The following is a 110,205-nucleotide window of genomic DNA, read 5'->3' as shown; positions in this document are numbered from 1 at the left end:
GTGATGGGAGCGACGGTCGACTATCGGGCGGCATTCGAGGCACTGCCGTGTCCCTGCATGGTGCTCACGCGCGGCCAGGTCGTGCTCGCCGTCAACGACGCCTACCTGCGGATGACCGGCCAGGACCGGGCGGAGGTCGTCGGCCGCGCCCTGCTGGACGGGGCCCCGGTCCTCGCCGACCTGAGCGCGTCCGGGGCGGCGAAGGTGCGCGCGTCGCTGGAGCGGGTGGCCGGCACCGGCGTCGGCGACGTCGTGCCGCTGCTGCGGGACGACTGGGACCCGCACGACGAGCGCCACTGGCGCCTGACGAACGCCCCGGTGCTCGACCCGTCGGGGGAGGCGAAGGAGATCGTCGTCGTGTTCGGGGACGTCACCGGCTCGCTCGAAGCCCGGCGCGCCGCCCCGGCCCGCACCGACGGCCGGGTCTCCGGCCCGCTGAAGCCGAACGCGCTGCTCCACCAGGCCTACCGCCAGGAGCAGCAGAAGGTCTCGATGCTGCACGAGACGATCGAGCACCAGCAGCGGTTCGTCTTCGACGCCGCCCACGACCTGCGCAACCCGATCACGGGCCTGCTGACCGAGCTGGAGGAGGCGCTGTCCGACCCCGGCGCCGACCTCCGCCGGACCCTGCACAGCCTGCACCGGGACGCCGAGCGGCTCAACGACATCGTCGGCGACCTGCTCGCCCTGGCCCGCCTCTACACGGCCCCGCCGCCCGGCGCCGACCTCGTCGACCTCGGCCGCCTGGTCGTGGAGGAACTGGACGCCCATCCGCCGAGCGCGTCCGTCATCACCCGGCTGGAGGAGAACGTGGTGGTCCGCGCCTCGCGGGTGCGGCTGGCCCGGCTGCTGTCCAACCTGGTGGCCAACGCCGAGCGCCACACCACCAGCAGGATCGAGTTCGTGGTCGCCGCCGCGCCGCCGTACGCCGTCCTGGAGGTCATCGACGACGGGCCCGGCATCCCGCCCGAGGAGCGGGAGCGGATCTTCCACCGGCTGTACCGCCAGGACCAGGCGCGCTCGCTGGACGCCGGCGGCTCCGGCTTCGGCCTGCCCATCGCCCGCGAGATCGCCCACGCCTACGGGGGCGACCTCTTCGTGGCCGACCATCCGGGCGGTGCCCGCTTCGTCCTGAGGCTCCCGCTGGCGACGTGACCGCCCGAGTCTGAGGGCTTATGCCGACGCTCAGTCGTAAGTCGTGCTCCGGTCGTCGAAGATAGACTTGGGGTCCTCTGAAGTGGCTGCCGTCATCGGCGGAGAGGCTGGTGTTGACTCTGGACACGCTCAACGGCGCGACGGCGGGGGCCGGCGCGCTGCTCTCCCTGCTGCGGGAAGGGCCGCCGCGCACCCGGACCGAGCTGGTCCAGCTCACCGGCCTGGCCCGGTCCACCGTGTCCCTGCGCCTCGACGCGCTGCTCCGGCACCGCTGGGTGCTGCCCGCCGACGACGCCGTCTCCTCGGGCGGGCGGCCCGCGGCCATGTTCGCCTTCAACCGCACCGCGCGGCTCGTGCTCGCCGCCGACCTGGGCGTCATGCACGAGCGGGTCGCGATCACCGATCTCGGCGGCACGGTGCTGGCCGAGCGGACCGCCGACGCGCCGATCGACCGGGGCCCGGAGGCGACGCTCGGGCGGCTCGCGCGGACGTTCACCGACCTGCTCGACGAGAGCGGGCGCGACCTGGCCGACGTGTGCGGCGCGGGCATCGGCCTGCCGGGCCCGGTCGAGTACTCGACGGGACGCCCGGTCAACCCGCCGCTCATGCCCGGATGGGACCGCTTCCCGGTGCCGGAGTGGCTGGGGGAGCGGCTGGGCGTGCCGGTCCTCGTGGACAACGACGTCAACATCATGGCGCTCGGCGAGCACCGCGCCGGGCGGCAGGAGACCGGCCAGCTCGTCTTCGTCAAGATCGGCACGGGCATCGGCTGCGGTGTGATCTCCGACGGCCGCCTCCACCGGGGCGCCCAGGGCGCGGCCGGCGACATCGGGCACATCCGCGTGGCCACCGCCGACGACGACGTGCTGTGCCACTGCGGCAACGTGGGCTGCCTGGAGGCCCTGGCGGGCGGGGCCGCGCTGGCCGCCCGGATCTCGGCGACGGGCGTGCCCGCCGCCGGCGGCCGGGACGTCGTCACGCTGCTGCGTGCCGGCAACCGCGACGCCGCCCAGCTCGTCCGCCAGGCCGGGCGCGAGATCGGCGACGTGCTGGCCACGATCGTGAACTTCTTCAACCCGGCCGCGATCGTGATCGGCGGCGACCTGGCCGACGCCGGTGAGCACCTGCTCGCGGGCGTCCGCGAGGCCATCTACAAGCGCTCGCTCCCGCTGGCCACGCAGCACCTGCGCATCCAGGTCAGCGAGCTGGGCGACCGGGCGGGCGTCATCGGGGCGGCCGTCATGGTGCTGGAGCATGTCCTGGCCCCGGAGGCGGTGGACAGCGCCCTCGCCGGCTGACGTCCGCCGCGAAAGCCCGCCCTGCCGCGCAGGGCGGGCTTTCGTCGTTCCGGGCCAGGGCGTTCACCAGTTACGTCTAGGACTTAACGGACTTTCGTTGACAATCATCAAAAGCCAGATCTAATGTCCCGATCTACGAAGGTTCTTCGATCGTCCGCCAATGGAACCCTCCTTCCCGGTCCACCCCCACGGAAAGGGAACCTCCGCGATGCCCCCCAGCAGATCCACCCGTGCCTCCCGATGGACGGCGCGGGCCGGCGCCCTGCTCCTGGCCATGTCGGGCACCGTCGTGCTCACCGTGGCCGCCCCGCCCGCCCGGGCCCACGCCGCCATCGACCCCGCCGACTACCAGCGTGTCGAGCTGGCCAAGGGCGTCGCCGAGATGGGCGAGCCGATGACCATGGCGGTGCTGCCCGACCTGTCGGTGCTGCACACCGCCCGCGACGGGACGCTGCGCCGTACCGACGCGCGGGGACAGACCGCCGTGGTCGGCGCGCTGCCCGTCTACACCCACGACGAGGAGGGCCTGCAGGGCGTCGCCGTGGACCCCGGCTTCGCCACCAACCGGACCATCTACCTCTACTACGCCCCCCGCCTGAGCACGCCGTCGGGTGACGCGCCCGCGACCGGTACGGACTGGTCGGCCTGGCAGGGCGTCAACCGCCTGGCCAGGTTCACCGTCAAGCCCGACTGGACGCTCGACATGGCCTCGCAGCGGACCGTGCTCGACGTGGCCGCCGACCGCGGCATGTGCTGCCACGTCGGCGGCGACATGGACTTCGACGCCCAGGGCAACCTCTACCTGTCCACCGGCGACGACTCCAACCCCTTCGACTCGGCCGGGTACGCCCCCATCGACGAGCGGCCCGACCGCAACCCCGTCTACGACGCCCAGCGCAGCGCCGGCAACACCAACGACCTGCGCGGCAAGATCCTGCGCATCAAGGTCGACCCGGCGGACGGCACGTACACGATCCCCGCGGGCAACCTCTTCCCGCCGGGCACCGCGAAGACCAGGCCCGAGATCTACGCCATGGGCTTCCGCAACCCGTTCAGGATGACCGTGGACAAGGCCACCGGCGTCGTCCACGTCGGCGACTACGGCCCCGACGCCGGCAGCACCGACCCCGGCCGAGGGCCCGGCGGCCAGGTCGAGTTCGACCGCGTCACCGGCCCCGGCAACTACGGCTGGCCGTACTGCACCGGGACCAACACCCTGGCCGAGACCTACAACGAGTACACCTTCCCCTCGGGGCCCGCCGGCCAGAAGTACGACTGCGCCGCGGGCGGCCCGGCCAACAATTCGCCGCGCAACACCGGCCTGGCCGAACTCCCGCCCGCCAAGCCCGCCTGGATCAGGTACGGCGGCGACGCCGGCTCGCCGCCCGAGTTCGGCAGCGGCTCGGAGTCGCCGATGGGCGGCCCCGTCTACCGCTACGACGCCGCCCTGAACTCCGCCGTCAAGTTCCCCCAGGACCTCGACGGGCACTTCTTCGCCGGCGAGTTCGGCCGCAAGTGGATCAAGGCGATCGACGTGGCCGCCGACGGCGCCCGCGGCGAGATCGCCGCCTTCCCCTGGACCGGCACGCAGGTGATGGACCTGGCGTTCGGGCCCGACGGCGCGCTCTACGTCCTCGACTACGGCTCCGGCTACTTCGGCGGCGACGCCAACTCCGCCCTCTACCGCGTCGAGTACATCAAGGACAGGAACCGCTCTCCGGTCGCGGTCGCCAAGGCCGACAGGACGTCCGGGAAACTCCCGCTCACCGTGGCCTTCTCCAGCGCCGGCTCCGCCGACCCCGAGGGCGGCGCGCTCACCTACGCCTGGGACTTCGGCGACGGCACCACCTCCACCGCCCCGAACCCCACCAAGACCTACACCGCCGAGGGACAGTTCTCCGCCACGCTCACCGTGCGCGACCCCCAGGGCAACTCCGGCACGGCCGGCGTGGTCATCACCGCCGGCAACACCGCCCCCACCGTGACCATCGGCACGCCCGCCCCCGGGACGCCGTTCACCTGGGGCGACACCGTGCCCTTCACGATCGGGGTGACCGACCCCGAGGACACCGCGGTCGACTGCGCCAAGGTCAGGATGACGTACGTGCTCGGCCACGACAGCCACGGCCACCAGATCACCTCCAAGAACGGCTGCGCGGGCGAGCTGACGATCCCGGTCGACGGCGAGCACGACGACGCGGCCAACATCTTCGCCGTCTTCGACGCCGAGTACACCGACCAGGGCGGCCTGACCACCCATACCCAGCACGTCCTGCAGCCGCGCCACCGCCAGGCCGAGCACTACACGACGATGTCCGGCGTCTCGCAGATCTCCAAGGCGGCCGCGCACGGCGGCAGGACGGTCGGCGACGTGCACAACGGCGACTGGATCGCCTTCAAGCCCTACCGGCTCGACGACGCCAGGACGTTCCGGGCGCGGGTCTCCTCGGGCGGCGTCGGCGGTTCCGTCGAGGTGCGCGCCGGCTCGCCGACCGGGCCCCTGCTCGGCAAGGCGGCCGTCCCGGTGACGGGCGGCTGGGAGACCTTCACCGACGTGCAGGCCCCGCTGGCCGGCGCGACGGCCGAGAGCACCACGCTCTACCTGGTCTTCACCGGGGGCGCCGGGGCGCTGTTCGACCTCGACGACTTCACCCTGGCCAAGGAGGCGATGGCCACCGGCCCGATCCGCGCCGCCGACGGCAGATGCGTGGACGTCGCCGGCGCCGCCACCGCCGACGGCACCAAGGTCCAGCTCTACTCCTGCAACGGTACGAACGCCCAGAACTGGATCATCGACGGCCAGACCGTCAAGGCGCTCGGCAAGTGCCTGGACGTGGCCGGCGCCAACAGCGCCGACGGCACAAAGGTGCAGATCTGGACCTGCAACGACACCGGCGCGCAGAAGTGGACCGCCGAGGGCGGCGCGCTGAAGGCGCTCGGCAAGTGCCTCGACGCCACCGACCCGGCCCAGCTCGTCATCCGGACGTGCAACGGCGGTACCGCGCAGAAGTTCACCACCGCCACCCCCTCCGCCGGCGGCCCCGCCGTCCTGGTCTTCTCCCGTACGGCGGGGTTCCGGCACGACTCGATCGCGGCGGGCGTCCAGGCGATCAGGGACCTCGGGTTCGGCGTGACCGCGACCGAGGACCCGGCCGCGTTCACCGCGGCGAACCTGGCCGCGTACAAGGCGGTCGTCTTCCTCAACACCACCGGCGACGTGCTCGACGCCACGCAGCAGGCCGCGTTCGAGGCGTACGTCAAGGCGGGCGGCGGCTACGCCGGCATCCACGCGGCGGCCGACACCGAGTACGACTGGCCCTGGTACGGCGGCCTCGTCGGCGCCTGGTTCGCCGCCCACCCGGCGGTGCAGAAGGCGACGGTCAAGGTCGAGGACCGGGCGCACCCGGCGACCGCCCACCTGGACGCCTCCTGGCCGCGGACCGACGAGTGGTACGACTACCGGACCAACGCCAGGACCGGCGCCCACGTGCTGGCGACCCTGGACGAGTCGACGTACTCGGGCGGCACGATGGGCGCCGACCATCCGATCGCCTGGTGCAAGCCGTACGACGGGGGACGGTCCTTCTACACCGGCGGCGGGCACACCGCGGAGTCCTTCGCCGAGCCCGCCTTCCGGCAGCACCTGCGCGGCGGCCTCGCCTACGCCACGGGCCAGGCCAAGGCCGACTGCCGCCCCGAGACCGGCTACACCACCCTCTACAACGGCTCGACCACGGGCTGGGAACAGGCCGGGCCGGGCGGGTTCGCCAACGCCGGCGGCACGCTGACCTCGCAGGGCGGCATGGGCCTGTTCTGGTACAAGGCGAAGGAGTACACCACCTCCTACTCGCTCAAGCTCGACTGGAGGCCGGCCGGCGACGACAACTCCGGCGTCTTCGTCGGCTTCCCGCCCTCGACCGACCCGTCCTCGGCGGTGAACAACGGCTACGAGATCCAGATCGACGCCACCGACACCCCGGACAGGACCACCGGCTCGGTCTACGGCTTCAAGGCCGCCGACACCGCCGCCCGCGACGCCGCGCTGAACCCGCCGGGACAGTGGAACACCTACGAGATCCGGGTCGAGGGCGAACGCCTCCAGGTCTTCCTCAACGGCGTGAAGATCAACGACTTCACCAACACCGACCCGGCCCGCTCGCTGAAGAACGGGCACATCGGCCTCCAGAACCACGGCGACGGCGACGAGGTGTCCTTCCGCAACGTCCGGATCAAGGAGCTCGGCCCGCCCACCGGGGACTCCGTCGTCCAGGCGGAGACCTGGACGCAGGCGTCCGGCGTGGCCACCTACCCGCACACCCCCGCGCACGGCGGCACCGTGCTCGGCTACGTCGACCCGGGCGACTGGGCGGCCTACGACGTGGACCTCACCGGGGTCACCGCGCTCAGGGCCCGGGTCGCCTCGCCGGGGCCGTCGGGCGGCTTCGAGGTCCGTACCGGCTCGCCGACCGGGCCGGTGCTCGGCGCCGTCACCGTGCCGAACACCGGGGGCTGGGAGTCCTACGCCGACGTCTCCACGGAGCTGACGGGCGTCCCGTCCGGCGCGGCCCGGCTGTACCTGGTGTTCACCGGCGCGAACTTCGACGTCGACGACGTCACCCTGGTCCGCGGCTCGGGCCGGACGGCGGCCAGGCGGGCCGCCGGGTAGCCGCCGGGCCGGTGGCCGCCACGCGGACGGCCACCGGCCCGGCGGCCGTGGGAGGGCGGGTCAGGTCAACGCGTAGCCGAGGACCTGCTCGTGGATCAGGCCCTCGCAGCCCGCCTGGTCCGTGACGAGGTGGTCGCCGCTCGCGGCGCGGCACCGGTGCAGCGCGACCGACCCGGGCACCTGGCTGGTGTAGACGTGACCGACCGGGCCCATCGGGAACTGCCCCTCGCAGCCCGGGTCGCGGGTGAGCATGGTGTGCGCGCCTACCTTGCACTCGTACAGGGGCACGGTGCCGGCCGCCTGGTTGCGCAGCAGCTTCCAGACGCGTTCCTGGGTGAAGCCGGGCGGCAGCAGCCGGGAGCTGGCCACGTGCCCCTTGCTCGCCTGGTAGCCGCGCCGGAGCTGGGTGTGGGGAAGCAGTTCGAAGCCGCACGACAACTGCGGGGGCGACAGGTCGTTCCGGTTGGCCAGCGCCCACGTCGCCCACGCCGGTTTGGCCGAGCCGTCGGTACGGCGCAGTCCCACGCCGAGGCCGGCAGCCGTCTCGTCCGGGTGGTCGCTCATGCGGTGCCAGACGTAGCTCTCGATGCCCGGGGTGCCCAGGACGTTGCGGAAGGAGTTGCACAACTGCGACGCCTGCGCGGCCTCCGACGAGGGCGACAGCGAGTTCACGCCGCTCTCGGTGAGCTGCACCTGCCAGGCCGACGGCGTGTTCGGGAACTGCTGGCGCAGCCAGCCGACCAGCACGCCGATGTTGCCGTAGGTGACCCGGGGGAAGTCGTCGGCGGAGAACTGGGGCGCCAGCAGGTTCGGCGGGTAGGGGTGGTAGGCGACCCGCCAGGCCCGGCTGCCGGCCCGCGCGGCCAGGCCCTTGAGCACGGTCATGCCCGACAACATCGCGTCGGAGGCGGCCGGCTGGTCGTACGCGGTGCCGAAGTGGTGGTCGAGCGAGGTGAGCACCTTCGCGGTGGGCTGCTGGGCCATGACCGCGTCGTAGGCGGCGTTGTAGTTCGCGGCGATCGCGTCCAGCCAGGCGGTCGTGCCGCACGCCGTGCCCTGGCCGCAGCCGATGTCGAACCAGGTGTTGCTGTTGACCTCGTTCATGACGACGAAGTCGGCGATGCGGCCGTTGCCGTGCTGCCCGTCGTAGCGCTGGGCCAGCATGCCGGCGAAGCGGCCGTAGTCGGCGGGGTCGTCGGGGACGCAGAACTTCTCGAACCCCGGGGCGGCGGGCGTGCAGGGACGGGCGCCCCGGGCCCAGGCCGGGGTGCCGTAGACGACGGCGGTGACGACCAGACCGCGGGCGGTCCAGTCCTTGATGGCGGCGTCGACGGCGGAGTTCACGGTGAAGCAGTGGCCGCCGAACTCCTGCGCGCCCGCCGCGCACGGCGGCGCCTTCACGCCGGGCTCCCACTCGGCCCAGATGAGGTTCATGGCGACGCCGCCGGCGTTGTTGCCGGCGATCTCGTTCTTGTCGGGCCAGAAGTCCGGTTGCAGGCCCTTGATGCGGTAGTCGGACCTGACCGGGTACGGCAGAGCGGCGGCGGCGGCGACGGCCGGCGCCGCGGGGAGGAGAAGGAACAGGACGGCGGCGAGACGGGCAACCCAACGCATGGAACCTCCTGAATTTAAACGTCTCAACAATGAGGCTCAGAAGGCGGTCAGGCAAGACCCGATTTCCTGCGGTGGGCCGACTTGAAACGTCACTGAGGAAGTGTCGACGCCCTGACCATGAGCTCCGGCTGGAAGACGATCTCCTGGTGCCAGTGGTTGGCGTCGCCCCGGGCGTCGGTGAGCAGCAGCTCCGCGGCGGCCTGGCCGAGCTGGTGCTTGGGCTGGCGGACCGAGGTCAGGGACGGCGACAGCAGCTCGGCGAACTCGACGTCGTCGTAGCCCATGACCGCCATGTCGTGCGGGACGCGCGCGCCGCGCCGCTCCAGCCCGCGCAGCGCGCCCAGCGCCACCGTGTCGTTGACGCAGAACAGCGCCGTCGGCCCCTTGCGCGCGGGCAGCCGCTCCAGCGCCGCCTCGCCCTCGCGCGGGGTCAGCGCGGGCAGCGTGACCTCGGTGATCACCTCGTCGGGGTCGAGCCCGGCGGCCCGCACCGCCCTGGCCAGCCCCTCCCGCCGGTCGGCGCACTGGCGCACGATGGGCGGCCCGTTGAGGAAGGCGATGCGCCGGTGGCCGAGCGACAGCAGGTGGGCGCCGGCCAGCTCGCCGCCCCTGACGTTGTCGACCGCCACCGCGCAGAGCTGGGAGTCGACGCCCGGCCGGTCGAGCAGCACCATCCCGACGCCGCGCCTGCGCAGCTCCACCAGATGGGAGATGTCGGGCCCGGCGGGCGTGATGAGGATGCCGGGCACCCGGTGCTGCTCCAGGATCTGCAGGTAGTGGGCCTCCTTCTCGGCCGAGTCGCCGGAGCTGCACAACACCAGGAGCAGCTGCTCCTGCGACAGCCGGGTCTCGATGCCCGGCAGCACCTCGCTGAAGAACGGGTTGCCGATGTCGCGCACCATGACGCCCACCGAGCGGCTGGAGCCGCCGCGAAGCTGCCGGGCGGGCGCGCTGGGCACGAAGCCGAGCACCTTGATGGAGGCGCGCACCCGGCGCAACGTGCGCTCGGCCACCAGTTCGGGCCGGTTGAGCACGTTGGAGACCGTTCCCACGGACACACCGGCATGAGCCGCGACGTCGACCATGCTGAGCCGGCGGCGCTCGGCCGGCTTGTGGATGTCGGTCACCGGTGGGCAGCCCTTCTGGTCACCTGGCAGAGATGGCCAGTCTACTGGTTGAAATGTTTCAGCCAAACGATCCCCGCCTGCACATCTGGATCCAGGGCATTGACGGAAGTACCTCGGGGTGCCTACGGTGCGCATTGCTTGAAATGTTTCAACTAGTCGGGAGCCCCCTTGAACCATCTCGCCGTGACCGACCTGCGGGTCGAAGGACTGGCCGAACCGCTGGGCCTCGACGTGAGCGCGCCGGAGTTCTCCTGGCGGATCACCGGGGCCGGGCGGGGACGGGCGCAGAGCGCGTACCGGCTGGTCGTGGCGCGGGAGTGCGATCCGGCGGAGGAGGGGGCCGAGCCGGTCTGGGACAGCGGCGTCGTGGCCTCCGCGGCGACCTTCGACGTCCCCTACGGCGGCGCCGGGTTGCGGCCGAGGACGCGCTACCAGTGGCGGGTCAAGGTGGCCGACGAGAGCGGTGAGTGGTCCGGCTGGAGCCCCGCGCACTGGTTCGAGACCGGGCTCGGCGAGGCCGGCGGCTGGATGGCGGGCTGGATCGGCACCCCCGTGGTGCCCGGCTCCGAGCGGTTGCCGTCCCTGGAGAACGTGCCGCGCATCTGGGTGGCCGGCCCGCTCGGCCCGTCCGCGTCGCCGGCGGGGGCGTTCAGGACGCGGTTCTCGGTGCCGGGCGGGGCCAGGCCGCTGTCGGCGTGGCTGGTGATCGGCGGCGGCGGCGACGAGGTCGAGGCGTACGTCAACGGGGTGCGGGTCGTGGGGGAGCGGCGGGAGGGGGCGTTCGTGGCCGACGCGGGCGACCTGGTCGCCTCGGGCGAGAACGTGCTCGCGATCAGGGCCGCCGGGTCGGGGCTGTGCGTGCGGCTGGAGGTCGTGGTCGAGGGACGGCCCGCGCTGCCGCAACTCGTCCCCGTGGCGGGGGAGGGCACGGTGACCGTCACCTCCGGCGGCCGGTGGCGGGCCGACGACCGGCCGGGCGAGGGCTTCGAGCAGCCCGGCTTCGACGACGCGGACTGGCGGCTGGCCGAGGAGGTCGGGCTGCAGGGCGACCCGCCGCTGGGCCGCGAGCCGATCGGCGACCGGCCGAGCCCGTACCTGCGGCGCGAGTTCGGAGTGCCGGCGCCGGTGCGCCGGGCCAGGCTGTACGCCACCGCGCTCGGCGTCTACGAGATCCACCTCAACGGCGCCCGGGTGGGCGCCGACCACCTGGCGCCCGGCTGGACCGACTACCGTCAACGGGTCACGTACCAGACCTATGACGTGACGGCGCTGGTGTCGGAGGGGCGCAACACGATCGGCGCGGTCCTCGCCGACGGCTGGTACGCCGGCAACATCAGCTGGTTCGGCTCCTTCCAGTACGGCCGCCGCCTGGCCTTCCGCGCCGAGCTGGAGATCCTGCACGAGGACGGCTCCCGCACCCACCTGCGCACCGACGCCGACTGGCGCGCGGGCTCCGGCGCCATCCGCTACGCCGACCTGCAGAACGGCGAGCGTCAGGACCTGGCGGCCGAGCCGCTCGGCTGGACGGCCGCCGGGTTCGACGACTCGGCATGGGCGCCCGCGGTGCCGGTGAGCCCGCCGGCGGGCCGGGTGGCCGCCTCCGTCGCGCCGCCGATCCGGGTGCACGAGGAGGTGGAGCCGGTGGCGGTGTGGGAGCACCGGCCCGGCGTGTGGATCGCCGACTTCGGCCAGAACCTGGTCGGCTGGGTCCGGCTCACCGGCCGCGCCGGCCGCGACCGTCCGGTGGTGCTGCGGCACGCCGAGGTCCTCGACCACGAGGGCGGGCTGCACCTGGCCAACCTGCGCTCGGCCCGCGCCACGGACGAGTTCCTGCCGCGCGGCGAGCAGGCCGAGACGTTCGAGCCGAGGTTCACCTTCCACGGCTTCCGGTACGCCGAGGTGTCGGGCCTGCGCGCGGCCCCGGAGTCGATCACCGCCAGGGTGGCCCACGCCGCGATGGAGCCGGCCGGCGAGTTCACCTGCTCCGACGAGCGGCTCGACCGGTTGCAGCGCAACATCGTGTGGGGGCAGCGCGGCAACTTCCTGGCCGTACCCACCGACTGCCCGCAGCGGGACGAGCGGCTCGGCTGGACCGGCGACATCTGGGCCTTCGCCCCGACCGCGCTGTTCAACTACGACGCCGCCGCGTTCCTGCGGAGCTGGCTGACCGACGTGGTCGACGCCCAGGGCGACGACGGCGCGGTCACGCACGTGGTGCCCGACGTGCTGTCGGGCCGCGGCCTGTCGCCCAACCCCAAGGAGGCCGGCTCGCCCGGCTGGGGCGACGCGCTGGTCATGCTGCCGTGGGCGCTGCACCGGCTGCGCGGCGACGCCGGCGTGGTCACGGCCTGCTTCGAGCCGATGCTGCGCTGGCTGGCCTACCTGGACCAGCACTCCGACGGCGGGATCTTCCCCGAGGAGGGGTTCGGCGACTGGTTGTCGATCGGCGCCGAGACCCCCAAACGGCTCGTCGGCACGGCGATCTTCGCGCTGTCGGCCCGGCAGCTCGCCGGGCTCGCCGCCGCCCTCGGCCGGGACGCCGACGAACGCACCTGCCTGGAGCTGTACGAACGCGTGCGCCGGGCCTTCCGCGCGGCCTTCGTCGAGGGCCCCGGCGTGGTGGCGAGCGGCACGCAGACCGCGTACGTGCTGGCCGTCACGGCCGGGCTGCTGGAGGAGCACGAGCTGCCCAGGGCCGCGGCGCGGCTGGCCGGGGACGTCGAGGCGCGCGGCGGCCACCTGTCGACCGGGTTCCTCGGCACGCCGTACCTGCTGGACGCGCTCACCTCGACCGGGCGGCTGGACGTGGCCTACCGGCTGCTGACGCAGGACACCTTCCCGTCCTGGCTCTACCCGGTCGTGCACGGCGACGCGACCACCATGTGGGAGCGCTGGGACTCCTGGAGCCACCACCGCGGGCTCCAGGACCCCGGCATGAACTCCTTCAACCACTACGCCTACGGCGCCGTCGGCGACTGGATGTACCGGACGGTCGGCGGGCTGGCCCCCGGCTCGCCCGGCTACGCCGACATCGTCGTGCGCCCCCGCCCCGGCGGCGGGATCGGCTGGGCGCGGACCGCCCACCGCACCCGGCACGGCCAGGTGGAGATCTCCTGGCGGCTCGCGGACGGCGGCCTCGCCCTGGACGTCGTCGTGCCGCCCAACACCCGCGCCGAGGTGCACGTGCCCGCGCCGCCGGAGCGGGTGACCGAAGGCGGCCTGCCGGCGGGCGAGGCGGAGGGCGTGACCTTCGACCGCCTCGACGACGGGGCCGCGGTCTACCGGGTCGGCTCGGGCTCGTACGCGTTCCGCACCCTGTGACGGCTGAGAGGCATTGACGATCGTGACCAGCACAAGAGCGCGCCGCCGGATCCCGTGGGGCGTCTACCTCGTCCTCCTTCCCACCTTCGCCCTGCTCGCGGCGTTCGCCTACTACCCGGCCCTCAACGGCATGCTGCACTCGCTCTACGAGTGGCGGCCGGGCTTCGAGTCGCCGTTCGTCGGCCTGGAGAACTACCTCACGATGCTCGGCGACGACCTGTGGTGGGCCTCCTTCCGCAACGCCGGGATCATCTTCGTCTGGGCCGTCACGCTCATGTGGGTGTTCCCGCTGCTGGCCGCCGAACTGGTGATGTCGCTGTCCAGCGAGCGGCTGCGCTTCGTGTTCCGCACCCTGCTCATCCTGCCGCTGGCCTTCCCGGCCGTGGTCAACGTGCTGCTGTGGCAGTTCATGTACGACCCGCGCGACGGCGTCGTCAACAGCCTGCTGCGCGCGCTCGGCCTGGACGGGCTGGCGGGCAACTGGATCGGCGACCCGGCCACGGCGCTCGCCGCGCTGATGACGATCGGCTTCCCGTGGGTGGCGAGCCTGCCGTTCCTGGTCTTCCTCTCGGCGCTGCAGAACGTGCCGGCCGAGATCTACCAGGCCGCCGAGGTGGACGGCGCCGGCCGGCTGCGCCGCTTCTGGAGCATCGACCTGCCGATGTTGTTCCGCGACGTCAAGCTGCTGTTCGTGCTGGCGGTGATCTCGGTGCTCCAGTACGGCATGCAGGCCCACATCATGACCAAGGGCGGCCCCGACAACGCCACGCAGGTGCCGGTGCTGCGCATGCTCGACGCCGCCTTCGTGGACACGAGCTGGGGGTACGCGGCCGCGCTCGGCACCGTGCTGTTCGCGCTGACCCTCGGGGTGAGCCTGGTCGCGCTGGTGCTCGGCAGGAGGTCGGGATCGTGAGCCGGACCCGCAGGACCGACCTGGTGGCCGGCGGCGTGCTGGCGGTGCTGGCCTTCGCCGGGCTGTTCCCTTACCTGTTCATGCTCGCCGCGTCGGTCAAGGACAACGAGCAGTTCTTCGCCAGCTACTGGTCCCCGGCCTGGCCGGTCCACCTGGACAACTACGCGGCGGCCTGGGAGCAGGTCAGCCCGTACCTGTTCACCTCGTTCGTGGTGGCGGCGCTGGCCATCGGCGGCACGATGCTGCTGGCCCCGGCGGCGGCGTTCGTGTTCGCCCGCTACCGCTTCCCCGGGCGCAACGCGCTGTTCGGGCTGGTCGCGGCGCTGCTCATGGTGCCCTCGATCACCAGCCTGATCCCGCTGTTCGTGCTGATGCGCGACCTCGGCATCCTGGACAGCCGGCTGGTGCTGATCGTCCCGCACATCACCGCGAACACGGTCTTCGGGATCGTCGTCATGCGCACGTACATGGCGCAGATCCCCGAGGAGATCTTCGAGGCGGCGCGGGTGGACGGGGCGGGCGGGGTCCGGCTGTTCCTGGCCTTCATGCTGCCGCTGGCCCGGCCGGTGATCGGCACGGTGGCGCTGATGACGGTGCTGGGCGTGTGGAACGACTACTTCTGGCCGCTGCTCACCGTGCAGACCGACGCCTACCGGACGATCCCCGCGGGGCTGGCCTTCTTCGCCAACCAGAACGCGCAGCAGTGGGGCCCGCTGTTCGCCGGCTACGTCCTGGCCAGCCTCCCGCTGGTGGTGCTGTTCACGTTCCTGTCCAAGTGGTTCCTGGCCGGCATCCAGGGCGGCATCGTGTCCGGCAAGTGAGCCGCCCCGCGATTGAAACGTATCAATAAGGAAAGGACCCGTACCCCGATGAGAACACCCCCCATGAGCGGGCTCGCGGCCTCGGCCATGCTGCTCGCGCTGACAGGCTGCGGCCTGCTCGGCACCGGCGGCACGTCCGCCCAGGACAGCGGCGGCAAGGTGACGATCACCCTGGCCGGCCCCAACCAGTGGAACGCCAGCGGCAGCAGCTTCGGACCGGCCTGGGAGGCGCTGGTCGACGGCTTCGAGAAGCGCGAGCCCGGCATCGAGGTCAGGACGCAGGTGCTGCCCCTCGACGGCTTCATGCAGACGATCACCACCCAGCTCGCCGCCGGCACCGCGCCCGAACTGGTCTTCAACCAGCCGCCGCACAAGGCGCACGAGGTGCACGCGCTCGACGCCGAGCTGCAGAAGCCCAACCCGTACGTGCCGGGCAACCAGCACTGGATCGACGTGTTCAGGAAGGACTACTACGGCCCCGCCGTCTCCAAGGCGCTGAGCAAGGAGAGCGGCAAGCTGGAGTACATCCCCTTCAACCTGGTCGCCATCGGCCTGTTCTACAACAAGGACGCCTTCGCCAAGGCGGGCCTCGACGGACCCCCGGCCACCTGGGCGGACTTCAAGGGCGCCTGCGTCAAGCTCAAGGCGGCCGGCTTCGACCCCGTCGCCCTCGACAAGGGCGGCCTGGCCGCCGGCTGGACGTGGGAGGCGGTCAGCACCCAGCTCATCGACAAGTACCACGACGACTGGAACTTCTTCGACGCCACCGGCAAGCCGGGCAAGGCGCCGACCGTGACCGAGAAGTCGATGAGCAAGGCCATCAAGGAAGGCACGCTCACCACCGGGACGCCGGAGGTGGCCGAGTCCCTGAAGATCTACAAGGAGTTCTTCGACTGCGGCACCCCCAACTGGACGGGTGTGGCCGACGGCGGCGCGACCGTGGGCTACCGCGACTTCGTCTCGGGCAAGGCCGCCATGTCGTGGGGCACCGACTTCGCCGTCGAGGCGCTGAAGGCGGACGCCAAGTTCGCGCTCGGCACGATGCCGTTCCCGACGATCACCAAGGCGAGCACGCCGTTGTCGTCGGAGGCCCCGGCCCGCTACGGCGCCTCGATCGGCGGCACCAGCTACATGATCCCCTCCACCGTCAAGGGCGAGAAGTACGCGGCGGCGGTCAAGTTCCTCCAGTACATGAGCTCGCCGGCGATCAAGCCCTGGCTGGACGCGACCGGCGGCCTGCCCGCCATCGAGGGCGTCGAGCCGTCGGCCGAGACGGCCGGGCTGCTGGAAGGCGAGTGGGGCAAGCCGTTCCGGGTGGTGGCCCTGCCGGGCGGCCCGGAGGGGACCTCCTTCCGCGACGTCTTCGACGGCTACCTGCTCGGCCGCCGCTCCCTGGAGGACGAGCTGGCCGACCTGGACAAGTGGTGGAAGCGCGGCATCGAGGCCGGGATCAAGAAGAACGCCTGGGGCGACGAGGACTGGGCCAAGTAGGAGGAGATGACATGCGGTTGTTGATCGCTCTGGCGCTGGCCGTCCCGATGCTGGCCGTCCCGGCGCAGGCGCTGCCCGCGCGCGCGGCGGCGGCCGGCGGGGTGAGCGGCGTCGAGGTCGGCGGGGACACGATCACCGTCACCGGCGTCGCCCCGGGCCGGGCCGAGCTGTACGCGCTGGACACCTGGCGGGACTCGCCCGCGGGGGAGCAGCCGGTCGCGAGCGTCGAGGCGGGCCCGTTTCGCGTCGAGCTGCCCCGGATGGACGGGAACCAGGACCGGCTCTACGACAAGTTCCTCGCGGTGGGCGCGGACGGCCCGCTGGGAGAGGTGCACTACGCCGACAAACTGAGCTTCGCGTCGGCCAACCAATCCCCTTATCCCGACATGTCGGGCAAAAAGGGGTTGCAAGTTCAGATGACCGACGACGCCGAAGAGATCGGCGTCCAGCACGCCGGCATCAACCTGGCCCTCGACTCGGTCATGACGGCCGGGCCGGGCGCCCCGGGCAACACCATCGAGTTCGTCTCGCAGGGCAAGACGTACTACTTCGACCGGGGCGCCGTCGCCGGGCTCGACGCCCAGGTCAAGCCGCTGTCGGACAACGGCGTCCTGGTCAACATGATCGTGCTGGTCTACAACAGCGGCGCACCCAACTCCGCCGCCCGCACGCTCATCCACCCCGACGCCGAGCTGGGCAAGGGCACGGTGTACGCGTTCAACACCAAGACCGCCGAGGGCGAGGCGCACTTCACCGCCGCGATGGAGTTCTTCGCCCAGCGCTACAGCCAGGCCGACGGCCGCTACGGCCGGGCGTGGGGCTGGATCGTCGGCAACGAGATCGACGCCCAGCAGTTCTGGTACAACATGGGCCGCCAGGACCGCGACGTGTTCCTCGACCAGTACGCCCGCGCCATGCGGCTGACCTGGCAGGCCGTGCGCAAGGCCGACGCCGCCGCCCGCGTCTACACCTCGCTGACGCACTTCTGGACGGGCGCCGCCAACGACGACCCGAAGTACACCTACAAGGGCCGCGACGTGGTGGACGGCCTCAACGCCCTCACCAAGCGCCAGGGCGACTTCGACTGGAACATCGCCTACCACCCCTACCCGGAGAACCTGTTCAACCCGGCGTTCTGGAACGACAAGACCGCCACGGACGGCTTCGACACCATGCGGATCACGTTCAAGAACATCGAGCTGCTGCCGCGCTACCTCGCCCAGGACAACCTGACCTACAACGGCCGACGACGGCGGGTGATCCTCTCCGAACAGGGCCTGAACTCCCAGGACTACTCCGCCAAGGAGCTGGAGCTGCAGGCCGCCGCCTACGCCTACGCCTACTACAAGATCGCCTTCGCCGACGGCATCGACTCCTTCATCCTGCACCGGCACGTCGACCACAAGCAGGAGGGCGGCCTGCGCCTCGGCCTGTGGACGTGGGACGAGGAGCACAGCGCGCCCTCCAACGCCGGGGAGCGCAAGCCCCTGCACGAGGTGTTCGCCGCCATCGACACCGACCGGTCGCTGGAGGTGGCCGAGTTCGCCAAGAAGATCATCGGCATCTCCGACTGGAAGGACGTCATCCCCGGCTTCGACCCGGGCAAGCTGGCCGTCAGGAAGCCGCCCACCGTGGCGGGCACGCAGCTCGACGCCAGGCCGGTGGCCGAGCGGGTGATCTCCGGCTTCGAGACCGGCGCCGACGGCTGGCGGCCCTCGGACAACGCCGCCGCAGTCGAGCGGGTGGCCGTGGACGGCGGGCACGCGCTGCGCGTGCGCTTCGACCGCGACCTGCCCGGCTGGTCGCGGTACGCCAAGTCGTACAAGGGCGCCGACGTGCTGTTCGACAAGCCGCTCGACGCCTCGCGCACGCCGTCGCTGTCGCTGTCGATCCGGGTGCCGGCCGAGGCCGACGACCGCTTCAAGCCGGGCAACGTCTTCACCGCCAAGGTCCGCGCGTACGGGCGCGACGGCGCGGTCGCGGAGGGCGTCGGCACGATCGACCCCGCCCTCGGCTGGAACCGGCTCACGCTGGACCTGTCCCGCTGGGCCCCGCGCGCCGCGATCTCCCGGGTCAAGGTGTGGGTACGCGGCTCGGTCGGCTCCGACTGGGCGGGCTCGTACGACATCGACCGGCTGAGCCTGGCCGCGGCGGCGCTGCCCGGCCTCGCCCGGCGCAACGTCGAGGTGAGCGCGTCCACCGCCGAGCGCGGCAGGCTCGGCTCCAAGGTCACCTTCACCGTCACCAACCGGGACGTGCTGCCGATGGCCGGGCGGGTCACGCTGTCCGCCTGCGACGGCGTGGGCGTCGATCCGTCCGCGCTGCGGGTGACCGGCCTGGGCACGGGCGCGAGCCGCACGTTCGAGACCGCGCTGACGGCGTACGCGCCCGCGAACCAGGAGTATCCGGTCGTGTGCGCGTCCTACCTGGGGCACACGGACCGGGTGACGTTCCGGCTGCCGCCGCAGGCCGCGTACGTGCCGCCCGCCCCCGACGCCTTCGCCAACCAGGAGCTGGCCGACGGCTTCGACCGGGCCGGCGACTACCAGGCGCACCGGGTCCTGCCGGAGGACAAGGAGCTGCCGCAGGTGACGTACGCGGGCGGCGCGCTGTCGGCCGGGCACCCGTCGGCGTCCTGGTTCGGGCTGATGTCGTCGGGCGTCTCGCCGCGCAACCCGGCGTTCGCCACGGCGATCACGATCAGGAGGTTCCAGGGCGACTCCACCGACATGGACACCGTCTACACGGGCCTGGTCAAGGACGGCAGGACGGACGTGGCCGCGTTCTACGTCAACAGCCACAAGTTCGCCGGCTTCGAGGTACGCGGCCCGCAGGTGCCGGGCGGACTGGCGGTCTTCGGCGTCAAGCAGGGCGTCACCGTCCCCGACGGCGGCCGGTTCGCGCTGTCGCTGGTGGGCGAGCGGGCCGCCATGTACGCCGACACCGGGTCCGGATGGGAGCTGGTGACCGTGGCCACCCTGGAACACCTGCCGGCGCTGTCGGACCCCGAGGTCAGGGCCGGATACCGCTACGGCTTCGGCGTACGCGGCGACCCCGGCCCCAACCCGCTGGTGCTCGACGCCGTGGAAGGCCGCAGCATCTCCTGACGCACCCCTGGCACACCGGCCCGCCGCGCACCACCGCGGCGGGCCGGTGCGCGTCCGGGGGCACGCGCGGGTTCACGGCCACATGCCCTGGGGGAAGCCGGTCCAGCGGAGGTCGGGCGGGAGGTGGCCCAGGTCGTTGAACATCACCATCGTGGGGGGCAGCCCGGTGCGGTACTCGATGATCGTCAGTCCGGTGTTGGCGCTGTTCAGGCCGAGCCAGCGGGGCAGCGGCGCGTCCAGCGCGTGCCGTACCAGCCAGGCGATCTGTCCGGCGTGCGTCACCAGCACCTCGTGCACGTCGGACGCGGGCCCGTCGGGGACCTTCGCGAACCGGGCGACCAGGGCGTCGGCGAGCGCGCGTCCCGAGGCGGCCTCCGCCCGGTCGAAGCCGTCGAAGTACCCGGCCCAGGAAGAGGGCGTCTCGTCGGGGGCGGGGACGTACGGCACGTGGTCGACGAGCTCGGCGGCCTCGGCCACGGGGACGTCCGGCAGGCGCCGGGCGAGTTCGCGCGTGCTCTCGGCGGCGCGCTGCAGCGGGGAGTGCCACACGGCGTCGATCGGCATGCCGGCCAGCCGTTCTCCCAACAGGGCCGACTGCCGTCGTCCCGCGTCGGTGAGCTGCCCGAACGCGTCTGCCGCGCCATGGCGGGCCAGGTAGAGGTGTCGCGTCGTCATCGGTGGCCGGGGAAGCGTCCCGCGGGGCCGCTTCCCCTCCCCTCTCAGGTGCTCGGTCAGGCGGTGGTGACGGTGCCGGCGGTGCCGTCGACGGTGATGAGCGTGCCGTCCCGGAGCCTGCCGGTCACGTCCGGGACGCCCAGGACGGCGGGGATGGCGTGCTCCCGGGCCACGATGGCGGCGTGGGAGAGCACGCCGCCGGTCTCGGTGACGACGCCGGCGGCCATGCGCAGCAGCGGCGTCCAGGCGGGGTCGGTGAAGGGGCAGACGAGCACGTCGCCGGGGAGCACGCGGGCGAAGTCGCCCGGCCCGCGCACGATCCGCGCGGTGCCGGTCACGGCCCCACGGCTGCCCGGCGTCCCGATGAGCGCCCCGGCCGGCCGGTCCGTGGCGCGGGTGAACGCGTCCGGGAGCGGGGGAGCGGCGGTGATCGGGCGCGCCTGGAGGATCCACACGCGGCCGTCGGCGACGGCCCACTCGACGTCCTGCGGCCCGCCGCGCAGGGCGGCGATCTCCGCGCCCAGCCCGGCGAGCAGCGCGGCGGTCGCGTCGTCGATCGCCGCCCGCCCCCGGACGCCGTCCGGCACGTCGCGCAGGACGAGCCGCGCGCCCTCCCGGTCGAGCCGGGTGCGTTTGTCGGCGACGGTGCGTTCGACCGACCCGTCCCCGGCGACGCGGTAGGAGTCGGGGGTGACCGTGCCGCCCACGACGCTGGGCCCGAGCCCCCAGGACGCCTCGATCCCGGTGGGCTCGCCCGGCCCGCCGGGGGTGAACATCACCCCGGACACCTCCGCGTCCAGATGGCGCTGGACGACGACGGCCATCATCGGGTCGACGGCCGTCACCGGGCCGTCGCCGGACCGGCGGCCGACGGCGGCGCGTGGCGAGAACAGCGAGGCCCAGCAGGCGCGCACGGCCTCGGTGACCCCGCCGATTCCCCGTACGGCGAGGAAGCTCTCGTACCGGCCGGCCGCCGAGGTCAGGCCGGTGTCCTCGTCGGCGGCCGACGACCGCACGGCCACGGGCGGGTCGCCGAGCTCGGCGAGCGCCCGCGCCAGCGCCTCCACCACCCCGGCGTGGACCGGGCGGCCCTCGATCGCCCGCCGCGCCGCGGCGAGACCGTCCGGTTCCGCGGTGTGCCGCCCGAGGTCCAGGTCGCGGACCGCGGCGAGGTAGGCGGCGAACGGGAGCACGAAACCGTCGGGAACCGGCAGCCCCGCCCGGATCAGCGCGCCGAGCGCCCCGCCCTTGCCCCCGCAGGTGTCGGCCGCGGCCTCCTTGAGGGGTACGATCATCCGCCCGCCCTTCAACAAAATGTTGACGATGTCCCGCTGATTGTGAATCATGTCCCGCATGGAACGCAACCACGACCAGGCTCACGTCACGCGGGCCGACCATCTCCAGGCCCAGCGTGAGAAGGAGGCGCGTCGGCGGCTCCTGGCCCTGGGCGCCGACCGGCTCGACCCCCGTCCCTGGCAACCCCCGCCCGTCCCGCCGTCGGCGGTCGACCTGGTGCGGTTCGCCGTCTGGCGCAACGCCGACCTGGGGCAGGAGGACGCCCTGAGCGCGCTCGCCCTGCTGCCGGCCGCGCGCGCCGAGGTCGAGGCGATCGAGTCCGCCCTGCTGTTCACGGCCCGCAGCGCCGGGCTGACCTGGGCGCAGATGGCCGAGGCGATGGGGTTCAACTCGCCGCAGGCCTGCCAGCAGCACTACACCCGGCTGACCGCCCGTCAGGAGGCCGGCGCATGACCCGGACCTCCGCGCCCGACCTGCTGGTGCTGCACGCCGTACGCGTCACCGGCTTCGCCGACACCCCCGTGATCGCCCGGCGGTACGCGCTCGGCGTGGCCCAGACGGAGGAGGAGCTGCGCGACGCCGAGGCACGCGGCTGGGTGAGCCACACCTCGTTCGCCGGCACCGGCGGCTGGTCGCTGACCGAGGCGGGCCGGGCCGAGGACGAACGGCGGCTCGCCGCCGAGCTCGACCTCGCCGGCGGCGCCGAGGAGGTCCACGGCGTCTACCGCGAGTTCCTCCCGCTGAACGCCCTCCTGCTGAAGGCGTGCACCGACTGGCAACTCCGCCCGGACGGCCGCGACCGGCTCGCCGTCAACGACCACTCCGACCCCGCCTGGGACGCCCGAATCCTGCACGAGCTCACCGTCGTCGGCCGCGCCCTCCAGCCGCTCGCCGAACGGCTGACCGGCGTCCTGGCCCGGTTCGGCGGGTACGACACCCGTTTCGCCGCGGCCCTGGCCCGCGCCCGCAACGGGGAGGGCGCCTGGGTGGACCGCACCGACGTCGACTCCTGCCACCGCGTCTGGTTCGAGCTGCACGAGGACCTGATCGCCACCCTCGGCCTCGACCGCCACGCCCATCCCTGACCGCCCGCGCGCGTCCCGGGCCCCGGCCGCTGATCAGTCGTCGGCGTCGGTGATGGTCAGGCCGGCTTCGGCGGCGGCCGCGTAGGCGTCGTCGATGTGCACGACGCGGCGTCCGGCGCGGGCCAGCAGGCTGGTCGCGGCGGCGGCCCGGTAGCCGGAGCCGCAGTGCGTCCACACCGTGCCGGCGGGCACGTCGGCGAGGCGGTGCGGCAGGTCGGGCAGCGGGATGTGGGTGGCGCCCCCGACGTGGCCGGCCCGCCATTCGTTGGTCATGCGGACGTCCAGCACGACGTCCGGGGCGGGCAGGTGCGCGGGGGCGCGCCCGGCCCGGACGGCGGCCAGGTCGGCGAACGTGGCCACCGCCAGCTCGTCCAGCCGGTCGTCTTGGCGGCCGGCCCACTGGTCCGGGTCGCCGGTCGCGGCGGCGGCCGGGCGGTCGACGCCGATGCGGGCCAGCTCGCGCTGGGCGGCGGCGACCTGCCCGGCGTCCTCGCCCAGGAGGGTGATCGGCGCGCCCCAGGGGGCCATCCAGGCGAGCCAGGTGGACATGGGGCCGTCCAGGCCGAAGCTGAGGGTGCCGGTCAGGTGGCGGCTGGCGAACGCCTTGCGGGAGCGCAGGTCCACCACCCATTCGCCGGCCGCGATCCGCTTCCTGAGCTCCTCGGGGTCGGCGGTCCGGACGGGGGTGAGGTCGATCGGGCCGCCGCCTTCGGCGTTGCGCGGGCCCATGTGGGCGTAGTAGGCGGGGTAGGCGTCGAGTCCGGCGAGGGTCTGGGCGACGAAGTCGTCGGCCTCCAGGCGCAGCGCCGGGTTGGCCTGCTTCTCGCGGCCGATGGTGGAGGCCGGGGCGTCGGCCTGCGTCGCCGAGCAGAAGCTGCCGAAGCCGTGCGTGGGCCAGACCTGGGCGCCGTCGGGCAGCAGGTCGGCCAGGCGGTGCGCCGAGGTGTGCTGGCGGTGGGCCAGGTCGTGGGCATGCTCGGCGCCGAGCAGGTCGGTGCGGCCGGTGGTGCCGAAGAGCAGGGAGCCGCCGGTGAAGACGCCTTCGGGGCCGTCCGGGCCGGTCAGGACGTACGACAGGTGGTGGAAGGTGTGGCCGGGGGTGGCCACCGCCCGGACGGTCATGGCGCCGGACAGCGTGATCTCCTCTCCGTCGGAGACCGGCCGGCGGTCGAACCGCACGGTCTCGTCGGAGGCGACCAGGTAGGCGGCGCCGGTCACCCTGGCCAGGGCCAGGCCGCCCGAGACGTAGTCGTTGTGCAGGTGGGTCTCGGCCACGTGGGTGATGCGCACGCCGAGGCGTCCGGCCAGGGCGAGGATCCGGTCGAAGTCGCGCTGCGGGTCCACGACCAGGGCGACCTGCCCGTCGTGGGCCAGGTAGCTACGGTCGCCCAGGGACGAGGTCGCCACCACCTCGATGTGGATCGTGCTCATCGTCTTCGCCGCCTTCGTGTCGTCGCGGTCGGATTCCGGTCGGGGACGTTCCTACCCAGCGATACCCTATGGGGTATGCGCCGGGCAAAAATAAGGGCATACTCCGGCGTACGGCTCTCGCCGTCGCCTTCGGATGCCCTTGGGTGGGGTCAGGACAGGGCCAGGAACAGCTTCTCCAGCCGCTCCGGCGTGATCGACGGCTTCTCGCCGCGCTCGCGGGCCATCTGGCACTGTTGCAGGCCGGTCGAGATGATCTTGAATCCCGCCCTGTCCAGGGCCTTGGAGACCGCCGCGAGCTGGGTCAGCACCCGCTCGCAGTCGTCGCCGTTCTCGATCATGGCGATCACCCCGCCGAGCTGGCCGTGGGCCCGCTTGAGCCGGGTGAGCGCGTCGGCCAGGACGGCCGCGTTCATGTCCACTCGCTCCACCTCCACTGCCAATATACCCCCCGAGGTATTGTGCCGCGCACGCCCGGCCGCCGGCCCCGCGGAGGCGGTCACAGGGTGGAGGTGAGCCCTTCGGCCATCCTCCTCAGCTCGGCGGTGACGGTCTCGGCGTCGCGCAACTCCGCGGCGTACACCGGGCTGAACATGATCTCGGCCCACTGCCGGTCGCCCATCCTGAGGAAGAGGGTGGGGGTGCCCTTCATGCCGTCCTCGCCGACGTCCTGCACGACCAGGTAGCCGGTGCGGTCGCCGATGGTCACCTCCTCGCCGTCCCCCTCGTCGCGGTAGGTCGCGATGCGGTCGGCGACCTCCTCGACGGTCGCCTGCTCGTACATGTAGATCTGCACGCGGTAGGAGCCCGGGTCGTCGCCCTTGTGGATGTAGGCCGTCGTGTACTTGTCGCCGAAGTTCACCGACCAGCGGGACCACCGCAGCCGCTCGGGCAGGTAGCCCACCTTGACGTGCCCGAACGCCTTCCCGTCGCCCAGGTCGCCGAGGCTCGGCGGTTCGGACGGCTGGGGCGGGGTGTCGTCGATGGCGGGCGGCTCCGGCGTCACGGAGACCGTGACCTGGCCGCCCGTCGTCGACACCGTGCCCATCCCCAGGTACGCGACGGGCGCCGCCACGACGGCCACGGACGCCGACACCGCCGCGATCCGGCTCCTCGTCCTTCTCCGCCGGGACCCGCGCACCACCCGCTCCACCAGGTCGGGCGCGGCGTGCAGGCGCGCGGTCTCCTCCGTCATGAGCCGGAGGAGCTCCTCCTCAAGCGTGGGCATTCCTGATCACTCCTTCCACTGTCTCGCGTCCGATGGACGAACGAAGTTTGGCCATCGCCTTCGACGCCTGGCTCTTGACCGTGCCGACCGAGCAGCCGAGGACCTCGGCGGTCTGCGCCTCGCTGAGGTCCTCCCAGTACCGCAGGACGATCACCGCCCGCTGCCGTGGCGGCAGGGCGCGCAGCGCGTCCATGAGCACCTGGCGCAGGTCGGTGTCCGTCGCGCGGTCCGGCGTGTCCGGCGGGCTGTGCATCGGGATGATCCTCAGGATCGCCCGGCGGCGGGCCCGGCTGATGGCGGCGTTGACGATGACACGGCGTACGTACGGTTCGGGGCTGTCGTGGCGGACCCGGTCCCAGTTCCTGTAGGTGCGCTCCAGCGCGGTCTGCAGCAGGTCCTCGGCCTCCGCCTCGTCGCCGCAGGCGAGGTAGGCGACCCGCAGCAGGCTCGTGGCACGTGCGGCCACGAACGCGCCGAAGTCGTGTTCCGTGGCGCTCAAGGCTGTCTGTCCGATTTCACGCTTCCTTATACGCCTGGGCCCTCGCGGCGGTTGCCCCCGAGGGCAGGACGAGACGGCGGGCAACCGTTCGGGGGGCTCAGGCGTATGGAGGGTCATGACTTCGCATTCATGGACAGGGGCGGCGACGTTCCGCCGGTTGGTCGTCACGGGCCTGGGGCTGGCCGTGGGCGCGGCCCTGGGCACATCGGCGCCCGTCGCTGCGGCCCCGCCGGAGGGCGCCTACTGGCACGTCAAGGAACTGCTCACCATGCCGCAGCCCGGCCGGTTCGGTACCGGCTCGAACCCGTACTCGCTGGTCAAGCGACAGATCACCGAACGGTGGAGCACCCCCGACGGCAGGGCCTGGTACGCCTACCGCGACCTGGGGACGACCCCGCGCACCGCGGCCGACAAGAAGGCGTGGCAACGTGACGGCTCGCCCCGCAAGTGGAGCGAGTCGATCGACGGGCAGACCGTGCGGTTGTCCACCGAGCCGACCAAGGGCCACGTGGGGAGCGTGCGCGAGCGCAACCAGTTCGAGCTGGCCGGGCAGTGGCTGACCTACGACGAGGTCCAGCGCCTGCCCGCCGACCCAGCCCGGCTGAAGGACTGGCTGACCAGGGCGGGCCGGGTCAGCCGGATCCCCGAAAGCGCCCTGCCCGGCTGGGTCGCCTCGACGCTGCCCCAGCTCCTGCACGTCCTGCCCGCGCCGAAGGAGGTCCGCGACGCCGCCTACCAGGGGATGCTCACCATGCCGGGCGTGCGCGCCGACGGCAACGCCAAGGACGAGCTCGGCCGGTCCGGCGCCGTCGTCGTGATCGACACGCTGAACGGGACGGGCAAGGCGGCGGTGCGGGAGACCACCCGGCTGATCGTCGACACCGGCAGGACGGCGCTGCTGTCGGAGGAGCACCTGTCCGGGCCCGGCGGAAAGGGGAAGTCCTCCGTCACGACCCTGGCCGAGGTCGGCTGGACCGACGCCCAGCCCGCCGTGCCGGCCCTGCCCTGACCGGCTCCGAGCCCGGCGGGGGGCGTCAGTCGCGGACGACCTCCACCCAGTAGCGGCCCTCGCCGTCGCGGTGGGCGCCGTGGATGTCGGTGGCCAGGTCGGGGAAGGCCCGGTCGAAGTCCTCCAGGGCCCGCAGGTAGCTCATCAGCGGCCCGTCGGCCGCGCCGGTCGCCTCGCCGGGCATCAGCATGGGGATCCCGGGCGGGGTGACCACCACGGTCGCGGCCACGACCCGCCCGGCGAGCCGGGCCAGCGGGACCCGCTCGGTACGGGAGCGGATCATGGCCTGGTAGACGTCGGCGGGCGTCGAGACCGGCTCGGGCAGCGCGGTGAAGACCCGGTCGAGCAGCGCGCCCACCCCCGAGTCGCGCAGCTTGGCGTGGACCTCGGCGCAGAACGTCCGCAACGACACCCCGGACGGCCCGAACCCGGGCAGCAGGTCGGCCAGGGCCTTGTCGTCGTCGTAGGCGTTCTTGAAGTCGGTGAGCGCGTCGATCAGCGTGCCCCACTTGCCCTTGGTGATCCCCATGGAGAACAGCACCAGCAGCGTGTGGTCGCCGGTCTTCTCCACCACGATGCCGCGCCGCTGGAGGTAGGCGGCCACGACCTTGGCCGGGATGCCCCACTCCAGCGTGCCCCTGGCCGCGTCCGCGCCGGGGCAGGTGATCGTCACCTTGACGGGGTCGAGCATGGCGTAGCCGTCGCTCATCCCGTCGAACCCGTGCCAGGCGGCCCCGGGCTCCAGCACCCAGCAGCGCGGCTCGGCGCACAGCAGCGCCGGGTCGGCGTCGGCGAACGGCACGGCGCGGCCGGTGTGCGGGTCGATCACCGACGGCGGCTGCCAGAGGCCGAAGAACCACTCGGGCCGGCGGCGGTCCTCGCGGATGCGGGCGGCCAGCCGGGTCATCGCCTGCCGGAACCGGACCGCCTCGACGATCGCCTCCCCGGTCAGGAAGGACCCCGACGGGCCGTCCATCATCGCCGCGGCCACGTCGAGCGAGGCGATCATCGGGTACAGCGGGGAGGTCGAGGCGTGCATGAGGTACGTCTCGTTCAACGCGTCGTAGTCGACCGGCGCCCGCGGCGAGGGCCGGACGTGCAACATGGCGGCCTGGGAAAGCGCCGCCAGAAGCTTGTGCGTGGACTGCGTGGCGAACACGGTGGGACGCTCCGGGCCGGGCAGCGTGTGCTCGTCGACCGACATGGCGTACCGGCGGGCGTAGAGCGGGTTGAACCGGCCGTAGGCGAACCACGCCTCGTCGAAGTGCAGCCGCGGCACGCCGGCCCCCAGCAGCTCGGCCACCCGGACCGCGTCGTAGCAGACGCCGTCGTAGGTGGAGTTCGTGACGACCGCGTACGCCGGGTCGCCCGCCGCGAGCGGATGGGCGGCCACCCGCGCCCGGACGGCGGACGCCTCCAGCGCGGCGGCCGGGATCGGCCCGGCCAGCCCCAGCCCGTTGCGCTCGGGAACCATGTAGACCGGCCGCGCGCCGCTGATCGCCAGCGCGTGCTGGATCGACTTGTGGCAGTTGCGGTCGACCAGGACGGTGTCGTCGCGGGCGATCGCGTGGTGCCCGACGATGCGGTTGGCGGTGGAGTTGCCGTTGACCACGAAGAACGTGCGCTCGGCGCCGAAGACGCGGGCGGCGTTCTGCTCGGCCGCGCCGATCGGCCCGGTGTGGTCGAGCGGTGAGCCCAGCTCGGCGACGGAGATCGACAGGTCGGTGCGCAGCAGCCGCTCGCCGTAGAAGTCGAAGAACGCCCGGCCCACGGGCGACTTCAGGAACGCCACGCCCCCCGCGTGCGCCGGGGTGTGCCAGGAGTAGGGGTGATGGTCCTCCAGGTGCAGCAGCGCGCGGAAGAACGGCGGCAGGATCTCGTCGGCGTACTGGTCGGCGGCGTGCGCGATGCGCCCGGCGATGAACTGCGGGGTGTCCTCCAGCGGGAAGACGTAGCCCTGGATGACCTCGTACACCCACAGCGGGAGCTCCTGGTCCTGGGTGATCAGGAAGACCGGCAGGCCGCGGAAACGCCTGGCCACCGCGGTCAGCAGGTCGTCGGCGCCGGGTGCGTCCCAGGCCGCCAGGATCGCCGTGAGCGAGGCGTCGGACCCGACCACCGCCAGGGCGTCGGCCGTGCGGTGGGTCCAGCGCACCTGCAGCCCGAGCTCGCCCATCTCGGCGCACACCCGGCGGAGCTGCTCGGCGAGCGCCGAGTCGGCGTCGGGGTGTTCGGTGACGGCGGCCAGAACCGTTCGCTCCATGCGGCACTCCATGATCGATCAGGGGAAGACGACCTTCCAGATCGTAACTCCAAGGAATGGCAAAGACACCGTAAGTGACGAACCTCGGGCGGTCAGGCGCGCCCGAGCGCGAAGGCCCGGTCCTCGCGCCAGCGGCGGCCGTCGCTGACCAGCAGGCGGACCTCCCGGACCCGGGCCGTCAGGGGCAGCCCCGCGATCAGCTCGGCCTCCACGCGGTCGAGCAGCTCCGGCTCCTGCTGGTCGGCGACCGTGAGGTGAGGGACGATCGAGGCGAACCTGCCCCCATAAGGCGGCGCCTCGGGCCACCGCCCCGCGACCGCCTCCGTCAGCTCCCGGAACGGGCGCTCGGGGTCCGGCGCGAGGTAGAGCACGCCGGGAAACCTGCCGCACCCGGTGAACCGCACGTCGAACGCCGGATGGGCGGCGATCAGCCGGCCGAGCGCCACCTCCTCCAGCCGGTCGCGATCGAGGAACGGGTAGAGGATCGTCACGTGCGCGGGGACGCCGTCGGCCGCGGCGGCGTCCAGCCGGGAGCGCCAGTGGCCGACCAGCGGTTCGGCCTCGGGGATCGTGACCACCAGCGCCGTTCCGCCGGGTCGGTACGTGCTCGGTTCCGTGGGGGGCATGGCTCAGGTTCCCAGGCCGTCCGTGGCCCGGGCCACCGGTTTACCGTCCGTCAGAGCAGGCGGCGCAGGTCGAGGGCGGCGGCGATGGCGTGGGCGCCCGCGTCGTCCGGGTGCAGGCCGTCCATGAAGACGTAGCCGGGCCTGGGCCGGTCCGGCGCGGCCGGGTCGGACATCGCGCGGTCGGCGTCCAGGACGACGTCGTAGGCGCCGCTCGTCCGGATCCACCGGTTGAGCGCCACCCGGGCCGCCTCGATCTCCTTCGTCCAGAACGGGAACAGCGCCCCCCGCAGCGGGATGACCGTGACGCCGACCGTCCTGATCCCGCGGGCGCGGGCGGCGGCGATCAGCCGCTGGTGACCCGCGATGAGCCGCTCCACGCCCACCTTCGGATTGGGCCTGGCGCACGCGTCGTCGAGCCGCGGATAGGCCAGGTCGTTCGCACCCAGGTGGACGACGACGGCCTTGACGCCCGGCCGGTCCAGCACGTCACGGCCCAGACGGGCCAGGGCGTTGTCGCCGAAGCAGGAGGAGTCGTTCAGCAGCCTGCCGCCGGCGATCCCGGCGTTGACGACCGAGGCCGGGCTGCCCGCGGCGACGAGACGTTCGGCGAGCTGGTCGGTGAACCTGGTCTCGGCGCCCTGGCCGGAACCGACGCCGTCGATGAGGGAGTCGCCGAAGGCCACCACGGCGGGCGCGGCGGCGGCGACCTCCACCCCGGTCAGGTAGTACCAGGCGGCGGTGGACTCGGTGAACGTCGCGCCGCCCAGGTCCGACAGCCGGTCGCCGGAGGCCCGGTAGGAGGTCGCGGTGGTGAACCGGTGGAAGGTGGCCGGGCCGGTCGCTCCGGGCAGGCGCAGCGTCACGGCCAGCCGTTCCAGCGGCGAGGTGGGCAGCGCGACCGGGTCGCTGACGGCCTGGCCGCCGGGCGGGATCTCGGTCCGCGTCCGGCCGCCGAAGCGCAGCGGGCGGGAACTGCCCGGCCACACCGCCGCGCCGCCGGCCGACCTGCCGACCGTGGCGCCGGAGAGCCTGAGCGGCTTGGTGCCGTACCGGTTGGACAGGCGTACCCGCAGCTCGGGGGCCGCCGCCGTCACCCTGATCACCTGCCGGACCGTGTGGTCGTCGAACCCGGACAGCGACCAGTTCGGGCCGGTGTCGGCGGTGCCCTTGGTGGGGCGCTGCATCGCGCTGCCCCAGGTCGCCGTCCAGCTTCCGGCGTCCGCGAGGGCCGGCGCCGCCGTCGCGGGCTGGGCCGTGGTGGTCAGGATCAGGCACAAACCGGCGGCGGGCGCCAGTGCCCGCCGCCATCCGGTCGATCTCATGTCGGACTCCCTGTGTGACGTCGATGGTCACGGGAGATCATCTTGATCGGCGTCCGGGGCCGGGATCAGCCGAAAGTGCGATCCTCCTCGCCGTTCGGCCGATCCGCCGCGCCGGGGCCGGGCAGCAGGTCGACGTCGCCGGCGTGCATCGGCGCGCCGCAGTGGGCGCAGCGCAGGTCCACGGCGCTGATCTCGCCGCAGCCGTGATGGCGGTAGAGCACGGGCGGCCCGGCCTCCCCGGCGAGCCACTTGTCCCCCCAGCCGGCCATGACCATGAGCAGGTCGACCAGCTCGGCGCCCTTGGCCGTCAGGTGGTATTCGTGACGCGGACGCCGGTCGTAGGGGCGGCGTTCGAGGACGCCGTGGTCGATGAGGTGGTTGAGCCGCTCGGTCAGCACCTTGCGGGAGATGCCGAGGTCGGCCTGGAGCTGGTCGAACCGTCGCACCCCGGCCCATACGTCCCGCAGGATCAGCGGCGACCACGGCTCCCCGATCACGTCGAGGGTACGTGCGATGGAGCAGGCCATCTCCGCGAAATTCGTGCGCTGCATGGCGGCAGTCTACCTCTGTGGGGTTCCCTGAAGGAACTCGGGGTGCTACGGTTACGGAGTCTCCTCAAGGAACTTCGCCAGATACCGGAGAGAACCATGAAGCTCGACCCCGACGTGCGCGGCGTGCTCGACGGCACCCCCATCGCCCACCTCGCCACCGTCCTGCCCGACGGCGCTCCCCATTCCGTCCCGGTCTGGATCGGCACGCACGGCGACCGTGTCGCGATCCTTACCGGCCCGCGCTCCCGCAAGGCGCTCAACCTGCGGCGCGACCCCCGGCTCGCGCTCTCCCTGACCCCGCCCGGCAACCCGTTCCAGCCGGTGCTCATCAGGGGCAGGGTCGTGGAGTGGATCGAGGGCGAGCCGGGCTGGGAGATCGTCGACCGGATCGCGGAGAAGTACATCGGCGGTCCCTACTCGCGCGAGGAGGAGCGGGTCGTCGTGCTCATCGAGCCCGAGCGGCAGAGCGCGGGCTGACCGCCGTCCGGGGCGAGGTCTCCCGGCGGCGCCGGTGGTAGCAGACGGCGATCGAGACGAACCCGGCCGGGCGTCTTCACGCCGGCCTCGCCGCTGGAGGCGCTGGGGGCGTGCGCGTTCTGGGGGACGGGCGTGCTGGCCGCCGCCGCCGTGGGCGGCTACCTGCGCCTGCTCGACGTACGGCAGGACCGGGCGGTGGCCGACACCCGGACCCTCCTGCGGCTGCGGCTGGCCGGCGACCTGCACGACTTCCCCGCCCACGACATCAGCGAGATGGTCGCGCACGCCCAGGCGGGCACCGTCGCGGGAGATCCGCTGCGGGCGCTGGAGCGCGTCGAGGAGGCCGGTCAGCGGGCCCTGTCCACGCTCGACCGCACGCTCGACATGCTCCACCACGACCGTCCCCTCGGCCCCGTCGGCGACCTGGGCGGCATCGCCGAGGCCGGCGCCCGCTTCGCCGCCGCCGGACCGGCGCGGATCGGCGTGCGGATCGACCCGGTCGCGGCCGTTCCGGCGGAGACGGCGGCGCTGGCCTACCGGATCGTCATCGAGGGGCTGACCAACATCCGGCGGCACGCGCCGCGCGCCGGCGCATCGACCTGTCCGTCACCACGCAGGGCGACGTCCTGGAGATCACGCTGACCAACGACGGGGCGGCCGGCGCGGCACGCCGCCCCCGTGGCGGCTCGGGGCTGCCCGGCCTGGCCGCGCTCGTGGCGGAGCAGGGGGGCGAGCTGGTCGCACGGGCCGTACCGGACGGGTGGTCGCTGGCGGCGCGGCTGCCGCTGCGACAATCTCCCGGGTGAGCACCCGCATCCTCGTCGCCGACGACCAGGAGGGCATCCGCGGCGCCTTCCGCCTGATCCTCGACGCCCAGCCCGACATGACCGTGGTGGCCGAGGCGGCCGACGGGCGCACCGCGATCGACACCGCCCTCGCCGTCCGGCCGGACGTCGTGCTCGCCGACATCCGCATGCCCGGCGCCGACGGCATCGAGGTGACCCGCGCCCTGTCCGGCACCGGCATCCACGTCGTGGTCGTCACCACGTTCGGGCTGGAGGAGTACGTCCAGGCGGCCCTGCGGCACGGCGCCGCCGGTTTCGTGCTCAAACGCTCGGGCCCCGCGCTGCTCGTCGAGGCCGTCCGGGCGGCCATGAACGGCGACATGCTCATCAGCCCGCAGCTCACCGTCCGGCTGCTGCGCGGCAGCGGCCCGCAGCGGGAGGTCTCGGACGTGGTGCTCACCGGGCGGGAGGACGAGATCGTGGCCCTGGTGGCTCAGGGGCGGACGAACGCCGAGATCGCCGCCGAGCTCTTCCTGTCCCCGGGAACGGTGAAGAACCACATCGCCACGGTCCAGCGCAAGATCGGCGCCAGGAACCGCGTCATGATCGCGGCATGGGCGTGGGCGACCGGCAGGGCCCAGCCGTGACGGGGTGTGCCCGTCCGTGCCGTGCCGCCGGTCAGGGGAGGTGGCGGGCCAGGTAGAGGGCCGTCTCGACGTTCACCCGCACGTGGTCGCCGAGCGTGTCGAGGAGCGTGCCGAACAACCTCTCGCGCACGTCCTCGTCCAGGATGCGGTAGGCCGACTGGGTGGACAGCAGGGTGACGTAGTCGGCCACCGGGAGCGTGCGTTCCGACCGGTAGAGCCGGGTGCCGAGGTCCCCGAACTCGGGCGGCAGCCCCATCTCCGCGGCCCACTCGCGGGCCCCGGCCTCCTCGCCGATCGGCCTGGCGATCGGGCCGGTGTTGGGCCTGATGTGCGGGGCGAACCTCTCGTGCGCGGCCAGCAGCCTCGCGCTCACCCCGTCGTCGGCGGGCCAGTCGATGTTCCAGAACAGGGCGAGGCCGCCGCCCGGTGCGAGCGCCGCTGCGGCGCGCTGCCAGCGCACCTCCTTGTCGACCCAGTGCCACGCCTGGGCGCAGTACAGCAGCCCGAACGCCCGCTCGGGGACGTACTCCTCGAACGTGGAGACGGTGACCGTCACGTTCGGCCGGTCGGCCGACCGCCGGGCCAGCACGGCGGCCATGGCCGGATCGGGCTCGGTGGCCACGATGTCGATGCCGCTCGCCGCGAACAGCTCCGTAGCCTTCCCGGTGCCCGCGCCCACCTCCAGCGCCGGAGCCCCGGCGTAGGCCAGCACGTCGGCCGCCAGCTCCGCCGGGTAGCCGGGCCGGACCCTGTCGTACTCGTCGGCGACTTCGCCGAAGACCCTCCCTTGAACTCGTCGTGTTGTCATGGTCCGATCCTGGTTCATGATCGTCCGGGGACGCAACCCCCGCCGGCGTACATTGAGTACGCGCTACTCAGGCCGTACGGGCCCGGCGGCCGCACGCTTGGTCGCATGAAGACACACTTCCTTCGCCCGGCGGCCGTCGTCGCCCCACTCCTCGTCCTCGCCCTCACCACCGCCCCGGCGCCCGCGTCGGCCTCGGCGGTGTGGGCCGCGTCCAACGTCCAGCTCGTGAACCGGCAGACCGGCAAGTGCCTGACGATCGCCGGGGGCCTCAGCACCGAGAACAACGTCCACGCCGTCCAGTACGACTGCGACAGCCACCCCTCCCGCCGCTGGGACGTCTGGGGCTACTCCAGCGCGGCCCTTCAGGTCAGGAACCGGCAGACCGGCAAGTGCCTGACGATCGCCGGGGGCGTCAGCACCGCGAACAACGTCGTCGCCCTCCAGTACACCTGCGACACCCACCCCTCGCGCTACTGGGCGCTCGGCAACCGCGTCGGCCAGTACGTCGAGTTCCGCAACGTCCAGACCGGCAAGTGCCTGACGATCGCCGGCGGGGTGAGCACCGCGAACAACCTGGAGGCCGTGCAGTTCACCTGCGACGGCCACCCCTCCCGGTTCTGGGAGATCCGCGACTACTACGTGGACTGACCCGCGCGGCGACCCGGCCTGGCGGCCGCTCCCGCCGGGCGGGGCCTGAACAGGGTGCCGAGCGCCGGCCCGGGGGCGAGGGCGGGGGAGATCTCGCCGGCCCTGGTAGCCGCCGGTCAGGCGGTGGGCGCGGCCAGGAGGGGCAGCCAGACCTCGTCCACGATCTCGATGATCGACTCATCCGGCACCCTGCGCATCGTCACCAGCATGTCGTGCCGGAGCAGGTCCAACGGCAGGTTCACCACCCTGGACGAACGCGGCACGCCGGGCAGCTCGCCGCGCTCGACCGCGCGCCCCACGATCGTCTCGAAGGCGGTCGCGTGGCCGGGCGGGAGCAGGGTGTCGCGCAGCTCGGTGAGGCTGGTGCCGGTGTCGCGGAAGTAGTCGGCGAGCTGCACGCTCATCAGCGTCAGCATGCCGGCGCGGTCGTCCCCGGCGTTGCGCAGGAAGCCGATGGCGTCGTCGCGGAGGTTGCCGGTGTCGGGCACGTCGATCAGCCGCCAGAACTTGGCGAGGGTGGCCAGCAGCAGGTCGTCGCGCCGCGGCCAGCGCCGGTAGAGCACCGGGCGGCTGGTGCCGGCGCGGGCGGCGACGGCCTCGTAGGTGAAGCCGTGATAGCCGTGCTCGACCAGCACGTCCCAGGCGGCGTCGAGGATCGCGTCCTCCAGCGCGGGGCCGCGCCGGCGGGAGGCGCCACCGGGGGCACGGTGCTTGAGATTCACTTGCGTATCTTATCGCGGGACCCTACGGTGATCTTAATAAGATACAGCCCTGTACTTTAAGGAACGTCCATGATGTTCGACGTCATCGTCGTCGGCGGCGGGCCCGCCGGCCTCTTCCTCGCCTGCGAGCTGCGCCTTGCGGGCGTCCGGCCGCTGGTCCTGGAACGACGGCCGGAGCCCGACCTGTCGGACAAGGCCCACGGCCTGGCCGGCCAGGTCGTACGGCTCCTGGACCACCGCGGCCTGTACGAACGCTGCGGCGGCAGGGGAGTCCCGGCGCCCGCGCCGGGCTTCTTCTTCGGCGGGATGCCGTTACCGCTGCACGCGCTCGGCGAGGAGAACCCGATGTACCTCCTGCCCTGCGACCAGCGCGACCTGGAACGGGTGCTCGGCGAGCGCGCGGCCGAACTCGGCGCGGACGTGCGGCGCGGCTGGGAGGTGAGCTCCTTCGGCCAGGACGACGACCGGGTCGAGGTCGTGGCCCGCGGCCCCGGCGGCGTCGGGACGACCCTCACGGCCCGTTACCTGGTCGGCTGCGACGGCGGCCACAGCATGGTCAGGAAGGCGGCCGGCATCGCCTTCCCCGGCGTCAGCGACGACCACGTCGTGGACCGCTCGGCCCTCATCGGGCCGGGCGAGCACTTCCGGCTGCTCCCCGGCGGGCGCGTCCTGATCGACGGGCTCGGCGAGATCCCCGCGCACTTCCACCGCACCGACCGCGGCGTCTTCACCCTCCTGGCCCACGATCCGCGGCGGCCGCTGATCAACACGGCCGAATGGGAGGAGCATCCGGCGGGCGGTTTCCCGGGGCCGGGCGCGCCGATGACGATGGCCGAGATGGAGAAGAGCGTCGAACGCGTCCTCGGCGTGCGCCTGCCCCTGAGCCCGCCGCCCGAGGGCGCGCCGACGATGCTGCGCCGCCTGTGCGGGCGCAACACCCGGCTCGCCGACCGCTACCGCGCCGGACGGGTCTTCATCGCCGGCGACGCCGCCCAGGTGAGCCACGGGCCCACCCTGAACCTGGCGCTTCAGGACGCCGCCAACCTGGCCTGGAAGCTCGCCGCCACGCTGCGCGGACACGCCCCCGAAGGGCTTCTGGACAGCCACGAGGCCGAGCGCCGCGCGTGCGCCGAACGCGTGAACACGCAGACCCTGGCCGCGACCGCCCTGCTGGCGCCCGGGGCCGAGGTCACGGCGCTGCGCCGGCTGTTCGCCGAGCTCCTGGGCCGTACGGAGAACCTGCGCCTGGTCGCCGACCTGATGGCGGGCAGCGACGTCCGCTTCGACATGGGGGAGGAGCCGCCCGCCGCGCCCGCCGGGTGGTTCGCGCCGTCCCTCGGCCTGACCGCCGGCGACGGGCGGTCGCGGCGCCTGGCCGAGCTGCTGCGTGACGCCCGCCCCCTGCTCCTGGACCTGACCGGCGGCGACGCCCTCGCCGCCACCGCCGCGCCCTGGCTCGACCGGGTGCGCCACGTGGCCGCGACCGCCGCCGACGCCCCCGCCCCGGCGCTGCTCGTCCGGCCGGACGGCTACGTCGCCTGGGCGGGCGCGGACCACGACGGCCTGAAGGCCGCCCTCACCCGCTGGTTCGGGGATCGTCCCCGACGGGCCGCGACCCCCGCCTGACGGGGTCACTCCGGGCTGGTGACCCGGGCCAGGACGATGCCGCCGACGATCAGCGCCAGCGCGGCCATCCGGCCGGCCGACACCGGGTCCTTGTGGACGACGACGCCCAGGGCGATCGCGCCGACCGCCCCGATGCCGGTGAAGACCGCGTACGCGGTGCCGACCGGGAGGGTCTTCATCGAGTACGACAGCAGCCAGACCGCGGCCACCATGAGGACGAAGCAGATCAGGGTGGGCAGCGGCCTGGTGAACCCCTGGGTGGGCTTGATGCTCTGCGCCCAGGCGATCTCGACCAGCCCGGCCAGCCCGAGGACCAGCCAGTTCATCGTCAGAACTCCTTTCCCAGGTCGCGGGCCCCGCGCAGCGCGGCGGCGTACAGCTCGTCGTGCCGGGGGCGCAGGTGGGCCAGGTCGGGGTCGACGCGCGAGTTGGCCAGCTCGGCGGTGACGACGGTGGTGTCCTCGACGGCGAAGTGGCCGGCGAAGAAGTCCCGCAGGTAGCGCTCCTGGTAGTCGAACCTGGCCTTGGGGGCGCCGGGCGAGTAGGCCCCGCCGCGCGCGGTGGCGACCACGAACCGCCGCCCGGCGAGGGACATCCGGGGGAAGGTCACCTGGTCGAGCCACGCCTTCAGCGCCGACGGGATCGAGTAGTTGTACATCGGGGTGGCGATCAGCACCACGTCCGCGGCCACCAGCTCGGTCAGCAGCGGCTCGACGATCGCCCAGGCGGCGGCCTGCTCCGGGGTGCGGGCGGCCTCGTGGTAGCGGCCGATGTCGGTGATCCGGTTGGCCATGACGTGGTCGCACAGCTCGGTCCACGCCTCCCCGATGTGCGGCACGGGCTCGGCCGCCAGGTCGCGGTGGACGTAGGTGCCCTCGGGGTGGGCGGACCGCCACGCCCCGGCGAAGGTGTCGCCGATCTCGCGGCTGATCGAACGACGTCGGGCGCTGGCGTCCAGGTGGAGCAGAACGGTCATGAGGGGGCTCCTCGAAATAAGTGGACATTGCGTCCGGTTCTGGGTCGGCTCGACCGTAGCAACTAAGCGGACGCGTTGTCCACTTGTCGCCGGGTGGGTTAGAGTCGCCGCCATGGAGTCCCGTACCGAGTTGCTGACCGGACGTCCCGTGGAGGAGGCGGGCCGCCCGCGCGAGCGCGCCGACGCCGCGCGTAACCGTGCCAAGGTGCTCGCCGCGGCGGCCGAGCTGTTCGCCACCCGCGACCCGCGCGGCGTGACGATGGACGACATCGCCAAGGCCGCGGGCGTGGGGCGTGGCACGCTCTACCGCCGTTACCCCGACACCGTCTCGATCGCGCAGGCCCTGCTGGACGAGCACGAGCGCGTGCTGCAGGAACGCCTCTTGCGCGGCGACCCGCCGCTCGGCCCCGGCGCGCCTCCCGCCGACCGGCTCGCCGCCTTCTACGCCGCGATGGTCGAGCTGCTGGACGAGCACATCTCACTGGTCCTGGGCGCCGAGCAGGGCGCGATGCGGTACGCCACCGGCGCCTACGGGTTCTGGCGGGCGCACGTACGGGTGCTGCTGACCGAGGCGGGCATCCCGGAGCCCGACGCGCTGGCCGACATCCTCCTCGCCCCGCTGGGGCCCGACGTCTATGCCGAGCAGCGCAGGCGGGGGCTCACCCCGGAGCAGATCACCGCCGCCCTGGCCCGCCTGGCCCGCGGGATCGTCGACCGAGACGCGTAGCCGGACCGGACGGCGCCGGTCGTCCAGGCCCGGCCGTGCCGGTTGGTGAAGACGCGTCCGGTGGGGGAGACGTCGCCGGGCCGCCGGGCGGCCGGATCGGGTCGCGGCTTCTTCGCAACACGACATGTTGGGTGTGACTTTTTGATCCACCCTATATATGGTGTCTCCCGCAGCCGGTTCGGGCGCCCAGCCAGGGTGACCGAGGCAAGAGGGAACCTGGTGGAAATCCGGGACTGCCCCGCAGCGGTGAGTGGGAACGACCGCCGTCAGACGCACTGGGCCATGGGCCCGGGAAGCGACGGCCAGTAGGCAGCGACAGCATGCCCACGAGTCCGAAGACCTGCCGGCGCGCCGTGCACGATCATGCGTGCGCGGCTGCTCCGAGGCCGCGTGGGACGGCGGACGGTACCGGCGAGAGGGCTGTGGCTCCCTGCCGTCCGCCTCCTGCGCGTGTTCTCGGCATCTGACCGAGTTCACGAGGGGAGAGCGAAGTGACGGTCACAGGGGACCCGATGACGGACCTGGCCGAGACGGCACGGGCGGACGGCGAGCGACCCGAGCCGCGGCGCGTCCAGATGCGGGTGCGCAAGCGCAACGGCACGGCCGAGCCGGTCGACGTCAACAAGATCGTACGTGCGGTGGAGCACTGGGCGACCGATCTGACGGACGTCGACCCGATGCGGGTGGCCACCAAGACGATCAGCGGGCTCTACGACGGGGCGACCACCGCCGAGCTGGACCGGCTGTCCATCCAGACCGCCGCCGAGATGATCGGCGAGGAGCCGCAGTACTCGCGCCTGGCCGCGCGGCTGCTGTCGGGCTACATCGACAAGGAGGTCCGCGGGCAGGGCGTGGCCTCCTTCAGCCAGGCGATCCGGCTGGGCCACGCCGAGGGGCTCGTCGGCGACGAGACCGCCGAGTTCGTCAACGCCAACGCCCGCAAGCTCGACGACGCCATCGACGTCACCGCCGACCTGCGGTTCGAGTACTTCGGGCTGCGCACGGTCTACGACCGCTACCTGCTGCGCCATCCGTCCACCCGGCTGGTGGTGGAGACGCCGCAGTACTGGCTGCTGCGCGTGGCGTGCGGGCTGGCCGAGACGCCCGCCGAGGCCGTGGGCTTCTACCGGCTCATGTCGTCGCTGGCCTATCTGCCCAGCTCGCCGACGCTGTTCAACTCCGGCACCCGGCACACCCAGATGTCCTCCTGCTATCTGGTCGACTCGCCCCGGGACGAGATCGGCTCCATCTACGACCGCTACGCCCAGGTGGCGCAGCTGTCGAAGTTCGCCGGCGGGATCGGCATCTCCTGGTCGCGGGTGCGCTCGCGCGGCGCGCTGATCCGCGGCACGAACGGGCACTCCAACGGCATCGTCCCGTGGCTGCGCACGCTCGACGCGTCCGTGGCCGCCGTCAACCAGGGCGGCCGCCGCAAGGGCGCGGCCTGCGTCTACCTGGAGCCGTGGCACCCGGACGTCGAGGAATTCCTGGAGCTGCGCGACAACACCGGCGAGGACGCCCGCCGCACCCACAACCTCAACCTGGCCAACTGGATCCCCGACGAGTTCATGCGCCGCGTCGAGGCCGACGAGCCGTGGTCGCTGTTCGACCCCGACGAGGTCCCCGAGCTGCCCGACCTGTGGGGGGAGGCGTTCGAGGACGCCTACCGCGCCGCCGAGCGGGCCGGTCGGTACGTCCGGCAGATCAGGGCCCGCGACCTGTACGCCAAGATGATGCGCACCCTCGCCCAGACCGGCAACGGCTGGATGACCTTCAAGGACGCCGCCAACCGCCTGTGCAACCAGGCCGCCGAGCCCGGCAACGTCGTGCACCTGTCCAACCTGTGCACCGAGATCATCGAGGTGTCCAGCGACGCCGAGACCGCGGTCTGCAACCTGGGCTCGGTCAACCTCGCCGCCCACCTCACCGACGGCGGCCTCGACTGGGAGCGGCTGCGCGCCACCGTCCGCACCGCGGTCACCTTCCTCGACCGCGTGATCGACATCAACTACTACCCGAGCGAGCAGGCCGCGGCCAGCAACCCGCGCTGGCGCCCGGTCGGTCTGGGCGTGATGGGCCTCCAGGACGTCTTCTTCGCCCTGCGGCTGCCGTTCGACTCGGCCGAGGCCAAGGAGCTGTCCACCCGCGTCGCCGAGGAGATCTACCTGTCGGCGCTGGAGACCTCCGCCGGTCTCGCCGAGCGCTTCGGCGCCCACCCCGCCTACGACCAGACGTGGGCGGCGCGGGGCAGGCTCCAGCATGACCTGTGGGGGGAGAGCGGCACCCAGGCCGAGCGCTGGGACGCGGTGCGCGAGCGCATCGCCGCCCACGGCCTGCGCAACTCGCTGCTGATCGCGATCGCGCCGACCGCCACCATCGCCTCGATCGTCGGCTGCTACGAGTGCGTCGAGCCGCAGGTGTCCAACCTGTTCAAGCGCGAGACGCTGAGCGGCGAGTTCCTGCAGATCAACAACGCGCTGGTGGCCGAGCTCAAGTCGCGCGGGTTGTGGGACGAGCGCGTCAGGGCCGCCATCAAGCAGGCCGAGGGGTCGGTGCAGGGCATCGCCGAGCTGCCGGAGGACGTGCGCCGGCTGTTCCGCACCGCCTGGGAGCTGCCCCAGCGCGCGCTGATCGACATGGCCGCCGCGCGCTCGCCGTACATCGACCAGAGCCAGTCGCTCAACCTGTTCATGAGCGCCCCGACGATCGACAAGCTCTCATCGATGTACCTGTACGCCTGGAAGTCCGGCCTGAAGACCACCTACTACCTGCGCTCGCGCCCGGCCACCCGGATCCAGCAGGCCACCGTGCCCCTCGTGAACAGGTCCGAGGAGGCCCTGGTCTGCTCCCTGGAGAATCCCGAGTCGTGCGAAGCCTGCCAGTGACCCCCGAGGAGAACGTGATGTTGCTCGACCCGGGCATGAGCCTGACCCTGCGGCCCATGCGCTACCCCCTCTTCTTCGACCGCTACCGCGACGCGATCAAGAACACCTGGACCGTCGAGGAGGTGGACCTGCACTCCGACCTGGCGGACCTGTCCAAGCTGTCGGCGGCCGAGCGCCACCTGGTCAGCCGCCTGGTCGCCTTCTTCGCCACCGGCGACACGATCGTGGCCAACAACCTGGTGCTCAACCTCTACCAGCACGTCAACGCGCCCGAGGCGCGCCTCTACCTGAGCAGGCAGCTCTTCGAGGAGGCCGTGCACGTCCAGTTCTACCTGAACCTGCTGGACACGTACGTGCCGGACGAGGAGGAGCGGTTCGCGGCGTTCGCGGCGGTGGAGAACATCCCCTCCATCCGGCGCAAGGCCGAGTTCTGCTTCCGCTGGATCGACTCCATCGACGGCCTCCAGCGGCTGGAGACCCGCGACGACCGGCGGGCGTTCCTGCTCAACCTGATCTGCTTCGCCGCCTGCATCGAGGGCCTGTTCTTCTACGGCGCCTTCGCCTACGTCTACTTCCTGCGCTCGCGCGGCCTGCTGAACGGGCTGGCCTCGGGCACCAACTGGGTGTTCCGCGACGAGTCCATGCACATGGCCTTCGCCTTCGACGTGGTCGACGTCGTACGGCAGGAGGAGCCGGACCTCTTCGACGAGGAGATGGCCCGCGAGGTCAGGGAGATGCTGGCCGAGGCGGTGGACTGCGAGGCCCAGTTCGCCGAGGACCTGCTCGGGCAGGGTGTGCCGGGCATGTCGGCCGGTGACATGCGGTCGTACCTGGAGCACGTGGCCGACCGGCGGCTGGCCCAGCTCGGCATCGAGCCGCTGTACGGGGCCAAGAACCCGTTCGCGTTCATGGAACTGCAGGACGTGCAGGAGTTGTCGAACTTCTTCGAGCGGCGGGTGTCGGCGTACCAGATGGGGGTGACCGGCTCGGTCAGCTTCGACGCCGACTTCTGACACCTGCGGATCCGTGGACGGGCCCGGCGGGGTTCAACCCCGCCGGGGCCTCTTCGCCGGATCCTGCGGTGACGGACACGCGGGAGCCCGCCCGGGGTCAGGCGGTCTCGGGGCGGGTGGCCTTGCCGTCCAGCCAGAGGGTGTCGGACTCGTCGCGGTGGACGCCGGAGGTGCCGACGTGCTTGGCGTCGATCTTCGGGCCCTTCTTGATCACGTGGACGAGGGCCATGGCGTGGCCGCGTCCGAGGTCGTAGTCCTGCTTGAGCCAGTCGGTGATCGTCCCGGCCTTGGTGGAAGGGGCGTCGAAGCCGCGTTCCTGGGCCAGGGCGATGAACTGGCGAGGCGTCAGTCCGGTCTTGTCCTCGATGTTGTCCAGGTACGCCTGGAACGACATGGCGTTCTCCCCTCGTCGGAATGTTGCGGTCCTAGTGTCCCATTTGATGGCGGTTCGCCGTTCGGGCGCCTGGGCTGCTTCTCAGTAAGATGCGATGCCGCCGAGTGCCGAGGGGTGCAGATGGATGAGCGCGAACTGAGCTCCCCATGGGAAGGGGTCCTGGTCACTCCGGGCCGGGCCGGCCGTACGGGCGTCCTGGTGCTGGCGGGGTCGAGCGGGCGGATCGAACGGGAGAGGGCTCGCCTCCTCGCCGCGGAGGGGGTGACCGCGTTGTCGATCCGGTGGTTCGGCGGTCCGGGGCAGTCGCCCGGCATCTGCGAGATCCCGCTGGAGACGTTCGTGTCGGCCGTCGACCTGCTGGAGTCCACCGGGGTCCGGCGCATCTGCGTGCTGGGCATGTCGAAGGGGGCCGAGGCCGCGCTGCTGACCGCCGTCCGGGACCGGCGGGTCGGCGGGGTGGTGGCGCTGTCGCCGACCTCGGTCGTGTGGGGGAACGTCGGGCCCGGTCCCGACGGGGAGAAGCGTCCATACCGGTCGTCCTGGACGTGGCAGGGGGAGCCGCTGCCATTCGTCCCGTACGACGACGACTGGGCCGAGGACGAGCCCGAGCACGGCCCGCTGGCCCTCCGCGCCCTGTACGAGCTCAGCGAGCGGACGTTCGCCGGGCTGCTCCCGGCCGCCGCGATCCCCATCGAGGCGGCGGCGGCCGACGTGCTGCTGGTGGCGGGCGGGGACGACGCCATGTGGCCGTCCCTGCCGTTCGCCGGGCGGCTGGCCGAGCGGCGTCGTGCCGCCGGCCGTACGGTGCGGCTGGTCAGCCGGGCCGAGGCCGGTCACCGTCCGCGCCTGCCGGGGGAGGGGCCCGCTCCCGAGTCGCCGGACTTCCTCTACGGGGGCGACCCGGCGGCCGACGCCGGGCTCGGCGCCGACGCCTGGCCGCACATCCTCGATCTGCTGCACGGTTGACCGTCGGCGCGCAGCTGAAATCTGATGGTGTGGTAGGTTTCCAGCGCATCGACCCGAGGAGGTGAGACCGATCTACGTTGTGACAGGTCGGGGCTCCCTCGCGCGCATCGCCTAGGGAGCGCCCGCGCAAGGCGGGTCAGGAGCCGCCGGCGATCTCCACGACGGCGTGGCGGTTGTGCTCGTCGGTGATGTGGCTGAGCAGGTAGTGGGCCAGGTCGGCGCGGGAGATCGAGCTCGCCTTGGCCAGCGGGGCGTTCTCGGCGGTGCGGTAGACGCCGGTCAGGGGGCCGTCGGTGAGCATCGGCGGGCGCACGATCGTCCAGTCGAGGTCGTGGGCGGCGGTGACCGCGGCCTCCATGCGTTCCATGTCGGCGTAGCCGTGCCGGTAGAGGCGCTGGATGACGAAGCGGGTGACCAGGCGGCGGCCCAGCGGCGTGCCCGGCGGGATCTCCAGGCCCGCCGAGGACAGGCACAGCAGGCGGCGCACCCCGCCCTCGCGCATGGCGGCGACGACGTTGGCGGTGCCCTGGGAGTAGACGGTGGTGGGACGGCCGCGGTCGGTGCTGCCCAGGCACGACAGCACGGCGTCGTGCCCGGCGACGGCCGCCCGCCAGGGGCCGGGGGCCAGCACGTCGCCGCCGATCACGTGCACCCGCTCGCTCGCCGGGACGCGGGCGGGGTCACGGGCCAGGACGGTGACGTCGTGCCCGGCGGCGACCGCCTGCTCGACCACCTGGCCTCCGGTGCCGCCGGTCGCGCCGAGGACCATCAGCTTCATGCCGCACCGGCCAGCGCCCGTACGACGGCCGCGGTGATCTCGCGCTGGCCCTCGATGCTCAGGTGCACGCCGTCGTCGAGGAAGTGGTGGTCGTCGGAGACGGCGAGCCTGGTGTCCACGGTGAGCTCGGGACGGCCCAGCAGGTGGTCGGCGGTGACGTCGATGTCCTTGGCGGCCCAGCTGATCCCGGCCCGCCGGAAGTGCGGGTAGGCGGCGGCGCGCGGCTCGTCTACCGGGCTGGGGGTGAGCCAGACCCAGCGGGCGGGCCCCCGCTCCTGGGCCAGGTCGTGCAGCATGGCGAGGTTGCGTTCGGTCTCGGCGGCGCTGACCAGCGTCGGCGCGCCGGGGGCCAGGTGCTGGGCGTCGTTGGCGCCGATCATGCACAGCACCAGGTCGGGCCGCTGGAAGCCGAGGGCGGGGAGCTGGGTGAGCGCCTGGGTGGTGGTGCTGCCGGAGATCGCCAGGTTGGTGAAGCGGACGGCGTCGCCGGGGCGGCGCAGCGCGACGAGCCGGCCCAGGATCTCGAACCAGGACAGGCGGTCGGCGGTGGTGCTCTCGCCGACGGCGACGACGTGGAAGGCGTTCTGGCCGCCCTGGGCGTTCAGGGGCAGCCGGTCGACGGCGTCGGCCAGGCCGGGCCGGGCCAGCAGCGTCTCGGCGGCCTGACGGGCCTGGCGGTCGAAGCCGTCCAGCAGGGCGCGGTAGGCGTCGGCGTCGAGGCCGAACAGGGCGGCGAGGCGGGACTCGTCCGCGCCGATCAGGTAGGGCAGGGCGCCGGGCCGCTGGAACCGGACGAGCCGCTCGGTCATCGGGTCGGTCATGACATGGCCTCCGTGTGGACGGTGGGTGCGGGGGACGGGCAGAGCGCGGCGTTCATCCGGAGATCCGTCCGCCGGTGAGGTCGAGGGTCGCCCCGGTCACCCAGGAGGCGGCGGGCGAGGCGAGGTAGAGGACGGCCTGGGCGACGTCGGCGGGATGGCCGACGCGGCCGAGCGGGAACGTCGCGGCGAGCTGGGCGAGCCGTTCGGCCGGCAGCGTGGCGAGCTTGTCGTTGAGCACGGCCGAGGGCGCCAGGCAGTTGACCCGTACGCCGTCGCCGCCCACCTCGGCGGCCAGATGCCGGGCGAACATGACGACGCCCGCCTTGGCCGCGGCGTAGGCGGCGTTGGCGCCCCCGGGACGGCGGCCCGCGGTGGACGACATCAGGATGATCGACCCGGCACCCCGCTCCAGCATGCCCGGCAGGAACTCGTGGACGGTGAGGAACACCGAGGTCAGATCGGACTCCAGCACGGCGCGCCAGCGGGCGGGGTCGAGCCCGGCGGTCGGCGCGGGCGCCCCCTGCCCTCCGGCGAACGGGGCGAGGATCTCCACCGGCCCCAGCGCGGCCTCGACCTCGGCGCGGATGCGGGCCAGGGCTCCGGCGTCGGTCACGTCGCCGGGCGCGGCCAGCGCCCGGCCGCCCTCGCCGGTGATCGAGGCGACGACGCGGGCCACCGCCTCGGTGTCGCGGCCGGTGACCGCGACCTTGACGCCGTTGGCGGCCAGCGCGCGGCACGTGGCCGCGCCGATGCCGCGCGAACCGCCGGTGACGAGGGCGACCTTGCCCTCCAGTCCTGGATGCCTGGGCCAGTCAGGCAGGTCGGTGGTCATCGCATATTACTTCTCTCTAGAGAAAGGTTCACTCTTGTGAATGGTTCTGTGCGGAGTACAGTATGCGCTGTGTCCGCGTCCCGCAACCGCCCGATGGGCGTCGCCTTCCTGCTCGCGCAGCTCGGCGCGCACGCCGCCGGCCGGTTCGCCGCGCGGGTCGCCGAGCTCGGCCTGTCGCCGGCCGACGTCGGACTGCTGCGGATGGTCGCCCTCCAGCCCGGCCGCAGCCAGCAGTCGCTCGCCGCCGATCTCGGCGTCGTCCCCAGCCGGGTCACCGCGCTGCTCGACCCGCTGGACCGGGCGGGCCTGGTGGAGCGGCGCCGGTCGGCCGGCGACCGCCGCAACCACGAGCTGCACCTGACCGAGCAGGGCGCGCGGGTCATGGAGGACATCAGGAAGAGCGCGATGGCGCACGAGGCCGACCTGACCTCCTCCCTCAGCCCCGACCAGCGCGGGCAGCTGCTCTCCCTGCTGGAGCTGATCGCCGCCGACCAGGGCCTGACCCCCGGCGTGCATCCCGGCTACCGACGTTCCTGACGCCCCCGCCGCCGCGGGCCGTAGGTCGTCGCGCGGTGGGACCTACGGCCCTGGCGGCCGCATCCGCTCAGGTCAGAGGCTGGGTCCATCACCACCGGATGCGAAGAAGGTGTTCACGAATGAGGCACAGGCCCATCGCCCTTGACGCCGACGACGTTCAGGTCAGGATCCGCGGCGGCGGCGTGCGCGCGGCCGACGTACGGCGTGCCCGGCACACCGTGGCCGACCTGACCCGGCTCGCCCACGAGCCGGTGCTGGGCGCGACGGTCAAGCTCGCCGCCACACCGGAGATCGCGGGGGAGCGGCGTACGGCCGAGGCCGTGGTGGACGTGCAGGGCCGGCTCATCAGGGCCCGGGCCGGCGCCGCCTCCACCCGCGCGGCCATCCACCTGCTGGGCGACCGGCTGCGGACGCGCCTGCTGGAGACCGGCAGGGACTGGGAGAACCGGCGCGGACGCCACCCCCGGCCGGCTCACCCCGCCCCGCCCGCCGGGGAACGCCGGATCGTGCGGACCTTCACGGCCGCCCGCGCCGTGCCCGACGAGGCGGCGGTGGACATGGAGGACCTCGACTACGACTTCCTGCTGTTCACCGAGACCGCGACCGGCCAGGACAGCGTGATCTACCGCACCGGCGACGGCTACCGGCTCGCCCAGCTCGACCCCCGGCCCGACCTGCCGGCCCCGACCTGCGCGGCGATCTCGGTCAGCCCGCTGCCCGCTCCCCGCCTCACCACCGGGCAGGCCCTCGACCGGCTGGAGCTGACCGGCTTCCCGTTCGTCTTCTTCGCCGACGCCGGCACCGGGGCGGGCTGCCTCCTCTACCGCCGCGACGACGGGGATTCCGGCCTGGTCACCACCGCGCACGAAGGCTGACCGGCGCGCCGCCCCCGGACCGGGGGCGGCGCGAACCCCTCACCGAGAGGTCGCGTGGGCGGCGGCGAAACGGCCGGGCCGCCCGCCGCGGGCGCCCGGATGTCCCGTCCGGGACCTTCGGCCCTGCAAGTGCGGACGTTCGCCCCGGTGAACGGCCCGGCCGGGCTCCCTAGCCTGAAATCCGGCCCGTGATCGCGGGCCCGTTCCCCTGGGACTGTGGAGGTCACATGCTGTCCGCGGAATCCGCCGCCGTCGTCCGCGCCACGCTGCCCGTCGTCGGCGCCTCGCTCGACGCCATCACCGAGCGGTTCTACGCGACGATGTTCGCCGACCGGCCGGAGCTGCTGGACGGCCTGTTCAACCGCGGCAACCAGGCCAGCGGCGAGCAGCGCAAGGCGCTGGCGGCCTCCGTCGCCGCCTTCGCCACCATGCTCCTGGACCACCCCGACCAGCGCCCCGACCACCTGCTCGCGCGCATCGCGCACAAGCACACCGCGGTCGGCGTCACCGACGACCAGTACGTGATCGTCCACAAGTACCTGTTCGGCGCGATCGCCGAGGTGCTGGGCGAGGCCGTCACCCCCGAGGTCGCCGCCGCCTGGGACGAGGTCTACTGGCTGATGGCCGGCGCCCTGATCGCGATGGAGGCCCGCATCTACGCCGAGGCCGGCGCCACCGAGGGCCGCACCTGGCGGCGCTGGCGGGTGGCCGGCCGCCGCGAGGAGACGCCCGACGTCGCCTCCTTCCTGCTCACCCCGATCGGCGAGGAGCCGCCGCCGCCCGCCCGCCCCGGCCAGTACGTCAGCGTCCAGATCGAGATGCCCGACGGCGTGCGCCAGCTCCGCCAGTACACGCTGTCCAACGCCGGCGACGGCCTGCGCAGGATCACCGTCAAGCGCGTGGACGACGACCCCGCCGGAGAGGTGTCCACCCTGCTGCACGCCACCGTGCGCCAGGGCGACGAGCTCACCCTGTCGGCGCCCTTCGGCGACGTGACGCTGGACGACTCCGAGGCGCCCCTGGTGCTGGTCAGCGCCGGCATCGGCTGTACCCCCATGGTGGCCATGCTCGACCACCTCGCCGCCACCGGCTCGCGCCGCCGCGTGCTGACCCTGCACGCCGACCGCTCGCCCGACCGGCACGCGCTGCGCGAGGACACGACCCGCCTGGCCCCCGAGCACGTCTTCTGGTACGAGCGCGGCGCCCAGGACCCCGACCGCGACGGCCTGATGGACCTCGACGGCGTCCCGATCCCGCGGGGCGCGGTCGCCTACCTGTGCGGGCCGCTGCCGTTCATGCGCGAGGCGCGCGCCGCGCTGCTGAAGGCGGGCGTGGCGGCGCGCGACGTGCGCTACGAGGTCTTCGGCCCCGACCTGTGGCTCGCCGCCGGCTGACGGCCCGTTCGGCGATCCACCCGCGATCCACGTGAGGAGCACGACATGAGCGTTGTCCGAGGCGCGGCGAGCGCGCTGCTGGGCGCCGCCGGCGCCGCGATGGTGGCCGCCGGCCCCGTCATGGCCGCCCGGGGCGTCCAGGCGCGCGCCGAGATCCGGGACGAGCTGCGCCGCCAGGCCATCAGCTTCCCCGGCAAGGGGCTGCCCGCCGGGCTCGCCGCCCACCAGGGCCGCGACGTCCTGACCGGCCCGCAGGCCAGGGCCTACGCCCAGGTGATCGGCCGCAACGTGCTGACCGCCACCGGCGGCCGGACGTACGCGCAGGTCAGCGCCGCGCTGTTCGAGGCGGGCGGCGAGGACGCCGAGCTGGAGGGCCTGCGGCAGACCGCCTTCACCGGCCAGATGCTGCGCGCCTCCCTGCTCAACGCCTACCAGGCCTGGCAGCTCGGCAACCTGGTCATCGGCCTGGGCGGGCTGCTGACCGTCACCGGCGCCGCCCTGCTGGCCTCCGGCGCCACCCTCGCCGCCGACGAGTGACGGGGACGGAGACCATGCGACAGGCCATGCGACCGGCCATGCGACCGGCCATGCGACCGGCCACGCCACCGGTGACGCCCGGAACTACGCAGCTGGAGGACTGTGTGCTGTCCATCGCCCACCACTTCACCGAGACCTTCCACGCCGAGCACCGCGAGGTCAGGGACCTGCTGCTCGCCCTGATCGACGCCTTCGGGACGGGCGACGCGGCGCGGGTGGGGAAGCTGGTGCAGACCCTCTCGGCGGCCGTCGGGCCGCACTTCCGCTACGAGGAAGAAGCCATGTACCCCGGCCTGACATCCGTCTTCGGCGCGCCCTACGTGGACAAACTGCTCAGCGACCACGACGACACCATCCGCAACATCCGCGAGCTGGCCGAGCTGGCCGACCTGGCCGCGATCGACGGCCTGGGCGAGATCGACGAGAACCAGGCCGCCTGGGGCATCGCCCTGGTACGGGAGATCCTGCCGCACGTCAGCGACTGCGACGGCCTGTCGCTCATGGTCGAGACGCTGCCCGAGGACGACGTCGTGCACATCCTGGCGACCCGCGAGGTGGCCAGGGAGATCAACGCCGACGTGCTCACCTGGGCCGGGACGCTGCGGGCGCGGCGTGTCTGAGGCCGCGCTCCCCGTCCTGATCCAGGGCGGCATGGGCGTCGGGGTGTCCGGGTGGCGGCTGGCGCGCGCGGTCGCCCGTACCGGGCAGCTCGGTGTGGTGTCGGGCACCGCCCTGGACGTCACCCTGGCCCGCCACCTGCAGCGCGGCGACCCCGGCGGCCACCTGCGCCGGGCGCTGGCCTGCTTCCCGATCCCCGGGATCGCCGAACGGGTGCTCGGACGCTACTTCGTGCCCGGCGGGATCGCGCCCGGCACGCCGTACCGGCCGGTGCCCCGGCTCGGGCTGCGGCGCAGCCGGGCCCGCGACGAGCTGGCCGTGGTCGCCAACTTCGCCGAGGTCTTCCTGGCCAAGCAGGGCCACGACGGGCCGGTCGGCGTCAACTACCTGGAGAAGATCCAGCTCGCCACGCCGGCCGCCGCGTACGGCGCGATGCTGGCCGGCGTCGACTACGTGCTGATGGGCGCCGGCATCCCGGCGGAGATCCCGGCGCTGCTCGACGCCTTCGCCGCGCACCGCCCGGCCGAGATCGCCGTCACGGTGGCCGAGGCCGGCGACGCCCGCCACACGGCCGGCCTCGACCCGGCCGCCCTGTGGCCCGCGCCCGCCGAGCCGCTGCGGCGGCCCAGGCTGCTGGCGATCGTCTCCTCCCACGTGCTGGCCCTCTACCTGGCCCGCTCGCCCGTGACCAGGCCCGACGGGTTCGTCCTGGAGACGCCGGCGGCCGGCGGGCACAGCGCGCCGCCGCGCGGCCGGCTGCTGGTGGACGAGCGCGGCGAACCCGTCTACGGCCCGCGCGACGAGGCCGACCTCGCCAAGGTCGCCGCGCTCGGGCTGCCGTTCTGGCTGGCCGGCGGGTACGCCGCCCCCGGCGGCGCGGCCGGCGCGCGGGCCGCCGGGGCCACCGGCATCCAGGTCGGGACGGCGTTCGCCCTGTGCCGGGAGTCGGGCCTGGACGACGGCCTCAGACGGCGCATGCTGAGCCGGGCACGCCGGGGCGCGCTGGAGGTACGCAACGACCCGCGCGCCTCGCCCACCGGCTTCCCGTTCAAGGTCGCGAGCCTGCCCGGCACGCTGTCGGAGCCCGAGGTGCACGACCGGCGTCCGAGGCTGTGCGACCTGGGCTACCTGCGCACCCCGTACGCCAGGCCCGGCGGCGCGATCGGCTACCGCTGTCCCGCCGAACCCGTGGACGCCTACGTCCGCAAGGGCCGGCCGGCCGAGGAGGCCGAAGGCCGCCAGTGCCTGTGCAACGGGCTGACCGCCGCCATCGGCCTGGGCCAGCGCCGCGCCGACGGCTACCACGAACCCGCCCTGCTCACCCTGGGCCAGGACCTCGGCTTCCTGGACGGCCTGCCCGACGACCACTCGGCCGCCGACGTCGTGGACCACCTTCTGCGAGGAGCACCCGCATGACCGCACCAGCCGCCCGCGAGCCGCTGCGCCGGGTCCGGCGCGACGTCGCCGCGAGCCCGTTCATCCGCGACCGTCCGCTGACCGAGATCTACCGGTCCTCGCCGCTGTTCACCGCGCTGCGCGACCCCGACCGGCTGGGCGGGCGGTGCGGGGCGTGCGAGTTCCGCACGATCTGCGGCGGCTCCCGATCACGCGCCTACGCCTGCTCCGGCGACGTCCTCGGCGAGGAGCCGTGGTACGCCTACGAGCCGGGCAGTTTCCCCTACCAGAAGGAGCCGGCCGCCCATGTATGAGGCGCCCACGCGAGAGGGACGAAGGGCCCGCGGGCTCGCCGCGCCCTACGACACGATGCTGGCCGCGTACGCCGCCGCGCTGGCCGGTTCGCCGCTGGCCGCCTCCAGCCGGGCCAGCTACCTGCGCCGGGTCGGCCGCTACCTGACGTGGGTCGCCGCCGCCTCGGCCCGCGGCCTGCTGGCGGGCGAACCGCTGGCCGACACGACCGTGGCCGTCCGCACCGCGCACGCCTACCACGGCGAGCTGGACGGCCGCTACGCCCCCAGCACGATCAACAGCACCCTGGCCGCGCTGGAGGACTTCTACGCCCGGCTCCACCTCGGCGCGACCGGCATCCCCCGCCGCCAGGCCGCCGAAGAGCGGGTGGGCGCGCGATGACCTGGTGGTCGGTGGTGCGCTTCCTGCACGTGCTCGGGGCCGCGCTGTGGGTCGGCGGCCAGCTCGCGGTCTCCCTCGTGCTGCTGCCGTCGGCCCGCCGCCTGCTCGACGAGGAGCGCCGCACCCGGATGCTGGACGCCGTCGGACGCCGCTTCGGCCTGCTCACCGCCGCTGTGTTCCTGCCCCTCCAGCTCGCCACCGGCCTGGCCATCGCCTGGCACAAGGGCGTCACCTGGGCCTCGCTCGCCGAACCCGGCTACGGCCGCACCCTGGCCGCCAAACTCCTGCTCTTCTGCGCCGTCATGGCCGCCGCCGCCCTGCACGGCTGGGCCGCCGCCCACGCCCGTCCCCGCCTGGCCCGCGCCATGGCCGTCAGCGCCCTGGCGGGATCGATCGGCGTCGTCCTGCTGGCCGCCGCGCTGCCGGCCACCTGAGCATGGCCGATCGGACGTACGGAAAGGGACTTTGGTCCCTGACGGCGGCACGGCCCGCCGCGACATCGTGGAGGCATGCCCGCAGTCACCGTCATGCCGGGAACCCCGCGATGACCGGCATCGGCGTCCCCGGCGCCCGCCCCTGGGACAAGCCCTTCGCCTCGCGCGCCGCCGACGCCGCGTACCGGGCCGAGCTGGCCCGCTGGACCCGTCCCGAGGGCGGCCCCGACGGCGTCCCCGCCGACGCCTTCGGCCCCCGTCCCCGTCACGGCGAGCTGCCCATGCGCGACTTCGGCGGTGGCGGCGCGCGGCGCGGGCGGGGGAGCGGCGAGGTCGCGGACTTCGAGCCCGATCCGCAGCTCGCCGCCCTGTTCACCCGCGGTGACGGCCCGCGCGACTGGCTGCGCGCCGGTCAGGCCCTGCAACGCGTCCTGCTCACCGCCACCGCGCACGGCGTGGCGGCCTCGATGTTCAGCCAGCCGCTCGACCTGCGCCCACCACAGCACCGCGGCGACCGGCCCGGACCGTTCGGGCATGTGCAGATGCTGATCAGGCTCGGGTACGGCCCGCCGGTCCCGCGCGTCCCCCGCCGCCCGGTGTACGAGGTCATCGACCGGCTCGGGGCCCCGGCGTGCCTGACCGGCGCGGGCCGCGTTCCATCGACGTTCGTGTGACAGGGAGGTTTCCGGGATGCCGGTCGACATCCGCATAGAGAGCGGCAGGCCGATCGACCTGCCGCCGCCGCGACGCGCCCGCGCGTCCTGGCACCTGCGCGCGAACGCGATCGTCGTCGCCTGGCTGGGCCTGACCGTCGTGGCCGCCCTGGCGGGCGACGCGCTGCCGGCGCCGTCGTGGCTGCTGATCCACGTGTTCCTGCTGGGCGCGGTCAGCACGGCCGTGCTGATCTGGAGCGAGCACTTCACCGTGGCGCTGCTGCGCGTGCGCGGGCCGTCCGAGTGGGGGAGCCTGACCCGGCTTGCCCTGCTCAACACGGCCACGGTCGCCGTGCTGGCCGGGGTGGCGTACGGGCCGTGGCAGGTGGCGGCGGCCGGCGCGGCGCTGCTGGCGGGCGTGGCGCTGTGGCACGCGACCGTCCTGGTCCTGCTCGTACGCGGCGCGCTGCCCGGCCGGTTCGGCCACGTCATCGGCTGGTACGTCACCGCCGCCTGCGCGCTGGCCGCCGGCGGTGTCCTCGGCGGGCTGATGGCCGCCCAGGCCGTCCAGGGCGCGCTCCACGAACGGATGAGCGCCGCCCACTCCCAGGTGAACGTCTTCGGCTGGGTCGGGCTCACCGTGCTCGGCACCCTCTTCACGCTGTGGCCGACGGTCCTGCGCACCCGCATGTCGGAGCGGACCCGCCGGGCCTCGCGCGTGGGGTTGTGGCTGGCCGCGCCGGGGCTGACGGTGGCCGTCACCGGGCTGCTGGCGGGCTGGCGGTGGGTGGCGCTCGCGGGGCTGGCGGCGTACGCGGCCGGCGGGCTGGCGGCGCTCACGCCGCTGGCCGACGCGCTGCGGCGCAGGAAGCCGCACACCGGCGCGGCCTGGATGCTGGGAGCGGCTATCGTCTGGTTCGAGGTGGCGCTGGCCGCCGATCTGGTGGTCGTGGCAACCCGGCCGGCGCACGAGGTCGCCGCCGCGCTGTCCCCGCTGCTGCCGCTGGTGCTGACCCGCTCCGGGGCACGTGCGCCGGTCAGCCGGTCGTCGCGGGGGACGGGACGGGCGTGATGCGGTCCCAGGCGGCCAGCGGCAGCATGATGACGGCCGCCGGGAACAGGCCGTGCTCCTCGTGGTCGATGTGCCAGTGGAGGCGGTCGAGGGCGTCCAGCACGGCGGGCCAGTCGGGCGCGGCCGGGTCGACCGCGCCGAGGATGCCGTGGATGTCGGCGTGCTCGGCGCACAGCCGTTCCACCTCCTCGGCCAGCGAGCCTTCGGCGCGCAGTTCGGCGAACAGCCCGCTCGCCTCGGTGTCGGTGTGCGGGACGAGCCGGGCCATCAGGTCCTCCAGAAGCGACACGGCCTCGCCGTGACGCGTCTCCCCGACGGCGCGGCGCAGCGCCCCCGCGCACTCCTGGATGTCCCAATGCTCCTGGGACAGGCGGCCGATCAGCGGAAACTCCCGGCAGCCGCAGTAATTGCACATGGTCACGTCCTTACAGGAGGCTTGCTGGTCGAAGACGACGGTCGGGGCGCGCACACGCGCGTGCCGCTCCTCAGGCCGCCCGCGGTCCCACCCTTCCCGGCGGGACGCCGCCCCGGTCAGGGCCGAAAGTCACTGACCGGCCAGGCCCTCCGTCGGAAAACCGGGTGACGGGTGGCGGCGGCGTCGGGGACGATCACGGTCATGGGGTACGACGAGCTGGTCGCGGAGGCGTCGGCGGCGGCGATCGAGGGCTGGGACCTCGCCGGGCCGCCGCCGGGCTGACCGAGGCGGGGCTCACCGTGACGTGGAGCGCGCAGGCCCGGGTGCGGACGGTGTTCCACGACGTCGGGGCGCTCGTGCTGTTCCTGCGGATGGTGCCGTGGCAGGCCCCCGCCTTCGACGCCGTCCGGCACGGCCACCGCCTGCGCGCCCTGCACGAGCGGATGGCAGGCGGCCGGCCGCTGACGGCCCACGCCCACCGCTTCGCGCTGCCGGCCCGCCGCTCACCGGGGGCGGGGGCGCGGCGGGACGATGACGGGGTGGCCGGTTCTGGCTGACTCGTAGGCGGCTTCGACCAGGGCGACCGCCGCCGCCGCGTCGTCGCCCGGCGCGTGGTTGGGGCCCCGGCCCGCGATCAGCTCCCCGAACGCCTCCACCGGCGCGTGTTTGGCCCACGCGGCGTGGCTCGGGTCGGGGGACAGGCGGACGAGCGCGCCGTCGGGCCGGTGGACGGTGGCCGTGCCGTGCTGGAGGTCGTGCTCGACCATGCCGGCGGTGCCGTACAGGCGCAGGCGCTGGCGGGTGGGCAGGCCCTCGGGCACGGTCCCGGTGGCGGTCAGGGAGCCCACCGCGCCGCCGGTCAGGCGGAAGGTGAGCGCGTCGACCACGTCCACCGGCAGCGAGCGGTGGTCCATGAAGGCGAAGACCTGCTCGGCGCTCTGCCCCGTGGCCCTGGTCAGGGCGCCGGCCAGATGCGTGAGCTGCGAGTGGCCCTGACCTCCGGCGGCCGGGGCGGCGTAGGTGGCCGAGCCGGTGAACAGGCTCATCATGACGGAGGAGAAGTCGCCGTTGACGCAGACCAGCTCGCCGATCTCCCCCTCCCGTACGGCCTGCCGCACCCGGACGGCGGCGGCGCTGTACTGGCCGGTGTAGCCGACCGACAGGTGCGTCCCGGTGCGTTCGGCCGTGGCCACCAGGTCCCACGCCTCGGCCGCGGTGGTCGTCATGGGCTTCTCGACCAGCACGTGGACGCCCGACTCCAGCGCGGCCCTGGCCAGCGCGTGGTGCGTGGCGTGCGGGGTGGCGATGACGACGCCGTCCACCAGGCCGGAGGCGTACAGCTCGGCCGGGTCGGCGAAGGCGGGCACCCCGAGCTCGGCGCGTTCCGGATCGGGGTCGCACACGGCGGCCAGGCGCACCCCGGGCGCGGCCGCGATGGCCGGAAGGTGGGCGAAGCGGGCCCACCAGCCCAGGCCGATCACCCCCAGGCGGACGGTCACGCGACGCGCCGCAACGGGACGGACGGGTCGAGCTCCAGCCCGAAACCGGGCGCGTCGCCGAGCCGCACCCGGCCGTCCACGGGGAACGTCTCGCCGGTGCAGAGGGGATGTTGCGGGACGAGCCAATCGCAGTCGCCCACGAACATGCCGAACTCGGCCAGCGGCGGCTCGGGCCGGGTGGCCACGAAGTGGTAGGCGTAGTGGCCGCCGGTGTGGGGGACGAGCCGCACGCCGTGGGCGCGGGCCACCGTGGAGATCCGGCGCAGCTCGGTGAGCCCGCCGCACCAGTTGGGGTCGGGCTGCACGACGTCGACCCCGGACTCGCAGAGCAGGCCGAAGCCGGCGGCGGTGTACTCGTGCTCGCCCGAGGCCAGCGCCATCGGCGACGGCAGCCGGTCGCGCAGGCGCCGGTGGGCGGCGTAGTCGTCGGGGCGCAGCGGCTCCTCGATCCAGTCGAAGCCGAGCGGGGCGACGGCGTGGGCCAGGCGGGCGGCGTAGTCGACGTCGAGCGACATCCAGCAGTCGTACATCAGCGGGAAGTCCGGGCCGGCCGCCCGGCGGGCCTGCTCGGCGATCGAGACGTTGGCGCGGAAGCCGTCCTCGCCCTCGACGGGGGCGTAGGTCAGGGGGATCTTCGCGCCCCGGAAGCCGAGCTCGCGGGCGGCCTCGGGACGCGGGCCGGTCGCGTACAGCTCGACGTCGGCGTGCACCGCCCCGCCGAGCAGGGTGTGCACGGGGGTCTGGGTGATGCGGCCGTGCAGGTCCCAGATCGCCAGGTCGACGGCGGAGATCGCGTGCAGGGCCAGGCCCTTGCGCCCGTAGTGGAGGGTGCTGTTGAACATGCGGTCCCACAGCCGCTCGTGGTCGAAGGGGCTCTGCCCCCGGACGAGATAGGCCAGGTGGAGGGCGGCGAGGGTGGCGACCACCACGCCGCCGTTGGTGGTGCCGAACCCCACGTGCCCGGACGCGCTCTCGACCTCGACGACCACGGTCTGCTGCGAGTCGGGCCCGATGGCGGCCATGCGGTCGTCGCGGAAGTCGGCGTGCTGCGACATGGGGCTGGCGACCTTGCGCCGCTTCCACTGGCGCAACGCCTCGCCGTCGCCGGGATCGGCCGCCGCGGGCGGCAGGTTGACGAAGTCGGCCACGAAGACGCGGACGTCGGTGATCCGGTCCATCAGCTCCCCTGGTTCTTGTACGGCTGGACGGCCTGCTGGGCCGCCGCCATGGTCTCGCCGGCCTGGTCGAAGGTGCGCTGGGCGACGGTGATGAACAGCACGTCGATCACGGCGAGCTGGCCGTGCCGGGCGGCCATCGCCTCGGTGCGGAACCCGGTCTGCGCCACCCGGGTCAGCAGCGTCAGCTCGGCGCGGGCGGCCAGCGGCGAGGCGGGGTCGTTGCAGATCGCGATGGTGGCCGCGCCGTGCGACATCGCCTCGCTCACCAGGTCGACCACCTCCTTGGTGCGCCCGCTGTGCGAGATCGCCACGACCACGTCGCCGGGGCCGAGCAGCGCGGTGCCGCTGAGCGCGATGTGCGTGTCGGTCGAGGTCCAGGCCGGCACGCCGACGTGGTAGAGCCGTTGCTGCAGCTCCGAGGCCACCGTGGAGCTGCCTCCGGCGCCGAACACCCACACCCTGCGGGCCGCGGCGATCAGCGAGCAGGCGCGCGCGGCCGCCGCCAGGTCGAGCCCGGCCAGGGTCTCGGTGGTGGCCTGGGCGATCGCGGCCGAGACCACCTCGGCGATGCGCGGCAGCCCGTCGTGCTCGGTCACGTCGGCGCCGATGCTCAGGCTCCACGGCTCGGCCTTGGACCGGCCGCTGTCGGAGGCCAGCGCCAGGCGCAGCTCGGCGTAGCCGTTCAGGCCGAGCGAGCGGCACAGGCGGGTGACGCTGCCGGTGGAGACGCCGCACCGGTCGGCCAGGTCGAGGATCGTCAGGCGGGCCACCGCGCCGGGATCGGTCAGCACCAGGTCGGCGATCGTGCGCTGCGCCTCCGGCATCGACGGCGCCATCTCGGCGATCCGGGCGACGACGCCCTCCAACGGGCTCTGCATGGATGTCCTGCCTCTCATCATCGCAACGGAGAATAATTTGTCTTCGCGTGACGCGTCAACCGCGAAGTTGTTATCGGGAACCCCTTGACGCGGGGCCGGACCGTCCCGCACCTTAGCGGCCACAGAGAAAAATTCATCGCTACCAGAACGGGATGCCGATGTCCTTCCTCTCCGCGGCCGGCTATTTCAGCGCGCTCCAGGACGTCCTGGGCAAGGTGAGCACGTCCCAGGCGCCGCTGGTGGACAAGGCGGCGGCGTTGATCGCCGACGCGGTCGAGGCCGGCGGGGTGCTCCAGGCCTTCGGCAGCGGCCACTCCGAGGCGTTCGCCCTGGAGCTGACCGGCCGGGCCGGCGGGCTCGTCGCCGCCAACCGCATCGAGCTGCGCGACCTCGTGCTGCTCGGCGGCGCGGAGCCCGGCGTGCTGTCCGACCCGCTGCTGGAGCGCGACCCCGGCGTCGCGTCGCGCCTGTACGAGCTGGCCGCGCCGCACCCGCGCGACGTGTTCGTCATCGCCTCCAACTCCGGGGTCAACGGCTCGATCGTCGAGCTCGCCGCCCTGGTCAAGGAGCGCGGCCATCCGCTGATCGCGGTCACCTCGGCCGAGCACTCCGGCCGCATGTCCTCCCGCCACCCCTCGGGACTGCGTCTGGGTGATCACGCCGACATTGTGCTGGACAACGGCGCGCCGTACGGCGACGCGATCCTGCCGTTGCGCGACGGCGGCCGCGTCTGCGGCGTCTCCTCCATCACCGGCGCCCTGCTGGCCCAGCAGATCGTGGCCGAGGTGGCCCGCCGCCTGGAGGAGTCGGGCACGCGGCCGCCGGTGTACCTGTCGGCGAACGTCCACGGCGGCGACGAGCACAACCGCCGCCTCGAAGAGCGGTACGACGGGCGCATCCGCCGTACCACCAGGTAACCAGGAGTACCACCATGAACCACCCCTCCCGGCGGCAGCTCCTGCGCGGAGCCGCCCTGACCGGGGCCGGCCTGCTGGCCACGGCCTGCGCCGTCCCCGGCGGCCCCGCCGCCCCCGAACCGGCCGCCACCGGCGCCATCAGCGCCGCCAACCCGCTCGGCCTCGACGAGAACGGCCCCCTGGAGATCGTCATCTTCGACGGCGGCCTCGGCGACGCCTACGCCACCACCATCCACGAGCCGCTGTTCCTGAGCCGCCATCCCAAGGTGCGGCTCAAGCACTCCAGCACCAAGGAGATCTCCGGCACGCTCCAGCCGCGCTTCGTCGGCGGCAACCCGCCCGAGGTCATCAACAACGACGGCGCCCAGGCGCTCGACCTGGCCGCGCTGGTGCAGGGCGGCCAGCTCCAGGACCTCACGCCGCTGCTGGAGGCCCCCTCCTGGGACGACCCGGGCACGAAGGTGCGCGACGTCCTGCTGCCCGCCGCCGTCGAGGCGGGTTCCTTCGACGGCCGTCCCTACAGCCTGCCGTACGTGTTCATGATCTTCGGCTTCTGGCACTCCGCCAAGCTGTTCGCCCAGAAGGGCTGGACGGCCCCCGCCACCTGGGACGACTTCCTCACCCTGTGCGCCACGATGAAGAAGGCCGGCATCGCGCCGTTCGCCTACGCCGGCAAGTACCCGGGATACGTGTGGGAGGCCATCCTCACCATGGCCGTCAAGCACGGCGGCCCCGAGGTGATGAAGCGGGTCGACAACCTGGAGGACGGCGCCTGGCAGGCCGACGCCCTGACCAGGGCGGCCGCCGCGTTCGGCGAGCTGCACGCCAGGGGGTTCCTGCTGCAGGGCACCGAAGGGCTCAACCACACCGAGTCGCAGGCCAGGCAGAACAGCGGCGAGGTCGCCGTCATCCCCAACGGCTCCTGGCTGGAGAACGAGCAGAAGAAGGTCGCCCCCGCCGACTTCGGCTACGCCATGTTCCCCGTCCCCGCGCTGGAGGCCGCCGAGGCGATGCCGGGCACCGCCCTGCACGCGATGCCCGGCTCCGGCTTCGTCGTCGCCGCCAGGAGCCGGAACCCGGCGGCCGGCATGGAGTACCTGCGCGCGATGGTCTCCCGCGAGGGCGCCGGCAAGTACAGCGGCCTGATCAGCACCCTGACCACGGTCCGCGGCGCGGCGCTGCCGCCGCAGGCCGGGGCCGGGCTCAAGAGCGCCGCCGCCGCGCTCGACGCCGCCGGGACCGCCCTGGTCAACTGGCGGGTGCACGAGTGGTACAAGGAGCTCGCCACCGAGCTCGACGCCGCCACCGGGCAGCTCATGACCGGCGGCATCACCGCCGCCCAGTGGGCCGAGCGGCTGCAGCGCAAGGCCGACGCCGTCAAGAAGGACTCCTCGATCAAGAAGTTCTCCAGGTAACCCGCCGTGCGGCACGGACGGCGGCGCTTCGCCGCGACCTTCCTCGCCCTCCCCGTCCTCCTCTACGTCGTCTACGTCGTCTCCCCGTACGCGCAGGCGTTCCAGATCTCGATGACCGACTGGCGCGGCATCGACGCCAGGCCCGCGTTCGTCGGGCTGGACAACTTCCGGCGCCTGCTGGCCGACCCCGTCTTCTGGAAGGCCCTCTCGCACAACGCGATCCTGCTGGCCGCGCTGCCGGTCATCACGCTCGGGCTGGCGCTGCTGTTCGCGTACCTGCTCAACGCCGGAGGCGACCGGCCGGGCACCGGCGTCGCCGGGTCGGGCTTCTACCGGGTGGTGTTCTTCTTCCCGCAGGTGCTGTCGGTCACGATCGTCGCGGTGATGTTCCAGTCGGTGCTCCGCCCCGACCGCAGCGGCGTGATCAACGGCCTGCTCATGCGGCTCGGCCTGGAGCCGGTCGGCTTCCTCACCGACCCCGGCCTGGCCCTGTGGTCGATCCTGGGCGTGCTGGTCTGGCAGGCCGTCGGCTTCCACGTCGTGCTGTTCTCGGCCGGCATGGCCGCCATCCCGCGCGAGCTGCACGAGTCGGCGCAGATCGACGGGGCCGGGCGGGCCGCGTCGTTCTTCCACGTCACCCTGCCGCTGCTGCGGCACACCGTGCAGGTCGGCTGGGTCTATCTCGGGGTGGCCGCCTTCGACGCGTTCTCGATCGTGTTCGTGTTGTCGGCCGAGCGCGGCGGCCCCGACTACAGCACGACCGTGCTGGCCAACGAGGTCTACCGCAACGCCTTCGGCTACGCGAAGTTCGGCTACGCCTCGGCCCTCGGGGTCGCCCTGTTCTTCTGCACGATCACCTTCGCCGCGCTCACCCTCCGGCTGACCCGGCGCGACAAACTGGAGTACTGACGATGGCAGTCGACGTCCGTCCCGCCGTGGGGCGGCGCGCCGCGAGCCCGGCCCGGCGCGAGCTCGGGCTCCGCCGGTCGGCGCACGTGGTGCTCGCCCTCTGGACGGTCCTGGTGGTCGTCCCGATGGCCTGGACCCTGCTGGCCTCCTTCAAGGACACCGCGGAGATCTTCGGGCCCGCCTGGACGCTGCCCGCCCGGCTGCGGGCCGGCAACTGGGTGCGGGCCTTCGAGCAGGCGCACATCGGTACGTACCTGGTCAACACCGTGATCGTCGTGGCGCTGTCCACGGCGGGCACCATGATCCTGGGCTCGATGGCCGCGTACGTGCTGGCCCGCTACCCCTTCCGCGGCAGCGGCGCGGTGTACCTGCTGTTCGTCTCCGGCATGGCCTTCCCGGTCTACCTGGCGCTGACCCCGCTGTTCTTCGTGGTCCGGAACAGCGGCTCGATCCCGCTGATCGGGCCGCTCATCGGGCTGGACACGCGCGGCGGGCTGGTGCTGGTCTACATCGCCTACTCGCTGCCGTTCACCGTGTTCTTCCTGACGGCCTTCTTCCGCACGCTGCCCGGCTCGGTGGCCGAGGCGGCGTTCATGGACGGCGCCTCCCACACGCGGGTGTTCCTCCAGGTGATGCTGCCCATGGCGCGGCCCGCCCTGACCGGCATCACCGTCTTCAACGTCCTGGGCCAGTGGAACCAGTACCAGTTGCCGCTGATCCTGCTCAGCGGTAACGCCCGGGACAAATGGGTGCTCACCCAGGGCATCGCCGACATCTCCACCGCCACCGGCTACAGCGCCGACTGGGGAGCCCTGTTCGCCGCGCTCAGCATGTCGATCCTGCCCATGCTGGCCGTCTACGTCGCCTTCCACCGGCACATCCAGGCCGGCATGACGGAAGGGGCGGTCAAATGACCCTCGTCCTCGGCCTCGACGTGGGCGGCACCACCACCCGCGCCCTGGTCGCCAGCCTGGACGGCACGGTGCTCGCCAGGGCGTCGGGCGAGGGTGGCAACCCGGTCGCCCACGGGGCGGCGGCCGTGGGCAGGGTCGGCGCGACCGTGCGCGAGGCGCTGAACGGGCTCGACCCGGGGCGCGTACGGGCCGGGGTGATCGGGCTGGCCGGCGGCATGGGGCGGCACGCCGCCGACTTCGACCGGCTGTGGGCCCGGCTCGGGCTCGGCAGCGCGCCCCGGCTGGTCAGCGACGTCGAGCTGGCCTTCGCGGCGGGCACCGAGCAGGACTCCGGCACGGTCCTGGTCTGCGGCACCGGCGCCGCCGCCTGCCGGATCGCCGGCGGGACGACGGCGCGGTGCGCCGACGGGCACGGCTGGCTGCTCGGCGACCTCGGCTCCGGCGTGTGGATCGGCCGCCAGGCCATCCGCCGCACCCTCCGCACCATCGACCTCACACCCCCCGCCCCCTCCCCACCCGCACCCCTCCCGCCGCTCGCCGTCGCCGTGCTGCGGCAGCTCACCGGGGGCGTCGCCGCGGACCGGGCCGCCGCGGGGAAGGTGATCGAGGCGGTGCACGCCGCCCCGGTCCCCGTCATGGCGGCGCTGGCCCCCGTCGTGGCCCGCCTCGCCCTCCAGGGCGACCCCGACGCCGCCGACGTGCTCGCCCGCGCCGCCGCCCACCTGCTGGCCACCCTCGACACCGTCCGCGACCCGGGGGAAGGCTCGCCACTCGTCCTCGGCGGCGGCCTGCTGAGCGCCGGGTCCCCGCTGGCCGCGACCGTACGGCGGCAGGCCGCCGCCCGCTGGCCCGCGGCCCCGATCAGCCACGCGGGCGACGGCGCCATGGCCGCGGCCCGCCTCGCCCGCCACGACCTGCGAAAGGCGCTTCGATGAAACGCACCCTGTTATGCCTGGCCCTGGTGGCCTCCGGTCTGACGGCCCTGCCCGCCCCGGCCACCGCCGCCGTGACCCCGCAGCTCACCGACACCTTCGAGCACGCCCACGACATCGACCCCACGTACGGGCTCAACGACTCCCTCGGAGCACGGCAGAGCGGCGCCGCGCGCGGCGTCACCTACACCCGCGTGTCCGGCTCGTGGACCACCGCCACCCCGCCCGAGCCGTACTACTCCCAGGTCAACCATCCGGACTACCCGGGCAAGCTGTCCTTCGCCCTGGCCCGCTCGGCCGTCCGCCTGGACGCCCCCCTCGCCCAGGACCAGGACGACGCCTACACGGTCTCGGTGACGCTGGACCCCGACCCCGAGCTGCGCGGCACCGACGGTGACTGGAGCTCGGTCATGCTGTCGCGCAGCCCGTCCTCGGTCGGGTACGTCACCAGCGCGGACGTCCAGCTCGGCCTCACCGTGGCGCGCAACGGCCAGGTGCAGCTCTTCCGCGCCGGCAACGCCCTGTGGAGCAGCCCCCTGAAGACCACCCGGACGGGCGACGGCTTCCACGTCACCCTCGCGGTCGCCGGGGCGTCCAAGGCCGACCCGTCCGTCACCGCCACCGTCAACGGCGTCACCCGCACCACCGGACTCGGCACCCCGGTCCCCAAGCCCTACCTCTACCTCGGCGCGTACGTCAGCGACGACAAGCAGGTCAGCACCGCCGACGACCTGACCGTCAGCCGCCTCTCCCGCTTCGCCGACACCTTCGACGACGCCCAGGACACCGACCCCGGCTACGGCCTGAACGACGCGCTGGCCAAGCGGCAACCGCCGCTCGGCACCTCGGCCTACACCCGCGTCTCCGGCGACTGGCTGTCCTTCGACCAGCCACCGCCGTACTACTCGCAGGTCAACCATCCGGACTTTCCGGGCAAGTTGTCGTTCGCGCTGCGCCGCTCGGCCGTCCGCCTGGACGCCCCCGTCTCACCCGGCCAGGACGACGCCTACACGATCTCGGTGACGGTGGACCCCGACCCCGAGCTGCGCGGCACTCCGGGCGACTGGAGCTCGATCATGCTCTCCCAGAACCGGGACTCCAGCGGCTACGTGACCAACGGCGACGTACGCCTGGGCCTGACCGTGGCGCGCAACGGCGAGGTGCAGCTCTTCCGCGCCGGCAACGTCCTGTGGAGCAGCCCCCTGAAGACCACCCGGACGGGCGACGGCTTCCACGTGACCCTCGCGGTCGCCGGGGCGTCCAAGGCCGACCCGTCCGTCACCGCCACCGTCAACGGCGTCACCCGCACCACCGGACTCGGCACCCCGGTCCCCAAGCCCTACCTCTACCTCGGCGCGTACGTCAGCGACGACAAGCAGGTCAGCACCGCCGACGACCTGACCGTCAGCCGCGTCGACCTCTACCCGAACGTGGAGTACTACGGCTACTTCGCCACCGACGCCCTGCGGAGCTGGGGCAACCACCTGCCCGAGGTCACCGGCTTCGCCAACCTGCACTGGATCAGCGTCTCCCCGGACTGGGACGTCCCCGGCGGCGGTTACAAGGTCGCCGACCTGGCCGGCTGCCCGCCGCGCTCGTGCGCCCTGTACGTCGGCGAGGAGTTCTTCCCGCCGGAGACCTGCAAGGGCGACAACGTCTGCCCGATCGACGCCTCGCTCAACCGCTGGAAGGCGTTCGTCGAGATGGTCAAGCCGTACAAGGACCGGATCGGGGCGATCTACCTCAAGGACGAGCCGCAGATCTACGGCGTCACCAACGCCGACCTGCAGACCATGGCCACGGCGGTCAAGGCGTCGATGGCGCCGGGCAAGGGCTTCGGGCCGTACCCGATCATGCTGACCCTGGCCAACCAGGACGTGAAGCCCTCCACCCTCATCCCCGCCGAGGTCGACTGGGTCGGCGTCGACGACTACGCGGCCGACGAGGCCAAGCTCGACGGCATGCTGACCACCCTCGAACGGATGACCGGCGGCGCCAGGCGCACCTACCTGTTCCCGCCGACCGCGGTCGCCCGGTACACCGGCCGGTACGACACCAACGAGAAGATCGAGGCCGTCCAGCGGGTCTACTACGACCTGGCCAAGAAGCACCAGAGCGTCGTCGCGATCATGAACTTCGGCGTCTGGGTGGACACCGGGGAGCCGATGACCTCGCCGTACCAGATCCCCCGCACCTGGGACATCCAGGAGCGGTTCGGGGTCGCGGTCACCGTCAAGAACTGACGCCCTTCACACCCGGCGGCCACGGCCGCCCACCGCCTCACCCGCGACCCCAGGGAGACCCCATGCCGCTGTTCGACCTGCCGCTCGACGAGCTCGTCGCCTACCGTCCCGACGTGGCCCGCCCGGACGACTTCGACGACTTCTGGACGGCCACCCTCGACGCGCACCCCCCGGCCGCCCCGGCGTTCACGCCGGTGGACGCCGGCCTGCCGCTGGTGGAGGTGTACGACGTCACCTTCGCCGGGTACGGCGGCGCCCTCATCCGCTGCTGGCTGGTGCTGCCGGCCGCCGCCACACCGTTGCCGTGCGTCGTGCAGTACCTCGGGTACGGGCGGGGCAGGGGAGAGCCGTACTCGTGGCTGACCTGGCCCGCCGCCGGGTACGCCACGCTCGTCATGGACTCCAGGGGCCAGGGCCTGCTGTCCGCCGAGCACGTCGGGGCCACCCCCGACCCCCTCGGCGCGACCCAGGGCATGCTGACCCACGGACTGCCCGACCGCGACGGGTACTACTACCGCAGGCTCTACACCGACGCCGTCCTGGCCGTGGAGGCGGCCCGTGCCCATCCGGCGATCGACCCGTCCCGGATCCTGGTGGCCGGCGGCAGCCAGGGCGGCGGCCTGGCGCTGGCCGTCGCGGGCCTGCGCCGGGACGTGGCGGGCGCGCTCGTCGACGTGCCGTTCCTGTGCCACTTCCGGCGCGGCGTGGAACTGGTCGGCACCGAGCCGTACGCCGAGATCACCCGGTTCTGCGCCGCCAACCGGCACGCCGTGGACCGCGCCTTCGACACCCTGTCCTACTTCGACGGCGTCAACCACGCGGCCAGGGCCACGGCCCCCGCGCTGTTCTCGGTCGGCCTGATGGACCAGGTGTGCCCGCCGTCCACCGTCTACGCCGCGTTCAACGCCTACGCCGGGCCCGCCGAGATCGTCGTCCACCCGTTCAACGGCCACGAGGGCGGCGCCTCGACCCGGCTGCGCGGCCAGCTCGCCTGGGCGGAGAAGGTCACCGCGGGCCTCTCGCCCTCCTAGGCGCCGGGCAGGCTCGCCGCCCCGCGGGGGCGCCGTCGAGCACGGGCTCACTCTCACACGCTCCACGCCTCGTGGACGGTGGTGATGGCCGAGGAGACGGGCCGCCCGCCGGGCCGCGTGACGGCCGGAGCACCCGGCACGGGGACGCCGTCGACGGTGATCGAGGCGTGCTCGCAGGGGATGATCTGCATCGACAGCCCGTGGCTGAGGCCCAGCAGCGGGAAGTCGGCCATCGCGAACGGCCTGGCGTCCAGCGGCCCGGTGATGGCGACCGACATCCCGGCCCCCGTGGCGTGCGCGCCCGTGGCGGGGTCGACGCGCAGCTCCACGTCCGCCCGTTCCACCCGCGCGACGGGCCAGGACGGCAGCGCCGTGGCCTCGTCGAAGTGCCGTACGAAGCGCTCCTCGATCCACGCCCCCAGCCGCGCGTCGTCGCTGGCGACGCGCAGCGCGGCGGGCGTCCACACCACCAGGACCGCCCCGGCGCCGTGGGTGGACCAGTCCACCTGCCACAGGGAGGCGTACCCGGTGGGGGTGTCGCCGTCGTACAGGGTGACGTACGGGTTGGCCCCGGCGAGCAGGGGCCGGCGGGTCACGTAGGCACTCGCGGGCGTGCCCTCACTGGTGCTGAGCATGAACCGATCATGGACGCTCCCACCCCTCGGAGGCCAGCCCGTCGCGGGGCCGCCGCCGGCCCGCGACGGCCGGGTGTTACCGGACCGGCGCCTGCTCCTCGACGAAGCCGAGCTGCCGGAGCTGGGCGTAGAGGTCCACGACCCCCCACAGGTCGGTGATCCGGCCGTCGGAGAGGCGGGCGATGAAGATCTCGTCGTACGCCACCGCCCGGCCGGTCGCGGGCCTGCCCCGGTACTCGCCGGTGTGGGTCCCGGTGACCTTCTGCCTGGAGATGATCTTGTCCTCCGTGACGATCAGGTCCTCGACCGACACGTGAATGTCGGGGAAGGCCCGCAGCAGGACGTCCCAGACGCGTTTCTGGGCCTGCACTGCGGGCAGAGCGCCCCCCTCCGCCGTGTGGAACCGCGCGTCCGGGTGGAGGAACTCCTCGGCCGCCTTGGAGATCACCTCCAGGTCGCCGCTGTTGACGGCGTCGTGGAAGCGCTGGTACGTCTCCCTGTTGCGGGCTTCCTCGGTTGCCGGCATGTCGCCTCTCCTCACTCGTGACAGGAGACCCGGCGGGAAGACCGGCGCCTCCACAGTGATCGACGGGACAGCCGCCCGGTTTGTGAGGCCGGGCGGCCGATCGGCCCCGGAGAGGTCAGCGGTTGAGGTAGGCGAGGACGGCCAGCACCCGGCGGTTGTCGTCCTCGGACTCGGGCAGCTGGAGCTTGCCGAAGATGCTGGAGATGTGCTTGTTGACCGCGCTGGCGGAGATCACGAGCTGGTGCGCGATCGCCGTGTTGGAACGTCCGGCGGCGATCAGGCTCAGCACCTCCCGTTCGCGCGGGCTCAGCTCGCCGGTACGGCCGCGCGCGTCCCCGCGGGTCAGCAGCTTGGCGATGACCTGCGCGTCCATCGCCGTGCCGCCCCGGGTCACCGAGGTGACCGCGTCGATGAACTGCCCGGTGTTGGCCACCCTGTCCTTCAGCAGGTAGCCGACCGCCCCGGCGCCGTCGGCCAGCAGCTCGCGGGCGTAGAGCTGCTCCACGTACTGCGACAGCACGAGCACCGGGAAGCCGGGCCGCTCGCGGCGCGCCTGGATCGCCGCCTGCAACCCCTCGTCGGTGAACGACGGTGGCAGCCGCACGTCGACGACCGCCACGTCCGGCCGCTCCTCGGCCAGCGCCTTGCGCAGCGACGGCCCGTTGTCGACCGCGGCCACGACCGTGAAACCGTGCTCGGTCAGCATGCGGACCAGCGCGTCCCGGATGAGGAACAGGTCCTCGGCGACGACTACTCGGACCTGATCGCGCACGGCACCTCCAGATGCACCCGGGTGGGCCCGCCGGGCGGGCTGTCGACGGCGATCGTCCCGTCGAAGACGGCCAGCCGGCTCTGGATGCCGCGCAGCCCGGTGCCGTCGGCCGGATCGACGCCGCCGCCGCCGTCGTCCACGACGTCGCAGCTCAGGATCCCGTGCCGGTGGCCGAGCGTGATCTGCACGGTCGCCGCGCCGGCGTGCTTGGTGGTGTTCGCCAGCAGCTCGTTGACGGCGAAGTAGACGGCCGACTCCACCGGCGGCGCGGGCCGTCCGGCCAGGTCGGAGGACACCTCGACGTCGAGCAGGCAGTCCAGCGCCAGGGCCCGGATCGCGTCGGCGAGGCCGCGGTCGGCCAGGACCGGCGGATGCACGCCGCGTACCAGGTCGCGCAGCTCGTCCAGGGCCTTGGAGGAGGACTCGCGGGCCGTGGCCAGCAGGGCGCGGGCCGCGTCGGGGTCCTCGTCGAACAGCCGCTCGGCGTGGCCCAGCCCCATGCCCAGGGCGACCAGCCGGGCCTGCGCGCCGTCGTGCAGGTCGCGCTCGACCCGGCGCAGCTCGGCGGCCTGCGCGTCCACGCTGTCCGCGCGCGTCTCCACCAGCGTCTCGACCCGCTGCTCCAGCGCGGACGTCCGCGACGGCCCGAGCAGTGCGCCGGCCCACCGGGCACGCAGGCCCAGCAGCATCGGACCGATGTACAGGCCGAGCGCGATCAGCGCGAGCCCGACCGGGATCGCCGCCAGCGCGGCGGCCGTCGAGGTGACGTGGATGACGCCGTAGGCGTTGGCGCCGCCCGCGCGGGCGTTGGCCCGCCACACGAACGGCTGCACGGCCACGCCGTACAGGCCGTAGAGCGGCATGCCGACCGCCAGCGCCGACGCCCACGTGCCCATGATCGGGTCGAGGACCCCCCAGAGCACGTCCCGCCAGGTCGCCGGGTCCCTCAGCAGCGCGGCCGTGTCCGTCCCGGGTCCGTAGGGACGTTCGACGCGTACGCCGATCCGGCCCGCCAGCCGCCGGGCCGCGTCCGCGACCGTCCGCAGCAGCGACACCGCCGGAGGGAACACCCACCGGCCGAGGCCGGCCACCGCCGGCACCGCGCTGATCACGACCAGGACGGCCGCCACGACGCCGGCGACCGAGAGGCCGATCATGGCCAGCGCCAGCACCGGCGTCACGAGTCTCGCCTTCACCCCTCGTCTCCCCGTCGTCCTCGTCCTCGCGTTGCGCGCCCGTGGCATCATCGCACCTTCCTCCGGAAATCCCATGGTCAGCCCCGGTACGCCGTCCGCCGGAGCACGGCGAGCCCGGCCAGCCCGGCGACCGCCGCGGCGCACAGCCCGGCGAACAGGTCGCCGACCAGGCCGTACAACGTCCAGGTGCCGCGCGTCGGCACGGAGACGACCATGCTCTGCTGCGCCGTGCCGAAGTAGTCCGTCCTGGCCAGGGGCGTGCCATAGGGATCGACGGTGATCGCGAGGCCGTTGCTGGTCTGCCGGACGAGGCTGTAGCCGTTCTCGACGGCGCGGAACACCGCGTTGGCGGCGTGCGTACGCTCGATGCCCTTCCAGTCGTTGGCCGGGACGAACATGATGTCGGCGCGCGTGCGCAGCGTCGCGGGGAAGTCGGCGTCGAAGCAGATGACGTGGGCCAGCCTGCCGAACGGCGTGCCGGTCACCGGGACGACCCCGTCGCCCGGCCGCAGGTCCTCCATGCCGGGCACGGGATGGGCCTTGTCGAAGACCGACGCCACCCGGCCGTCGGGGGTCACCAGCACGGCGAGGTCGCGGGAGCGCGGCCGCCCGTCGAGGATGACGGCGACGCCCATGTCAAGATAAATACGCTTCTCCCTGGCCAGGTCCTGCGCCTTCCGCAGGAAGCCGGGGTAGTCCTCGCCGAGCACGACCGCGGCGGTCTCCGCCCACGCCACGATCTTCGCGCCGCCGTCAGCCTCGGTCCGGGTGCGGGCGAACAGGTCGTCGTCCAGCACCGCGAACGCCTTGCGCAGCGTCGGCTTCTGCTCGGGCAGGACCTGCGGCGTGTGGAAGTTGTCGATCTCCCGCATGCGCTTCTCGGCCGCGAGCGAGGCGCTGATCCCGGCCACGCGTACCAGCTCCGGCGCGCTCGCCGCGGTCGCCAGCCGCAGGCCGCCGCCGAGCAGGACCAGGACGAGCACCGAGGCGTACGTCAGCGTGACGGCCCGGATCGACGGCCAGGCCGGCCGCCGTTCCAGCGCGAGGTTGACGACGGGCGCGGCCCACGCCATCAGGAAGCTGATCCCGTAGATGCCGGTGACGGACACCGTCTGGAGCAGCGGCAGGTTCGCCGACTGCGTCGCGGCCAGCGGCCCGAAGATCGTGCCGAGCGGGCTGATCGCCGCGACCAGGAACTCGACCGTCACCCGGGCGGCCGGGAAGACCAGCGTGCCCAGGAACGGGCTCAGCCGCCGGAAGAGCAGCCGGTCGGCCAGCAGCGGCAGGCTCAGGACCAGGCTCAGCAGCAGGCAGCCGAGCAGGATCGGCGGGACGCCGAGCTGGCCCGCCGCCGCGACGTGGACCACCGTCGTCGCGGTGGCCGACAGGCCGACGCACGCGAGCCCGGCCGGCACGCCCGAGCTCCGGGTGAACCGCATCAGTCCGATGGAGAACAACCATCCGGCGAGCGGGACCGCCCATTCGCTGTTCGTGCCGAACAGCCCGAGCGCGATTCCTGCCGCGAGCCAGCCGTACTTTCGCCGACCGCCGGCGAGGTAGGTGTTTGCCATGTCCAGGAGCCTCGCCGATCGCGCGGCGGCGGCCATTGGGGCTGACTCTCGACTCTCCCTGTAGTTATCTCCACCCCCGGGAGGTCATCCTCCGGGCCGGGCCAGCCCCGAGGCGACGATGTCGATGAGCAGATCGAGGATCTTGGGGTGCAGCGCCGGGTCGCCGAGCCGTTCGGCGAACATCGGCACCAGCAGCACGCACTGCAGCACGCCGATGATGACGGCGGGCTCGGCGGCGACCAGCTCGCCCTCGGCCCGGCGGGCGGTGACGTACTCGGTGAGGGCGGCGGCCGGGCTGCCGGACATCGCGGCGACCCGTTCGGGGTCCAGCTTGCGGGCCACCGCCTGCATCTCCTCCGGATGGGTCATCAGCCGGCGCCACAGCGGGTTGACCGACAGCTCCTCGACGGTGGCGCGCAGGAACCGGCGCAGCCCCTCGCGGGGGTCGTCGGCGCTCATCAGCGCGTCGTCGATGACCCGGCGCCTGACCTCGCCGGACCGGCGCAGCATCAGCTCCAGGTACAGCGCCTCCTTGGAGTCGAAGAAGACGTAGAAGCTGCTCTTGGCCACCCCCGTGGGGGCCATCAGCTCCTCCAGGGACGTCTTGCGCAGCCCCTGGCCGGTGAACAGCTTCTCGCCGTTCTCCAGCAACAGGGCGGTGATGCGGGCCTTCTCCCCTGCGGTGAACGCGGGCGGCATCGGGACAACCTTCCGTGCGAACGACCATGCCGATCAGATGTTTTCACGGACCCGCGGCGCGGGCCCTCGCCGCGCCCCGGACGGCGGGCTCGCGCCCTCAGACGTCGCGGGGGAGCGCGGGCAGGGGGAGCGGCAGCCCCGGGAGGCCGTCGATGCTGGTCGCGACGTGCTCCTTCTTGTGGAAGTACGCGTCGAGCGACTCGTCGTCCTCACGGGCGAAGCGGGAGGCGTGCAGCGGGCGGTCGGCGTCGTAGGTCATGAACGGGACGGCGTACCCGCAGGTGTCGCGGATCAGCGTGGCGGTCACGACGATGATCGCGCGCAGGCCGTGCGGGACCGGGTCGATGTCCGGGAAGTGCCGCAGCAGCCCGGTCCAGCGGGGGTCGTCGCGGAAGACCGGCTCGCCGCGGCCGTGCACGCGCACGATGTTCGGCGGGCCGTCGAAGGCGCACCACATCAGCGTGACCCGGCCGTTCTCGCGCAGGTGGGCGATCGTCTCGGCGTTGCTGCCGGCGAAGTCGAGGTAGGCCACGGTGTGGTCGTCCAGGACGGCGAAGGAGCCCTTCAGGCCCTTGGGCGAGAGGTTGACCGTGCCGTCGCCGGACAGGGGAGCCGTCGCCGTGAAGAAGATCGGTTGTGACTCGATGAACGTGCGCAACCGGCCGTCGATCCGGTCGTAGGTCTTTCCCATGATCCGGATTATCCACTTTCGTGGGTTCCTGTAGGGGTGAGGGGTCCGTTTCCGCCGTGCGGGCGCGCAGCCGGCGCAACATCCGGGTGTCGGCGAAGCCCACCTCGCGCACGGCGACCTCGGCGGTCGCGCCGCGGCCGAGGAGGTGTTCGGCCCGCTCCAGCCGCAGGGCGGTCTGGTAGGCCGGCGGGGTGAGCCCGGTCGCGCGCCTGAACAGCCGGGTCACCGTGCGCTCGCTGCATCCCGCGGCCCCGGCCGGCAGGCTCAGCGGCAGCCGCTCGGTGAACCGGGTCTCGATCAGGCGTACGGGCCGTACCGGGTGGTCACCAGGTGCAGCGCCACGTCGATCCCGCCGGCCACGCCCGCCGAGGTGACGATCCGGTCGTCCTCGACGTACAGGACGTCCCTGGCGACCGTCGCCCGCGGATAGAGGCGGGCGAGCTCGTCCTGGACGGCGTGGTGGGTCGTGCACCGGCGGTCCGCCCGGTCCGATATCCCGCCGCCGCGGCACCGTAATCCGCGGGCCCTCGCAAGGGCCGGGATCGCCTGCCACCATGGAGGCGCCAGGTGATCCGGACGATCTCTGGAAGGGCGGGCCATGAGGTGGTGGGAGGGCGACGACAGGCGCCACGAAGGCTGGGACGCCGCCGTCTTCCCCGACGGGCGGGTCTCCACCGGGCCGGCCGACGGCGGGGCCAGGGTGCACCCGATCGACTCCGACGGCCGCATCGGCTACGGCCGCGGCGACGTCGTGGACGGCCGGACCGCGATCGGCTGGCGCGGCCACTGCGCCTGCGGATGGCAGGGGCCGCTGTGGGAACGCGTGGCCCAGATACGCCACGACTTCGCGGCCCGGCGCATCTACGCGCTGAGCGAGTGCCTGCTGTCCGGCGCGGCCCCGGACGACGTGGCCGTCGCGATCCGCGCCGAGTGGGAGACCCACCTCGACCCGCCGAGCCTCGTCGAGGTCCGCCAGGCCGCCGAGGCCGTGCGCCGCGCCCAAGGTCACCTGGACGCCGCGGTGCGCGCGGCCCGCAAGGACGGCCGCTCCTGGACCCGGATCGGCGAGTCCGCCGGAGTCCGCCGCCAGTACGCCCAGGAACGATGGGGGCCCTGATCCTGCGTGGCGTCCCGGGGGTCAGGCCGCCGACGAGCGGCGGCGGTAGCGGCCGGGGGCGACGCCGAACTCGCGCTTGAAGGCGTTGCCGAAGGCGAACTCCGAGCCGTACCCCACCTGCTCGGCCACCCGTGCCACCGACGCGTCGGACTCGCGCAGCAGACGGGCCGCGCTCATCAGCCGCCACCACGTCAGGTACGCCAGCGGCGGCTGCCCCACCAGCCCCGTGAAGCGGCGGGCGAAGCCGGCCCTGGACATGCCCGCGTGGGCGCCCAGCGACTCGACGGTCCAGCGCTGGGCCGGGTCGCGGTGGATGGCGTCGAGCGCGCGGCCGACGACGGGGTCGGCCAGCGCGGAGGCCCAGCCGGACACCGTGCAGGGCTCGTCCTGGGTCTCGAAGTAGGCCCGCAGGACGTACAGCTGCAACATGTCGAGCAGGGACGACACGACGGTGTCCGTGCCGGGCCGCGGGTTGTCGATCTCGGCGGCCAGCAGCTCGACGGCGGCCCGCAGCTCCGGGTGGCTGCCGAGCGTCGCGGGCAGGTGGATCACGCCGGGCAGCGAGCCCAGGATCGGGTGGGTCCTGTCCAGGTCGAGCCGGTAGCCGCAGGACAGCACGACCGTCTCGGCCCCCGTGCCGCCGAAGCCGGCCGAGGCGAACAGCTCCGAGTGCGGCTCGCAGTCCGACTCGACCAGCGTCCTGGAGGGGTCGTCGGCCAGCGCGAATCGGTCGCCGTGCGGCAGGAACACCACGTCGCCCATGCTCAGCGGAACGGGCTCCCCGTCGGGAGGGATGAGCCAGCAGGACCCGCGCAGCACCACCTGGAACCCCGCGGACCCCGGCACCGAGTGGAAGGCCACCCCCCAGGGCGCCCGCCAGGAGATGCGGGAGGAGGTGGCGCGCCCGCAGCGCATGAAGGCCATCACGTCGCTCAGCACGTCCATGGGCAACGAGTCTATGGGTTGAGACGCTGGCTTATAAATAGTGGATGGCAGCGCATTCAGTATCTCAGCCGCTCTTCCTACGCTGGTTCCTGTCACCGAACTGAGGGAGCACAGACATGCTGAAGGTAGGCATCATCCTTGGCAGCACCCGTCCCGGCCGCAACGGCGAGGCCGTGGCGCACTGGGTCCGCGACCTGGCGGCCAAGCGGGGCGACGCCGAGTACGAGCTCATCGACCTGAAGGACTACGACCTGGGCAACCTGGACGAACCCGAGCACCCCGCCATGGGCAACTACCAGCACGAGCACACCAGACGCTGGTCGGCCACGGTCTCGTCGCTGGACGCGTTCGTGATCGTGACCCCGGAGTACAACAACTCCTATCCCGGCGCGCTCAAGAACGCCCTCGACTTCCTGTACGCGGAATGGACCGACAAGGTGGCCGGGTTCGTCGGCTACGGCGTGGACGGCGCGCCCCGGGCGATCTCGCACCTGCGGCACGTCCTGGGCCTGCTCAGCGTGGCCACCGTGTCCAACCAGGTCGGGCTGTCGCTCCACACCGACTTCGCCGACGGCTTCAAGCCCGCCGCCGCCCACGAGGACCGGCTGAACGCCGTGCTCGACCAGGTCCTCGCCTGGGGCTCCGCGCTGCGTCCGCTGAGGGCGTGATCCCGCCGCGACGGTCCACAGGGGGCGACGGGTAGATTGCACAGAGTGGAAGACGAGGGGGGCGGCGGCATCCGGGTGCGCGGCGCGCGGGTGCACAACCTGCGGGGCGTCGACGTCACGATCCCGCGCGAAGCGCTCGTAGCGTTCACGGGGATCTCGGGGTCGGGCAAGTCGTCGCTGGCGTTCGGCACGATCTTCGCCGAGTCGCAGCACCGCTACCTGGAGTCGGTCGCGCCATACGCGCGGCGGCTGCTGCAGCAACTGCCCATGCCCGACGTCGACGACATCACCGGCCTGCCGCCCGCGGTCGCGCTCGGCCAGCGGCGCTCGGTGCCGTCCGCGCGCTCCACGGTCGGCACGCTGAGCCGGGTGTCCAACTCGCTGCGCATGCTGATGTCCCGCGCCGGCGCCTACCCCGAGGGCGCGGAGCGCCTGGATTCGGACGCGTTCTCGCCCAACACCGTCGCCGGCGCGTGCCCGGAGTGCCAGGGGCAGGGGGTGTTGCACGAGGTCACCGAGGAGTCGCTGGTTCCCGACCCGTCGCTGAGCATCGCGGAGGGGGCGATCGCCTCGTGGCCGGGCGCCTGGCAGGGCAAGAACCAGCGCGACATCCTGGCGACGCTCGGCCACGACATCCACGCGCCGTGGCGCAGCCTGCCGCGCGAGCAGCGCGAATGGATCCTGTTCACCGACGAGGAGCCGGTCGTGACCGTGCACCCCGTGCGCGAGGCGGGCCGGATCCACCGCCCCTACCAGGGCAAGTACGCCAGCGCGCGGCGGCTGGTGCTCAAGGCGTACGCGTCGTCGGCCAGCGAGAAGAGCCGGCAGCGCGCCGAGCGGTTCATGACCGCCCGCACGTGCCCGGTCTGCGGCGGGCGGCGGCTGCGTCCCGAGGCGCTGGCGGTCACGTACGCGGGCCGCACCGTGGCCGAGCTGGCCGCGATGCCGATGGGTGAGCTGGCCGGAGTGCTCCGCCCGTACCGGGGCGAACCAGGTCCGGCGGGGGCGCTCACCCGCGACATCCTCGACCGCATCGACGTGCTGGACGAGCTCGGGCTCGGCTACCTGAGCGTCGCCCGGCCCGCGCCGACCCTGTCCGGCGGCGAGTTGCAGCGCATCCGGCTGGCCACCCAGCTCCGCGCCGGGCTGTTCGGGGTCGTCTACGTCCTCGACGAGCCGTCGGCCGGCCTCCACCCCGCCGACTCCGCCGCCCTGTCGGAGCTCCTGCGCCGCCTGCGCGACAGCGGCAACACCGTCTGTCTCGTCGAGCACGACATGGACGTCGTGCGCCAGGCCGACTGGGTGGTCGACGTGGGCCCCGGCGCGGGCGGCGACGGCGGGCGCGTCCTCTACAGCGGGCCGGTTCCCGGGCTGCGCGAGGTCGCCGCGTCGGTGACCCGCCGCCATCTGTTCGACACCGTCGTGCCGCGACGCCCGGCCCACCGGCCGACGGGCCTGCTGGAGCTGCGCGGGCTCACCCGCAACAACCTGCGCGGCGTCGACGTCGACGTGCCGCTGGGCGCGTTCACCGCCGTCACGGGCGTGTCGGGGGCGGGCAAGAGCAGCCTGCTGGCGGCCGTCGCCGAGGAGGCGGCCGGTGACCGCCGGGTGGTCTGGGTGAACCAGCAGCCCATCGGCCGCACCCCGCGCTCCAACCTGGCCACCTACACCGGCCTGTTCGACACCGTCCGCAAGTTGTTCGCCGCCACGGACGGCGCCCGCTCCCACGGGTACGGCCCCGCGCGGTTCTCCTTCAACGTGCCCGGCGGACGCTGCGAGACCTGCCAGGGCGAGGGCTACGTCGCCGTCGAGCTGCTGTTCCTGCCCACCACGTACGCGCCCTGCCCCGACTGCGGCGGAGCCCGCTACAACCCGGACACGCTGCGGGTGACCTACCGCGACCGCACGATCGCCCAGATCCTGGACATGACGGTCGACGAGGCCACCGGCTTCTTCGGCGACGTCCCCGCCGTGGTCCGCCCGCTGGAGACGCTGCACGACGTCGGGCTCGGCTACCTGCGGCTGGGGCAGCCCGCCACCGAGCTGTCGGGCGGCGAGGCCCAGCGCATCAAGCTGTCGGCCGAGTTGCAGGGCCGCCGCGCCGAGTCCACGATCTACCTGCTCGACGAGCCGTCCACCGGCCTGCACCCGCACGACACCGACGTCCTCATGGACCGGCTGCACGACCTGGTCGGCGGCGGCGGCACGGTCGTGGTCGCCGAGCACGACATGCGGGTGGTGGCGACCGCCGGCCACGTCATCGACCTGGGGCCGGGAGGCGGGGCGGCCGGGGGCACGGTGGTGGCCGCGGGCACGCCGGCGCAGGTCGCCGCCAGCCCGCGAAGCCGTACCGCTCCGCATCTGAAGGGCCTGCTGTGATGCGCCGCGCACTCCACCTGCCGCCGTTCGGGGAGCTGGCCGACCCGCACATCCTCGCCGACCTGGCCGCCCGCGCCGAGGACGCCGGGTTCGACGGCGTCTTCCTGTGGGACCACGTCGTGCGCCCGCGGAGCCCCGGCCTGCCCGTCTGCGACGCCTGGACCGCCCTGGCCGCGATCGCCGCCGCCACCGACCGCATCCGCATCGGCACCAGGGTCACGCCGCTGTCGCGGCGCAGGCCGCACGACGTGGCCAGGCAGGCCGCCGCCCTCGACCACCTCAGCCGCGGCCGGATGGTGCTCGGCGTCGGGCTGGGCTCGGACGACGGCGGGGAGCTGAGCAGGCTCGGCGAGACCCGCGACCCCCGCGTCCGGGCGGAGATGCTCGACGAGAGCCTCGACGTCATCTGCCGGTTCTGGACCGGTCTGCCCGTCCACCACCAGGGCCGCCACTACCGCGTCGACGGCCTGGCGTTCCAGCCCCAGCCCGTGCAGCGGCCGCGGATCCCCGTCTGGGTCGCCGCCCGGTCGGTCAAGCAGGCGCCGTTGCGCCGCGCCGCGCGCTTCGACGGGCTCTGCCCCGAGACCACCCCGGCCGGGCTCCGGCAGATGCTGGAGGTCGTCGCCCGGCACCGCGGCGGGCTGTCGGGCTTCGAGGTCGCGGTCGGCGTCCCGCCGGGGGAGCACCCGGGCCCGTACGAGGACGCGGGCGCGACCTGGTGGCTCGTGGCGTTTCCCGAGATCACCAGCGTCGAGCAGGTGATGGCGGCGATGATCTGAGGCGTTACGCGGTCAGGGTGACGGGGTAGGCCACGCCGGGAGAGTGGCCCGCCGGGCGGCGTGCCGTACGACATCACCCGGCCGGATGCGGCGGGTCCGCGCGAGCGAGGAGCAGCCGATGCGCCCGACCGGGCATCCCGAGGACGGCGGCCTGCGCAGCCAGGCGTGGTGGGACAACGCCGGCAATCCGGAGATGACGGCGCTGTACCTCGAACGTTTCCTCAACTTCGGGCTGACCCCGAAGGAGCTCCAGTCCGGCCGGCCGATCATCGGCATCGCCCAGACGGGCAGCGACCTCGTCCCCTGCAACCGCCACCACCTCGCCCTCGCCGACCGCGTCAGGGACGGCATCCGCGACGGCGGCGGCATCCCGTTCGAGTTCCCCGTCCATCCGCTGCAGGAGACCGGCAAACGCCCGACCGCCGCGCTGGACCGCAACCTCGCCTACCTCGGGCTGGTCGAGGTGCTCTACGGATATCCGCTCGACGGGGTCGTCCTGACGACGGGCTGCGACAAGACCACGCCCGCGTGCCTGGCCGCGGCGGCGACGGTGAACCTCCCGGCGATCGTCCTGTCCGGCGGGCCGATGGTCAACGGCTACCACCAGGGGCAGCGGATGGCCGCGTCCGGATCGGGGCTGGTGATCTGGCAGTCGAAGCGGCTGCTGGCCACCGGCGAGATCGACTACGACGAGTTCATGGCGCGCGTGGCCGCCTCCGCGCCCAGCGTCGGCCACTGCAACACGATGGGCACCGCGCTGTCGATGAACAGCCTGGCCGAGGCGCTGGGCATGTCGCTGCCGTGCTGCGCGGCGATCCCGGCGCCCTATCGCCGCCGGGCGCAGATGGCGTACGACACCGGGCTGCGGGCGGTGGAGCTGGTGCGCGAGGACCTTACCCCGCGCAAGGTCATGACCATGCGGGCCTTCGAGAACGCGATCGTGGTCGCCTCGGCCATCGGCGCCTCCACCAACGTGCCCATCCACATCAACGCCATCGCCCGGCACACCGGGGTGCCGCTGACCATCCACGACTGGCAGCGCGTCGGGGCCGACATCCCGGTGCTGGCCGACGTCGCCCCGGCCGGCGAGTTCCTGGGCGAGGACTTCTACCGCGCCGGCGGCGTCCCCGCCGTCATGCTGTCGCTGCTGGCGGCCGGGCGCCTGCACGGCGACGCCGTGACCGTCACGGGCCGTACCGTGGCCGAGAACCTGGCCGACGCCCCGCCCGCCGACCCGGTGGTCATCCGCCCCTTCGACGATCCGCTGGCCGCGCACGGCGGGCTGCTCATCATGACGGGCAACCTGTTCGACTCCGCGGTCATGAAGACCTCGGTCCTCACCGACGAGTTCCGCGCGGTGTCGGACTACCGGGCCATCGTCTTCGAGGGCCCCGAGGACTACCACGCCCGCATCCAGGACCCCGCCCTCGGCGTCGACGAGCGCTGCATCCTCGTCATCCGCTACACCGGGCCGATCGGCTACCCGGGGTCGGCCGAGGTGGTGAACATGGAGGTGCCGTCCGCGCTGCTGCGGCTGGGCATCACCACGCTGCCCACGCTCGGCGACGGCCGCCAGAGCGGCACCTCCGACGCGCCGTCCATCCTCAACGCCAGCCCCGAGGCCGCCGCCGGCGGCAACCTCGCCATCCTGCGCACCGGCGACCTCATCCGCGTCGACGTGGACAACGCGCGCGTGGACGTGCTGCTGACCGAGGAGGAGATCGCCGAGCGGTGGGCCCGCCACACGCCGCCGGCGCTGGAGAACCAGACCCCGTGGCAGGAGATCTACCGGGCCACGGTCGGGCAGCTCGACAGCGGGGGCTGCCTGGAGCTGGCCCTGTCGTACCAGGACCTCGTACACACCAAGGGGATTCCCCGTGACTCGCACTGACGCCAGAGGCACGATCATGATCGCCGACTCCGACTTCGGCGACGTGGACATCGAACGCGCGATCGTGGAGGGCGCCGGGTTCGAGCTCCTGGCCGAACAGTGCAAGAGCGAGGACGAGGTGATCGAGAAGGGCCGGGACGCCGACGGCGTCCTGACCCAGTACGCCCGGGTCGGCTCGCGCGCCGTCGACGCCTTCACCCGGTGCCGGGTGATCGCCCGCTACGGCACCGGCGTGGACATCGTCGATGTCGAGGCCGCGACCCGGCGCGGCATCCAGGTCACCAACGCGCCGAACGAGTGGTGCGCCGAGGAGGTCGCCGACCACGCCGTCGCGCTCTGGCTGGCCGCCGTCCGCAAGATCTGCGAGTACGACCGCGCCACCCGCCGGGGCACGTGGCGGTGGCAGACCGGGGAGCCGATCCGGCGGCTGCGGGGGCGGGTGTTCGGGCTGCTGTCCTTCGGCGCCATCGCCCAGCTCATCGCCGTACGCGCACGGGCCTTCGGCGTCGAGGTCTGGGCGCACGACCCGTTCCTGGACGACTCGGAGATGTTGTCGCGCCACGTGCGGCCGGTGTCGTTCGACGAGCTCGTGGAGGGCGCCGACCACCTGGTGATCCAGGCGCCGCTCACCCCTGGGACGCACCACACCTTCGACCGCGCGACGCTGCGCAGGATGAAGCCGACCGCGATCCTCGTCAACACCGCGCGCGGCCCGATCGTGGAGGACACGGCCCTCCACCAGGCGCTGACCGAGGGCTGGATCGCCGGTGCGGCCCTGGACGACCTGGAGGAGGAGCCCGCCAAACAGCGCGACTGGCGGCCGGAGAACCCGCTGTTCACGCTGCCCAACGTGATCGTCACTCCGCACGCGGCCTACTACTCGGAGGAGGCGATCGAGTTCGTCCGGCGCTTCGCCGCCGAAGAGGCCGTACGCGTCCTGACCGGGCAGACGCCGCGCAGCCCGGTCAACGACGTGACGGCCCGCCCCTGACGGCTCCGAAGGAAGTACGGGAACCCGGGCGATCTCGTCTGCGTCACCAGGTCACGGGGAGTTCGTAAACCCCGTACACCTGGCCGTCGTGCTTGAAGGGGATCTTCTCGAAGTCGGTGGCCAGGGCGAGGGTCGGGACGCGCTTGTAGAGGGTGGCATAGGCGACCTGCAGCTCCAGGCGGGCCAGGGGCTGGCCGAGGCACTGGTGGACGCCGAAGCCGAAGGCCACGTGCCGGCGGGCGTCGCGGCGCACGTCCAGCTCGTCAGGGGCGGGGAAGATCTCGGGGTCGCGGTTGCCGATGTCGTTGGCCACGATGATGCCCTCGCCCGCGCGGATGATCTGGCCGCCGACGTCGATGTCCTCCTTCGCCACCCGGCGGCGTCCGCCGTGGGTGATGTTCAGGTAACGCAGCAGCTCCTCCACCGCGCCCGCGACCAGGGAGGGGTCGTCACTCTCGCGCAACAGGGCGAGCTGCTCGGGGTGGCGGAGCAGGGCGAGGGTGCCGAGGGCGATCATGTTGGCGGTGGTCTCGTGGCCGGCCACGAGCAGCAGCACGCCCATCTGGGCCGCCTCCTGCCTGGTCAGCTCGCCCGCCGTGACGCGGGCGGCCACCTGGGACAGCAGGTCCTCGCCCGGCCGGGCGAGCTTGTCGCCGACGAGACCGTCCAGGTACTGCCTCAGACGCCCGCCCGCGGCGGCCCTCTCCTCGACCGTCACGTCCCGCTTGACGATGATCCTGCTGTTCTCCTGGAAGAAGCCGTGGTCGGCGTACGGGACGCCGAGCAGCTCGCAGATCACCAGCGACGGCACCGGCAGCGCGAACGACTCCACCAGATCCACCGGCCTCGGCCCGGCCAGCAGGTCGTCGATGAGATCGTCCACGATGCGCTGCACGGCCGGGCGCATCGTCTCGACCCGCTTGACGGTGAACGCCCCTTGCACCATGCGGCGCAGCCGGTGATGCTCGGGGTCGTCCATGAGGACGAAGCTGATCGTGCTGTCGGGGCGTTTGGGGGACAGGATCGGCAGCGGGTAGCCGGGCCGGGTGATGTCGGAGCTGACCTGCGGATGGCTCAGCACCGCCTTCTGCTCGGCGTACCCGGTGACCAGCCACACGAGGCCGCCGTCGGGCAGTCGTACCCGGGTCAGCGGCGCGTCCTGCTGGAGCGCTTGCAGCGCCGGCGGCGGGTCGAACGGACACGCCGCCGCCCTCACGCCGGGGAACTCGGGCAGCGTGCCGGATGTGTCCTGCTCCGGGGTGACCGTCATGACGGTGTTCCTTCCGTTCGATGGGTCCGGTCGGCCGGGCCGGTGGTGGCAGGGGCCGTCCAGATCGCCGCGACCACGTCGATCAGCCCGGTCGCGGCGTCGTGCCAGCTCGGCCGTACGGTGGGACGGCCTTCGGCGAGGGCGCGCTCCCGCTCGGCGCACATGTGCACGACGAGCCGGCCGGCCATGTCGGCACGTTCGGCGCGCACCTCGGGGCTCAGCCGGGGCAGGCAGCGCCGCAGGCCGTCCACGACGCGTTGCAGGGTCGGGGAGGTCAGCGCCTCCTCGCTCATGATCTGGCGCAGGGCGGGGTCGGTCATCACCTGGGCGGCGAAGCGGGCGTACCAGGTGGGGGTGCCGAGACCGGCCAGGTACTCCGTGAGCGAGCGGACCAGGCAGCCGACCCAGTCGCGCACGTCGGTGGAGCCCTCGATCTCGGCCAGCATGCGGCGGCGCAGCAGTTCGACGTCGTCGGTGCGCTTGCGGACGATGGCGCGGACCAGGTCGGCCTTGGTGCCGAAGTGGTAGCCGACGGCGGCGTTGTTGCCCTGGCCGGCGGCCAGGCTGATCTGGCGGTTGGAGACGGCGTACACGCCCTGCTCGGCGAACAGCCGCTCGGCGGCGGCCAGGATCTGGCCGCGGGTGGCGTTGACCCGCTCGGCCCGGACGGCGCTCATCGACTTCCGGCGTGACGCACCAGCACTCTCCCCTGTCAGACCCAGGTAACCAACGCGAGCCGCCGTAAGTCAAGCGACTGCTTTAGACGAGGACGACGTCATGCGCCGCCGAGCCTGAGATGATCACCGTCCTCGCCGGAGCCGGAGCCGGGTGCGTCGGTCGCGGGTTTGTCAGGCACGTGAGGCAAGGCGCGCCGGTGGATGGTGGAGAGTGGCGTCCGGAAGGTCGCAGCTCATGGTCGTGAGCCCGCCAGGAGGAGGAACAGCGGGACGCGGCGGCGACGTGCGAATTCGGCCATGTCGCCGTCGAAGCGATCGTGGCGAGGGGCGCACTCACGCAGCGAGGTGATGGCGAAGTCCGCCCGCGTCAGGGCGGTGACGTAGTCCTCGATGGTCCGGTGATACCAGGTCACGGTGTCGCCCAGCCAGCTGCGCCGGCGTGCCCCGGTGTGGAAGTAGTCGTCGACGACCCAGTCGGTGCGTGCTTGTTCTGTGCTCCGGCGAGCTTCGTGGGAGGTGATGACGGGGTGCACGACCGTGATCAGCAGTCGTCCGCCCGGTGACAGAGAGCGCCGGCAGGCCGTCAGGACGGAGTCGAGGTCGTCGACGTAATGCAGCGCCAAGCGGGAGATGATCAGATCGAAGGCGTGCGGCGGGGCGGAGAACTTCTCGATGTCCATCGTGTCCACGCGGCCCGAGGTGCCGGCCAGGGTGGCCGTGGCCGCGCGGGTCATCTCCGCCGAACCGTCGATGCCGAGGTAACTACGGCAGCCGGCCGCGAGGAGGGTGCGGCCGATGGCGGCGTCCCCGCAACCGAGGTCCAGCACGCGGAGGTCGGCGACTGGTCCCAGTTCGTCAAGGAGTGCCGGTTCCTCCATGACGTGGTTGGGGCTGTGCACCCCGCTGTGGCGGTGTCGCAGGTAGCGGTCCGCGACCTGCGGTGCGTCGTAGAAGGCGCCCCCTCGAACCGGGCCATGTTCCCCAGGGATCATGATGCCAAGAATATTCAGGTCTGCTCCGATGAGCCCTCGCCCTGGAGGCATGGACGCGTTCGTGGTGGTGGACGGCGCAGGCCATCAGGGCAACGCCGTTCGTCGCCCCCGCGTCCCCGGTGGAGAGCTTCGACGACCGGCTCGAACACCTGCGCGCCGAGGCCATGTCCCGCCTCGGCCGCTACATGAGCCCCCCGACGTCAACCTGACGTCTGACTGCGGTTCGCAAAACGGTGATCATCGCCTGGTTCGTGTCGTGCTCAGCGAGGAAGGAGTTCGTGTGGGCAGGGCAAGCGGCGCCGTGCCGGCCGACCGGTCGACAGCGCGCCAGGCGTTCGTGGTGCAGTGCACCTCGCCGCCGCCTATGTGCGCCCACGCGTAGTCCTCCACCCAGTGCACCTTCACGCCGTGCGTGGCCAGCGCGGCCTCGGCGCGGCCGTGGTCGCCCCGGCCACGCTGACGATCCTCACCACCACCATCCCCGCCGGACCGGCGCGGGCCAGGGCCATCGCCACCCGGGGCGCGGTCGGGGCGGTCGGCGGGGCGGCGGGATCATTCGCCGGAGGGCTGCTCACCGACTACCTGTCGTGGCGCTGGATCCTGCTGATCAACGCACCGATCGGGGCGGTCGCGATCACCGCCGCGCTGCGGCTGCTCGCCGAGAGCCGCGACGTCGGCACCCGTGGGCTCGACCTGACCGGTGCGATCACGGTGACGGTGGCACTGTCCGCGCTGGAGTTGGGGATGCTGCAGACCCCCGCGTACGGCTGGGGTTCGGCGCGCGCGCTGATCCCGATGGGCCTGGGCGTGCTGACGATGGCTGCGTTCGTCCTGGTACAGGCCAGATTCGCGCGGGCGCCGCTGATGCCGCTGCGGATCTTCCGAGCCCGCTCGGTGTCCGGCGCGCTCCTCGTGCAGTTCCTGCTGGGCGCCGCGGGCTTCGCGGTCTGGTACTTCCTGTCCCTCTACATGCAGCAGGTGCTGCACCACAGCGCTCCAGGCGGGCCTGGCGTTCCTGCCGCACACCCTCGCCATCATCGTCGCCTCCAAGGCCACGCCGCGGCTGGCCGGACGGTTGGGCCTGCGTCCGCTGCTGGCCACCGGCGCGCTGATCTCGGCAGCGGGTTTCGCCTGGCAGGCCACCGTCACACCACGCCGGCGTCGTGACCGCCGGGGCGGTAGCCGCGTTCGCTCTGCCGAACACCTCGAAGGAACGTGCCTGACGCGCGCGAGCGATCGGCCCGCGATCTCTGGCGGAGCGGATGACATGGACGTGGCGGGCGGTGACAGGCGAGGTGCGACGGCGCCGCGTCGAGCCCCGGCACCTCCGACCGGCGCCCGCTTCGCTACCCGAGGCCCGTGAGCAGCGCGTCGAGGCCCGCCTTCACCGCGGAAGCCGCACGCCCCCGATGGGCCACCAGGTTGGCCGCGATCGGCGCGAGCAGGGCATCGGCGAGGAAGCCCGCGTCCGCCTCCGGCTTGATCTGCGCGATCAGCACGACGAGGTGCTGGTGGTATGCCTCATACGCCCCGCCGAAACGCGCGAATTCCCCGGCGGTCTCGGCCATCAGCAGCAGGTCGAGCTGGGCGAAGGTGCGATCGGTCAGCGCGTGCAGGAAGGCGCGTACCCGTTCGACCGCCGGCGCCCCGGGCCCCAGCGGCGGAGGGCCGGTCAGGAACGCCTGCTGGAACTCGCGCTCCTTCTCGTCGATGAGCGCGTAGGCCAGCCCCGACCTGTCGCCGAACCGCCGGTACAGCGTCCCGATCCCGACGCCCGAGGCGGCCGCGACGTCGGCCATCGCCAGGCCCTTCATTCCCTCGGTGGCGACGATCTGTGCGGCCGCGGCCAGGATCTTCGCCCGGTTCCTGGCGGCATCGGCCCGTTCCTGTGCCACGTGGTCACCTTATCGACTTGTGAAGCGGAACTCATTCCGGATACCGTTAAGCGGAATCAGTTCCGTATGATGGAGGACAGATGCTCAACGGCAAGGGCGCACTCGTCACCGGCGGCAGCAGGGGCATCGGCGCGGCCATCGCCCGCCGCCTGGCCGCTGAGGGTGCCGATGTGGCGATCACCTACGCGACGGCGGCGAGCCGGGCGGAGACCGTGGTCAAGGAGATCGAGGCGCTCGGCCGTCGCGGCCTGGCCATGGCCGCCGAGGCGACCGACGCCAAGGCGCTCCAGGCAGCCGTCGCCCGCACCGTCTCCACCTTCGGCCGCCTCGACATCCTGGTGAACAACGCGGGAATCGCCCCCTTCGGCCCGCTGGAGGACGTCTCCCTGGACGAGCTCGACCGCACCCTCGCCATCCACGCCAGAGCCGCCTTCCTCGCGTCGCAGGCCGCCGCACGCCATATGCGGGCCGGCGGGCGGATCGTGACCATCGGCAGCAGTCTGGCCGAACGCGTCCCCTACCCCGGATGGACCCTGTACTCGATGAGCAAGTCCGCACTGATCGGCCTCACCAAGGGCCTCGCACGTGATCTCGGCCCCCGGGACATCACGGCCAACCTCGTCCACCCCGGCTCCACCGACACCGAGATGAATCCCGCCGACGGGCCCGACGCCGATGTCGAACGCTCCTACACCGCCCTCGGCCGCTACAGCTCTCCGGACGACATCGCCGCCACCGTCCTCCATCTGGCGGGCCCCGCCGGCCGCACCATCACCGGCACATCCGTCACCGTCGACGCCGGAGCGACGGCCTGACGTCCTGGCTCTTGCTCGTGGTCGTGGTCGAGCGCGAACCCGGGGCCGCGCGGCCAGGACCACCCGGCCCTTGCGCCAGCTGTCGCACATCCGGACGTGGTGCTTGTAGAAGGCGTGCCGGTGGATCTCGTCGCGGACGCCCTCGCCCACTTCGGCATGGCCGGCTTCGACGGCGCGTTCGTCTCCCTTCAGTCCGAGGACGGCAAGCCGATCTCGGAGGCCATGGAGCAGCTCGCCGACGCCATGGTGGCGATGGGCCAGGCGCTGATCGCCGGCCGCTGAGCTTCCCCCGCGCGGCCGGGTGCGGCCGTCAGGCGGGCTGCCCGTCGCGCTCGGCGACGAGGGTGAGGGCGATGTCGACGATCATGTCCTCCTGGCCGCCGACCAGCCGGCGGCGGCCGCACTCCATCAGGATGCCGCGGACGTCGACGCCGTACCGGGCGGCGGCGGCCTCCGCGTGGCGCAGGAACGACGAGTAGACGCCGGCGTACCCCAAGGTGAGCGTCTCCCGGTCGACACGCACCGGACGGTCCTGCAACGGGCGGACGATGTCGTCCGCGGCGTCCTGGAGCTGGAACAGGTCGCATCGGTGCTCGAAGTCCGACAGGTCGGCGACCGCGATGAACGCCTCCAGGGGACAGTTGCCCGCGCCCGCGCCGTGACCGGCCAGCGAAGCGTCGACCCGGCGGACGCCGTTCTCGACCGCGACGACGGAGTTGGCGACCGACAGCGAGAGGTTCTCGTGGGCGTGGATGCCGATCTCGGTCCCGGCGTCGAGGACGTCGCGGTACGCGCGGACCCGCGCGGCCACGTCGTTCATCGTGAGCCGGCCGCCGGAGTCGGTGACGTAGACGCAGTGCGCGCCGTAGGACTCCATGAGCTTGGCCTGCCGGGCCAGTTCCTCCGGCGGCGCCATGTGGGAGAGCATCAGGAAGCCGGACACGTCCATGCCGATCTCCCGTGCCGCGGCGATGTGCTGGGCGGAGATGTCGGCCTCGGTGCAGTGGGTGGCGATCCGGACGGAACGTACGCCGAGGTCGTGGGCCCGCTTCAACTCGTGGACGGTGCCGACACCCGGCAGCAGCAGCGTGGTGAGGCGGGCGTTCACCAGCACCGACGCCGCCGCCTCGATCCACTCCCAGTCCGTGTGCGACCCGGGACCGTAGTTGAGCGACCCTCCGGCCAGGCCGTCGCCGTGCGCGACCTCGATCGCGTCGACGCCGGCCCGGTCGAGCGCCGTGACGATGCGTTTGACGTCCTCCAGGCCGATCCGGTGGCGAAGGGCGTGCATCCCGTCGCGCAGCGTGACGTCCTGGACGAAGATCGGAATGCCCATCACAGGCCAGCCTTCCGTGCGGCGATGCGCTCCGCGACCCGCAGGGCGGCGGAGGTCATGATGTCGAGGTTGCCGGCGTAGGCCGGGAGATAGTGCGCGGCGCCCTCGACCTCGAGGAAGACCGACACCTGATGCGTGGGACGGGCGGCGCCGCCGGCCAGGAGCGTGCCGACCGGCTGGTCGGCGGGGATCTCGGTGATCTGCACCTGCTGCTTGAGCCGGTAGCCGGGGACGTAGGCGGCGACGTCGGCGACCATCTTCTCGACCGACCGGCGGATCTCCTCGTGCACGGCCGGGTCCGGCGCCGCGACGAGGCACAGGACCGTGTCCCGCATGATCAGCGGCGGGTCGGCGGGGTTCAGGATGATGATCGCCTTGCCGCGGCGCGCCCCGCCGATCTGCTCGATCGCGGCCGAGGTTGTCTCGGTGAACTCGTCTATGTTGGCCCGGGTGCCCGGTCCGGCCGACTTCGACGCGATCGAGGCGACGATCTCGGCGTACTCGACGGGCGCCACCCGGCTGACGGCGGCGACGATCGGGATCGTGGCCTGGCCGCCGCAGGTGACCATGTTCACGTCCGGCGCGTCGAGATGCTCGTCGAGGTTGACGGCGGGGACCACGTAGGGCCCGATCGCCGCCGGGGTCAGGTCGATCAGCCTCTTCCCGGACGGAAGCAGCTTCGCGGCGTTCACCTCGTGCGCCTTGGCCGAGGTCGCGTCGAAGACGATCCCGATCTCGCCGAAGCCCGGCAGCGCGATCAGCCCGTCGACGCCTTCGTGCGTCGTCGGGACCCCGAGCCGGGCGGCGCGGGCCAGGCCGTCGGAGCCGGGATCGATGCCGACCATCGCCCCCATCTCCAGGTGACGCGCTCCGCGCAGAACCTTGATCATCAGGTCGGTGCCGATGTTGCCCGACCCGATGATCGCGACCTTCGTCCTGCTCATGCTGCTGCTCCTTCGGTGAAGCCGACCGTCACCCGGCCGAGGCCGGACAGGGTGGCGATGACGGTGTCGCCGGCGGCCACCGGCCGCATCGGACCGAGCGCGCCGGACAGGACGACCTGCCCCGCGCGTAGCGGCTCGCCCAGGTCGCGGGTCGTGCGGGCCAGCCAGACGACCGCCTCGATCGGGTCGCCCAGGCAGGCCGCGCCGGTCCCCGTGGAGACCTCCTCGCCGCCGACGCTCATCGACATCACGACGTCCACCGGCTCGAACTCGTCGAGGGTGCGGCGCTCGGTCCCGAGCACGTAGGCGCCCGAGGAGGCGTTGTCGGCGACGGTGTCGCCGAAGGAGATGTCCCACCCGGCGATCCGGCTGCCGCAGATCTCGATCGCGGCGACGCCGTACGCGATCGCGTCCCGGACCTGGGGGGCGTCCAGCGGCCCGTCGGCGAGGTCCGACCCGAGCACGAACGCGATCTCCGCCTCCGCCCGCGGCTGGAGCACCCGCCCGGCCGGGATCGTGTCGCCGTCGGCGTAGGCCATGTCGTCGAACAGGACGCCGAGGTCGGGCTGGTCGACGCCGAGCTGCCGCTGCACCGCCGCCGAGGTCAGGCCGATCTTGCGCCCCACGACCCGGGCGCCGGCGGCCAGCCGGGACGCGGTGAGCGCGGCCTGGACGGCGTACGCGGCGGCCAGGTCGTCGCGGCCGATCAGGTCCCGGACGGGGGCGCAGGGCACGCCGGACGCGGCCGCGCCGGCGAGCCGCTCGACCGCGGCGGCCAGGGCGGACGGGCTCGCGGAGGCGAGCCCGATGGTTTCGTTCATACCCCCACTGTGCAGGCAGGATCCGGCGCCAACCAGCACATCGTCTCGTTCAGCGATACGCTGTGAGGATGACGGGGACAGCCGATCTCGACACCGTGCTGGGTAAGGCGGTGACGATCCTGCGCGCCTTCCGGCCCGACGACCGGATCGTGAGCCTCGCCGAGCTGGTGCGGCGTACCGGCCTGCACAAGGCGACCGTCCACCGGCTGTCCGGCGATCTGGTCGCCAACCGCCTGCTCGACCGCGCCGACGGCGGCTACCGGCTCAGTGGCGGCCTGTTCGAGCTCGGGATGCTCGCCTCGCTGGAGCGCAGCCTGCTCGAACTGGCGATGCCGTTCCTCCAGGACCTCTACGAACGCACCCACGAGACCGTCCACCTCGGGGTGCGCGAGGGGCACGACGTCATCTACGTCGCCAAGATCGGCGGCCACCGCCAGGCCAGGGCGCCCTCGCGCACCGGCGGGCGGATGCCCCTGCACTGCACCGCCATCGGCAAGGTGCTGCTCGCCCACGCCGGCGCCGACCTGCAGCACGAGGTGCTGACGGGGCCGCTCGAACGGCGCACGCCGCACACCGTCGTCGCGCCGACCCTCCTGCGCCGCCAGTTGCGGCGGGTCGCCGAGACCGGCGTCGCGTTCGAGGCGGAGGAGTCGGCCCCCGGGCTGGTGTGCGTCGCCGCGCCGGTGCCGGGCCGTGGTGACGAGCCGCTCGCCGCGATCAGCGTGGCCGGCCCCACCGGCAGGTTCCGGCCCGAAAGCCACGCGACCGCGGTGCGCGCGGCGGGGGCCGCGCTCGGCAGCACGCTGAGCCGGCGCGACCTGCTGCGCTGAGCCGGCGTCAGAGGGCACAGGTGATCGCGTCGGCCGTGGCCGTGAGCGCGGCGACGAGCGGCTTGATCTGCTTCGGGGTGTAGCGGACGCTGGGCATGGAGATCGACAGCGCCGCGTCGGCACAGCCCTTCACCAGGCATCCCACCGCGACCACACCCCGCTCCGTGCGCTCCAGGTTGAGCGCGACCCCGCTGCGTCGTACGGACCGCAGATCGCGGCGCAGCCGTGCCAGATCCGGCTGTTCCTCGGCCGGATCGGCGCGATCGTCGGGGGCGTAGAGCAGTTCGAGCTCCTCGTCCGTGAGCGCCGCCAGCGCGACCAGGCCGCCGGTGGCCTGGTGGGCGGGGAAGACCATGCCTTCGCGGCTGCCCACCCGCAGGGCCTGCCGGCACTCGACCGAGGCGATGAAGCGCACGTTCCGGCCGGTGCGGATGGTGAGGTTCACCGTCTCGTCGATCCGGTCCGCCAGCGCCCCCATCGGCCCGAGGGCCGCCGCGCGGAGCGCGCCGACGTCGGACCGGGCACGCTCGGCGAGGGCGAGGACGGGGCCCACCCGGTAGCTGCGGTCCTCGTTCTGCACCGCGAAATCGCGGTACACCAGCGCGGCCAGCAGCCGGTGGGCCGTGGAACGGGCGACCCCCAGCCGCTCAGCCGCGGCCGAGACCGTGATCACCCCGTCGAGCTGGAGGATCTGCGCCAGCCGGAGGGCATGGTCGACGCTGGTCGGCGCGTAGGCCGGCGGGGTCTTCATGGGCTTCGCCATGCACCGATCCTGGCACAACTATTCCGCTGTGCAGAATCCTCTTTTCCAGATCTGCCCCTTGTGCGGATAGTCGGGGTCATGCCCCACGTGAACGCCGACAGGTCGCCGGTCAAGATCGCCGCTGTGGACCGGCCGGACCAGCCCGCCCTCAGCCCCGAGCTGGAGGACCTCTACCGAGGCTTCGAAGAGGCGCTGCTCGTCCCGCTGTGGACCGAGATCGGCGACCTGATGCCGCCGCACCCGCGCTCCAGCGCGCAGCCGTACCGCTGGGAGTGGAGCACGCTGCTCCGCCTCGCCGGCCGCGCCGGGGAACTCGTCCCGGTCGGCCGCGGCGGCGAGCGCCGGGCGATCGCGCTGGCCAACCCGAGCCTGGGCGGCAAGCCCTACGCGACGCCGACCCTGTGGGCCGCGATCCAGTACCTGATGCCGGGCGAGGACGCGCCCGAACACCGGCACAGCCAGAACGCCTTCCGCTTCGTCGTCGAGGGCGAGGGCGTGTGGACCGTGGTCGAACGCGACCCGGTGCCGATGCGCCGGGGAGACTTCCTTCCCCAGCCCGGCCTGCACTGGCACGCCCACCACAACGCGGCCGACACGCCGATGGCCTGGATCGACGGGCTCGACATCCCCTTCCAGTACGAGATCGAGGCCCAGTTCTTCGACTTCGGCCGGGACACCCTCACCGAGGAGGAGCACGCCACCCCCGGCCGCTCCCGCTCGCAACGGCTCTGGGGGCACCCCGGCCTGGCGCCGGTCTCGCAGCTCGGCCGCCATCAGGGCACGCCTTTGCTGTGTTACCGCTGGACCGACACCGACGCCGCGCTGGCCGATCAGCTCGCGCTGGAGCGGGAAGGCCACGCGGGCACGGTCGAACCCGGCCACGCGCTGGTCCGCTACGTCGACCCGGCGACCGCGGGCGACGTGCTCCCGACGATCCGGGCGCAGTTCCACCGGATCACGGCGGGCGTGGAGACCGCCCCCCACCGGGAGACCGGCTCGTCGGTCTACCAGGTCTTCGACGGGTCCGGCCGGATCACGGTCGGCGACCGGTCCTGGAGCGTGACCCGCGGCGACCTGTTCGTCGTCCCGTCCTGGCAACCGCTGTCGATCCGCTCGGAGGCGTCGGCCTCCGACTCCGACTCGGGCGCGCTCGACCTGTTCCAGTTCAGCGACGCCCCGATCTTCACCAAGCTCGACCTGTACCGCGACCACACCGAGAAGAGCAGCCGATGAAGCTCGCGACCGTCCGCCTGGACGACCACCGCACCGCCGCCGTCCGTGTCGAGGGCGACCAGCTCGTCGAGGTGGGCCACACCGACGTCGGCGCGGTGCTGGCCGCGCCCGGCGGGCTCCGGGCGGCCGCGACCGCCGACGGCCCCCGGCACGCGCTCGCCGGAGCCGACCTCGCCCCGGTCGTGCCGCGGCCGGGCAAGGTCGTCTGCGTCGGGCTGAACTACCGCAACCACATCAAGGAGATGGGCCGCGACCTGCCCGGCCACCCGACCCTGTTCGCCAAGTTCGCCGACACCCTCATCGGCGCCGGCGACGACATCCGGCGTCCGGCGGAGACCGAGCAGTTCGACTGGGAGGCCGAGCTCGCCGTCGTCATCGGCCGGCCGGTACGCCGGGCGGACGAGGAGCAGGCGGTCGCCGCGATCGCGGGGTTCACCGTGCTCAACGACATCACCTGCCGGGACTGGCAGTTCCGGACCCGTGAGTGGCTGCAGGGCAAGAACTGGGACTCGACCACCCCGTTCGGCCCGTTCCTGGTCACCGCCGACGAGACCGGCCCGCGGCCGGCGCTCGACGTGCGATGCGAGGTCGACGGCCGGGTGATGCAGTCCGACAACACCGGCGACCTGCTCTTCGACCCGGTTGACCTGGTCCGCTACGTCTCGACGATGGTCCGGCTCAACCCGGGCGACGTGATCGCGACCGGCACGCCGGGCGGCGTCGGTCACGCCCGGAAGCCGCCGGTCTTCCTGAAGGGCGGCGAGCTCGTGGTGACCGAGATCGAGACGCTGGGCCGGCTGGCGAACCGCGTCGTCGGCGAGGGCGAGTGATGGCGCGCGACCTGGCCGCCACCCTCGCCTGGGCCGGGGCGGGGACCGCGCTGTGCGCGTCGGCGCTCGCCGGTCTCTCCGAGCGGGAGTACGGCGCCGCGTCGGCCCTGCCCGGCTGGACGCGCAAGCACGTCGTGGCGCACCTGGCGGCCAACGCCGAGGCGCTCGGCAACCTGGTCCGATGGGCGCGCACCGGCGAGAGGACCCCGATGTACGCCTCCCCGCAGGCGCGCGCCGCCGGGATCGAGCGGGGCTCCCTGCTCGGCGCGGACGAGCTGACCCGGTGGTTCACCGAGTCCGCCGCGACCCTGGCCGCAGCGGTGGCGGCGCTGCCCGAGGAGGCGTGGCGGGCCGAGGTGGTGACCGCGCAGGGGCGCGCCGTACCGGCGACCGAGATCCCCTGGATGCGCGGCCGGGAGGTCATGGTGCACGCGGTGGACCTCGCGCTCGGGCTCACCTTCGCCGACCTTCCCGGCGACTTCCTGCGGGAGCTGGGGGAGGACATCCGCGCCAAGCGCGGTCACGACGCGGTGCCCGACGTCCGGGGATCACTGGCCGACGTGACCGCCTACCTGGCCGGACGGCCCGCGAGCGGAGTGACCGCCGCCGACGGCGGCCCCCCGCCGACCCTGCCTCCATGGCTGTGACGAAAGAGGATCCCATGGACAGCTTCCCCTCCACCCGCGCCGGCGTGATCGTCGTCGGGGGCGGCATCGGCGGCCTCTCCGCCGCGCTCGCCCTGGTCCGCCAGGGCCTGCGGGTCAGGGTGTACGAGCAGGCGTCGGCGTTCGGGGAGGTCGGCGCGGGGCTCCAGCTCGCCCCGAACTGCACCCGCATCCTGGACCGATACGGGCTGCTGGAGGAGGCGGCCGCGCTCGGCGTGCTGCCCGAGACCATGGTCATGAAGGACGCCGTGGACGCCGCCGAACTGACCCGGCTGGACCTCCGCGACGTCGAACGCCGTTACGGCTACCCGTACCTGGTGATCCACCGCAGCGATCTGCACGGCATCCTGCTGCGCGCCTGCGAACGCGCGGGCGTCGAACTGCTCACCGACGCCCGCTGCACGTGGTACGAGAACCTCGGCGGCGGCGCCCGGGTGCGCTTCGCCGACGGCCGCGCCGACGAGGCGGACGTGGTGATCGCCGCCGACGGGCTGCACTCGGTCGCCCGCGAGCTGCTGGTCCGGGACGAGCCGGTGAGCTCCGGGTACGTCGCCTACCGCTGCGCCGTGCCGTACGAGCTGGTGGCCGGCAACGACGTCCACGACAAGGACGTCGTGGTCTACGTCGGCCCGCGCTGCCACTTCGTGCAGTACCCGCTGCGCGGCGCGCGCACGTTCAACCAGGTCGCCGTGTTCGAGTCGCCGAAGGCGCTGGCCGGCGAGGAGGACTGGGGAACCCCCGACGAGCTGGACGCGGCGTTCGCGGGAACCTGCGACCAGGTCAGGAAGGGGTTGCCGCTGATGTGGCGCGACCGGTGGTGGCGGATGTTCGACCGCGACCCGATCATGACCTGGGTCACCGGCCGGATCGCGCTGCTCGGTGACGCCGCGCACCCGCCCCTGCAGTACATGGCGCAGGGTGCGATCATGGCGATCGAGGACGGCTGGGTGCTCGGCGAGCACGTCGCCGCCCAGCGCGCCGGGGGCGGCCCGGACGTGGACTGGGACCGCACGCTCGCCGCCTACCAGGCGGTACGGCCCGAGCACTGCCGGCGGGTGGTCACCACCGCGCGGGCGTGGGGCGCGTTGTGGCATCTCGACGGCGTCCCCAGACTGCGGCGCAACGCCCTGCTGCGCGACCGCGACGTGCACGACTACTCGTTCGTCGACTGGATCTTCGGCCCCACGGCGCTGACCCCCGAGGACGAGCCGCCGATGTTCCGCCCGATCCCGCTCGGCACCGCCCCCCTGTGACCGGCAGCCGCTCCCCGCGCGCGAAGCGCCTCCCTCAGGACGGGGAGGCTCCCGTCCCGCTCACCACCGCGCGGCGCCGAGCAGCCGTTCCAGCTCGTCCTGCGTCCGGAGCGGGTCGTAGCCGGGGACTGCGTCGCGCATGAGGTCGTCGGTGCGCCGCCGGAGGTCGGCGACCGCGGCCCGCACCGCCGTGAGCGTCTCCTCGGCCAGGTCCTGGCCGCCCAGCCGCAGGGCGCGCTGGTCGTAGCGGACGTCGAGGACGCGGCCGTCCGCGTCGACGGTCACGCGCACGCGGCCCGACGGCCCCTCGCCGACGCCGGTGAGGGCCCGCAGTTCCTCCTGCGCCGACTCCAGCCAGGCCAGCAGGCGCTCGCCTGTCGCTCAGGAAGCTGCCGTGACGTACGGCGTCGCGCAGCGCGGCGGCGTGTTCGGGGCTGCGGGTCTCGTACCTGGCGCCAGCGTTCGGCGGGCAGCGGCCGGGTCGTGTTCCGTCCGGCGCACAACAGGTCCCAGAACTCGTCCGGCGAGTGGACGTCGCCGGGAAGACGGCATCCGATCCCGACCACCGCGACTGGTTCCACCCGGGCTCCGCGCGGAGTGTCGACCATCTGTGTTCGTTTCCCTTCGATGTCAGACCCATTGAGGAGTTTCGATGATCCTGATCACGGCGCCGGAGACGGTCACTCCCGGCCCGGTGCCGAGCATCAGCAGGTGATCGCCGGGGCCCAGTTGCCCGGTCATGAGCAGGTGGTCGAGGGAGAGCACCTGGTCACTGGCCCCGCAGTGGCCGATGGTCCGGCCGTAGTCCCAGGTCGAGCGGGACATGGGCAGGTCGAGCAGGGCCATGCACCGCTGTTCGACGATCTCTTCGGAGTAGTTCATGAACGCCACGCGGGTGAGGTCGCGGGCCTCGATCCCGCTCTCGTCCAGCACGCGCTCGACGATCTCCATGAGCGCCCGCTGGATGTTGAACAACGCCGCGGTGGCCTCGCCCCTGGGCATGACCTGCTGCCGGAACTGCTCGTTGCGGGCCGCGAAGCTCATCCGGCGCCCGACCGTGACACCCGGGGGGAACAGGGGCTCGCTGCCCCGGTGCAGCTCCTCGGCCTCGGCCACCGTCGTCGTGCACACCGACATCAGGCGCGCGAACCCGCCGTCCTTGGAGAGCACGAGCGCGCCGGCGGCGTCCCCGCCGATGTAGCCGGGGCCCATCCGCCACCGGTCCATCAGCGGGGTGCCGTAGTTGTCGGCGGAGACCAGCAGGGCGACCCGCCGGCCGGGAGCGGCGTCCAGGTGGCCGGCCGCGAGTTCCAGGGCGATGAACATCCCGTTGCAGCCCTGCCGGATCTCGGTGGCCAGGACGTCACGTCCCCTAACTCATCGACGAATCCCGGACAACGGCCTTCGGCGCGGCAAGGCGGCTTATCCGATTCAATGCGGGCCCGGGAATAACGCGGCCCGGCTGGACGGCGAAAACAACGCGAAATGAGCCGGCGGGCCGTCCCGGGTAAGGATAGGGGTGGCCCGTCGGATAAAGCAATATCGCGATCCGCGACCTTCCGTGACCGTGGACCGACGGAACGTGGCGCATTCAGGAAATGCGCCTTTCCGATTCACGTCACGGATTCGCCGAATGCAATTCGGTGAATCCGCGGGACGGGAGACCCGCGCCGGGCCGTCGCCATTCGGTCCCGCCCCGGCGCGCGTCGTCTCAGGCGGGCACTCTCGTGCAGGCGATGTTGTTGAGTGTGAACTGGGCGGGAATGGCGTTCGTCCCGGTGACGGTCGCCGAGAAGCCGAGGTCGCGCGGAGACGGCCTCAGGTTATCCATGGCCTGCACAGGCGGTCGGATACGCCCCCACGAGGTCTCTCACCGTCCGGTCCGGAATTGACGGCGGCCTCGGCTCCGTACGCCGTTCCGCGGCGACGCCGATGAAAGTTTCATGTCCGCCGGGACTGATTCCGGCGGGACAATCTTTCGCGGCGCGCCGAGTGATAATGTCCTCCGTCATGATCTCCCCAGTCGCAGGAGGACGAATGCGAAAGGCGCGCGCTGTTCTCGTCTCAGCCGTCATGGTCCTTGGAGTGACGCTGACGATCGGCGCCGCCCCCGCGCACGCCGAAAGATTGGCCGGCGTCTTCAGGGAGCACTCGGAGTGCGAGCGGACCGGAACCTACGGCATCATCCAGAGCTGGTGGGACGACTATTCATGCGAGTGGGAGAGCCGGTACCTCTACTACTTCCTCTACGCGTGACCTCGTGAAACGCGCACGGCCCCCCGGCCCGAGGATCGGGCCGGGGGGCCGTGCTTCCCCGCACCTGCGGTCTCCGATGCTCCTCGGAGGAATCTCAGGGAGTGGGCGGTTCGGCGGCGTCGGGCCGGTGGGGAGTGGCCGCCGAGCGGGCCCGGGCCTGCCGGGCGAGTTCGCCGAAGAGTTGCGCGGGCGGCACGATCTGGCCCTCCCTGCCGACGGGTGAGGGGGCCAGCGGCACCAGCAGGTCGGCGGCCGGCGAGTGCAGCCACAGCGCCATCAGGTACAGCGCGGGGATGCGCAGCAGCCGCAGCTCGAAGGCGGCCGTCTGCAGTTGCGGCAGCGCCCGGGCGGCCTGTACGGCGGTGGCGGTCGCCCCCACGAACACGCCCTCGGTGAAGTGCGCCGGCTGCGGGGTGCCGTCCGGGCCCTGCGTGATCTCGGCGCTGGCGATCACGTTCCCGTTGGCCGTGACCAGATAACGCCAGCCCACCGGCCGGGCCGCGGCCAGGCCGGCGCCGGACTCGATCTCGTCGAGCCCGAGCGTGAAGACCTGGTGCGGGATGGATATCCCGATCTGGTCGCGTTCGGCCAGGCGCAACGCCTTGGTGGAGAACCTGGAGTCGTCGGCGAGCGTCCGGAGCTTGGTCTGGACCGTCTCCGGGACGTCGGACGGGGGAGCGGGCATGTGCAGTGGCATCGGCTTTCTCCTTACCGCTGGGTCCGGTAGGTGTGGGTCCAGGTTCCCGACCCCTGGTAGTTGTTGCGGAAGGTGTCATAGGGCACGTCGGAGTCGCCGGCCCAGGGGTCGGCCACGCTGACGTACTCGACCCCGGCCGCGTCGTGGAAGCGTCCCTTCACGACCACGGCGTGGCCGCCGCCGCCGGCCCATCCGATGCGTACCCCGATCGGGCTGGACGCCAGCAGTTCGGCGCGGATCTGGTCGAGGCTCAGCGCGCCCGCCGGGGTGTCGCGCAGATGCCCGACCCGGGTCAGCGCCGTGTTCACGAACCACGGCTGGTTGCAGCTGTTGGCGTCGGAGGCGGCCGGGCCGCAGCAGGTGTTGAGGCCGCGCTCGGCGTTGACCAGCGAACACTGGGTCCACGCGGTGGCCGGGTCGTAGAAGGCCGCGACGCTGACCGAGGTGGCCGACCAGCACCACTGGGTCTGCTGCTGGTGCTGCATCGCGAAGTCGAGTCGCTGGTCGCCCAGGGCCAGGAAGAACTTCTCGTACGGTCCGGCGCCGCCGTACTGGCAGTTGACCGTCCCGCCGCCGGAGCCGGTGTTGGAGGTCACGGCCGAGCCGTCCATGCGCAGGTAGACCTTGGGGAAGGTGGCCGACTCCAGCGCGACCGAGCCGTCGGTCTGGTCGCGGACGTAGAACTTCTCGTACAGCCCGGCGCCGTACTGGCAGTTGACCGTACCGCTGCCGGGATCGGTGGGGGCGGTCACGGCCGAGCCGTCCATCCGCACGTACACCTTGGGGAAGGCGACCGATTCCAGCGCCACCGAACCGTCGGGCTGGCGGTGGACCCGGTAGCTCTCCCATGCGCTCGGGGGGCCGTACTGGCCGTTGACCTTCCCGCCGCCCGGGTCGGTGAAGGCGGTCACCGTGGAGCCGTCCACACGCAGATGGACCTTGGGAAAGGCCGCAGACTGGATCGTGATCGGCGTGTCACCGAGTGCTGCCAGATCGGCTGCTTTCAACGCCATGATCGCCTTCCTTGTCCGAGAAGGGAATATGCCGCTCGGGTGGGGTGTCCCATGCTGCGAGGACCTTGATCGTCCTTGCGCCGCGGCTTCCCCAGCATCCGCCGACTCGATGGCCGAGTCACTAGCCGCACCCCGTCCGCTTCCGGACATCCGTGCCTGTATCCCGCTCCTCGCGTGGTGGCGTGCGACGGTTCCGCCGGCCGGCGCGCCACCGGCGACAGGGCTGCCGTGGCGCGTATGGCCAGGTCATCCCTGGGCGCCGCCGTGACGAAGCCCGTTCAGGAGGAGGGCGAGCAGGCGGTCGGCCTGAGCCGAGCTGTCGGGGGTGCCCTGGGCGGCCCAGGCGATGGCGCCGATCATCTTCAGTACGTCCGCGTCGTCCGCGTCGGAGACGATCACCCCCGTCTGCCGCGCCCTGGCCAGCAACGCGGCTCCCGCCTCGAACATCCGCGCATGCCAGGTCGACACCGGGCCGTCGTCGTGATCGAGCGCCGAGTCCATCACGGCGGCCGACAGGCCGCGATAGGTCAGGCCGTGCCCGAGCGCGGCGCGCAACCAGGTGGACAGCGCGTCGAACGCGTCCTCGGCCGTCAGCAACCGGTCGCCGAGGTCGACCAGCTCGGCTATCCGCTCGGACAGTACCGCCTCGATGAGATCCAGCCGGGTGGGGAAATGCCGGTACAGCGTCCCGCTGGCCACCCCTGCCCGCCGGGCGATCTCGTCCAGCGAGGCGTCCACGCCGAACTCGGCGAACGCGATCTTCGCCTGCTGGACCAGCCGCTCGTAGTTGCGCCGGGCGTCCGCGCGTCTCGGACGGCCGGCGGCCGACCGCGGATCGTGGCCTGCCGACACCATTCGCACATCTCCGTTGCTAACCGGGGACACAGTCCGTTACCGTGACCCATCTAACCGGACCATGCCTCACCTTACTGGCGTGACTCACTCGAAGCACGGAGGGCCGCCCCCGATGGCGCTGACGGAACAAGACCGAATCGACATCACCGACCTGATCAATCTCCACGGCCACCTCACGGACGCCGGCAGGCTGGACCGTATGGGCGAGCTGTTCACCTCGGATGTCACCTATGACGTGGACGACTTCGGCCTCGGCGCCTTGCGCGGGACCGCGGCCATCCGTGAGGCCGCGCTCGCGTTGGGCGACGCCAACCCGGTCGGCCATCACGTCACCAACATCGTGATCACTCAGATCGACGATCGCTCGGCGCGGGTCCGGTCCAAGGGGATCGGCGTCAAGGCCGACGGAACAACCGGCAGTGTCGTCTACGACGACATCGTCGCGCGCCAGCCCGACGGCTGGAAGATCAGCTACCGCAAGGTGACCGCCAGGCGAGCGCCACTGGGCGAGCGAGAAGCTGGTCCACGTGAGGTCCTGGAGCGTTACCGCCAGGCCGCCATCAGCCGGTCCGCCGACGAGATGAGGCGCGTCTACGCCCTCGACGCGGTCCACGAGTTCCCGTTCACCCTCCCGGGGCTGCCGTCCCGGCTTGAGGGCAGGGACGAGATCGTGAACTGGATAACCGCGGGGTGGAAGGACTACCCGCTGCAGTACGAGCGTTACCGCACCCTCGCCGTCCACGACACCGGCGATCCAGGAACGATCGTCGTCGAGCAGGAAGCCCACGGGACCAGCGTGACCACCGGCGCGTTCGCGCTGCCCAACCTCGTTGTGCTCACCGTACGCAAGGGACAGATCACCCATCTGCGCGACTACGTCAACATCCCGGCAGCCGCCGCCGCCATGGGAGGGGGTATAGAGACGCGCCACCGAGCACCCGGGACTGTGGCGGGACCACGGTGACGAATCGAGGCCGGCCGGCCCGAGTTGGTCTTGCGGGGGTTGTCGGTCTAGAGTTCCGGCAGCGTCGCGTGCCGGTGGCGGACAGCGTCAGGCATGGAGGCGTCGGATCCGGAAGGTGGTCATGATGACCCTTTCCCCGTTCCTCACCCGTGGGTGAGAGCGAGAAGAACAGGCTCACAGCCTGGCACCTTGAACTGCGGGCGGCCCATCGCCGCCTGCGCGAAGCACTGCGCCTCGCGCGTGAGTCCCTGCGGACCGGGGACACGACCTCGGCGCGGGCAGACCTCCTGCTGTACTGCAAGGGATTCTGTGCCGCCCTCGACGGGCATCATGTGCGCGAGGACGTCGGGCTCTTCCCCGAGCTGTCCCAGCGTCATCCCTCCCTGCGGCCCACGATCGCCAAGCTCCAGCAGGACCACGAGCTGATCGCGATGCTGCTCGGGCGGTTGGACCAGGCGATCGCCTCGCACGCCACGCCGAGCGCGCTGGCCATGCACCTGGACGGGCTCTCCGCGATCATGGAGTCCCACTTCCAGTACGAGGAGCGCCAACTCCTGGGCGTCCTGGCAACGCTGGACCTCGACGCCGATCCGCCTGACCTTCTGGGACCGCTCTGATCGCGGCCTTTCCGTCCCGTCGTACCGCCTGTGGCTCGACGAGACCTTCCTGCGCGTCGACGTTCGTGGCTCCCCGCCCGGCGGAGCGCGCGCGGCTGCGAGGGACCATCCGTCACGTGTCGAAAGGACTTCTCTGTTGTCGATCATCACCCGCATTCCCGCTTCGCCGCGGGAGCCCGACGCCGTGCGCGCACAGATGCGTCAGGTCTTCTCCGACCCGCCCGTCCTCGACGGCGACGCCGACCTGCGCCCGGTCCTGCCGGACACCGGCGGCGTCCCCGGAACCTGGGTCAGCGCCGTCGGCGCCCGCGCCGAAGAAGGCGTGGTCGTCTACGTGCACGGCGGCGGCTTCTCCTTCGGCAACCCGCCGATGGAGCGCATCATGGCCCACCGCCTGTCCGAGGCCACCGGCCGGCCGGCCTTCGCCGTGGACTACCGGCTGGCGCCCGCGCACCCCTACCCCGCGGCGGTGGAGGACGTGCTGGCCGTCCACCGGAGCCTGCTCGGACAGGGGGTGCCCGCCGGGCGGATCCTGCTCGTGGGCGAGTCGGCCGGCGGAACGCTGGTGCTGTCGGCGCTGCTGAGGCTCGGCGAGGCGGGGGATCCCATGCCTGGCGGAGCCGTCCCCGTCTCCCCGGTCACCGACCTGGCGGCGAAACCGGTGGGCGGGGCGCGGGACTCGATCGACCCGTCCATGATGGAGCCGATCGCCGCCCAGTACCTGGCCGGGGCGCGCCCGGACCGGGCGCCCCAGTCGCCGATCTACGGAGACCTGCGTGGCCTGCCGCCCCTCCTGCTCGCGGTCGGCGGCGACGAGATCCTCCTCCAGGACGCGCACCGCTTCGCCGAGGCCGCCTCCGCCGCGGGAGTGCCGGTGAACCTCGATGTCTACGAAGGGATGCCGCATGCCTTCCACTCGGCCGTGCTCTTCGCCGAGGACGCGCGCCTGCCCACGGCCACCACCTTCCTGAGCCGCCTCACCGGCTGGCTGGCGGCCCTGCGCGAACCGGCCGACCGTACCCAGACCGCGGTCTCCTCCTGACCAGCACCGCGAGGCGGCGACGGTCACGCTCGCAGGCGGTAGTGGTAGCGGTGCGACAGTGTGAACCCCTGGCTCTCGTACAGCGCCCGGGCAGGCAGGTTGTCCTCCTCGACCTGGAGGTAGAGCCGCGACGCGCCCCGCTCCCACGACCAGCGGGCGGCTTCGCCCAGGACGCTCCTCGCGACGCCCTTGCGGCGGTGGTCGGGGTGGGTGGCCATGCAGAAGAGCCCGGTCCAGCCGTCCTCGGAGACCGCCAGCGCGAGCCCGGCGGTGTCCCTGGCCAGCAGCATCGCCTCGGGTTGGATGCGGTCGATGGTCTCCATGCCGGAGGTGTCGCCGGTCACCGCCTCCAACAGCTCCGCCCAGCGCGCCCGGTCCGCCACCCGTCCGGCTCCGCCCGGACGGGCGGCGATCACGTCCTGTGCGGTGGCGGTGAGGACGAGGGTGGCGGCCTGCGAGGCGTAACCGCGGGCCGCCAGGAGGGCGTCGAGCTCGCCGAGCTGTTCCAGGGGACTCACCTGGACGGTCGTGGGCACCGCCCGTGCGGCGTAGAAGGCTTCGGCCGCCGGGACGGAGGGGGCCGCGCCGGGCAGCGGGAGCGCCGAGTTGGAACGCCTGCGGGACAGGCCAGGGCTGTGGCGCAGGAGCCAGCCGCCGCGCTCCTCGACGTGCGTGGCCGGCCAGGCGCGGGCGGCGCGCCGTTCGATCTGCCAGGGACGGGAGGCGGCGCACAGGCGGACGAGCTCGGGGACCAGCCGCCGCAGCATCTCCTCGTCGTGCGGGGCGGCGGGGGCGTATTCGGTGATGCCCAGCCCGGCGATCTCGTGCCGGGCCGCCAGCGCGGCGACGGCCTCGACCAGCGCGTCCGCGGACAGGCCGCCGGGCTCGGGGTAGCCGACCGAGGTGATGCCGTCCAGGACGTCGAGGTCCACGTGCACGTAGACGACCGCGTCGGGGGCGATGGTGTCGAGGCCGCCGATGCCGGTCCGCCGGACGTGGTCGGCTTCGGCCGGGTCGAGCGCGCGGGTGCCCGCCAGTGCGATCCGGCCGGGGCGCAGGGTGGGGGACCGCAGGAGGTCGGCCGGGCCCTCTCCCTGCAGCGTCCGGAGGATCATGCCGTGGAAGGCGCCGGACGGGGACGTCTCAGGGGTGTTCATGTCGCCGTGGGCGTCGAACCAGGCGACGTGCAGGCGGTCGCCGTGGCGGCGCAGCGCGGCGGTGACCGGTTCGAGCTCGACGCCGCAGTCACCCCCGACCGTGACCACGAACCCGTCACCGGGCAACGCCCGCCGCACCCGCTCGGCGGTCTCGGCGAGGGTCGCGCCGGTCTCCACGCGCACGTGCCGCCCGGCCGCCGGGAGCATCGCGGCCAGTCTGGCGGCGCCTTCGGCCAGCCTGGGCGCGGTGGGCGACGACGACCCCTGCCACTGCGGGACCTCGACGACGGTCAGCATGCTTCTTCCTCCCGAGGTGACGGTGCTGGGCCGCCAGTCTCGCCCGGCTGGATCGGCAACGTCCACTTAGTGATGCTGCACTGATCTGTAAGATCTGCTTGATGTTGGATCCCGCAAGATTGCGCCTGCTCCGCGAGTTCGCCGAGCACGGCACGATGACGGCCGTGGCCGAGGTCTGCGGCCTGACCTCGTCCGCCGTCTCGCAGCAGCTCGCCGTGCTGGAGCGGGAGGCCGGGGTGCCGCTGTTCGAGCGGGCCGGGCGGCGGGTGCGCCTGACCGCCGAGGGGCGGCGTCTCGTACGGCACGCGCGCGTCGTCCTGGACGCCCTGGACGCGGCCGAGGAGGACCTGCGCTCGGCCTCGACGCCCCGCGGGCCGGTCAGGGTGGCGTGTTTCGCCACGGCCGCCGCCGACCGCCTGCTGCCCGCGATCGCCGCGGCGCGGGTCCGCCACCCGGAGCTGCACGTGATCGTGTACGAGCTGGAGCCCCGCGAGGCCGTCGAGGCGCTGCGTGGCGGTGGTTGCGACCTGGCGATCGCCTTCACCTACAACCTGATCCCCGAGGAGCCGCCGGCCCGCGTCTCCCGCCGCGTTCTCGCCACCGAGCCGATCCTGGTGGCGCTCCCGGCCGATCACCCGGCCGATCACCCGGCCGATCATCCCGCCGATCATCCGGCGGCGGACGGCGAGCATCCGGCGGCGGACGGTGAGGTGGACCTGCGGGCGCTGCGCGAGGAACCGTGGATCGCCGGCTCCCGGGGCACCAGCGACCACGAGATGTTGCACCGCGCCTGCGCCCTGTCGGGCTTCCGCCCGAACGTGATCCACACGGCCGACGACTACGCGCTCGTGCTGCGCATGGTCCGCGAGGGGCTGGGGGTGAGTCTCGTCCCCGAGCTGGTCGCCAGGGTGGTGGGCATTCCCGAGGGCGTCGTGCTGCGGCCGGTGTCCACGGTGGAGATCACCCGTACGACGCACGCGCTCGTCCGCACCGTGACGCCGGCGGTCAGGGCCGTGCTCGACCTGGTGGCCGGGGCGGGCTTGCGTCCATGACGTGATCGCCTACGCTCGGGCCATGAACGCCGGCCCCTGACGCGCTGCTGCGGATGTTCCCCGATCTCGGTCGACGCCGACGTACGCGACCCCGAGGCCACCTTCCCTGCCGTAGGCGGCCGGCCGGGAGAACCGGCGGTCGCCCACGGCCTGCGTCCTGCGGGGCTGTCGTCAGCGGGCGGCCGGCTCGCGGACCGGTCGCGGAGCGGCCTGGTGGTGACGTTCCAGCTTCGCGCCCTCGACGTCCACGTCGGGAAGGAGCCGGTCGAGCCACCGGGGAAGCCACCACGCCTTGTCGCCCGCCAGGTGCATGACCGCCGGGATGATCAGCATCCGTACGACGAAGGCGTCGACGAGCACGCCGAAGGCCAGGGCGAAGCCGACCGGGCGGATCATCGTCATGTGCGAGAACATGAACCCGCCGAAGACCGAGATCATGATGACCGCGGCGGCGGTGACGACGGCCCTGCCCGCCCGCACCCCCTCGGTGACCGCCTGCCGGGCGGGAGCGCCGTGCGCGTAGGCCTCCCGCATCCCTGAGGTGAGGAAGAGCTGGTAGTCCATGGCCAGCCCGAACAGGATGCCCACCAGCAGGGTCGGCAGGAAGTTGAGGATCGGCGCGGGGTCGGTGACGCCGAAGACGGCGCCGAGCCACCCCCACTGGTAGACGGCCGTGACGCCGCCGAGCGCCGCGAACAGCGACAGGACGAAGCCAGCTGTGGCGATCAGGGGCACCAGGATGGAGCGGAACACGACGATCAGGATGAGCAGCGACAGCCCGACGACGACCGCGAGGTAGGTCGGCAGGGCGTCGGCGAGTTTCCCGGAGATGTCGATGTTGGCGCTGGCGCTGCCCGCCACGGACAGGGAGACGCGGCCGGACCCGAGGTCGAGGGCGCGGCCACGCAGGTCGTGGACGAGGTCCTCGGTCGATTCCGAGGTCGGCCCGCCGGTCGGCACGACCTGGAAGACCAGGACGGTGCCCTTCTCGTTGGCGCCGATGGGGGCGACCGCGGTCACGCCGCGGATGTCCATGAGCTGCTTGCCGAGGTCGGCCTGCGCCGGGGCGAGGTCGTCCCCGGTCACGCCGCGGCCGAGGTCGGCGACGACGATCAGGGGCCCGTTGGCGCCGGCGCCGAACTTCTCGGTGATGGCGGTGTAGGCGCGGTACTGCGTGGAGTCGGCGGCCTCGGAGGCGCCGGTCGGCAGGCCGAGGCGCATGGAGGCGGCGGGCAGCGCGATGACGGCCAGCGCGCCGACGCCGATCAGGATGCGCAGGACGGCACGTCCGGCGGTCATGGGCCGCACGTGCACGGGCGCCGCCGGGGTCGCGGCGTCCCCGGCCGCGGCGTTCCTGTCACGCCGGGGAAGCAGCCGGTGCCCCAGCAGGCCGAGCAGCGCCGGGGTCATGGTCACGGTGAGCAGCACCGCGACGGCGATGGCGACGGCGCCGACGGTGCCCATCAGCGCGAGGAACGGGATGCCGGTGACGTTGAGTGCCAGCAGCGCGATGAGCACGGTGCTGCCCGCGAAGACCACGGCGTTGCCGCTGGTGCCGTTGGCCAGCCCGACGGATTCCTCGACGGCCATGCCCGTCCGCAGCTGGCGGCGGTGGCGGTGGAGGATGAACAGCGAGTAGTCGATGCCGACGGCCAGGCCGAGCATGGCGCCCAGGATGGGCGTCACCGACGTCATCTCGATGGTGCCGGACAGGGCCATGGCCCCGGCGACGGCCACGCCCACGCCGAGCAGCGCGTTGAGGATCGGCAGCCCGGCGGCCACGAGGGTGCCGGTCATGACGATGAGCACGAGCGCCGCGACGACCAGGCCGATCGCCTCGCCGACGCCGCCCAGCTGCACCTCGCCCTGCGCGATCTCGGCGGAGTAGTCGGTGGTGACGCCGTCGGGGAGTGCCGTGCCGACGGTCTCCATGACGGCTTCCTTGGTCTCCGGGGTGATCTCCTGTTGCGGCAGGTCGAAGACGACTGTCGCGGTGGCGGTGGAGCCGTCCGAGGAGACGGTGCGGATGTCCTGCGCCATGGTGAGCAGGCTGCGCCCGACGAGCAGTTGCTGTTCGGACTTCTTCAGGGTCGCGCTCTGCTTGTCGAGCTCGGCCTGCTGCGTGTCGAGCTGGGCGAGGGCCGCCTTGAGCCGCGGGTCGGAGCCGGCCTGCCCGATGGCCGCCTCGGTTCGCGACCGGGCCTGGTCGAGCTGCTTCTGACCCTTGTCGAGCCGGTCGCGACCGCTTTCGATCTGGGCCAGGCCGTCCGTGACCTTCTTGGCCTGCTCGGCGCGCGTGCCGGCGGTGGTGAACGGGTCGGCGACCTGGTCGACGCCGTCGAGGCCGGCGACCTTCCGCAGCGCGGCGCTGATGCCCGCGCGCTGGTCGTCCGTGAGCCGGCCGCCGTCACCGGAACGGAGGACGACCTGCCCGGTGCCGCCGCTGGCCACGGGCAACTCGGTCTTGAGCCGGTCGGTCACCTGCGCGGTGGGCGTGCCGGGGATGGTCATGGTCGAGCTCATGGCCCCGCCGAAGGCCAGGAAGGCTCCGACGGCGACGGCGAGCACGACGACCCACGCGGTGATCACCCACCAGCCCCGCCGGGCGGTGAACCGGCCCAGCCGGTAGAGCAGTTCGGCCATCGTGGACTCGCTTTCTGGTTCTGAGGCGGGGCTGCCGCGGGGGAGTCGAGAAGCGGATGAGACATATCCGATTTCGCAGTCTATTGAGAAGTGGATAGCAATCATCCATTTCATGGTGGGGTGCGGGCTGTGATGTTGATCCCACCTATCCGCTTGGAGGTACGCTGAGGGCGTGACGCCGCGACCCCTTGCCGACCATGAGCCGGCACGTCGTGGGGGCCTGCGCCGGGACGCCGAGCGCAACCGCGATCGCATCGTGCGCGCCGCTCAGGAACTCTTCGCCGAACGCGGCCTCGCCGTCGGCTTCAACGAGGTCGCCCACCACGCCGGCGTCGGCGTCGGCACCGTGTACAGGCGGTTCGCCGACAAGGAGGAGCTCATGCACGCGGCCCTTGAGGAGCCGCTGAGCGAGCTGGCCGAGGTCGCGCAGCGGGCGGGCGAGGCCGAGCGGGCCTGGGACGGCCTCGAACTCCTCCTGCAACGCATCACCGAGCTCCTGGTCGACAACCTCGGGCTGCGGGACGTGGCGCTGGGCGGCGGTGGATGGCACCTGGGCAGGTCCGCCGCCGAGCACGTCGCGGAGGTGATGACGCACCTGCTCGACCGGGCGCGGGCCGAGGGAGACCTGCGTGACGGGGTCGTGGGCGACGACGTGGTGATGATCCTGTGGCTGGTGACGGACCTGGCGCAGCATTCCGTCCAGGTCCATCCGGGGCTTTACCGCCGCTATCTGCAGGTCGCGCTGGACGGGCTGCGGGCCTGGCCGGGAAGCGCGCCGCTGGTGGAGAGGCCCACCGAGGAGCAGACGCTGACGATCTGCCGCCGCTGGGCCGGCGCCCCACTCTGAAGGCGCGCGGGCCGTCCCGCTGTGGCTACGGGTGTCCCCGCGATGGTGCGCGCGGTCGCAGTGACGCCGGACGGGCGTCCGGCAACCGGATCCGGCACGGAGCCGCCCCTGGCGGCCCCCCGCTGACCGCGTCCCACGGCACGTACGCCTGGCGCCGAGATCTCCCGTCACCGGCGCCCCGGACAGGCTGCCGGCTCCGGCGACGCGGCACTTCCTGATCAATGATGAGCCGACCTAAAAGACCGAATTGCCTTACCTGGCCGAGCCGCTCCCATTGCTAGCTGATCGCCCGTTTCACGGGCCCGGAATACCGCACTCCGCGTGCCCGATTGTCCAGCATCGCGTGTACTACCCGCACGTGGACGGGTGTGACCAGCGGTAACAGAAATGTCGGTATGCCTACCGATGAACATACGTATTTTCGAGCAGTCAACAAGCGCTT

General features: G+C 72.8%; 108 protein-coding genes, 1 pseudogene and 1 riboswitch. Of the genes and pseudogenes, 59 read left to right on the top strand and 50 right to left on the bottom strand.

Annotation, left to right across the window (positions count from 1 at the left end):
- Window positions 1–3: 3 nt before the first annotated feature.
- From ACIHAD_RS39890 to ACIHAD_RS39880, 3 genes are all read left to right on the top strand, one after another.
- A complete protein-coding gene (locus tag ACIHAD_RS39890; protein WP_397359996.1) occupies window positions 4–1,155 on the top strand; it encodes a sensor histidine kinase in 1,152 nt (383 codons plus the stop codon).
- Between the two features lie 110 nt (window positions 1,156–1,265).
- On the top strand, window positions 1,266–2,453 hold the full coding sequence (locus ACIHAD_RS39885) for an ROK family protein (RefSeq protein ID WP_397359971.1): 1,188 nt from the start codon (window positions 1,266–1,268) through the stop codon (window positions 2,451–2,453).
- A 208-nt stretch (window positions 2,454–2,661) separates the two neighbouring features.
- Window positions 2,662–7,119 carry a ThuA domain-containing protein gene (locus tag ACIHAD_RS39880; RefSeq protein ID WP_397359970.1) on the top strand — a complete coding sequence of 1,486 codons (4,458 nt, stop codon included), beginning with the start codon at window positions 2,662–2,664 and terminating at the stop codon, window positions 7,117–7,119.
- A 60-nt stretch (window positions 7,120–7,179) separates the two neighbouring features.
- Here the strand turns inward: ACIHAD_RS39880 and ACIHAD_RS39875 are convergent, their stop codons facing one another.
- The gene (locus ACIHAD_RS39875; protein ID WP_397359969.1) at window positions 7,180–8,733 is read right to left on the bottom strand and encodes a DUF5722 domain-containing protein; all 1,554 of its coding nucleotides are present in this window, start codon (window positions 8,731–8,733) and stop codon (window positions 7,180–7,182) included.
- An 89-nt stretch (window positions 8,734–8,822) separates the two neighbouring features.
- Window positions 8,823–9,860 (bottom strand): LacI family DNA-binding transcriptional regulator, encoded by a 1,038-nt coding sequence (locus ACIHAD_RS39870; protein ID WP_397359968.1) that lies wholly within the window; start codon window positions 9,858–9,860, stop codon window positions 8,823–8,825.
- A 168-nt stretch (window positions 9,861–10,028) separates the two neighbouring features.
- Here ACIHAD_RS39870 and ACIHAD_RS39865 point away from each other — a divergent pair, with 168 nt between their 5' ends.
- The 5 genes from ACIHAD_RS39865 to ACIHAD_RS39845 are packed head-to-tail and all read left to right on the top strand — an operon-like array spanning window position 10,029 to window position 19,513.
- The gene (locus ACIHAD_RS39865) at window positions 10,029–13,181 is read left to right on the top strand and encodes a family 78 glycoside hydrolase catalytic domain (RefSeq protein ID WP_397359967.1); all 3,153 of its coding nucleotides are present in this window, start codon (window positions 10,029–10,031) and stop codon (window positions 13,179–13,181) included.
- Window positions 13,182–13,203: 22 nt separating this feature from the next.
- Entirely contained in the window at window positions 13,204–14,094 is an 891-nt protein-coding gene (locus ACIHAD_RS39860; RefSeq protein ID WP_397359966.1) for a carbohydrate ABC transporter permease, read from the top strand.
- Window positions 14,091–14,915 carry a carbohydrate ABC transporter permease gene (locus tag ACIHAD_RS39855; RefSeq protein WP_397359965.1) on the top strand — a complete coding sequence of 275 codons (825 nt, stop codon included), beginning with the start codon at window positions 14,091–14,093 and terminating at the stop codon, window positions 14,913–14,915. The genes ACIHAD_RS39860 and ACIHAD_RS39855 overlap by 4 nt, the downstream gene beginning before the upstream one ends.
- A 48-nt stretch (window positions 14,916–14,963) precedes the next feature.
- Window positions 14,964–16,406, top strand: coding sequence for an ABC transporter substrate-binding protein (locus ACIHAD_RS39850; RefSeq protein WP_397359964.1), 1,443 nt, complete (start codon window positions 14,964–14,966; stop codon window positions 16,404–16,406).
- 11 nt (window positions 16,407–16,417) lie between these two features.
- Window positions 16,418–19,513, top strand: coding sequence for a DUF5722 domain-containing protein (locus ACIHAD_RS39845; protein ID WP_397359963.1), 3,096 nt, complete (start codon window positions 16,418–16,420; stop codon window positions 19,511–19,513).
- 72 nt (window positions 19,514–19,585) lie between these two features.
- Here the strand turns inward: ACIHAD_RS39845 and ACIHAD_RS39840 are convergent, their stop codons facing one another.
- Together ACIHAD_RS39840 and ACIHAD_RS39835 are read right to left on the bottom strand one after the other, a co-directional pair.
- On the bottom strand, window positions 19,586–20,188 hold the full coding sequence (locus ACIHAD_RS39840) for a histidine phosphatase family protein (RefSeq protein ID WP_397359962.1): 603 nt from the start codon (window positions 20,186–20,188) through the stop codon (window positions 19,586–19,588).
- A gap of 56 nt (window positions 20,189–20,244) precedes the next feature.
- A complete protein-coding gene (locus ACIHAD_RS39835) occupies window positions 20,245–21,483 on the bottom strand; it encodes a PEP/pyruvate-binding domain-containing protein (protein WP_397359961.1) in 1,239 nt (412 codons plus the stop codon).
- Window positions 21,484–21,541: 58 nt separating this feature from the next.
- On the opposite strand from ACIHAD_RS39835, the gene ACIHAD_RS39830 reads away from it, so the two are divergent.
- Both ACIHAD_RS39830 and ACIHAD_RS39825 read left to right on the top strand, forming a co-directional pair.
- On the top strand, window positions 21,542–21,937 hold the full coding sequence (locus ACIHAD_RS39830; protein ID WP_397359960.1) for a DNA-binding protein: 396 nt from the start codon (window positions 21,542–21,544) through the stop codon (window positions 21,935–21,937).
- Complete coding sequence (locus tag ACIHAD_RS39825; protein ID WP_397359959.1) at window positions 21,934–22,569, top strand: transcriptional regulator; 636 nt, start codon at window positions 21,934–21,936, stop codon at window positions 22,567–22,569. Before ACIHAD_RS39830 ends, ACIHAD_RS39825 begins: the two co-directional genes overlap by 4 nt.
- A 33-nt stretch (window positions 22,570–22,602) precedes the next feature.
- On the opposite strand, the gene ACIHAD_RS39820 is transcribed toward ACIHAD_RS39825, so the two are convergent.
- From ACIHAD_RS39820 to ACIHAD_RS39805, 4 genes are all read right to left on the bottom strand, one after another.
- Entirely contained in the window at window positions 22,603–24,000 is a 1,398-nt protein-coding gene (locus ACIHAD_RS39820) for a rhodanese-like domain-containing protein (protein WP_397359958.1), read from the bottom strand.
- Between the two features lie 149 nt (window positions 24,001–24,149).
- The gene (locus ACIHAD_RS39815; RefSeq protein WP_397359995.1) at window positions 24,150–24,413 is read right to left on the bottom strand and encodes a metal-sensitive transcriptional regulator; all 264 of its coding nucleotides are present in this window, start codon (window positions 24,411–24,413) and stop codon (window positions 24,150–24,152) included.
- Between the two features lie 83 nt (window positions 24,414–24,496).
- Window positions 24,497–25,225 carry a hypothetical protein gene (locus tag ACIHAD_RS39810; RefSeq protein ID WP_397359957.1) on the bottom strand — a complete coding sequence of 243 codons (729 nt, stop codon included), beginning with the start codon at window positions 25,223–25,225 and terminating at the stop codon, window positions 24,497–24,499.
- Window positions 25,212–25,724 carry a SigE family RNA polymerase sigma factor gene (locus tag ACIHAD_RS39805; protein WP_397359956.1) on the bottom strand — a complete coding sequence of 171 codons (513 nt, stop codon included), beginning with the start codon at window positions 25,722–25,724 and terminating at the stop codon, window positions 25,212–25,214. Before ACIHAD_RS39805 ends, ACIHAD_RS39810 begins: the two co-directional genes overlap by 14 nt.
- 115 nt (window positions 25,725–25,839) lie before the next feature.
- Between ACIHAD_RS39805 and ACIHAD_RS39800 the strand changes: the two genes are divergently transcribed.
- The gene (locus ACIHAD_RS39800; RefSeq protein ID WP_397359955.1) at window positions 25,840–26,733 is read left to right on the top strand and encodes a hypothetical protein; all 894 of its coding nucleotides are present in this window, start codon (window positions 25,840–25,842) and stop codon (window positions 26,731–26,733) included.
- A gap of 25 nt (window positions 26,734–26,758) precedes the next feature.
- Here the strand turns inward: ACIHAD_RS39800 and ACIHAD_RS39795 are convergent, their stop codons facing one another.
- From ACIHAD_RS39795 to ACIHAD_RS39780, 4 genes are all read right to left on the bottom strand, one after another.
- Complete coding sequence (locus tag ACIHAD_RS39795) at window positions 26,759–28,996, bottom strand: Orn/Lys/Arg decarboxylase N-terminal domain-containing protein (protein WP_397359954.1); 2,238 nt, start codon at window positions 28,994–28,996, stop codon at window positions 26,759–26,761.
- 92 nt (window positions 28,997–29,088) lie between these two features.
- Window positions 29,089–29,622, bottom strand: coding sequence for a 2'-5' RNA ligase family protein (locus ACIHAD_RS39790; RefSeq protein ID WP_397359953.1), 534 nt, complete (start codon window positions 29,620–29,622; stop codon window positions 29,089–29,091).
- Window positions 29,623–29,672: 50 nt separating this feature from the next.
- Entirely contained in the window at window positions 29,673–30,944 is a 1,272-nt protein-coding gene (locus ACIHAD_RS39785; protein ID WP_397359952.1) for a GDSL-type esterase/lipase family protein, read from the bottom strand.
- Between the two features lie 65 nt (window positions 30,945–31,009).
- The gene (locus ACIHAD_RS39780; RefSeq protein WP_397359951.1) at window positions 31,010–31,495 is read right to left on the bottom strand and encodes a winged helix-turn-helix transcriptional regulator; all 486 of its coding nucleotides are present in this window, start codon (window positions 31,493–31,495) and stop codon (window positions 31,010–31,012) included.
- A 96-nt stretch (window positions 31,496–31,591) separates the two neighbouring features.
- Here ACIHAD_RS39780 and ACIHAD_RS39775 point away from each other — a divergent pair, with 96 nt between their 5' ends.
- The 3 genes from ACIHAD_RS39775 (at window position 31,592) to ACIHAD_RS39765 (ending at window position 33,404) form a co-directional block, all read left to right on the top strand.
- The gene (locus ACIHAD_RS39775) at window positions 31,592–31,972 is read left to right on the top strand and encodes a PPOX class F420-dependent oxidoreductase (protein WP_397359950.1); all 381 of its coding nucleotides are present in this window, start codon (window positions 31,592–31,594) and stop codon (window positions 31,970–31,972) included.
- A 132-nt stretch (window positions 31,973–32,104) separates the two neighbouring features.
- Window positions 32,105–32,614 carry a histidine kinase gene (locus ACIHAD_RS39770; RefSeq protein ID WP_397359949.1) on the top strand — a complete coding sequence of 170 codons (510 nt, stop codon included), beginning with the start codon at window positions 32,105–32,107 and terminating at the stop codon, window positions 32,612–32,614.
- 160 nt (window positions 32,615–32,774) lie between these two features.
- Window positions 32,775–33,404, top strand: coding sequence for a response regulator (locus ACIHAD_RS39765; protein ID WP_397359948.1), 630 nt, complete (start codon window positions 32,775–32,777; stop codon window positions 33,402–33,404).
- Between the two features lie 31 nt (window positions 33,405–33,435).
- Here ACIHAD_RS39765 and ACIHAD_RS39760 read toward each other — a convergent pair whose 3' ends face one another.
- Window positions 33,436–34,212 carry a class I SAM-dependent methyltransferase gene (locus ACIHAD_RS39760; RefSeq protein ID WP_397359947.1) on the bottom strand — a complete coding sequence of 259 codons (777 nt, stop codon included), beginning with the start codon at window positions 34,210–34,212 and terminating at the stop codon, window positions 33,436–33,438.
- A 105-nt stretch (window positions 34,213–34,317) separates the two neighbouring features.
- Between ACIHAD_RS39760 and ACIHAD_RS39755 the strand changes: the two genes are divergently transcribed.
- Window positions 34,318–34,860: an RICIN domain-containing protein gene (locus tag ACIHAD_RS39755; RefSeq protein WP_397359946.1), complete on the top strand. Its 543-nt coding sequence runs from the start codon at window positions 34,318–34,320 to the stop codon at window positions 34,858–34,860.
- 116 nt (window positions 34,861–34,976) lie between these two features.
- On the opposite strand, the gene ACIHAD_RS39750 is transcribed toward ACIHAD_RS39755, so the two are convergent.
- On the bottom strand, window positions 34,977–35,582 hold the full coding sequence (locus tag ACIHAD_RS39750; RefSeq protein ID WP_397359945.1) for a TetR/AcrR family transcriptional regulator: 606 nt from the start codon (window positions 35,580–35,582) through the stop codon (window positions 34,977–34,979).
- A 69-nt stretch (window positions 35,583–35,651) separates the two neighbouring features.
- Between ACIHAD_RS39750 and ACIHAD_RS39745 the strand changes: the two genes are divergently transcribed.
- Window positions 35,652–37,208 (top strand): FAD-dependent monooxygenase, encoded by a 1,557-nt coding sequence (locus ACIHAD_RS39745; protein ID WP_397359944.1) that lies wholly within the window; start codon window positions 35,652–35,654, stop codon window positions 37,206–37,208.
- 5 nt (window positions 37,209–37,213) lie between these two features.
- Here the strand turns inward: ACIHAD_RS39745 and ACIHAD_RS39740 are convergent, their stop codons facing one another.
- A complete protein-coding gene (locus ACIHAD_RS39740) occupies window positions 37,214–37,534 on the bottom strand; it encodes a DMT family transporter (RefSeq protein ID WP_397359943.1) in 321 nt (106 codons plus the stop codon).
- Between the two features lie 2 nt (window positions 37,535–37,536).
- Window positions 37,537–38,184 carry an FMN-dependent NADH-azoreductase gene (locus ACIHAD_RS39735; RefSeq protein ID WP_397359942.1) on the bottom strand — a complete coding sequence of 216 codons (648 nt, stop codon included), beginning with the start codon at window positions 38,182–38,184 and terminating at the stop codon, window positions 37,537–37,539.
- Window positions 38,185–38,296: 112 nt separating this feature from the next.
- Here ACIHAD_RS39735 and ACIHAD_RS39730 point away from each other — a divergent pair, with 112 nt between their 5' ends.
- The 3 genes from ACIHAD_RS39730 to ACIHAD_RS39720 all read left to right on the top strand — a co-directional run bounded on the left by ACIHAD_RS39730 (window position 38,297) and on the right by ACIHAD_RS39720 (window position 42,809).
- Window positions 38,297–38,911: a TetR/AcrR family transcriptional regulator gene (locus ACIHAD_RS39730; protein WP_397359941.1), complete on the top strand. Its 615-nt coding sequence runs from the start codon at window positions 38,297–38,299 to the stop codon at window positions 38,909–38,911.
- 157 nt (window positions 38,912–39,068) lie between these two features.
- Window positions 39,069–39,274: riboswitch (cobalamin riboswitch) on the top strand.
- Between the two features lie 128 nt (window positions 39,275–39,402).
- Window positions 39,403–41,796 (top strand): ribonucleoside-diphosphate reductase subunit alpha, encoded by a 2,394-nt coding sequence (locus tag ACIHAD_RS39725; protein ID WP_397359940.1) that lies wholly within the window; start codon window positions 39,403–39,405, stop codon window positions 41,794–41,796.
- Window positions 41,778–42,809, top strand: a complete 1,032-nt coding sequence (locus ACIHAD_RS39720; RefSeq protein WP_397359939.1) for a ribonucleotide-diphosphate reductase subunit beta — start codon at window positions 41,778–41,780, stop codon at window positions 42,807–42,809. Before ACIHAD_RS39725 ends, ACIHAD_RS39720 begins: the two co-directional genes overlap by 19 nt.
- A gap of 97 nt (window positions 42,810–42,906) precedes the next feature.
- On the opposite strand, the gene ACIHAD_RS39715 is transcribed toward ACIHAD_RS39720, so the two are convergent.
- A complete protein-coding gene (locus ACIHAD_RS39715; RefSeq protein ID WP_397359938.1) occupies window positions 42,907–43,203 on the bottom strand; it encodes a DUF4287 domain-containing protein in 297 nt (98 codons plus the stop codon).
- A gap of 120 nt (window positions 43,204–43,323) precedes the next feature.
- Here ACIHAD_RS39715 and ACIHAD_RS39710 point away from each other — a divergent pair, with 120 nt between their 5' ends.
- Entirely contained in the window at window positions 43,324–44,169 is an 846-nt protein-coding gene (locus tag ACIHAD_RS39710) for an acyl-CoA thioester hydrolase/BAAT C-terminal domain-containing protein (protein ID WP_397359937.1), read from the top strand.
- A gap of 136 nt (window positions 44,170–44,305) precedes the next feature.
- On the opposite strand, the gene ACIHAD_RS39705 is transcribed toward ACIHAD_RS39710, so the two are convergent.
- The 3 genes from ACIHAD_RS39705 to ACIHAD_RS39695 are packed head-to-tail and all read right to left on the bottom strand — an operon-like array spanning window position 44,306 to window position 46,600.
- Window positions 44,306–44,947, bottom strand: coding sequence for an NAD(P)-dependent oxidoreductase (locus tag ACIHAD_RS39705; RefSeq protein WP_397359936.1), 642 nt, complete (start codon window positions 44,945–44,947; stop codon window positions 44,306–44,308).
- Window positions 44,944–45,768, bottom strand: a complete 825-nt coding sequence (locus tag ACIHAD_RS39700) for an SGNH/GDSL hydrolase family protein (protein ID WP_397359935.1) — start codon at window positions 45,766–45,768, stop codon at window positions 44,944–44,946. Before ACIHAD_RS39700 ends, ACIHAD_RS39705 begins: the two co-directional genes overlap by 4 nt.
- A gap of 52 nt (window positions 45,769–45,820) precedes the next feature.
- Window positions 45,821–46,600 carry an SDR family NAD(P)-dependent oxidoreductase gene (locus tag ACIHAD_RS39695; protein WP_397359934.1) on the bottom strand — a complete coding sequence of 260 codons (780 nt, stop codon included), beginning with the start codon at window positions 46,598–46,600 and terminating at the stop codon, window positions 45,821–45,823.
- Window positions 46,601–46,669: 69 nt separating this feature from the next.
- On the opposite strand from ACIHAD_RS39695, the gene ACIHAD_RS39690 reads away from it, so the two are divergent.
- From ACIHAD_RS39690 to ACIHAD_RS39640, 11 genes are all read left to right on the top strand, one after another.
- Window positions 46,670–47,137: a MarR family winged helix-turn-helix transcriptional regulator gene (locus ACIHAD_RS39690; protein ID WP_397359933.1), complete on the top strand. Its 468-nt coding sequence runs from the start codon at window positions 46,670–46,672 to the stop codon at window positions 47,135–47,137.
- Between the two features lie 119 nt (window positions 47,138–47,256).
- A complete protein-coding gene (locus ACIHAD_RS39685; RefSeq protein ID WP_397359932.1) occupies window positions 47,257–48,012 on the top strand; it encodes a sigma 54 modulation/S30EA ribosomal C-terminal domain-containing protein in 756 nt (251 codons plus the stop codon).
- Between the two features lie 227 nt (window positions 48,013–48,239).
- A complete protein-coding gene (locus tag ACIHAD_RS39680; protein ID WP_397359931.1) occupies window positions 48,240–49,406 on the top strand; it encodes a globin domain-containing protein in 1,167 nt (388 codons plus the stop codon).
- A gap of 45 nt (window positions 49,407–49,451) precedes the next feature.
- Window positions 49,452–49,943 (top strand): hypothetical protein, encoded by a 492-nt coding sequence (locus tag ACIHAD_RS39675; RefSeq protein ID WP_397359930.1) that lies wholly within the window; start codon window positions 49,452–49,454, stop codon window positions 49,941–49,943.
- A 104-nt stretch (window positions 49,944–50,047) separates the two neighbouring features.
- Window positions 50,048–50,563: a hemerythrin domain-containing protein gene (locus ACIHAD_RS39670; protein WP_397359929.1), complete on the top strand. Its 516-nt coding sequence runs from the start codon at window positions 50,048–50,050 to the stop codon at window positions 50,561–50,563.
- Window positions 50,556–51,977: a nitronate monooxygenase gene (locus tag ACIHAD_RS39665; RefSeq protein WP_397359928.1), complete on the top strand. Its 1,422-nt coding sequence runs from the start codon at window positions 50,556–50,558 to the stop codon at window positions 51,975–51,977. Before ACIHAD_RS39670 ends, ACIHAD_RS39665 begins: the two co-directional genes overlap by 8 nt.
- Window positions 51,974–52,270 carry a hypothetical protein gene (locus ACIHAD_RS39660; RefSeq protein WP_397359927.1) on the top strand — a complete coding sequence of 99 codons (297 nt, stop codon included), beginning with the start codon at window positions 51,974–51,976 and terminating at the stop codon, window positions 52,268–52,270. The genes ACIHAD_RS39665 and ACIHAD_RS39660 overlap by 4 nt, the downstream gene beginning before the upstream one ends.
- Window positions 52,263–52,649, top strand: a complete 387-nt coding sequence (locus tag ACIHAD_RS39655) for a hypothetical protein (protein ID WP_397359926.1) — start codon at window positions 52,263–52,265, stop codon at window positions 52,647–52,649. Before ACIHAD_RS39660 ends, ACIHAD_RS39655 begins: the two co-directional genes overlap by 8 nt.
- Window positions 52,646–53,083 carry a hypothetical protein gene (locus ACIHAD_RS39650; RefSeq protein ID WP_397359925.1) on the top strand — a complete coding sequence of 146 codons (438 nt, stop codon included), beginning with the start codon at window positions 52,646–52,648 and terminating at the stop codon, window positions 53,081–53,083. The genes ACIHAD_RS39655 and ACIHAD_RS39650 overlap by 4 nt, the downstream gene beginning before the upstream one ends.
- Window positions 53,084–53,193: 110 nt before the next feature.
- Window positions 53,194–53,757 (top strand): hypothetical protein, encoded by a 564-nt coding sequence (locus tag ACIHAD_RS39645; protein WP_397359924.1) that lies wholly within the window; start codon window positions 53,194–53,196, stop codon window positions 53,755–53,757.
- A gap of 16 nt (window positions 53,758–53,773) precedes the next feature.
- Window positions 53,774–54,808 (top strand): hypothetical protein, encoded by a 1,035-nt coding sequence (locus ACIHAD_RS39640; RefSeq protein ID WP_397359923.1) that lies wholly within the window; start codon window positions 53,774–53,776, stop codon window positions 54,806–54,808.
- Here the strand turns inward: ACIHAD_RS39640 and ACIHAD_RS39635 are convergent.
- Complete coding sequence (locus ACIHAD_RS39635) at window positions 54,774–55,277, bottom strand: hemerythrin domain-containing protein (RefSeq protein ID WP_397359922.1); 504 nt, start codon at window positions 55,275–55,277, stop codon at window positions 54,774–54,776. The genes ACIHAD_RS39640 and ACIHAD_RS39635 overlap by 35 nt on opposite strands.
- 245 nt (window positions 55,278–55,522) lie before the next feature.
- Between ACIHAD_RS39635 and ACIHAD_RS39630 the strand changes: the two genes are divergently transcribed.
- A complete protein-coding gene (locus ACIHAD_RS39630; protein WP_397359921.1) occupies window positions 55,523–55,780 on the top strand; it encodes a hypothetical protein in 258 nt (85 codons plus the stop codon).
- Here the strand turns inward: ACIHAD_RS39630 and ACIHAD_RS39625 are convergent.
- Genes ACIHAD_RS39625 through ACIHAD_RS39615 form a run of 3 tightly spaced genes read right to left on the bottom strand, consistent with a single transcriptional unit; the run spans window position 55,727 to window position 58,778 of the window.
- Window positions 55,727–56,722 carry a Gfo/Idh/MocA family protein gene (locus ACIHAD_RS39625; protein WP_397359920.1) on the bottom strand — a complete coding sequence of 332 codons (996 nt, stop codon included), beginning with the start codon at window positions 56,720–56,722 and terminating at the stop codon, window positions 55,727–55,729. The two genes, ACIHAD_RS39630 and ACIHAD_RS39625, sit on opposite strands and share 54 nt — an antisense overlap.
- Window positions 56,719–57,900 carry an L-rhamnonate dehydratase gene (rhmD, locus tag ACIHAD_RS39620; RefSeq protein ID WP_397359919.1) on the bottom strand — a complete coding sequence of 394 codons (1,182 nt, stop codon included), beginning with the start codon at window positions 57,898–57,900 and terminating at the stop codon, window positions 56,719–56,721. The genes ACIHAD_RS39625 and rhmD overlap by 4 nt, the downstream gene beginning before the upstream one ends.
- Window positions 57,900–58,778, bottom strand: a complete 879-nt coding sequence (locus ACIHAD_RS39615; protein WP_397359918.1) for a MurR/RpiR family transcriptional regulator — start codon at window positions 58,776–58,778, stop codon at window positions 57,900–57,902. Before ACIHAD_RS39615 ends, rhmD begins: the two co-directional genes overlap by 1 nt.
- A 152-nt stretch (window positions 58,779–58,930) precedes the next feature.
- On the opposite strand from ACIHAD_RS39615, the gene ACIHAD_RS39610 reads away from it, so the two are divergent.
- The 7 genes from ACIHAD_RS39610 to ACIHAD_RS39580 all read left to right on the top strand — a co-directional run bounded on the left by ACIHAD_RS39610 (window position 58,931) and on the right by ACIHAD_RS39580 (window position 67,139).
- Window positions 58,931–59,695 carry a sugar isomerase domain-containing protein gene (locus tag ACIHAD_RS39610; protein ID WP_397359917.1) on the top strand — a complete coding sequence of 255 codons (765 nt, stop codon included), beginning with the start codon at window positions 58,931–58,933 and terminating at the stop codon, window positions 59,693–59,695.
- 14 nt (window positions 59,696–59,709) lie between these two features.
- Window positions 59,710–61,110, top strand: a complete 1,401-nt coding sequence (ngcE, locus tag ACIHAD_RS39605; protein ID WP_397359916.1) for an N-acetylglucosamine/diacetylchitobiose ABC transporter substrate-binding protein — start codon at window positions 59,710–59,712, stop codon at window positions 61,108–61,110.
- Between the two features lie 6 nt (window positions 61,111–61,116).
- Window positions 61,117–62,019, top strand: a complete 903-nt coding sequence (locus tag ACIHAD_RS39600; protein WP_397359915.1) for a carbohydrate ABC transporter permease — start codon at window positions 61,117–61,119, stop codon at window positions 62,017–62,019.
- A gap of 2 nt (window positions 62,020–62,021) precedes the next feature.
- Complete coding sequence (locus ACIHAD_RS39595; RefSeq protein ID WP_397359914.1) at window positions 62,022–62,933, top strand: carbohydrate ABC transporter permease; 912 nt, start codon at window positions 62,022–62,024, stop codon at window positions 62,931–62,933.
- Entirely contained in the window at window positions 62,930–63,868 is a 939-nt protein-coding gene (locus ACIHAD_RS39590) for an N-acetylglucosamine kinase (protein WP_397359913.1), read from the top strand. The genes ACIHAD_RS39595 and ACIHAD_RS39590 overlap by 4 nt, the downstream gene beginning before the upstream one ends.
- Complete coding sequence (locus ACIHAD_RS39585) at window positions 63,865–66,108, top strand: hypothetical protein (protein ID WP_397359912.1); 2,244 nt, start codon at window positions 63,865–63,867, stop codon at window positions 66,106–66,108. Before ACIHAD_RS39590 ends, ACIHAD_RS39585 begins: the two co-directional genes overlap by 4 nt.
- 62 nt (window positions 66,109–66,170) lie before the next feature.
- Entirely contained in the window at window positions 66,171–67,139 is a 969-nt protein-coding gene (locus ACIHAD_RS39580) for an acetylxylan esterase (RefSeq protein WP_397359911.1), read from the top strand.
- 53 nt (window positions 67,140–67,192) lie between these two features.
- Here ACIHAD_RS39580 and ACIHAD_RS39575 read toward each other — a convergent pair whose 3' ends face one another.
- From ACIHAD_RS39575 to ACIHAD_RS39535, 9 genes and pseudogenes are all read right to left on the bottom strand, one after another.
- A complete protein-coding gene (locus ACIHAD_RS39575) occupies window positions 67,193–67,774 on the bottom strand; it encodes a hypothetical protein (RefSeq protein ID WP_397359910.1) in 582 nt (193 codons plus the stop codon).
- Window positions 67,775–67,850: 76 nt separating this feature from the next.
- A complete protein-coding gene (locus ACIHAD_RS39570; protein WP_397359909.1) occupies window positions 67,851–68,300 on the bottom strand; it encodes an ester cyclase in 450 nt (149 codons plus the stop codon).
- Window positions 68,301–68,415: 115 nt separating this feature from the next.
- On the bottom strand, window positions 68,416–69,006 hold the full coding sequence (locus ACIHAD_RS39565) for a LuxR C-terminal-related transcriptional regulator (protein ID WP_397359994.1): 591 nt from the start codon (window positions 69,004–69,006) through the stop codon (window positions 68,416–68,418).
- Window positions 69,007–69,050: 44 nt separating this feature from the next.
- On the bottom strand, window positions 69,051–70,268 hold the full coding sequence (locus ACIHAD_RS39560; RefSeq protein ID WP_397359908.1) for a sensor histidine kinase: 1,218 nt from the start codon (window positions 70,266–70,268) through the stop codon (window positions 69,051–69,053).
- A gap of 77 nt (window positions 70,269–70,345) precedes the next feature.
- Complete coding sequence (locus tag ACIHAD_RS39555; RefSeq protein WP_397359907.1) at window positions 70,346–71,839, bottom strand: nitrilase-related carbon-nitrogen hydrolase; 1,494 nt, start codon at window positions 71,837–71,839, stop codon at window positions 70,346–70,348.
- A gap of 84 nt (window positions 71,840–71,923) precedes the next feature.
- The gene (locus tag ACIHAD_RS39550; RefSeq protein WP_397359906.1) at window positions 71,924–72,538 is read right to left on the bottom strand and encodes a TetR/AcrR family transcriptional regulator; all 615 of its coding nucleotides are present in this window, start codon (window positions 72,536–72,538) and stop codon (window positions 71,924–71,926) included.
- A gap of 97 nt (window positions 72,539–72,635) precedes the next feature.
- On the bottom strand, window positions 72,636–73,229 hold the full coding sequence (locus ACIHAD_RS39545) for a pyridoxamine 5'-phosphate oxidase family protein (protein ID WP_397359905.1): 594 nt from the start codon (window positions 73,227–73,229) through the stop codon (window positions 72,636–72,638).
- 97 nt (window positions 73,230–73,326) lie between these two features.
- Window positions 73,327–73,455, bottom strand: a pseudogene (locus ACIHAD_RS39540) (AraC family transcriptional regulator); the annotation flags it as partial.
- A 71-nt stretch (window positions 73,456–73,526) separates the two neighbouring features.
- A complete protein-coding gene (locus ACIHAD_RS39535) occupies window positions 73,527–73,829 on the bottom strand; it encodes a hypothetical protein (protein ID WP_397359904.1) in 303 nt (100 codons plus the stop codon).
- Here ACIHAD_RS39535 and ACIHAD_RS39530 point away from each other — a divergent pair.
- A complete protein-coding gene (locus ACIHAD_RS39530) occupies window positions 73,828–74,346 on the top strand; it encodes a hypothetical protein (protein ID WP_397359903.1) in 519 nt (172 codons plus the stop codon). The genes ACIHAD_RS39535 and ACIHAD_RS39530 overlap by 2 nt on opposite strands.
- A gap of 21 nt (window positions 74,347–74,367) precedes the next feature.
- Here the strand turns inward: ACIHAD_RS39530 and ACIHAD_RS39525 are convergent, their stop codons facing one another.
- Window positions 74,368–75,291, bottom strand: a complete 924-nt coding sequence (locus ACIHAD_RS39525) for an AraC family transcriptional regulator (RefSeq protein ID WP_397359902.1) — start codon at window positions 75,289–75,291, stop codon at window positions 74,368–74,370.
- 116 nt (window positions 75,292–75,407) lie between these two features.
- Here ACIHAD_RS39525 and ACIHAD_RS39520 point away from each other — a divergent pair, with 116 nt between their 5' ends.
- The 5 genes from ACIHAD_RS39520 to ACIHAD_RS39500 all read left to right on the top strand — a co-directional run bounded on the left by ACIHAD_RS39520 (window position 75,408) and on the right by ACIHAD_RS39500 (window position 81,999).
- A complete protein-coding gene (locus ACIHAD_RS39520) occupies window positions 75,408–75,959 on the top strand; it encodes an NADPH-dependent FMN reductase (RefSeq protein WP_397359901.1) in 552 nt (183 codons plus the stop codon).
- A 45-nt stretch (window positions 75,960–76,004) separates the two neighbouring features.
- Window positions 76,005–78,338 carry an ATP-binding cassette domain-containing protein gene (locus ACIHAD_RS39515; RefSeq protein WP_397359900.1) on the top strand — a complete coding sequence of 778 codons (2,334 nt, stop codon included), beginning with the start codon at window positions 76,005–76,007 and terminating at the stop codon, window positions 78,336–78,338.
- Window positions 78,338–79,117, top strand: coding sequence for an LLM class flavin-dependent oxidoreductase (locus ACIHAD_RS39510; protein ID WP_397359899.1), 780 nt, complete (start codon window positions 78,338–78,340; stop codon window positions 79,115–79,117). Before ACIHAD_RS39515 ends, ACIHAD_RS39510 begins: the two co-directional genes overlap by 1 nt.
- Window positions 79,118–79,235: 118 nt before the next feature.
- Entirely contained in the window at window positions 79,236–81,008 is a 1,773-nt protein-coding gene (locus ACIHAD_RS39505) for an IlvD/Edd family dehydratase (protein ID WP_397359898.1), read from the top strand.
- Complete coding sequence (locus ACIHAD_RS39500) at window positions 80,995–81,999, top strand: C-terminal binding protein (RefSeq protein ID WP_397359897.1); 1,005 nt, start codon at window positions 80,995–80,997, stop codon at window positions 81,997–81,999. The genes ACIHAD_RS39505 and ACIHAD_RS39500 overlap by 14 nt, the downstream gene beginning before the upstream one ends.
- A gap of 43 nt (window positions 82,000–82,042) precedes the next feature.
- Here ACIHAD_RS39500 and ACIHAD_RS39495 read toward each other — a convergent pair whose 3' ends face one another.
- The 3 genes from ACIHAD_RS39495 to ACIHAD_RS39485 form a co-directional block, all read right to left on the bottom strand.
- Complete coding sequence (locus tag ACIHAD_RS39495; protein WP_397359896.1) at window positions 82,043–83,269, bottom strand: cytochrome P450; 1,227 nt, start codon at window positions 83,267–83,269, stop codon at window positions 82,043–82,045.
- Complete coding sequence (locus ACIHAD_RS39490) at window positions 83,266–83,946, bottom strand: TetR/AcrR family transcriptional regulator (RefSeq protein WP_397359895.1); 681 nt, start codon at window positions 83,944–83,946, stop codon at window positions 83,266–83,268. Before ACIHAD_RS39490 ends, ACIHAD_RS39495 begins: the two co-directional genes overlap by 4 nt.
- 233 nt (window positions 83,947–84,179) lie before the next feature.
- Complete coding sequence (locus ACIHAD_RS39485; RefSeq protein WP_397359894.1) at window positions 84,180–84,938, bottom strand: methyltransferase domain-containing protein; 759 nt, start codon at window positions 84,936–84,938, stop codon at window positions 84,180–84,182.
- A gap of 408 nt (window positions 84,939–85,346) precedes the next feature.
- Between ACIHAD_RS39485 and ACIHAD_RS39480 the strand changes: the two genes are divergently transcribed.
- Entirely contained in the window at window positions 85,347–86,105 is a 759-nt protein-coding gene (locus tag ACIHAD_RS39480; RefSeq protein WP_397359893.1) for an MFS transporter, read from the top strand.
- Window positions 86,106–86,284: 179 nt separating this feature from the next.
- Here the strand turns inward: ACIHAD_RS39480 and ACIHAD_RS39475 are convergent, their stop codons facing one another.
- The gene (locus ACIHAD_RS39475) at window positions 86,285–86,833 is read right to left on the bottom strand and encodes a TetR/AcrR family transcriptional regulator (protein ID WP_397359892.1); all 549 of its coding nucleotides are present in this window, start codon (window positions 86,831–86,833) and stop codon (window positions 86,285–86,287) included.
- 80 nt (window positions 86,834–86,913) lie between these two features.
- Here ACIHAD_RS39475 and ACIHAD_RS39470 point away from each other — a divergent pair, with 80 nt between their 5' ends.
- Together ACIHAD_RS39470 and ACIHAD_RS39465 are read left to right on the top strand one after the other, a co-directional pair.
- On the top strand, window positions 86,914–87,648 hold the full coding sequence (locus ACIHAD_RS39470; RefSeq protein WP_397359891.1) for an SDR family NAD(P)-dependent oxidoreductase: 735 nt from the start codon (window positions 86,914–86,916) through the stop codon (window positions 87,646–87,648).
- Between the two features lie 120 nt (window positions 87,649–87,768).
- Window positions 87,769–87,930, top strand: a complete 162-nt coding sequence (locus ACIHAD_RS39465) for a hypothetical protein (protein WP_397359890.1) — start codon at window positions 87,769–87,771, stop codon at window positions 87,928–87,930.
- A gap of 28 nt (window positions 87,931–87,958) precedes the next feature.
- On the opposite strand, the gene dmpG is transcribed toward ACIHAD_RS39465, so the two are convergent.
- From dmpG to ACIHAD_RS39450, 3 genes are read right to left on the bottom strand one after another with little or no spacing between them, the layout of a single operon-like run.
- Window positions 87,959–88,984: a 4-hydroxy-2-oxovalerate aldolase gene (gene dmpG, locus ACIHAD_RS39460; protein WP_397359889.1), complete on the bottom strand. Its 1,026-nt coding sequence runs from the start codon at window positions 88,982–88,984 to the stop codon at window positions 87,959–87,961.
- Window positions 88,984–89,928, bottom strand: a complete 945-nt coding sequence (locus ACIHAD_RS39455; RefSeq protein ID WP_397359888.1) for an acetaldehyde dehydrogenase (acetylating) — start codon at window positions 89,926–89,928, stop codon at window positions 88,984–88,986. Before ACIHAD_RS39455 ends, dmpG begins: the two co-directional genes overlap by 1 nt.
- Entirely contained in the window at window positions 89,925–90,749 is an 825-nt protein-coding gene (locus ACIHAD_RS39450; RefSeq protein ID WP_397359887.1) for a 2-keto-4-pentenoate hydratase, read from the bottom strand. The genes ACIHAD_RS39455 and ACIHAD_RS39450 overlap by 4 nt, the downstream gene beginning before the upstream one ends.
- A gap of 68 nt (window positions 90,750–90,817) precedes the next feature.
- On the opposite strand from ACIHAD_RS39450, the gene ACIHAD_RS39445 reads away from it, so the two are divergent.
- Window positions 90,818–91,579 (top strand): IclR family transcriptional regulator, encoded by a 762-nt coding sequence (locus ACIHAD_RS39445; protein WP_397359886.1) that lies wholly within the window; start codon window positions 90,818–90,820, stop codon window positions 91,577–91,579.
- A gap of 7 nt (window positions 91,580–91,586) precedes the next feature.
- On the opposite strand, the gene ACIHAD_RS39440 is transcribed toward ACIHAD_RS39445, so the two are convergent.
- Entirely contained in the window at window positions 91,587–92,342 is a 756-nt protein-coding gene (locus ACIHAD_RS39440; protein WP_397359885.1) for an IclR family transcriptional regulator, read from the bottom strand.
- A gap of 78 nt (window positions 92,343–92,420) precedes the next feature.
- On the opposite strand from ACIHAD_RS39440, the gene ACIHAD_RS39435 reads away from it, so the two are divergent.
- From ACIHAD_RS39435 to ACIHAD_RS39420, 4 genes are read left to right on the top strand one after another with little or no spacing between them, the layout of a single operon-like run.
- A complete protein-coding gene (locus ACIHAD_RS39435) occupies window positions 92,421–93,575 on the top strand; it encodes a cupin domain-containing protein (RefSeq protein WP_397359884.1) in 1,155 nt (384 codons plus the stop codon).
- A complete protein-coding gene (locus ACIHAD_RS39430) occupies window positions 93,572–94,405 on the top strand; it encodes a fumarylacetoacetate hydrolase family protein (protein WP_397359882.1) in 834 nt (277 codons plus the stop codon). The genes ACIHAD_RS39435 and ACIHAD_RS39430 overlap by 4 nt, the downstream gene beginning before the upstream one ends.
- Entirely contained in the window at window positions 94,405–95,052 is a 648-nt protein-coding gene (locus ACIHAD_RS39425) for a maleylpyruvate isomerase family mycothiol-dependent enzyme (RefSeq protein ID WP_397359881.1), read from the top strand. The genes ACIHAD_RS39430 and ACIHAD_RS39425 overlap by 1 nt, the downstream gene beginning before the upstream one ends.
- A complete protein-coding gene (locus ACIHAD_RS39420) occupies window positions 95,043–96,323 on the top strand; it encodes an FAD-dependent monooxygenase (RefSeq protein ID WP_397359879.1) in 1,281 nt (426 codons plus the stop codon). The genes ACIHAD_RS39425 and ACIHAD_RS39420 overlap by 10 nt, the downstream gene beginning before the upstream one ends.
- 60 nt (window positions 96,324–96,383) lie before the next feature.
- Here the strand turns inward: ACIHAD_RS39420 and ACIHAD_RS39415 are convergent, their stop codons facing one another.
- From ACIHAD_RS39415 to ACIHAD_RS39405, 3 genes are read right to left on the bottom strand one after another with little or no spacing between them, the layout of a single operon-like run.
- Window positions 96,384–96,677 (bottom strand): YbaB/EbfC family nucleoid-associated protein, encoded by a 294-nt coding sequence (locus ACIHAD_RS39415; RefSeq protein WP_397359993.1) that lies wholly within the window; start codon window positions 96,675–96,677, stop codon window positions 96,384–96,386.
- A complete protein-coding gene (locus ACIHAD_RS39410) occupies window positions 96,605–96,931 on the bottom strand; it encodes a beta-ketoacyl synthase N-terminal-like domain-containing protein (RefSeq protein ID WP_397359878.1) in 327 nt (108 codons plus the stop codon). Before ACIHAD_RS39410 ends, ACIHAD_RS39415 begins: the two co-directional genes overlap by 73 nt.
- Before the next feature lie 22 nt (window positions 96,932–96,953).
- On the bottom strand, window positions 96,954–97,670 hold the full coding sequence (locus ACIHAD_RS39405; protein WP_397359992.1) for a ketoacyl-ACP synthase III family protein: 717 nt from the start codon (window positions 97,668–97,670) through the stop codon (window positions 96,954–96,956).
- A 738-nt stretch (window positions 97,671–98,408) separates the two neighbouring features.
- Here ACIHAD_RS39405 and ACIHAD_RS39400 point away from each other — a divergent pair.
- Entirely contained in the window at window positions 98,409–98,579 is a 171-nt protein-coding gene (locus ACIHAD_RS39400) for a hypothetical protein (protein ID WP_397359877.1), read from the top strand.
- 94 nt (window positions 98,580–98,673) lie between these two features.
- On the opposite strand, the gene ACIHAD_RS39395 is transcribed toward ACIHAD_RS39400, so the two are convergent.
- The 3 genes from ACIHAD_RS39395 to ACIHAD_RS39385 form a co-directional block, all read right to left on the bottom strand.
- Window positions 98,674–99,276 (bottom strand): hypothetical protein, encoded by a 603-nt coding sequence (locus ACIHAD_RS39395; protein WP_397359876.1) that lies wholly within the window; start codon window positions 99,274–99,276, stop codon window positions 98,674–98,676.
- 11 nt (window positions 99,277–99,287) lie between these two features.
- Entirely contained in the window at window positions 99,288–100,289 is a 1,002-nt protein-coding gene (locus tag ACIHAD_RS39390) for a papain-like cysteine protease family protein (RefSeq protein ID WP_397359875.1), read from the bottom strand.
- Between the two features lie 246 nt (window positions 100,290–100,535).
- Window positions 100,536–101,144 carry a TetR/AcrR family transcriptional regulator gene (locus ACIHAD_RS39385; RefSeq protein WP_397359874.1) on the bottom strand — a complete coding sequence of 203 codons (609 nt, stop codon included), beginning with the start codon at window positions 101,142–101,144 and terminating at the stop codon, window positions 100,536–100,538.
- A 79-nt stretch (window positions 101,145–101,223) separates the two neighbouring features.
- Between ACIHAD_RS39385 and ACIHAD_RS39380 the strand changes: the two genes are divergently transcribed.
- The 3 genes from ACIHAD_RS39380 (at window position 101,224) to ACIHAD_RS39370 (ending at window position 103,767) form a co-directional block, all read left to right on the top strand.
- The gene (locus tag ACIHAD_RS39380; protein ID WP_397359873.1) at window positions 101,224–102,108 is read left to right on the top strand and encodes a nuclear transport factor 2 family protein; all 885 of its coding nucleotides are present in this window, start codon (window positions 101,224–101,226) and stop codon (window positions 102,106–102,108) included.
- A 149-nt stretch (window positions 102,109–102,257) separates the two neighbouring features.
- A complete protein-coding gene (locus ACIHAD_RS39375) occupies window positions 102,258–102,725 on the top strand; it encodes a hemerythrin domain-containing protein (protein ID WP_397359871.1) in 468 nt (155 codons plus the stop codon).
- A gap of 136 nt (window positions 102,726–102,861) precedes the next feature.
- Window positions 102,862–103,767 carry an alpha/beta hydrolase gene (locus tag ACIHAD_RS39370; RefSeq protein ID WP_397359870.1) on the top strand — a complete coding sequence of 302 codons (906 nt, stop codon included), beginning with the start codon at window positions 102,862–102,864 and terminating at the stop codon, window positions 103,765–103,767.
- A gap of 23 nt (window positions 103,768–103,790) precedes the next feature.
- On the opposite strand, the gene ACIHAD_RS39365 is transcribed toward ACIHAD_RS39370, so the two are convergent.
- A complete protein-coding gene (locus ACIHAD_RS39365; protein ID WP_397359869.1) occupies window positions 103,791–105,221 on the bottom strand; it encodes a GNAT family N-acetyltransferase in 1,431 nt (476 codons plus the stop codon).
- Window positions 105,222–105,322: 101 nt separating this feature from the next.
- On the opposite strand from ACIHAD_RS39365, the gene ACIHAD_RS39360 reads away from it, so the two are divergent.
- Window positions 105,323–106,273 carry a LysR family transcriptional regulator gene (locus ACIHAD_RS39360; RefSeq protein WP_397359868.1) on the top strand — a complete coding sequence of 317 codons (951 nt, stop codon included), beginning with the start codon at window positions 105,323–105,325 and terminating at the stop codon, window positions 106,271–106,273.
- A gap of 171 nt (window positions 106,274–106,444) precedes the next feature.
- Here the strand turns inward: ACIHAD_RS39360 and ACIHAD_RS39355 are convergent, their stop codons facing one another.
- Window positions 106,445–108,916: an MMPL family transporter gene (locus ACIHAD_RS39355; protein ID WP_397359867.1), complete on the bottom strand. Its 2,472-nt coding sequence runs from the start codon at window positions 108,914–108,916 to the stop codon at window positions 106,445–106,447.
- Between the two features lie 172 nt (window positions 108,917–109,088).
- Between ACIHAD_RS39355 and ACIHAD_RS39350 the strand changes: the two genes are divergently transcribed.
- A complete protein-coding gene (locus ACIHAD_RS39350; protein WP_397359865.1) occupies window positions 109,089–109,763 on the top strand; it encodes a TetR/AcrR family transcriptional regulator in 675 nt (224 codons plus the stop codon).
- Window positions 109,764–110,205: the final 442 nt, after the last annotated feature.

The sequence above is a fragment of the Nonomuraea sp. NPDC052265 genome, from assembly GCF_044547985.1.
Classification (GTDB): domain Bacteria; phylum Actinomycetota; class Actinomycetes; order Streptosporangiales; family Streptosporangiaceae; genus Nonomuraea.
The sequence above is the reverse complement of the archived record's forward strand: the minus strand, read 5'-3'. Positions and strand labels throughout refer to the sequence as shown.

Excerpts from the sequence above, each read along its gene's own strand:
- ACIHAD_RS39890 (WP_397359996.1), top strand. The coding sequence starts at position 4 with ATGGGAGCGACGGTCGACTATCGGGCGGCATTCGAGGCACTGCCGTGT.
- ACIHAD_RS39880 (WP_397359970.1), top strand. The coding sequence starts at position 2,662 with ATGCCCCCCAGCAGATCCACCCGTGCCTCCCGATGGACGGCGCGGGCC.
- ACIHAD_RS39875 (WP_397359969.1), bottom strand. The coding sequence starts at position 8,733 with ATGCGTTGGGTTGCCCGTCTCGCCGCCGTCCTGTTCCTTCTCCTCCCC.
- ACIHAD_RS39850 (WP_397359964.1), top strand. The coding sequence starts at position 14,964 with ATGAGAACACCCCCCATGAGCGGGCTCGCGGCCTCGGCCATGCTGCTC.
- ACIHAD_RS39845 (WP_397359963.1), top strand. The coding sequence starts at position 16,418 with ATGCGGTTGTTGATCGCTCTGGCGCTGGCCGTCCCGATGCTGGCCGTC.
- ACIHAD_RS39840 (WP_397359962.1), bottom strand. The coding sequence starts at position 20,188 with ATGACGACGCGACACCTCTACCTGGCCCGCCATGGCGCGGCAGACGCG.
- ACIHAD_RS39835 (WP_397359961.1), bottom strand. The coding sequence starts at position 21,483 with ATGATCGTACCCCTCAAGGAGGCCGCGGCCGACACCTGCGGGGGCAAG.
- ACIHAD_RS39830 (WP_397359960.1), top strand. The coding sequence starts at position 21,542 with ATGGAACGCAACCACGACCAGGCTCACGTCACGCGGGCCGACCATCTC.
- ACIHAD_RS39825 (WP_397359959.1), top strand. The coding sequence starts at position 21,934 with ATGACCCGGACCTCCGCGCCCGACCTGCTGGTGCTGCACGCCGTACGC.
- ACIHAD_RS39820 (WP_397359958.1), bottom strand. The coding sequence starts at position 24,000 with ATGAGCACGATCCACATCGAGGTGGTGGCGACCTCGTCCCTGGGCGAC.
- ACIHAD_RS39815 (WP_397359995.1), bottom strand. The coding sequence starts at position 24,413 with ATGAACGCGGCCGTCCTGGCCGACGCGCTCACCCGGCTCAAGCGGGCC.
- ACIHAD_RS39810 (WP_397359957.1), bottom strand. The coding sequence starts at position 25,225 with ATGCCCACGCTTGAGGAGGAGCTCCTCCGGCTCATGACGGAGGAGACC.
- ACIHAD_RS39800 (WP_397359955.1), top strand. The coding sequence starts at position 25,840 with ATGACTTCGCATTCATGGACAGGGGCGGCGACGTTCCGCCGGTTGGTC.
- ACIHAD_RS39795 (WP_397359954.1), bottom strand. The coding sequence starts at position 28,996 with ATGGAGCGAACGGTTCTGGCCGCCGTCACCGAACACCCCGACGCCGAC.
- ACIHAD_RS39790 (WP_397359953.1), bottom strand. The coding sequence starts at position 29,622 with ATGCCCCCCACGGAACCGAGCACGTACCGACCCGGCGGAACGGCGCTG.
- ACIHAD_RS39785 (WP_397359952.1), bottom strand. The coding sequence starts at position 30,944 with ATGAGATCGACCGGATGGCGGCGGGCACTGGCGCCCGCCGCCGGTTTG.
- ACIHAD_RS39780 (WP_397359951.1), bottom strand. The coding sequence starts at position 31,495 with ATGCAGCGCACGAATTTCGCGGAGATGGCCTGCTCCATCGCACGTACC.
- ACIHAD_RS39775 (WP_397359950.1), top strand. The coding sequence starts at position 31,592 with ATGAAGCTCGACCCCGACGTGCGCGGCGTGCTCGACGGCACCCCCATC.
- ACIHAD_RS39760 (WP_397359947.1), bottom strand. The coding sequence starts at position 34,212 with ATGACAACACGACGAGTTCAAGGGAGGGTCTTCGGCGAAGTCGCCGAC.
- ACIHAD_RS39755 (WP_397359946.1), top strand. The coding sequence starts at position 34,318 with ATGAAGACACACTTCCTTCGCCCGGCGGCCGTCGTCGCCCCACTCCTC.
- ACIHAD_RS39745 (WP_397359944.1), top strand. The coding sequence starts at position 35,652 with ATGATGTTCGACGTCATCGTCGTCGGCGGCGGGCCCGCCGGCCTCTTC.
- ACIHAD_RS39740 (WP_397359943.1), bottom strand. The coding sequence starts at position 37,534 with ATGAACTGGCTGGTCCTCGGGCTGGCCGGGCTGGTCGAGATCGCCTGG.
- ACIHAD_RS39735 (WP_397359942.1), bottom strand. The coding sequence starts at position 38,184 with ATGACCGTTCTGCTCCACCTGGACGCCAGCGCCCGACGTCGTTCGATC.
- ACIHAD_RS39730 (WP_397359941.1), top strand. The coding sequence starts at position 38,297 with ATGGAGTCCCGTACCGAGTTGCTGACCGGACGTCCCGTGGAGGAGGCG.
- ACIHAD_RS39715 (WP_397359938.1), bottom strand. The coding sequence starts at position 43,203 with ATGTCGTTCCAGGCGTACCTGGACAACATCGAGGACAAGACCGGACTG.
- ACIHAD_RS39710 (WP_397359937.1), top strand. The coding sequence starts at position 43,324 with ATGGATGAGCGCGAACTGAGCTCCCCATGGGAAGGGGTCCTGGTCACT.
- ACIHAD_RS39705 (WP_397359936.1), bottom strand. The coding sequence starts at position 44,947 with ATGAAGCTGATGGTCCTCGGCGCGACCGGCGGCACCGGAGGCCAGGTG.
- ACIHAD_RS39700 (WP_397359935.1), bottom strand. The coding sequence starts at position 45,768 with ATGACCGACCCGATGACCGAGCGGCTCGTCCGGTTCCAGCGGCCCGGC.
- ACIHAD_RS39695 (WP_397359934.1), bottom strand. The coding sequence starts at position 46,600 with ATGACCACCGACCTGCCTGACTGGCCCAGGCATCCAGGACTGGAGGGC.
- ACIHAD_RS39685 (WP_397359932.1), top strand. The coding sequence starts at position 47,257 with ATGAGGCACAGGCCCATCGCCCTTGACGCCGACGACGTTCAGGTCAGG.
- ACIHAD_RS39680 (WP_397359931.1), top strand. The coding sequence starts at position 48,240 with ATGCTGTCCGCGGAATCCGCCGCCGTCGTCCGCGCCACGCTGCCCGTC.
- ACIHAD_RS39675 (WP_397359930.1), top strand. The coding sequence starts at position 49,452 with ATGAGCGTTGTCCGAGGCGCGGCGAGCGCGCTGCTGGGCGCCGCCGGC.
- ACIHAD_RS39660 (WP_397359927.1), top strand. The coding sequence starts at position 51,974 with ATGACCGCACCAGCCGCCCGCGAGCCGCTGCGCCGGGTCCGGCGCGAC.
- ACIHAD_RS39655 (WP_397359926.1), top strand. The coding sequence starts at position 52,263 with ATGTATGAGGCGCCCACGCGAGAGGGACGAAGGGCCCGCGGGCTCGCC.
- ACIHAD_RS39650 (WP_397359925.1), top strand. The coding sequence starts at position 52,646 with ATGACCTGGTGGTCGGTGGTGCGCTTCCTGCACGTGCTCGGGGCCGCG.
- ACIHAD_RS39645 (WP_397359924.1), top strand. The coding sequence starts at position 53,194 with ATGACCGGCATCGGCGTCCCCGGCGCCCGCCCCTGGGACAAGCCCTTC.
- ACIHAD_RS39640 (WP_397359923.1), top strand. The coding sequence starts at position 53,774 with ATGCCGGTCGACATCCGCATAGAGAGCGGCAGGCCGATCGACCTGCCG.
- rhmD (WP_397359919.1), bottom strand. The coding sequence starts at position 57,900 with ATGGACCGGATCACCGACGTCCGCGTCTTCGTGGCCGACTTCGTCAAC.
- ACIHAD_RS39615 (WP_397359918.1), bottom strand. The coding sequence starts at position 58,778 with ATGCAGAGCCCGTTGGAGGGCGTCGTCGCCCGGATCGCCGAGATGGCG.
- ACIHAD_RS39610 (WP_397359917.1), top strand. The coding sequence starts at position 58,931 with ATGCCGATGTCCTTCCTCTCCGCGGCCGGCTATTTCAGCGCGCTCCAG.
- ngcE (WP_397359916.1), top strand. The coding sequence starts at position 59,710 with ATGAACCACCCCTCCCGGCGGCAGCTCCTGCGCGGAGCCGCCCTGACC.
- ACIHAD_RS39595 (WP_397359914.1), top strand. The coding sequence starts at position 62,022 with ATGGCAGTCGACGTCCGTCCCGCCGTGGGGCGGCGCGCCGCGAGCCCG.
- ACIHAD_RS39590 (WP_397359913.1), top strand. The coding sequence starts at position 62,930 with ATGACCCTCGTCCTCGGCCTCGACGTGGGCGGCACCACCACCCGCGCC.
- ACIHAD_RS39585 (WP_397359912.1), top strand. The coding sequence starts at position 63,865 with ATGAAACGCACCCTGTTATGCCTGGCCCTGGTGGCCTCCGGTCTGACG.
- ACIHAD_RS39580 (WP_397359911.1), top strand. The coding sequence starts at position 66,171 with ATGCCGCTGTTCGACCTGCCGCTCGACGAGCTCGTCGCCTACCGTCCC.
- ACIHAD_RS39575 (WP_397359910.1), bottom strand. The coding sequence starts at position 67,774 with ATGCTCAGCACCAGTGAGGGCACGCCCGCGAGTGCCTACGTGACCCGC.
- ACIHAD_RS39570 (WP_397359909.1), bottom strand. The coding sequence starts at position 68,300 with ATGCCGGCAACCGAGGAAGCCCGCAACAGGGAGACGTACCAGCGCTTC.
- ACIHAD_RS39565 (WP_397359994.1), bottom strand. The coding sequence starts at position 69,006 with ATGCTGACCGAGCACGGTTTCACGGTCGTGGCCGCGGTCGACAACGGG.
- ACIHAD_RS39555 (WP_397359907.1), bottom strand. The coding sequence starts at position 71,839 with ATGGCAAACACCTACCTCGCCGGCGGTCGGCGAAAGTACGGCTGGCTC.
- ACIHAD_RS39550 (WP_397359906.1), bottom strand. The coding sequence starts at position 72,538 with ATGCCGCCCGCGTTCACCGCAGGGGAGAAGGCCCGCATCACCGCCCTG.
- ACIHAD_RS39545 (WP_397359905.1), bottom strand. The coding sequence starts at position 73,229 with ATGGGAAAGACCTACGACCGGATCGACGGCCGGTTGCGCACGTTCATC.
- ACIHAD_RS39530 (WP_397359903.1), top strand. The coding sequence starts at position 73,828 with ATGAGGTGGTGGGAGGGCGACGACAGGCGCCACGAAGGCTGGGACGCC.
- ACIHAD_RS39535 (WP_397359904.1), bottom strand. The coding sequence starts at position 73,829 with ATGGCCCGCCCTTCCAGAGATCGTCCGGATCACCTGGCGCCTCCATGG.
- ACIHAD_RS39525 (WP_397359902.1), bottom strand. The coding sequence starts at position 75,291 with ATGGACGTGCTGAGCGACGTGATGGCCTTCATGCGCTGCGGGCGCGCC.
- ACIHAD_RS39520 (WP_397359901.1), top strand. The coding sequence starts at position 75,408 with ATGCTGAAGGTAGGCATCATCCTTGGCAGCACCCGTCCCGGCCGCAAC.
- ACIHAD_RS39510 (WP_397359899.1), top strand. The coding sequence starts at position 78,338 with ATGCGCCGCGCACTCCACCTGCCGCCGTTCGGGGAGCTGGCCGACCCG.
- ACIHAD_RS39505 (WP_397359898.1), top strand. The coding sequence starts at position 79,236 with ATGCGCCCGACCGGGCATCCCGAGGACGGCGGCCTGCGCAGCCAGGCG.
- ACIHAD_RS39495 (WP_397359896.1), bottom strand. The coding sequence starts at position 83,269 with ATGACGGTCACCCCGGAGCAGGACACATCCGGCACGCTGCCCGAGTTC.
- ACIHAD_RS39490 (WP_397359895.1), bottom strand. The coding sequence starts at position 83,946 with ATGAGCGCCGTCCGGGCCGAGCGGGTCAACGCCACCCGCGGCCAGATC.
- ACIHAD_RS39485 (WP_397359894.1), bottom strand. The coding sequence starts at position 84,938 with ATGATCCCTGGGGAACATGGCCCGGTTCGAGGGGGCGCCTTCTACGAC.
- ACIHAD_RS39470 (WP_397359891.1), top strand. The coding sequence starts at position 86,914 with ATGCTCAACGGCAAGGGCGCACTCGTCACCGGCGGCAGCAGGGGCATC.
- dmpG (WP_397359889.1), bottom strand. The coding sequence starts at position 88,984 with ATGGGCATTCCGATCTTCGTCCAGGACGTCACGCTGCGCGACGGGATG.
- ACIHAD_RS39455 (WP_397359888.1), bottom strand. The coding sequence starts at position 89,928 with ATGAGCAGGACGAAGGTCGCGATCATCGGGTCGGGCAACATCGGCACC.
- ACIHAD_RS39450 (WP_397359887.1), bottom strand. The coding sequence starts at position 90,749 with ATGAACGAAACCATCGGGCTCGCCTCCGCGAGCCCGTCCGCCCTGGCC.
- ACIHAD_RS39445 (WP_397359886.1), top strand. The coding sequence starts at position 90,818 with ATGACGGGGACAGCCGATCTCGACACCGTGCTGGGTAAGGCGGTGACG.
- ACIHAD_RS39440 (WP_397359885.1), bottom strand. The coding sequence starts at position 92,342 with ATGGCGAAGCCCATGAAGACCCCGCCGGCCTACGCGCCGACCAGCGTC.
- ACIHAD_RS39435 (WP_397359884.1), top strand. The coding sequence starts at position 92,421 with ATGCCCCACGTGAACGCCGACAGGTCGCCGGTCAAGATCGCCGCTGTG.
- ACIHAD_RS39430 (WP_397359882.1), top strand. The coding sequence starts at position 93,572 with ATGAAGCTCGCGACCGTCCGCCTGGACGACCACCGCACCGCCGCCGTC.
- ACIHAD_RS39425 (WP_397359881.1), top strand. The coding sequence starts at position 94,405 with ATGGCGCGCGACCTGGCCGCCACCCTCGCCTGGGCCGGGGCGGGGACC.
- ACIHAD_RS39420 (WP_397359879.1), top strand. The coding sequence starts at position 95,043 with ATGGCTGTGACGAAAGAGGATCCCATGGACAGCTTCCCCTCCACCCGC.
- ACIHAD_RS39410 (WP_397359878.1), bottom strand. The coding sequence starts at position 96,931 with ATGGTCGACACTCCGCGCGGAGCCCGGGTGGAACCAGTCGCGGTGGTC.
- ACIHAD_RS39395 (WP_397359876.1), bottom strand. The coding sequence starts at position 99,276 with ATGCCACTGCACATGCCCGCTCCCCCGTCCGACGTCCCGGAGACGGTC.
- ACIHAD_RS39390 (WP_397359875.1), bottom strand. The coding sequence starts at position 100,289 with ATGGCGTTGAAAGCAGCCGATCTGGCAGCACTCGGTGACACGCCGATC.
- ACIHAD_RS39385 (WP_397359874.1), bottom strand. The coding sequence starts at position 101,144 with ATGGTGTCGGCAGGCCACGATCCGCGGTCGGCCGCCGGCCGTCCGAGA.
- ACIHAD_RS39365 (WP_397359869.1), bottom strand. The coding sequence starts at position 105,221 with ATGCTGACCGTCGTCGAGGTCCCGCAGTGGCAGGGGTCGTCGTCGCCC.
- ACIHAD_RS39360 (WP_397359868.1), top strand. The coding sequence starts at position 105,323 with ATGTTGGATCCCGCAAGATTGCGCCTGCTCCGCGAGTTCGCCGAGCAC.
- ACIHAD_RS39355 (WP_397359867.1), bottom strand. The coding sequence starts at position 108,916 with ATGGCCGAACTGCTCTACCGGCTGGGCCGGTTCACCGCCCGGCGGGGC.